Origin of the sequence: Paraburkholderia sp. GAS32, from assembly GCF_050434225.1 — a bacterium.
GTDB lineage: Bacteria > Pseudomonadota > Gammaproteobacteria > Burkholderiales > Burkholderiaceae > Paraburkholderia > Paraburkholderia madseniana.
Map to the genome: position 1 here is coordinate 1 of NZ_JBNPVS010000033.1, position 115,343 is coordinate 115,343.

Below are 115,343 nucleotides of genomic sequence, written 5' to 3' on the forward strand. Positions count from 1 at the left end.
TGCCTACTTCTCTTTGCAGCCGGCAAAGAGAAGTAGGTGCCGCCCCGCACAGGGGCAACGCTAATAGACCACTAACAATGCAAGGAAAGGCCAACGCCCCAAGAACACTGACAAAAGCGCCGCGAAGGCCAAAAAACAACCCTTAATCCCGCGGCGAAGAAGCCGCCCCATGACTTAACCAATCGAGCACAGCAGTAGCATCATCATCCGCGCCTTGTCGCGCCTTAGCGACCGTCTCAGCCACATCGGGGCTAGGCACAGCGCGCCGAATCGCCACACCAACGGCAAGAATATCAATCATGACGAGATGCAGAATCCGCGAAATCATCGACAACTGCGACTCGCGAATCTCAATGTGATCGGTCTCCAAAGCAACAGTAGCCCGCTTGGCCAGCGCCGTGTTGCTGGACGTAATGGCAATCACCTTCGCCCCCGCCTGCATGGCGACATCCAGCACACGCAATAACTCAGGCGCACGTCCCGACTTGGACACGGCCACAATCACATCACCCTTGCCCAGCAACGCAGCAGACGCCGCCTGCATATACAGATCGCCGTAGGCAATCGTCGGAATACCAAACCGGAAGAACTTGTAATGCGCGTCCTGCGCGACGATATTCGAATTGCCGAGCCCATAAAACTCGATCCGCCGCGCGCCGTTCAACAGATCAATGGCCCGCTCGACCTGGTCGAAATTCAAATGCTCGCGCAACTGCAAAATCGCCGACACGGTGTTGTCCAGCACCTTCGCGCCGAAGTCCGTCGCGGTATCGCCCAGATGCACCTGGCTATGACTCACCGGAATCGTGCCGGTCAAACCCGTCGCCAGCTTCAGCTTGAAATCCGACAAACCCTGGCAGCCGAGCGAGCGGCAAAAACGGATCACCGTCGGCTGGCTCACGTCGGCCTTGCGCGCGATGTCCACGATCGGATCGTTGATGATCGAACGCGGATGATTCAACGCGAGATCGGCCACGCGGCGCTCGGCCGGCGTCAACGCGTCGCGCATCTGGCGAATCCGCTCGAACACGGCCGATGAGCTGCCGCCCGCGCGGTTCGACAACTGCTCTGCGAGAATCGCCGAAACACCCAGAAACGCCGGGTATTCAGCGGTAATCACGTAGGTCGGCACGTTCTGCAAATACGCCTCGAAGCGACCCTTCGCCTCGAACCGTTTGCGAAACGACGAACGCGAGAAGAACTCGCCGAGCCGCGGCACGACGCCGCCGCCAATGTAGATGCCGCCCAATGCGCCGAGCGTCACCGCAATATTGCCGGCGAAGGTGCCAAGAATTCCACAGAACACGTCGACGGATTCGGCCGCGAGCGGCTCGCCGTCCAGCGCGCGTTTGACGATCTCGACCGTGTCGACGTTGGCCGCCACACGCTTCTTGTCGCGGCCCGCCAGCGCACGGTAAATCACTTCGATGCCGGGGCCCGCGGCCACGCGTTCGAACGAGACGTGCGACCACTTCTTGCGCGCGTATTGCAGCACGATGTCTTCACGTTCGTCGGCCGGCGCGAAGGTGGCGTGACCGCCTTCGCTGCCGAGCGCGATCCAGCGGTCGTCGGCGGGAATCAGGCCGGACACGCCCATGCCGGTGCCCGGGCCGAGCAGGCCGATCACGCTGTTCGGACGGCGCGCGCCGCCGCCTACCTGCACGCGCTGCGCGTCGGTCAGGCCGGGCAGCGCCATGGCCAGCGCGGTAAAGTCGTTCACCACCAGCAACGTGTCGAAGCCGAGCGCGCGGCGCGTGGCTTCGATCGAAAAGCTCCAGTCGTGATTGGTCATGCTGACCTGATCGCCGTCGACCGGGTTCGCAATCGCAATCGCCGCGTGATTCACGCGGCCGATCTTGGTGTCCTTCAGATACTTCTTGATGACTTCGGCAACGCCCGGATAGTCCGCGCACGGATAGACCTGCACCGAGCCGATTTCGCCCGGGCTGTATTCGAGCGCGAAACGCGCATTGGTGCCGCCGATGTCGGCGAGCAGCCTCGGTCCATCGGCGTGCTGGCCCGCGCCCGGAACAGCCTTAGTTTGCACACCAGTAGACATCGAGTCTCACTCCCTTGTCGTTTGCCAACTGCGAGATGGCATTTTTTTGTAGCGAAGCGGCGGCGGCATTCAGCACGTCCATCTTTCGCGGTCCTGCGATCAACAAAAACAGGTGCTTCACTTCTTTCAGGGCAGAGAGCGACCAGCTCACGCGCGCATGCGGTGCGCTGCCGGGATGCACGGCAACGAAGCGCTCGGGGGTGGCGATCGCGTAGTCCCATTCGGGCGCATCCGCGAAAATCGACGCGGTGTGACCGTCTTCGCCCATGCCGAGAATCGCGACGTCCGGCACGGCGCTAAAGCGCGCGTCGGCGTTCAGCGCGGCAACGTGCGCGTTCAGGTCTTGCGTGGCATCGACCAGCGGCCAGAAAGCAGCATTTTTTGCGGCGTTCTGCAACAGCGTGTCGTGCACGAGTTGCGAATTGCTCGCGCTGTCCGTTTCCGGCACCCAGCGGTCGTCGACCAGCGTCACGGCAATGCGTGCCCAGTCGAAGGATTGCGTGGACAACGTCTGCAGGAACGGACGCGGGCTGCTGCCGCCGGACACTGCAAGCATGGCCGGGCGCGCGTCGTTGGTTGACGTAGCCGTCTGTGCGGCGAGCGACGCATGTAACGCGTCGCCAACCGCTTTCGCCAACGCGTCGGATTGGGCGCGTTGATCGTCGAAAGCGTGAAGCTCGATCACTTCTCCTCCGTGCTGCTTTCTTGTTAGATCTGCGGAATGTGCCGTCCTGCTCTCACGCGATGCCTGCAAGTGGGATGACTTGCAGGCGCCTTCGTGATACCGGCGCCATTCCGTTCAGTTCGTCGGTGGGTCTTGCAGGCGCCGTGCCGTGCTTCGATCGGGACCGGGCATAGTACGACGCCGTAATTCAGTTGATTCAATTCTCTTCTTCGAGCCAGCAGGTGCCGTGCTGCGCCAACATCGCGCTCGCCGCTGCCGGCCCCCACGTGCCTGCTGCGTACGGCTTGGGCGGCTTGTTGGCAGCAGCCCATTCGTTGAGGATCGGTTCGACCCAACGCCATGCCGCTTCCTGTTCGTCGCGCCGCACGAACAGCGCGAGGCGGCCGTTGATAACATCGAGTAGCAGACGTTGATACGCCTCCATTTGCCCTTCGCGGAAGAAGCGGTCGAACGCGAGGTCGAGGTGGACGCTGGCGAGGTTCATGCCTTCGCCGGGCTGCTTCGCGAGACAGTAGAGGCGAATGGTTTCGTTCGGCTGCAAACGGATCACGAGACGGTTCGCACCGCCACGCAACGCGGACGCGCCCAATGCCGAATGCGGCACCGCACGGAAATTCACCACGATCTCGGCGACGCGATCCGCGAGACGCTTGCCCGTGCGCAGGAAAAACGGCACACTGGCCCAGCGCCAGTTTTCGATTTCCACCTTCACCGCAACGAAGGTTTCGGTGGTGCTGTCCGTCTTCACGCCAGGCTCGGTGGCATACGCCGGCACCGCGCTGCCGCGGATCACGCCCGCATGATACTGGCCGCGCACGGCGACCTTGCCGATATCGCGCGGATCGATCGGCTTCAACGCGCGCAGCACGCGCAGCTTTTCGTCACGGACCGAGTCGGAATCCATCGAATGCGGCGGTTCCATCGCGACGATGGAAAGCAGTTGCAGCAAATGGTTCTGCACCATGTCGCGCAACGCGCCGGTGTTGTCGTAGAAGTCGCCGCGCGCTTCCACGCCGAGTTCTTCCGCAATCGTGATCTGAATGCTTTCCACCCATTCGCGGCGCCACAGCGGTTCGAACAGCACATTGCCGAAGCGCAGCGCGAGCAGGTTCTGCACCGGCTCCTTACCGAGGTAGTGGTCGATCCGGTAGATCTGTTCTTCAGCGAAGATTTCACCGACTGCATCATTAATTGCGTTGGACGACTTGAGGTCGTAGCCGAGCGGCTTTTCCAGCACGATGCGCGAATTTTCGTTGAGCCCCACCGACGCGAGCGCGCGGCAGATCGGCACGAACAGCGACGGACCCGTGGCCAGATAGAACACCCGAATGCCGGGGCGGCCGCTCAAGGCGTCGCGCAGCAGCGTGAAGTCTTCGGGGTTGCCGAGATCGATCTTCACGAACTCGATACGGTCGAGGAAGCTCGCCCATGCTGTTTCATCCACACCGTTCTTCGACACGTGCGGTTTGACGTGCTCATTGACCCAGTCAATGTAGGCAGCACGATCAGCCACATGCCGTGCTACCGCGACGATCTTGCCACTGTCGGCCAGCATGCCGCCTGCACGGTGCGCTTCAAACAGTGCCGGCAGGATCTTTCGCATGGCCAGATCGCCGGTTCCGCCGAAGAGAACGAAGGTGAAGCTTGAATCGGTTTGCATGTGTCTCCGTCGATATCCTGGGGGTCGCCGTGGGGACCGAAAAAGGGCGACCGTAGTCCGATAAAATATTTTTTGACACTGAATTGTAGTTTAACTACAATCCAAATCAAGAGGTAGCGCTAATTCGATGAAAAAAGCGTGCGCTGTGAGGCTAGATGCGCGTTTTCCCGAATCGGCAGGCGTCCCCTTCATGTTAACGGACATTGCGTGCGAGCACGTGCCAGCATGCCCCCGGCAGCCCTTACGGAAGGCCGGAAAGCTAACCTGGCGTCAGGGTTAACGTGCAAGGCACCTCGAGTCTGCCGCGCACGACGCGGGCAGGCAAAAATCAAAAGAGGAGACAGTCAGTTGCATCCCGAACCACTCATCTCTTGAGCTTCCAGCGGCCGGATATCGGTCCGCCGGCACATGCCTCAACGCATGCGCCCGACCGTGCTCGATCGCCCAGTGTTTTGCCTGTTTGAACCAACCACAGCACCCTGGCGACATCAGGGGCCATTTGTTTTTTGTTCAGGTGTCTGGAGGAGATAAGCAATGAAATTTCGCGCGATCATGGGCGCTTTGTGCGCCGCAGGTCTGATGTGTGGCGTCTCGGCTGTGCAAGCTGCCGAGTCGATCGAAGTGTTGCACTGGTGGACTTCGGGCGGCGAATCGAAAGCCGTCGGCGTCCTCAAGGACGACATGACGAAGCAGGGTTACACGTGGAAGGACTTCGCGGTTGCTGGCGGCGCGGGTGCGGCTGCCATGACGGCACTGAAGACGCAGGTGATCTCGGGCAACGCGCCGAGCGCTGCGCAGATCAAGGGTCCGCTGATCCAGGACTGGGCTTCGCAAGGCGTGCTGGTGCCGATCGACTCGGCCGCAGCCGACTGGAAGAAGAACCTGCCGCCGGAAATCGACAAGATCATGCACGCGGACGGTCACTACGTGGGAGCACCGTTCTCGGTGCACCGCGTGAACTGGCTGTACATCAACAAGGCAGCGCTGGACAAGGCAGGCGGCAAGGTGCCGACCACGTGGCCTGAGTTCTTCGCGGTGGCCGACAAGATGAAGGCCGCGGGCATCCAGCCGATCGCGATGGGCGGTCAGCCGTGGCAAGACCTGACGCTGTGGGAAGACGTGGTGCTGTCGCAAGGCGCAGGCTTCTACAAGAAGGCGCTGGTTGATCTCGACGAGAAGACGTTGACGTCGGACCAGATGGTCGGCGTGTTCGACACGGTCCGCAAGATCCAGGGTTACTTCGACGCGGGCCGCACGGGCCGTGACTGGAACCTGGCAACGGCGATGGTCATCAACGGCAAGGCCGGCATGCAGTTCATGGGCGACTGGGCCAAGGGCGAGTTCGCCAACGCCGACAAGAAGGCGGGCTCGGACTACATCTGCGCTGCGGTTCCGGGCACGGAAAAGGCTTACACGTTCAACGTCGACTCGTTTGTGTTCTTCCAGCAGAAGGGCCAGAAGACTGCAACGCCGGGTCAATTGGCACTGGCCAAGACGATCATGTCGCCGGAGTTCCAGGAACAGTTCAGCCTGAACAAGGGTTCGATCCCGGTTCGTCTGGGCGTGTCGATGGCCAAGTTCGACGACTGCGCGAAGAAGTCGTACGCGGATGAACAAGTGGCGATCAAGTCGGGCGGCTATGTGCCTTCGCTGGCACACGGCATGGCGCAACCGGATGCAGCAGCCGGCGCGATCTCGGACGTGGTCACGAAGTTCATGAACTCGCAGCAAGATTCGAAGACCGCGGTTGCCGCGCTCGCGAAGGCTGCGAAGACCAAGTAAGTGACGTAAGCGAAGTGGCGCGCCTGGTGGTTCCCCTCGTGGGTGCCGGGCGCGTTCTTCGGATTGCTTGCAGCCGTTGCGTTACTTAGGGCGAGACACTTCACCCCTGGTTTCATCGAGTCACACCTATGCCGTCCCGGTCTCGCGTCTTTCGTGAGTGAGCGCCCCGGCGGTACAGTTTCAGCAGGAGTCGAGTAGTGACTGCTTCTATCAGCGGAAACGGGAAAACGGCCACCGTGACCCGCCGCACGTCGCCGATGGCGGCCCTTGCCGATCGCTGGATTCCGAAGCTGGTGCTCGCACCCAGCGTCGTGATCAGCCTGATCTTCGTGTATGGCTTCATCGCCATTACCGGCTTTCTGTCGCTATCGAATTCGCGACTGATGCCACGTTATGAATTTGTCGGTCTCGACCGTTATCGCGAACTGTTCGATAACGATGTGTTCTGGACTTCGGCTGCCAACCTCGGCTGGTTCGGCATTCCGTTTATCGGTATCTGTATCGGCCTCGGTCTGTTCCTCGCGATCCTGCTCGATCAGCAGATCCGCAATGAAGGCGCGCTGCGCGCCGTGTTCCTGTACCCGATGGCGCTTTCGTTCATCGTGACGGGTACGGCGTGGCAATGGATCATGACGCCGAGCGTCGGCCTCGAAAAGGTGTTCCACGACTGGGGCTGGACGAGCTTCTCGTTCAGTTGGCTCGGCGACCCGGACAAGGCGATTTTCTGCGTCGTGGTCGCGGCGGTGTGGCAATCCACCGGCTTCGTGATGGCACTGTTCCTCGCGGGCCTGCGTGGTGTAGATGCTGAAATCTTCAAGGCTGCGCAGATGGACGGCGCGGGCCTGCCCACCATCTATCGCAAGATCGTGATTCCGAGCATGCGCCCGGTGTTCTTCTCCGTGCTGCTGATTCTCTGCCACATCACGATCAAGACCTTCGACCTGGTCGTCGCGTTGACCGCGGGCGGTCCGGGTACGTCTTCATCGCTGCCGGCTATTTTCATGTACACGTTTTCGTTCAATCGCGGGCAGCTGGGCGTCGGCGCGGCATCGTCGATGATGATGCTCGCCACCGTTGTGGCCGTGCTCGTGCCGCTGATGTATCTGGAATCGAGGAGCACGCGCAATGCAGCCTAAGATGACGATCAGCCGTGCCGTCATTTATGCGGCCTTGATTCTGTTTGCCCTGTATTTCCTGTTCCCGCTGTACGTGATGCTGTCCACGTCGTTCAAGGACGTCGACCAACTGCGCACCGGTAATCTGCTCACGCCGCCGACGCACTGGACCATCGACCCCTGGATCAAGGCATGGAGCGGTGCGTGTACGGGTGTGCGCTGCGACGGCATGCAGCCGTTCTTCATGAACTCCGTGCGCATGGTGATTCCGGCCGTCCTGATCTCGTCGATCATCGGCGCGTTCAACGGTTATGTGCTCACGCACTGGCGCTTCCGCGGCGCGGATCCGATCTTCACGATGATCCTGGTCGGCTGTTTCATTCCGTTCCAGGCGATCCTGCTGCCGATGGCGCGTTTCGAAGGCTTGCTCGGCCTGTCGAATTCGATAACCGGTCTGGTGGTGGTGCACGTGATCTACGGTATCGCCTTCACCACGATGTTCTTCCGCAACTTCTACGTGAGCATTCCGGCCGAACTCGTGAAGGCCGCGCGGATCGACGGTGCGGGTTTCTTCACGATCTTCACGAAGATTCTGATGCCGGTGTCGCTGCCGATTTTCATGGTGTGCCTGATCTGGCAATTCACGCAGATCTGGAATGACTTCCTGTTCGGGATTGTGTTCTCCGGTGTCGATTCGATGCCGATCACGGTGGCGCTGAACAACCTCGTGAACACCTCGACCGGCGTGAAGGAATACAACGTGGACATGGCCGGCGCGATTATCGCCGCTTTGCCGACGCTGCTCGTCTATATCGTCGCCGGCCGCTATTTCGTGCGCGGTCTGACGGCGGGCGCAGTCAAGGGCTAAACCATACGCATCGCGGTGGCGCTTCTTCCGGGAAACGCCGCCGTCATCCGACCAGAGTTTTCAAGCAGTACCAGAGACAAGAGGATTCACAGCATGGCAAGCCTTTCCATCCGTGACGTGTACAAAACTTACCCGAATGGGGTGCCGGTTCTGAAGGGTGTCAACATCGACATCGAAGACGGCCAGTTCCTGATTCTCGTCGGCGGCTCGGGCTGCGGGAAGTCGACGCTGCTCAACATGATCGCCGGCCTCGAAACCGTGACCAAGGGCGAGATCCAGATCGACGGCAAGACGGTGAACAACCTCTCGCCGAAAGATCGCGACATCGCGATGGTGTTCCAGTCGTACGCGCTGTATCCGTCCATGACGGTGCGCGAGAACATCTCGTTCGGCCTGGGCATCCGCAAGGTGCCGAAGCAGGAGCAGGCGCAGATCGTCGACCGCGTGTCGAACACGCTGCAGATCACACACCTGCTGGACCGCAAGCCGGGTCAGCTCTCCGGTGGTCAGCGTCAGCGCGTGGCCATGGGCCGTGCGCTCGCACGCGATCCGGTGATGTTCCTGTTCGACGAACCGCTGTCGAACCTCGACGCGAAGCTGCGCATCGAAATGCGCTCGGAAATCAAGCTGCTGCATCAACGCCTCGGCACGACGATCGTCTACGTGACGCACGATCAGATCGAAGCCATGACGCTCGGCGACCGCATCGCGGTGATGAAAGACGGCATCGTCCAGCAGTTCGGCGCACCGCAGGAAATCTACGATTCGCCGGCGAATCTGTTCGTGGCTGGCTTTATCGGCGCGCCGCCGATGAACTTCATCCAGGGCAAGCTGGTGGAGCAGGGTTCGGGCGTGGGCATCGAACTGGATACGGGCGGCATGCGCGGCGTGCTGAACCTGCCGTTCGACTCAGCCAAGGTGAAGTCGCACGTGGGGCGTGAAGTGATTCTGGGCCTGCGCCCGGAGCGGATCACCGACGCACGCGGTGCGCATGGCGACCACGCAAATCTGCAGCCGATCGAAGTGAAGGTCGACGTGATCGAGCCGACCGGACCGGACACGCTGGTGTTCGCGCAGGTTAACGGCAAGCGCATTGTGAGCCGTGTGCACCCGGCCTCGAATCCGCAGCCGTTGACGAATACGACGCTGTTGTTCGATGCGTCGAAGGCGGTGTTGTTCGATCCGACTAATGAAGAGCGGATTGCCTGAGGCGGGTAATTCGCTGAGCGATCCGCTTTGAAGAAAGCCCCATGCGTTGCGAGACGCATGGGGCTTTTTTTCATTTGCCAGGTGCTGTTTGGATCGGGTTGCAGTGGGCTCGGAGCATGGCGCTCCGCGACGTGACGTCAAACGTCCTTGATGCGCAGATCCGGATTGTTCCGCGCCAGCTCGGTGACCCACTCGGTGAAGGCGCGCAGCCGTGAACTCAGATTGCGGCGATGTGCGTACAGGATCGACAGCGGCGTACCGGGGCTCGTGTAGTTCGTGAGAATTTCCTTGAGCGCGCCTTGCGCAATCAGATCCGCGACCATGAAGCGCGACGGCTGGATGATGCCGTGGCCGAGCGCGCTCGCGCTGATGTAGACGCTGCCGTCATTCACCGCGAGCACGCTCTTCAACGTGACCTTGACGATCTCGCCGTCCACCTCGTACTCGAATGGAAAGGTCTTGCCGCTGCGCGCGGAAACGTAGTTGACCGCGCGATGCTCGCTGAGCTCCTCGAGTGTGGTCGGCGTGCCGAATTGCTCCAGATAGGCGGGCGACGCGCAGGTCACGATCCGCGCCTCGCCGATACGCCGCGCGACGAGACTCGACTCTTCCGGCGTGCCCATGCGGATCACGCAATCCACCCCGTCCTGAATCAGATCGATATTGCGATCCGCCAGCCCAAGCCGCACGTCGATCTCGGGGTATTGCCGGTAGAAGTCGTCGAGCGCGGGCAGCAGCAACGCACGGGCGAGCGTGCCCGACGTATCGACGCGAATCGTGCCGCTCGGATGTTCGCGCTTGTTCGACAGCGACGACTCGGCATCGGCGACTTCGGCGAGGATGCGCACGCAGCGGTCGTAGAACAGCGCGCCGTCTTCGGTGACGCTGACCTGCCGCGTCGAACGGTTCAGAAGCCGCACGCCGACGTGTTCTTCCAGAGCCTGAATGGTCCGGCTGACTTTGGCGCGGGGCAGGTCGAGCGACTCGGATACTTTGGTGAAGCTGTTCGCCTCGACCACACGCGTAAATATCTCCATCGCTTCGAAACGGTCCATGTTTTGCCTTATGAGTGATGGGCGGAAGTGGGTTTCGAAGTGAAGTGTATCGCTTGGAAATAGTGTTGGCGCGCTCGCGTGGTTATGTCGGGTCCGTGCCGGGTTCGTACGATCAATCCCGATCAGGCGCGCCAAGTGGGAACAGCGGGCGATACGGGCGTGCTTCGTCGACTGCGCGTGCGAACGATGGCCGGGCCAGCAGCCGCTTCCGGTAGGCGAGCACGTGCTCAAAGGCCGGGCCGATGCGATGCGTCCAGTCGGCGTAGAAGAGGAACGGCGCGGCGCCGCAGTCGGCGAGGCTGAACGCATCGCCGGCCGCCCATTCGCGCCCGGCCATCACCTTGTCGAGCCAACCGTAGGCGGTGTCGAGCATGTCGCGGGCTTCGGCCACGGCGCGAGGATCACGCTCCGGCTCGGCGCGCAGACTGTCGTACACGATCTTCTGCTGCGGCGTGGAGATGTAGTTGTCGAAGAAGCGATCCATGCTGCGCACTTCCAGCGCGGTGCGGGCATCGGCCGGCAAAAGCGGCACCGGACCCGGGTGATACAGGCCGAGATACTCGATGATGATGCTCGCCTCCACCACGGTCCGGCTGCCGTCGACCAGCACGGGAAAGCGCTTGATCGGCCAGAGCGCGGCGAACTCAGCCATGACTTGCGGGTCGTCGTGCGCGAGCAGGCGCAGTTCGAACGGCGTGCCGTTTTCGTAAAGCGCGGTCAGCACCTTCTGGCAGTAGGAGGAGAAGGGGTGGGCATAGAGCTTCAGGGTCATCGTGGTCACCTAGGGCGGTTTGCGAGGAGCGCTGTGGCGCGCTGACGGCCGGAGGGGCCGTTTACCTGACGACGAACGGCAGCGGTGGGAATCGACAACCTTGCGACAGCCCAGAAAATTTTAGTGGAAGGCGAATGTTGGTCCGAATCCGGCAAAGACCGGACGCTAGAAAAAGCCTGTGCGCGGCGATTTGTTACGACAAAACGTCACAAACTTTCAAGAAACATAGTGTAACATTTGAAAAAATTGTAAGAAATCGACGTGACCGCGACGTAGCCGGTTTGCCGCCGTAATCAGAAAGACCACCGGGGCGTCACGCAATAAATAACGAATAACTCGACGCACGGAGCCTTTGCATGTCAACGATCACCACGACGTCTGTGAACAGCGCGACTGCCAACGCGCAGAACCAGGTGCAGCAAGCGGCGCAATCGATTATCAATGGCTCCACCGGCAATTCGACGATGGACGTGGCGTCGCTGGTGTCGGCCCTCGTGAATGCGAAGACGGCTGGCCAGACGGCGGCGCTGAAGGCCAAACAGACGAGTGATACCACGACCTTGTCCGCGTACGGCGCCCTGAGTTCCGCGTTGAACGCCTTGCAGGCCGCGATCAAGAGTCTCTCGGACGGAACCACCCTGTCGACCTTCGGGGCCACCGCGAGCGGCAAAGGCATGGACCCCAAGGCTGGTCCCGGCGCGGTCGCCGGCAGCTATTCGATTGACGTCAAACAGATCGCTGCGTCGCAGAGTCTGTCGTCGGCGGCGTTCGATTCCACCGCCAAGTTGGGCACCGGCAAGTTGACCATCGCGGTCGGCGCCAAGTCGATGGATGTCACGGTCGACAGCACGAACAACACGCTGAGCGGCATCGCCAATGCGATCAACAAGGCGGGCAACAATCCTGGCGTCACGGCCACCATCGTGACCGGCACGGGCGGCGCCCACCTGGTGTTACGCTCGACCACCACCGGCGCGGCCAACACGATCAACGTGTCCACCAGCGGCGTCCAGAACGACGCAGGCCTGTCGAGCCTCGGCGTAACCTCCACGCCGGGTGCGAACGGCGCGGCGTCCACGATCGTATCTTCGGATACCAGCAAGGCCTGGCAGCAAAGCGAAGCCGCTCAGGACGCGCAGTTCACCATCGGCGGGATTGAGGCGAGCAGCTCCACGAACGCGGTCACCTCGGCAATTTCCGGCGTCACGCTGAATCTGTCGAGCGCCGCGGTCGGCACCACGCAGACACTGACAATCGCGCCGGATACGACCGCGCAGAACACGGCCATCACGAACTTCGCCAATCTCTACAACACTGTCGTCACGACCATCAACTCGCTGTCCTCGTACGACAAGTCGTCGAAGACCGGCGGCGCGCTGCTCGGCGATTCGACGCTGACGACGATCAAGAATACGTTGGCGTCGATCGTTGGCGGGGGCGTCGGCACGGGGTCGTCAGCGGTGGGGCTCGCTTCGATTGGCATTACGCTGAAGGGCGATCCGGCGGACGGCACGCTGGTCATCGACAGCAAGAAGCTGAGTACGTCGCTCACCAGCAGCCCGGCGCAAGTCGCCACGTTGTTCAACTCGACCAACGGCATCGGCGTCAAGCTGAACAAGAGCATTACCGACTTCGTGAAGACGGGCGGCATCATCGACACCCGCAGCACGGCGTTGAATGCCGACCTGAAGAGCATCACCACGCAGCAGACCACGCTCGCCAATTACAGCGCGCAGTTGACGAAGCAGTACCAGAATCAGTTCACCGCGCTCAACACGCTGATGGCGACGATGAACAACAACTCCCAATACCTGACGGCACTGTTTGGCGGCTCGAAGAGTGCGGGGGCGTTGGCGACCAATAAGTAAGGCTGCTTCAAAGCGCGCGCCGCCTGAATCCGGGCGGCGTGCTTTTAATTAGGGCAGTTTGATGAAACAAGCTTAGTGAGGCAGCCGGACGTTGAACCTGAACGTCGCCAGCCTCGCGAGCAGGATAAAAGCGGTAGCGATCAACACGCTATAAACCGTATCGACGTTCATGTAGTCCAGCAGCACGTACAGCCAGCACCCGACAAAAGCGCATGTCGCGTACGGCCGCGAATCACGCAAGATCAGCGGCACCTCGTTGCACAGCACGTCGCGAATCACGCCGCCGAATACGCCGGCCAACACACCCATCATCACCGACGTGAACCACGGCATCTGCGCGTCGTGCGCGATCGACGTGCCTGAAATGCTGAACAAGCCCAGCCCGATCGCATCGGCCACCAGCAGGACCCGCTCGGAGAGCAGGCGCGACGTCATCTTCAGGAGCGTAGGCGCAAACAACGACATCACGAAGATCGCGATCAGATAGGTCTGATGCTCGACCCAGTAAAAGGGCCGCCGCTCCAGCAGCACGTCGCGCAAGGTGCCGCCGCCGAAGGCCGTCGCGACAGCCACGAGGAAGGTGCCCACGGCGTCGAGCCGGCGGGTCCTCGCTTCGATAAAACCGGAGATCGCGTACGCGAAAATAGCCAGCGCTTCCATGATGGTCAGCGCCAGCGTCAGCCTCGGATGGATCACCGGGACTCCGTCAGGACTTGGGGGAAGCCGACAATACGCCCGGCTGCAGCAGCACGACCACCGCACCCGCGCCGCCGTCATGCGGACGCGCCTGGCAGAAGGCGATCACCTCGGACTTCTGCACGAGCCACGCGCGCACTTTGCCCTTCAATACGGGTTCTTTACCAATCGACCCGAGGCCCTTGCCGTGAATCACGCGCAAACACCGCAGGCCACGTTTCACCGATTCACGAATGAACTCGGCCAGCGCCTCGCGCGCTTCCTCGCGACGCATGCCATGCAGATCGATTTGTGCCTGCACGATCCAATCGCCGCGCCGCAGTTTGCGGACGACTTCCTGGCTCACGCCGGGACGGCAATAGGAGAGCGTTTCGTCGGTTTCGAGCAGGATCTCGGGATCGAACTCGTCGGAGATCGCTTCATGCAGCACGGCTTCTTCGTCGAGTTTGGTTTGCACCGGCAGCGGCGACGGAGGATTGCGCGGCAAGCTGGCGCGCGGCGGGACCGCCAGTGGCGCAACCGCACCGATCTCGCGGCGAAATAGATCGGCGTCCGCCGACGCTTCGCGCTGCGCCGCCGCTGCAGCCGCGCGTTCGCGTTCACGCCGTTGCGTGTCGCCCTTTAACGCATCGCGCAACGCGCCGAGACCGGCCAGACCCGCGGCCGGCTCGATCTTCGGTTTGACGGCGGGTGCGGATACCTCGGGCGCGGGCTTGGCAGCGGCACGCGCGCGCTTCGGTTCGCTAGGATGGGGCTGATTCTTCGGCATATCGCTAATACACAGAAAAGTAGATCGATTGCGCGACGCCGGTTGCGGCGCCTAGACGTGCCGCGGCGCATCGCAACGCCGGGCAGTCGGGCTGGGCAAGCGTACACGCAAGGGCGCTGGAACGACGCCAGCCTGCCGCCGGAACAACGCGAACCCGACGCGAACAGAATGCAAACAGGATGCAAAAAAGGCCGCTGGCTTCTCAGCCGCGGCCTTCTATCAAGCAGGCGGCCGGGCCATGCCCAGCCGCCATTTTACCGTTGCGCTTATGGTTACAGATGAGGTTGCAGATCAGCGGTCGGCTTCGGCGCTCATCACGTGCTCGCCAATCTCTTCGATGGTTTCCAGATAACGCTGCGCGTCGAGCGCGGCCATACAGCCCGTGCCTGCGCTGGTGATCGCCTGACGATAGACGTGATCCTGCACGTCGCCCGCCGCGAACACGCCCGGCACGCTGGTCGCCGTTGCGAATCCGTTCAGACCGCCCTTGGTGATGATGTAGCCGTTCTTCATCTCCACCTGGCCTGCGAAAATGTCCGTGTTCGGCTTGTGGCCAATCGCGACGAAGATGCCTTGCAGCGCGATGTCCGTGGTGTCGCCGGTTTGCGTGTTCTTGATACGCAGGCCGGTCACGCCGGACTGGTCGCCGGTCACTTCGTCGAGCGTGCTGTTCCACTTGATCTCGACCAGGCCTTCCTTTTCTTTCGCCAGCAGACGGTCGATCAGGATCGGTTCGGCGCGGAACTTGTCGCGGCGATGGATCACCGTCACCTTCTTGGCGATGCCGGAAAGGTAGAGTGCTTCCTCGACTGCGGTATTGCCGCCGCCGATCACGGCCACATGTTGTTGCTTGTAGAAGAAGCCGTCGCAGGTGGCGCAAGCCGATACGCCCTTGCCCATGAATAATTCTTCAGACGGCAGGCCTAGATACTGCGCCGATGCGCCGGTCGAAATGATCAGCGAGTCGCAGGTGTATTCGCCCGAGTCGCCAATCAGGCGGATCGGCTTCTCATCCAGCTTGGCCGTGTGGATGTGGTCGAAAATGATTTCGGTGTTGAAGCGCTCGGCGTGCTCCAGGAAGCGCTGCATCAGCTCCGGGCCTTGCACGCCGTTGCCGTCTGCCGGCCAGTTTTCGACGTCGGTCGTGGTCATCAGTTGGCCGCCCTGGGCGAGACCCGTGACGAGTACCGGCGACAGGTTGGCGCGTGCCGCGTAGACCGCTGCCGTGTAGCCGGCGGGACCGGAACCGAGAATCAGAACTTTGGCGTGTTTCGTGGAAGTAGCGGGCATGATCGAAATCCTTTTACGGCGCCCGGCTCGCCCATGCGAGGCCGCGCGACTTGAGCTGAAACTATAGATGGGTATCAGAGCGGCATTATAAAGGGCGGCACGCCGGCCTGCTCCATGAAGCTTTCCGATCGTGGCGATAGCGTTGCTGCGGGCTTCGGCGGCCTTTCGTGTGGTCGATCGGCTAAGTTACCGTCATTTACAGCCTCGCGTGAGGCACTGCGTTTACAATAGGCCGCATCGATGGATCCGGCAGCCGGGACCGGGTCTGGAGCCGCCTTAAGCGCCGCTTCGGGCCGCGACTCCAGCGGCAAATCGGCCACACAAGCAACAGGATCAATGGCAAAAGCTCCCTATTCCGCGAGCGCGCAGGCATTGCCGCACCGCATGTCGCGCCTTTTCACCGAAATCCGCTGGATCTTGCAGGTCGCGCTCGGCGTGTTCCTGCTCATGGCGCTCGTCAGCTACAGCCGGCACGATCCGAGCTGGACGCATGCCGCGCAGGTCGACCACATCGCCAACTGGGCGGGCCGCGTCGGCGCGTGGACGTCCGACATCCTGCTGCTGCTGTTCGGGCTGTCCGCCTACTGGTGGATCGTGCTGCTCGGCCGCCATATCTCCGCCAATTACCGCCGCATCACTCGCCACGAGGAACTGCAGGATGACGCGCCGCGCGATGCCGGCTGGCTCGCGGACGCGTTCGCGTTCATGTTGGTGTTGCTCGCCTGCGACGGTATCGAAGCGTTGCGCATGTGGTCGCTGAAAGTGCAGTTGCCGCGGGCGCCGGGCGGCGTGATCGGCGAGGCGGTGGCGCGCGGCATATCGCATGCGCTCGGCTTCACGGGCGGCACGCTGGCCCTACTTATCGTGCTCGGCATCGGTTTGTCGCTGTATTTCCGTTTTTCGTGGCTGTCGGTGTCGGAAAAGGTCGGCGAGTCGATCATTTCGGCGGTCACTTTCGCCAAGCTGCGCCGCGAGGCCGGCCGCGACCGTAAATTGGGCGAAGCTGCCGCGGTGAAGCGCGAAGGCAAGGTCGAAAAGGGCCGCGTGCGGATCGAGGAGCACGAGCCGGTCATGATCGTGCCGCCCATCGTCACGCCCGCCAAATCGGAACGCGTCGAGAAAGAGCGGCAAGTGCCGCTGTTCACGGACCTGCCGGGCGACTCCACCTTGCCGCCGATCTCGCTGCTCGACGCAGCGCCGGCCGCGCAGGAAACCATTTCCGCCGATACGCTCGAATTCACCTCGCGCCTGATCGAGAAGAAGCTCAAGGACTTCGGCGTCGAAGTGAGTGTGGTCGCCGCGTATCCGGGCCCGGTTGTCACGCGTTATGAAATCGAGCCGGCTACTGGCGTGAAGGGCAGCCAGATCGTCGGTCTGGCGAAGGACCTGGCGCGTTCGCTGTCGCTGGTGTCGATTCGCGTGGTCGAAACGATTCCGGGCAAGAATTTCATGGCGCTGGAGTTGCCGAATCAGCGCCGTCAGACCGTGAGTCTCTCGGAGATTCTCGGCTCGGCGGTTTATGCGGACGCGGCTTCGCCGCTCACCATGGGCCTCGGCAAGGACATTGGCGGCAAGCCGGTATGCGCAGACCTCGCGAAAATGCCGCACTTGCTGGTGGCCGGTACGACCGGCTCGGGCAAATCGGTGGGTATCAACGCGATGATCCTCTCGCTGCTCTACAAGGCGAGCGCCGATCAGGTCCGCATGATCCTGATCGATCCGAAGATGCTCGAAATGAGCGTCTACGAAGGCATTCCGCATTTGCTGTGTCCGGTGGTCACGGACATGCGCCAGGCGGGTCACGCGCTCAATTGGGCGGTGGCCGAAATGGAGCGCCGCTACAAGCTGATGAGCAAGCTCGGCGTGCGTAACCTCGCCGGCTACAACAACAAGATCGACGAAGCCGCCAAGCGCGACGAGAAGCTGCCGAATCCGTTCAGCTTGACGCCGGACGATCCGGAGCCGCTGTCGCGTCTGCCGAACATCGTCGTCGTGATCGACGAACTGGCCGATCTGATGATGGTGGTCGGCAAGAAGGTCGAAGAACTGATCGCGCGGATTGCGCAGAAGGCGCGCGCGGCAGGCATCCACTTGATTCTGGCTACGCAGCGTCCGTCGGTCGACGTGATTACCGGCCTGATCAAGGCCAACGTGCCAACGCGCATGGCCTTCCAGGTGTCGTCGAAGATCGACTCGCGCACGATTCTCGACCAGCAGGGCGCGGAATCGCTGCTCGGCATGGGCGACATGCTGTACCTGCCGCCGGGCAGCGGCTTGCCGGTGCGTGTGCACGGCGCGTTCGTGTCGGACGAAGAAGTGCATCGCGTCGTCGACAAGCTCAAGGAGCAGGGCGAGCCGAACTATATCGAGGGCATTCTCGAAGGCGGCGTGACGGGCGAAGGCGACGAAGGCTCCGCGGGCGCAGGGGGATCCGGCTCGGGTGACGGCGAGGCCGACCCGTTGTACGACCAGGCGGTCGATGTGGTGCTGAAGAACCGCCGTGCGTCGATTTCGCTGGTGCAGCGGCATTTGCGCATCGGCTATAACCGCGCGGCGCGCCTGCTCGAGCAGATGGAGAACTCAGGCGTGGTGTCGGCGATGTCATCGAACGGCAATCGAGAGATTCTTGCGCCGGCGCGGGAAGCGGAATAGGCAATCCATACGGCTAGTCCACCGGACCAGCCTCAAAGCACCGCGTATAAGCCCCGCTTAAGGCTTTGTGCTTAAGCTGTGACCCAAGGCTGAGGGCTCGTCCCTCGGCTGCGCGGTTCAAGCCAGCCGCCACGGTCACCCGGCCGCTGCCCACAAAGCCCGCCGTCGTGACCGCTCAACAAATTCAATCAAGGGAGAAAACACCATGCAGCTATTCGCGCAGCAGCACGCTCGACAGAGTGCTCGCCCCCGCCGTTTTGGCCAACTCGCTCGTACGATCGCACGTGGCGTCGGCAGTGTGGTGATCGGCGCGTCGATGCTCGTCGCGTCGCAGGCATTCGCGAGCGGCACCGAGCAACTGAAGGCATTTGTCGCGCAAGTGCATTCCGCGCGCGGTACCTTTGTGCAGCAGGAAGTGCGCGCGCCGAGCAAGGCGCAGGGTGCAAGCGGCGCGAGCGGTGTGCTGTCCACGGCTGGCAAGACCGGCACGTCGAGCGGCACGTTCACGTTCGCGCGCCCCGGCAAGTTTATCTGGCAATACGAGAAGCCTTATGCACAACTGCTGCAAGCCGACGGCGACAAGCTGTACGTGTACGACAAGGATCTGAACCAGGTGACGGTGCGCAGTCTCGGCGGCGCGCTCGGCGCGAGCCCGGCGGCGATCCTGTTCGGCAGCAACGATCTGGACAAGAACTTCACGCTGCGTGACGCAGGCGTGAAGGCCGGCATCGACTGGCTCGAACTGACGCCCAAGGCGAAAGACACGCAGTTTCAGCGCGTTGGCATCGGCTTCAAGGACGGCAATCTTGAAGCGATGGAACTGCACGATGTGTTCGGCAACGTCACGCTGCTGACGTTCTCGAACATTCAGAAGAACCCGCCGCTGCCGGCCGATGCGTTCAAGTTCACAGTGCCGAAAGGCGCCGATGTGATCAACGGGTAAGCGGGTTGTTGCAGTAGGCTGATTTGCAGAAAGGCTGCGCATGGAGCGCAGCCTTTTTTCATTGCCGATTGCCGATTGCCGATCGCGCTGCGCGCCCGACGCGCTATTCGCCCTTTCCGAACCTGCGCCGGCTGAGCAGAACCGCTACTCATCCACTTCCAGCACCTGCACGGGATGCGCAGCCTTCATATCGTCGATAAACGCTTCGACAATATCCGTTCGATGCTGCCGCGCCCGCGTGACCATATGGAACGCCACCCGGTACTTCATCTGTGCGGGATTCAACGCGGCCAACAAGCCTTGCTTCACGAACGGCGCCGCGAAATGCCCCGGCAAATAGCCAAGATGATGCCCCGACAGCACCAGCATCGCGACTGCTTCCATATTGTCCGCGAGCGCGGTGACGTTCTGCGGCGTGGTCGAACTTTCGGCTTCGGGCAGCGGATAACTGCGCCACGCCCATTCGTGAGCCGCGGCTTCGGCAGGTGACACCTCGCCGGCAGAAGCAAACAGCGGATGCCCCTTCGCGCAATACGCGAACTGATCTTCGGCGAACACCTCGGTGTATTCGAGCGACGGCACGCGATGCCAGAAATAGCCGATGCCGATCTGAATGCGGCCGTTCAGCAGCAGTTCTTCGAGTTCACCCGGCGAGCGCACCAGAATCGAAAACCGCACCGACTGATCGCGCGCCCGAAACCGGCCGATCGCGTCGCTGATGCGCGCGCTCGCCGATACCGGTGTGTGGCCGATCATGCCAATATCGAGCGTGCCGACCAGTTTGCGGCCGACATTGCGCGCCTGCATGCCAAAAGTATCGACGGCGGACAGTAGAGCGCGGGCTGCGTCGATAAATTGCTCGCCGCGCGCGGTCAGGCTGAAGCCGCCGCGGCCGCGCTCGCACAGCCGGTAGCCGAGGCGTGTTTCCAGCGTGGCGAGTTGTGTGCTGATGGTCGACTGGCCGACGTTGAGCGTGGCCTGGGCCGGCGAGACGCCGCCGGCGTCGACGATGGCGAGGAAGACGCGGATCAACCGCAGGTCGAGATCGGTGAGTTGGGAGAACATACGGCAGGATACATCGCTACGAATCAATGTGAAGTTTATTCTGTTCGTATTTTAACTTGCGGGAAACTGCTCAAGAATCGAGATTCGCCCGGCAAGGTGCGCTTTTTCTATTGATCCTTCGGCCGGTTGCACGTATTTGCTTACTGCCCCTCTTTTCATTGCCGAGACACGATGAATACTTCCTCCTTCATTTCCCCCGATGCCGCTGAACGGCCGCAGCCGCTGTCCGGCAACGCAATGCCCCGCTGCGGCGGCATTGCGACGATGATGCGGCTGCCGAACGTCGGCTCGGCCGAAGGGTTCGACGCCTGCTTCGTCGGCGTGCCGTTCGATCTCGGCACCTCGAACCGCACCGGCGCGCGCTTCGGGCCGCGCCAGATCCGCAGCGAATCGGTGCTGCTGCGTCCGTACAACATGGCGACGCGCGCCGCGCCGTTCGATTCGCTGCGCGTGGCCGACCTCGGCGACGTCGCGATCAATCCGTACAACCTGCACGATTCGATCAAGCGCATCGAAACCGCCTACGACGAAATCCTCCAGCACAACTGCAAGCCGATCACACTGGGTGGCGACCACACGATCGCGCTGCCGATCCTGCGCGCGATTCATCGCAAGCACGGCAAGGTCGGTCTGATTCACGTCGACGCCCACGCTGACGTCAACGACACGATGATGGGCGAGAAGATCGCGCACGGCACGCCGTTCCGCCGCGCGGTGGAAGAGGGCTTGCTGGACTGCGACCGCGTCGTGCAGATCGGTCTGCGTGGCACGGGCTACGCGGCTGAAGACTTCGACTGGTGCCGCGATCAGGGCTTCGAAGTCGTGCAGGCAGAGGCATGCTGGAACCAGTCGCTGGCGCCGCTGATGGCACGTGTGCGCGAACGCATGGGCGACGGTCCGGTGTACATCACGTTCGACATAGACGGTATCGATCCGGCTTTCGCGCCGGGTACGGGCACACCGGAAATCGCCGGATTGACGGTGCCGCAGGCGCTGGAAATCATTCGCGGCTCGCATGGCTTGAACATCGTCGGCTGCGATCTGGTTGAGGTCGCGCCGCCGTACGATCCGTTCGGTACGACCGCGTTGCTTGGTGCGAATCTCGCGTTCGAATTGCTGTGCGTGTTGCCGGGTGTCGAGTATCGGGCGTCGAAGCGTTGATCTGACCACGGTTGATGGTGCATGAAAAGAAAAGGCCTGCATTTGCAGGCCTTTTCTTCATTGCAATGATGCTTCCGCGACTCAAGCGTAGGCAGTCTTCCGAGTCGACACCAGCGCCAGATAACACACCGCGCCGATCACCAACGCGGGCAACGTAGCGCCCAGATTCGGCAGCCATTGATTGATCGCCTGATACGCCACGATCCCGATTGCCCACGAGATAAACGCGCTCAGATGCCAGCCGCCCGAGAAGCCGTAACGGCCACGCACGTCGCCGAGCACAGCGGCTTCAATGCGACGCTTGCGCACGATGAAGTGATCCACCAGCACCACGCCGAACAGCGGCGCGAACACCGAGCCGATCAGTAGCAGGAAGTTCTGATACTTCGCCATCGGCACGAGCAAGGCGATCGCCGTGCACAGCGCGCCGAACGCCGCAGACAACAACGGCACGCTGCCGCGCGTCCAGAACGTGCCGGTCGAGACCGCTGCGGAGTGGATGTCGGCGAACGCGTTGTCCACTTCGTCGATCAGGATCAGCAGCAGGGCGAGGCCGCCGCCTGCTTGCGCCAGCGCGCCGGTCAGCAGCGCATCGCCACCACCGGCCGCGAGACCGTAGATCGCACCGAGTGCGTAAAACCAGATGTTCGCAACGCCATAGCCGAGCAGCGTGCCGCGGAAGGTCTCGCCGGGGCGTCGGCCGAAGCGCGTGTAGTCGGCGATCAGCGGCAGCCACGAGAGCGGCATCGCGACCACCAGATCGATTGCGCCGCCGAACGACATCTCGCCGGTGCCCGGACGGCGCATCAACTCGGCCAGATCGTGTTTGGCAAGCAGATTCCACGAGAGCCACGCGGCGCCCGCCAGCAGCAGCCAGATGCCCCACGTGCGCAAAAACCGCCGCACGAACGACAGCGGGCCGCTGATCGCCAGCAGCGTCGCGAGCAAACCGAAGATCACGGTCCAGATCAGCGGCATCGAGAAACCGAAGGCCTGTTTGGCGAGCGCATCGGCGGAATCGCGCATCACGATCACCTCGAACGAGCCCCAGCCGACCAGTTGCACGGCGTTCAGCACAGCAGGCACCGAAGCGCCGCGCACACCGAGCGTCGGCCGCAGCGACGACATCGCCGCGAGCCCCGTATCAGTGCCGATCACGCCGGCCAGCGCCAGCAATACGACGCCGATCACGCTGCCGATCACGATCGCCAGCAACGCATGCGGTAGCGACAGCCCCGGCACCAGCAGCGCGCCCGCCTGCGCGACCAGCAGGCCGATGCCGAGCGAGAACCAGAGCGCGAAAGCGTCGCCGGTGCGGAACGCGCGGCGTGCGTCGGGCACCGGCGTGAGCGGTGCGTAGGTGGAACCGGCGTCGCCGGCGAGTGGATCTTGTGCCATCTAATCTTGTCCCTGTGTCGATCGGAGTTAGCGCCTTACTCTGGTCCCATGCAAAGCTCTTACTCCGGTCCCATGCAACATAGTTGCGGTTGGTGTTGCCTCTAAATTCGCGTGCGATGCCGGTGTTGCCGGCCAATCCGCGCGCGATGTTAGCCTGTCAGGCTGTCGGCGAGATTACTGGCTAGTCGGCGCGCTCATCGCCCGAGCGCCGTCGCTGTCATAATGCGTGACGTTGCCCGCACTCTTGCGTGCCGGCTTTGTTCATCCGGCAGCACGCCGCCTTCACACGGACCGCGTCCGGAAAAGCCGAGATTATCCCCAAAACGTCATGTTTGAAGAAACCCGTGCCAATGTTCCGCTCGCCGAACGCCTGCGGCCCCGCAATATCGACGAAGTGATCGGCCAGAAGCACCTGCTCGGCCCGAACAAGCCGTTGCGGGTCGCATTCGAATCCGGCGAAGCCCATTCGATGATCCTCTGGGGCCCGCCCGGCGTCGGCAAAACCACGCTCGCGCGGCTTATGGCCGACGCGTTTCATGCCGAGTTCATCGCGTTGTCCGCGGTGCTCTCGGGCGTGAAGGATATCCGCGAAGCCGTCGAGACCGCGCAAATTCATCGCGCGAACGGACATCAGACGCTCGTGTTCGTCGACGAAGTGCATCGCTTCAACAAGAGCCAGCAGGACGCGTTCTTGCCACACGTCGAGTCGGGCCTGTTCGTGTTCGTCGGCGCGACGACCGAGAATCCATCGTTCGAGGTGAATAGCGCGTTGCTCTCACGAGCCGCCGTCTACGTGCTGAAGAGTCTCACCGACGAAGAACAACGCGAGCTGCTCGACCGCGCACAGAAAGAACTCGGCGGCCTCACGTTCACCGACGAAGCCCGCGACGCCCTGATTGGTTCCGCCGACGGCGACGGCCGCAAGCTGCTGAACAACCTGGAAATCGTCGCGCGCGCGGCGGCCCAGCAGAAGAGCACCGAAATCGACGGCGCTTTGCTTGGCAGCGCGCTCGCCGAGAATCTGCGCCGCTTCGACAAAGGCGGCGACGCATTCTACGACCAGATCAGCGCGTTGCATAAATCGGTACGCGGCAGCAGCCCGGACGGTGCGCTGTATTGGTTCTGCCGCATGCTCGACGGCGGCGCGGACCCGCGTTATCTCGCACGGCGCATCGTGCGCATGGCATGGGAAGACATTGGCCTCGCCGACCCGCGCGCGGCGCGCATCGCGCTCGACGCCTCCGAAACCTACGAACGCCTCGGCACGCCTGAAGGCGAACTGGCGCTGGCGCAGGCGATCATCTATCTGGCGGTCGCGCCGAAGTCGAACGCGGGTTACAACGCGTACAACGAAGCGCGCCGTTTCGTGAGCAAAGACCAGTCGCGCGGCGTGCCGGTGCATCTGCGTAACGCGCCGACCAAGCTGATGAAGGAACTCGGCTACGGTCACGAATACCGCTATGCGCACGACGAACCTGATGCTTATGCCGCCGGCGAGACCTATCTGCCGGACAACATGCGCGACCCCCATTGGTACGAGCCGACGTCGCGCGGTCTTGAAGGCAAGATCGGCGACAAGATGGCGCGTCTGGCCGAGCTCGACGCGCAGTGGCGCAGCGAGAACAAGCCGAAGAAGGGCTGAGCCTTTTCGCCTGGGCTTCTGCGGCGGTTTCAGATGCCGTGTCGCCATTCCGCACGTCTTGACCATCTAACGCACCGGCCGCCCGCGCCGGTGCGCTAAAATCGCTGCTTCATACAACGAACACCCGCCCCATCCCATGCTCGACATCCAGTTGCTGCGCAAAGACCTCGACGGCGTCGCCAAACGCCTCGCCGACCGCGGCTATACCCTCGACGTGGCGGCCTTTGCCGCCCTCGAAGCGGAACGCCGCGACACCCAGACCCGTACCGAAGAGATGCAGGCGCGCCGCAACACTCTGTCGAAGCAGATCGGCGGGATGAAAGGGCGGGGCGAGGATACGTCGGCGCTGATGGCCGAAGTGGGCGGGATTGGCGACGAGATGAAGGCGTCGGCGGCCAAGCTCGACGATATCCAGAAGCGTCTGTCCGACCTGCTGCTCGGCGTGCCGAACCTGGCGCACGAAAGCGTGCCGATGGGTCAGGACGAAACCGGGAACGTCGAAGTGCGCCGCTGGGGCACGCCGCGCCAGTTCGATTTCGAGGTGAAGGATCACGTCGACGTCGGCACGCCGCTCGGCCTCGACTTCGAGACCGGCGCGAAACTGTCGGGCGCGCGTTTCACGTTGCTGCGCGGCCAGATAGCGCGGCTGCATCGCGCGCTGGCGCAGTTCATGATCGACACGCACACGCTGCACCACGGCTATACCGAGGTGTACACGCCGTATATCGTGAATCCGGAGATTCTGTACGGTACCGGCCAACTGCCGAAATTCGCCGACGACATGTTCCGCGTCGAGAAGGGCGGTGACGAGAACACGGTCACGCAGTATCTGATTTCGACGTCGGAAATTTCGCTGACGAACACGGTGCGCGACAGCATCGTCGAAGCGGACACGTTGCCGATCAAGCTGACCGCGCATTCGCCGTGCTTCCGCTCGGAAGCGGGCTCGTATGGCCGCGACACGCGCGGGCTGATCCGCCAGCATCAGTTCGACAAGGTCGAAATGGTGCAGATCGTCGCGCCGGAAGCGTCGTATGACGCGCTGGAGCAGATGGTCGGCCACGCTGAGGCGATTCTGCAGAAGCTTGAGCTGCCGTACCGCGTGATTACGCTGTGCACTGGCGATATGGGTTTTTCGGCTGCCAAGACGTATGACCTGGAAGTGTGGGTGCCTGCGCAGAATACGTATCGCGAAATCTCGAGCTGCTCGAACACGGAGTCGTTCCAGGCTCGCCGGATGCAGGCGCGCTTCCGCAATGCGCAGGGCAAGCCGGAGCTGGTGCATACGCTGAACGGTTCGGGGCTGGCGGTCGGCCGCACGCTCGTGGCTGTGCTGGAGAATTTCCAGAACGCGGATGGTTCGGTGACGGTGCCGGTGGCGCTGCGTCCTTATCTTGGTGGGGTGGAGCGGCTGGAAGTGCCGGCGGCTCGATTGGCGCCGGGCTGATGCAGCGGCTAAGGCCGCTGCCGATTGCCAAGTCCCTTTGAAATTTTTTGGCCGAGGGGCTTGGAAATCGGATTCAGCTGTTCTATAATCTTTCTCTCCCAAGCAACGACCCGCTTGGATCTGACGAAATAGCCTTGTTGCTGTGAGTTGGAAGACCCGGAAAGGTGGCAGAGTGGTCGAATGCGCTGGACTCGAAATCCAGTGTACCTTTAGGGGTACCGTGAGTTCGAATCTCACCCTTTCCGCCAAATTTAGAAAACAGGCCCTTCGGGGCCTGTTTTCGTTTCTGCCCGCGAAAAAGAGCCGTTCTTTTGAGCAGGGTTCGCCGCGTGTTGCCCCCACGCATCTTGCACACGCGTGGCGGTCTGCGGGTGGTTTGCCGAGTTGAAGGGAGGCATGGCTGAGCTTGCCGCTGAGCGCGAAGGCAAGATAACTCTGCGCAAGGTCGATGTCGAAATGCCGGACGTCGTACAGGGCCCCGCTGAAGAGATAAAGACGCGGCGAGAAGGCCTACATGCGTCGCAAGCCGCGATGGCGCGCCGGCTTCGTGTCAATCCCACGTACCTACCAGAACTGGGAGCAAGGGAAAGCAAAGCCGAATGCTCAGGCTGCTGTCTTGATCAAGCTGGTTGAGAAATACCCAGATACGTTGGCAATGTACGCTTCTCTTTAAGAACCGCCTTTGGGCGGTTTTTTATCGCGTGTAATTTTTCACCAAGCCTTTGTTTAGCGGATGCACTCGCTAGTCGAACCTGAACAATCCGGAAGCTCTTGTGTGGTGAGGCTTTACGGTCGAAATGGTGTATGGGAATTGCAGGGACCTGACATATTGATACATGAAGCTACGGCCTCTTTATGCCTTCGTTGTTGCTGCCTTGCTCAACCTCAGCAATGCCGCTGATGTGATGGCGTGACGCCGGTTGCACACAAGGCGAATTGTTCAGGGACGACTATTGAATTGCCTCTTGCGCATCGACTGTCCTACTAACTGATTCATTGCTAGTCGAATATTCGAAACATCGCTAGATCGTGAGCAGCTAAGAGAAAGAGCAAAGCGTATTGCGATTCGCTCAGCAGTTGCGGCCATTGCGTTATATGTTCCTTGGCCGTCCGGGACCGCGCCCCGCTGTCGTCGTGAGTCGCGCGCACCGTGACCGAGATTTATCTACCCAGCATAAAATCTGTTAATTCATGTCATGAAGTTGACTTGGAATTGCAGCACGGCTGATATGATCAGACTAGGCCCTCCCTTTTTGTGCCCGGTCAGCTCGCCGGAAATGGCCCATCTATATTTCATCAAACTCGTGGCGTGGCCCGGGAGCGTGCCAGTGGCATGGTGAATTTCGTATCGAGAATGGACATTGCCGGTAAATCGATCGACTACCGGGTCGCTAAAAGTCTTCTCTCGCTCACGACAATACGCACGTAAAAAGTAACTTGGGGTGGAAATGGATGCGCAGGATATTGTGAGAGCCATTCAGAGCGGGCTGATCCAGCAGGACCGTTTGTTGAAACTGGATACGCCGCTCGGGAGCAGTGTGCTGTTACCACAACGGGCGGTGGGCTGGTCGCGAATCGGGCGGCATTTCGAATTCACGCTCGACGTTCAGTCAACAAACGGCAATATCAAGCTTAAAAAACTGATCGGCCAACCGGTAACCCTTTGGCTTCAGCAGGCGGATAAATCCTATCGTCCCTTTCACGGCTATGTATTCGGCGTGCGGCGACTAGGATCAGACGGCGGATTAACCAGCTATTCGATCCGTTTTGCCTCGTGGATGAATTTCCTCAAATTCCGCCGCGACCAGCGTATCTGGCAGGATAAGTCCGCCGACGTCATCCTGACCGATGTGTTCAATGCCCACCCCCAAGCGAAAGGCCAGTTTCAGTTCAAACTCTCGACACCGTTACCGCCGAGGTCTTATTGCACGCAATATGAAGACGACTGGAATTTTGCTCATCGGCTGATCGAAGAGGAGGGACTGTTCGGCTTCTGGACACAGGGCGAGGATGGCAAGTCGCATACGCTGACGATTACGGACCGGCTCGACACGTTTGAACCGCTCGCCCCGCAGACGGTGCAGTTTTCCCGCTACGGTACGAGCAGCGAACTGGACGCGCTGGTTCACTGGTCGAGCGAACGCACCCTGCACAGCGCGGTGCTGACAACCCGGACAGCCGATTACAAAAGCCCGTCGTCGCTCGCCAATCCGAAAGGCACCAGCATCCCCACGGTGTCGCACGAATTGCCGGACGAGCTGGAAGTCTACGAATACACGGGACCCTATAGTTACCAGAAGCAGGAACGCGGCGAGCACCTGTCGAAGATTCGCATGGAGCAATGGGAGTCGGAGGCGAAGCGGTTTTACGGTGTCGGCGGTGTGCGCGGCATCGACGCCGGGCGCTGGTTCGAACTCACCGGGCATCCAGAGCACGACCCCGACGCTGCCGACAGGCGGCAGTTCGCGATCATCGAAACGGTATGGCTGATTGAGAACAACATTCCGGCATCGAGTCATCATGCGAACTTCCCGCACAGCCTGCAAAACCGGTTAGCCCAGGCGCGTGAAAGCGCTCAGGACAGCCCGGCTTCCAGCGGGCCGCACGCGGATGGCTCAGGCGGTTTTTTCCGCGTCGAGATAGAGGTCCAGCGCAAGTCCGTCCCCTATCGTAGCCCGTTCGAACATCAGAAACCCGCCATGCAGTTGCAGACGGTGACCGTGGTGGGACCGGGCGGGCAGGAGGTCTATACGGACGAACTGGGCCGCGTGAAAGTGCAGTTTCACTGGGACCGCGTCGGCCAGCGCGATGACAGGAGTTCGTGCTGGGTGCGTGTCGCGCAGCCGTGGGCAAGCGGCGGCTTTGGCGGTATCCAGCTACCGAGAATTGGCGACGAGGCGGTCGTATCGTTTCTCGACGGCGATCCAGACCGGCCGCTCATCACGGCGCGCGTGGGCAACGGCGCGAACCGGCCGCAGTGGAACCTGCCCGACCAGCACATGCTGTCGGGGTTCGTCAGCAAGGAAATCGGCGGCAGCCAGAACAACGTCTGGTTGAAGGACGACACCACTGGGCAGGTGCAAACGCAGATACGTAGCGATCACCTCGAGTCGGGCCTGCACGCGGGCTATATCACGCGGGTAAGTGAGCCGTCCGGTCGCGGCGAGAAGCGCGGTGAAGGCGTGGAGCTGCGCACCGATGGGAATGCAGCCGTGCGTGGCGCGCGCGGGCTGCTGCTGACAACCCATCCGCGCTCGGGCGCAACCGGAGACGCGTTCAGCGTCGATGAGGTGAACCTCCAGTTGGCGAGCGCCCAGGATACGGCGGCGAGCCTCGCGCAGTCGGCTCAGACAGCGGGGGCACAGGATGGCGAACAGAAGGCAGTCGCCAGTACCCTGAAAGCTCAAGCAAAAGCTATCCAGGGCGGCGGTGCGCTAAAGCAGTTCGAGCAGCCGCATCTCGTGATGGCAAGTCCCGCAGGTGTCGCCACCAGCACGCCGGAGCAGATTCATCTGAGCAGCGGCAAGACCACCTCGGTCACAACCGGCGAGCACGTATCGATCAGCACAGGCGGCGGCTTTTTTGCCAGCGCACGCAAAGCGTTTCGCCTGTTCGTCACCGAGGCAGGCATGCGACTGATTGCGGCGGCAGGCGACATCGATGTGAAGGCGCTAAAGGACAGTATCAACCTGCTGGCGAAGCTGAACGTGACGGTGACCGCGACCAAGATCACGATCAGCGCGCAGCAGGAGGTCGAGATCAACGGGGGTGGCAGCTATACCCGCTGGACAGCCGGACAGATCAAAAGCGGTACGTCAGGCGGCTTCGAGGTGCACTCGGCAAGCCGGACTTTCACCGGACCGGACAGCGTGAGCACACCATCCATTCCTGCGCTGCCGCCGGAGAAGGAGCAACTGCATTTCGCGCTCGGAGCGTTGCCGGGCGAAGCGCATCAGTTCGCCAGTGAACCCTATGACCTCTACAAGGGCGGGGCAAAGATTGGCGAAGGCGTAACTGACGAATTCGGACGTGTCGTAGTGAAGGATCATGAGCTCGGCACGCCGGCGTATCAGGTCCAGCTTGCCAACGGCAGTCACTACGATCTGAACGTCAAGGATGCCCTTCAAGGCGATCCTGACCATGCCGACCAGCGGACCAATCGCGGCGAACGGCTGGCCTGATGCAATACATCCAGACACACTGATGACAAGGACCTGAACGTGGCCGACACCCTACAGTCCCAGAATCCGGCAACCGTCGCGATTGACGAACAGACCCGTACCGCGCAGGGGTCGGTGCAATGGTTACTGGAAAAACGCCAGGATATCGCGCCGATTACCTATGAGAACACGCTCGATTTCATGATCTGTGGCGAAGATGGATTCAGGTCGATCGCGAACGACCTGAAAAATGCTAAATCGACCGTGGAGATCATCTGCTGGGGGTTCGACCCAGGTATGGAACTCGTGCGCGGCGGCGACACGTGGCCGCGCGGGCAAACCTATGGGGCGTTGCTTGAAGAGATCACGACCCGCAAGGAGAACCCGGTTACGGTCAGGTTGATGGTCTGGTACGCCGAAACTGCCTCGGCCAAACAGAACAACGTACCCGGCTACTCCGACAATGGCCACAATCCATTCACCAATCCGGCGGCCTGGATAGTCGGCACTTCGTCGTCTCCCTACGACAGCAAGAAGCGCCAGGAATACTGTATTCAGTGGTGGAAAGACAATCTGCCGAAAGGCAATGTCAGCGGGAAAAATCCGCGTCTTCAGGTTGCATTCCGCTCCATCGAAACCGCCGATGCCCAGCACGCACTGGCCGACGAGGAGGACAAGCCGGTTTACGTGGCGGGGAATCCGGCTGATGAAACCGGTCTGATGGAAAATTATCCGACGCATCATCAGAAACCAATCCTTATCGATTACGCCTACGAAGAAGGGCGTTACGCAGTGGGTTACGTCATGGGACTGAACTCAGTGACCGACTACTGGGACACCACCGCCCACAAGATCGACGACCCGATACGGGAGGCGTTAGCCAAGGGCAAGCTCAAGGACGAGCAGGCGCACGAGGAGGCGACGCAAGGGCAACCCGCGACGAAAGGCTACGTGCACGGCAGACCGTACCAGGACTACGCGTGCCGCGTGGTCGGTCCCGCGCTCAAGCGGTTGCATCATAACTTCGTGAGCGACTGGAACATCTTCGCGCCAGACCATAAGGTCAACGAGCTGACGGACATACCGGCCAACATCCCGAAGGCGCCCAAAAATCCGGCACACGGCGTACAGATCGTTCGTACCCATCCGCGCGAGAAAGACAAGACGATCAAGGAACTGTACTATCAGGCGAGCAGTTTCGCCCGCAACTACATCTACATCGAGAACCAGTATTTTTTTTACCCCGCCTTCGCGCGTCAACTGAAGAAGACGCGGCAAACATTCTGCGAGGCCTGGGCGGCAAAGTCGGGCAAGCCCGTTTCGCAGATGCCGATGCTGCATCTGTTCATCGTTATCCCTCATCCAGAGGACGACGGGATGATTCCGCGCACGTATGACACGCTCACCGAGCTTGGCGCGAGCGACGGAATGTCCGCGCAGCGGAAGTACGTTGATGACGGCAATATCAGCCAGAACTATGCGGACGCAAAAACTATTACTGATACCGTCCAGACGCCGGACGGCCCCATCAGCACTGAACGCAAGGTGCTAGACCGCCCAAGCGCGCAGCAGCTTGCAGCCACAACTGGAATGAAAGTGAGTGTTGCCCGGTTGCGCACGAGCGGCCCGCACGGCGATGGCATGGCGTACCGCGAAATCTATATCCACTCCAAACTGATGATCATCGACGACGTGTTCCTTACGGTGGGTAGTGCAAACCTGAACCAGCGCAGCATGTCGTCAGACAGCGAAATCAATATCGGTGTGACCGGACTGGAATATGCTGGTTCGTTGCGCCAGGAGGTCTTCAGTCTGCATTCGGGCGGCGACATTCCCGGTAGTGGTAGCCCTACCGATTTGCCGGACGTTTTCAAGGCGTGGAATAAACGCATGGCACAAAATCGCGACATCCAGTTGGCGGGAAAGCAAAAGATGACAGGGTTTCTCCTGCCCTTCGAAGATCAACGTGCCACGAACACAATGCACGCCTCGGTGACGATGCCGTCTTCAGGAAATGCGGAATATGCCTAACATGTATCGATTCCGTATTGGGCTCATCGCCCTCGTTCTGCGATTTCTGGTCGCTAGCCTCGGTGTAATGGCCGCTGGCGCGCAGGCCAGCCCCTTTACTGCCCTCACCAGCAAGCTGAGCATCTCCATGTCCGACCTGCCGCGCTACGAAAAACTGCCGCTGTTCAATCCGCACCGCAAAGCCTTCACCTGCGTGTACCAGGACCAGCACCTCCCCCCTCTCGATCCGCAGGCCGAACTGTGGTTCCAGCAGGCATTGGCTCTCGATGATCCGAATGTCTATGTCACGAAACGTGACTACCCGAAGATTTATCAGTTGTACATGCAAGCGGCTGAACGCAATCACTGGAAGGCCATGCTCAATCTCGCCTCGCTGATTCTGAGCGACAATCCGGGCGTTCCGGAACACGATCCGGAAGCGGCGATTCGCTGGGTAGAGAAAGCGATGAAACTGGGGGTTCCTGACGCGTACGACATGATGGGCAGTTATCACCAGAACGGGATAGTCAAAGGCGGAAGTGCTACAAGCGCTTATGCTTTCTTCCAGCGCGCCGCCGATATGGGCAGCCCCTCCGCGCAGACCTTCCTGGGCTATAAGATGGCGGGTACCTATGACGACCCAGGTGAAGGGTTTTGGGGCAACTTACCCATTGCGACTCAGATGTTGGAGTGTGCGTTTGCGCAAGGCTATGGGGATGCCGCCGAAAAGCTGAGCCTGATCTACGCACGTCCCAATACCCCGGAAGCGAAGTTACGGGCACTCAAGATTCTGCACGAAGGCGTCAAACTTGGAAGTGCAAAATCCGCAAACAGTATTGCTCCCGAATTCAACGGCCTGGGTCTTAACGATGGCACCAATCTCGTCGGCCACATTGACAAGGCCCGTGCCCAGCGTTACAGCAAGCTTGGCGACGCGCTGGAGTTTTATGGTGGCCGTCTGAAGCTTCCCAATCTCGACAAGGTACTGCCCCTGCCTCCGGCCCCTTTGCCCAAATGGGACGGCGACGTGCAGACATTGATCGACGGCGCAAAGGCCGTGACACCACCGCCCAAACCGCAACAGGGCGCAGCACTGCAAGGGCGCGAATTCATTCCGCACGGATACGCTGTGTCGTCGGTGGAACAAAGCACGATGGCGGTTGCGGGCAACCAGATCGTGCCGCGCGACGGCTACTGGCTCGCGCTATACGGTCCAGCATCTGCTCCCAAGACCCAACTGATTCCCGCCCGCCGGAACACACCGGAGCGCTACCAGGCGGGTGAGCGTTTCGAGGCATCGTCTTCCGGCTGGCTCACCGCCGAACAGGTGCAATGGCATTACCTCGGTGAGGCCTATGTCCTACCCCCACAGCGGGACGATTTCCTGAAGCACATGATTGACGCAGGGTTCCTGCGCGAGATTCCGCAACCGGCTTCGCAAGTCAGGTGCAGTGGACAGCAGCGCTGTCCCCAAACCGGCATATGGGAAGGCCATGTTGCCAGCGATCATCCGATGGCCGTGCTGTACAACCGGTGGGATCAGCAGGCGTTCGTCGAGAAAGATCACGCATTTCCGCATCCCGGTGAGCGTTTCATCGACGCGGCGATCGCCGATGTGCAATGGACGTATCTTGGCAGTCCGAACGCGGAAACTGGCATGGCCGGTGTACGCGAGATCGATTTGTGATTAAGTCGGATCGGCAGGCCGTAGCACCGGCCAAAGTTGGAGGAAGTTGATGGTTCGTCAGGTCATTGTGGTTGGCGATACGCTGGCCCCTCACGGAGGCACCGTTACGACCGGTTCGAATGCCGACATCGTGGACGGCAAACCGGTTGCCCGCAAGGGCGATACAGTCGAGTGCAAGGAGCACGGTACCCAGACGATCGCGGAAGGTGACGGGAACAGCATGTTCGGTGGTGCTCCGGTTGCACTGCACGGGCATCGTGCGACGTGCGGCTGCACGCTGGTGAGCCGCTGTTCGACGGTGACCATGTCTTGACCTCGGGCGCAGTGGCGAGGAGTAGCACAACAACTTGTTCGATTGCGTCCAGCCTAATAGGCATTGCTTCGCGTCGCGCTTCACACTTGAGCGGTTGGACGCCGTAATCCTCGTTCGAGGAATTGACGTTCGGTGGCGCTCCTGCGAGGGCCACCGAGGCATCCTTAACGTACGTTCTTGCCGATCTGCGGTCGTCGGAATCGTGATGATGGCGGCCAAAGCCGCCATCATCTACTTAGTGCTTCGTTTCACTGGCAGGCGCGAGGCTGAGAGCGACAGCCTTGGTTTTGTCATCATGTGAGCAACAAGCCACTATGTGTCCCGTCAGCATGCCCCGATACAAGTCCACATCGATCTTTGCCCGTCGCTCCGACTGACTGGCAATGCCTTCCAAAGCCTCGACCAACTGCGCATTGTCTTCGGGTGACCATTCGCCAATCCGGATCGACTGCGCAATCGCCGCCAGCCGTCCAAACTGCTGCACATAGAAATCCCCAGCGCTAGCCGCTGCGTCGAGCAGCCCTTCGATGAACTCATCGCGCGTACGGGGTTTGGAAAAAGAAGAGGGGGTATTCGAAGTCATAAAAGCGCTCCCGATGGGTGATCAAAAAGCGCCCGCATCCGCTGTCATCGGGTGAGCGGGCACAAGACAAGGTTGACAGACCGGTACCCATCCACCGGCAGACCCCGAAAGGTCTCCTTGCCATGGCCCGCCCATAGACGTGCGAAGGCAACACACATGAAAACGCCGCTTGCGCGGCCTTGTGCGGATGGGGTGATTCGGGCTGTCAAACCCGGCCACCCTTGTCTAGGCGGCACCCAAAAGTATAAATCACCGCACCCAACTGGAGGCCAACCACCCAGGCAAATCGGTATCTTCTTCACGCTCTAAGTCCGCCACATTTGCATCCATCGTTGCGGTTCTAGACAGCGTCAAGCAGCACGGCCGGTCAGCGACAACTATTTTGGCCGGTCAACGGGTGTAGTTGTCGCTGGCTAATTCATAGTTGTCGCGCCTCCATCGTAATTGTCGTTGGGTAATTGTCGCCGGCGCGCGCTCTGTTTGTCGCTGGCCTTTCGACGGCGATAGCTTTCCACATTCAGTTCAAAGATCGTCGAGTGATGGACGAGCCGGTCGATGGCTGCGACCGTCATGCCGGGGTCGGGGAACACGTCATTCCAGCCAGAGAACGGCTGATTGGCCGTTATTAAAAGACTTTTGCGCTCATACCTCTCGGCGATCAGTTCGAACAGTACGCTGGTTTCGGCCTGGTCCTTGCGCGCGTACGACAGGTCATCCAGGATGATGAGATCGAAGCGATCGAGCTTCGCGAGCGCGGATGGCAGTTGCAGGCTCTGCCGTGCAGCCTGCAGCTTCTGGACGAGTTCGCTGGTGCGCGTGAACAGCACTCGGTAGCCAGCGTCGATCAGCGCGTGTCCGATGGCCGATCCCAGATGACTCTTGCCGGCACCAGGCGGCCCGAACAGGAGAATCGTGGCGCCTTTCTCCAACCAGGATTCCCCGGTTGCCAGCGCAGTGACATGCGCCTTCGAGACCATCGGCACCATTCCGAAGTCGAAGGTGGCAAGTGTCTTGGTCGGGTCCAGATGCGACTCGGTTCGGTGGCGCTCGATGCGTCGTTTGGCTCGCTCGGCCAGTTCGTGCTCGAGCAATGCGCCGAGCAGCCGTGAAGCCTGCCAGCCTTCCTTGTCAGAGCGTTCCGCGAACTCGGGCCACAACCTGCCGATCGTCGGCAGGCGCAGCTCGTTGAGCATCAGGGCCAGACGACCGTTCTCATAGGCGGGTGCGTTCATGCGGCCGCCTTGTCGAGCAGTTCGTCATAGACTGCGATGGGAGGCATCTCGACCACCACCTCGGGACACAGCGCCTCACGCGGAGCGAATTCGTCGCGCAACTGTTTCAGGTCGGGCAGTTCGCCGACTACGAGCAACGCATCAAGCCGCTGCGCCAGCAACGCTTCAACGCCGTGGTGCCCTGCAAGTTCGAGCAACCCCACCATGGTCTTGCATGCCTGACGTTGCGTCAGTTGTGCCTCCAGCCGCTCCCAGGTCCGGCGGTAGGCATCGCGCGGAAACAGCGCGTCGCGAAACGCAAGTCCCCTGAACGCCTGAGGCTTGCGCTTGAGAGAGTCAATGAAGTGACGGTAATCCAGCGCGTGGCGGTTGTCGGCGGCACGGGAGCCTCGCGGCGTACTGTGCACCAGCGCGCCCGACAGATAGCAGTCGAGCCGGTCACCGTAGAGACGCACCTTCAGGCGGTGGCCGATCAGGCGCGACGGCGCGCTGTACAGGATGCCGCGCACGGTGAACGTGCTGCAACGGGTCACGAGCGCCTCTTCCTCGACGAAGTCAGTGGTACGGCGTTCAGGCAAATCCTGCAACTGTGTGCGCTCAATGCGAAACGCCGCGGCGTTACGCCGGTTCCGGCGCATCACCACCTCACGGATGAATTCATCGTAGGCCGCCCGGTCAGCGAAGTCGCGATGGCCGCGCAGCATCAGGGCCTGGTCGACCGCTTCCTTCAGATACCGATGCGAGGATTCCACGCTGCCGTTCTCGTGGCCCAAGCCGCGGTTATTGCGCGTGCCCTCCATGCCGTAATGGTCGAGTAACGCCGCATAGCGCGTCGTGAAGTCCTCCTGCTCCTGCAGGTTCTTGAAGGCGGCCGACAAGCTGTCAGAGCGATGTTCGTGCGGGCTGCCGCCCGCCTGCCATAGCGCGTTCTGCAATCCCGCAGCAAGGGCCTCGAAACTCTCGCCACCCTCAACAACGTTCGCATACTCCCAGCGCGAGAACGCCAGTACGAAGTGATACAGCCGGTGGCCAAACGGGGCGCCGCCGATCGTCACGCACAGCTTGCTCATATCGGTGAAGTCCGACAGTCCGCGCACGCCGGGCTGATGCTCCTGGGGGAAGAACACCTCCAGGCTAGGCCCTTCGAGTGCCCGCCACTGGCGAATACGTCGCTCCAGCGTGCGACGCATGCTATCGGGATATCGATCCGGGTGATCATCCTGCAGCTTGCGCAAGATCGTGATGCCCATCAGGTTGGGCGCGTTGCGCAGCAACGGTACAACTTCGCTGTCCCATACGTCGACGAAGGGATCAGGGCGGGTCCGCCATGATTGACGCGGCTTCTGGGAGGGCAACGTGGCATCGCGCTCGATGCGGCGTGCCGTACGGACGCTGATGCCGGTCTTGGCGGCCGCGACTTCCTGCGGATAGTGTTTGCGCTTGTTCATGTAGAGACGAACCTGTTGGTCGGTAATGCGGGTTCCAGACATGAGCTGACCGCTTTTTATTTAAGCTTCGATCAGCCCATCCTAAAGCCCCGTCGACCTGGCGCCGCCGGTGGTTCGTCGTCTCCGGCGGCTACGCCGCCTCCAACTCCTCACCACCGGCCAAAACAATCGTCAACGACCGGCCAAGACAATTGTCGCCGCCCAGGTTCATAGATACGCAAATGTGGTCGCGTGTATCGCGACCGGACGGAGGCAGCATTTCTCTCGCCCCGACATTGGCGATCGGACGACATTGCGTTTACCCGCAAACTCCAGATCAGAAGCCATGCCAAACAGAAAGCGTCGCACCCGTATCGTGTGAATGCAGAACTGCCACACGTGCAGTTCCAGAAAAGACCCAGTCTTCGACGGTCAACGACAGTCTTCGCTGCGGTTGCGCACCGAGCGTTAGAGTCGCGTTCGGCAACTGGACTATCGAGAGTTGCGGCGCCGTCGACGGACCCAGATTGAGGTAACTCGATGCCTGCTGCGGCGCCGCCTCAGGCGTCGGTGTGGCGCTACCGGCGCCAAATCGGAAATCGCGGGTCGCCTGCGTGCTATAGAAATTATCGACTTGCGCGTAAAACGGCTTTCCCTGATCCGATTGATATTCCATTTCATAACGGTGCAGATACCGTTGCGGTTCCGGAATGGGCGGAACAACCGTCTCGGGCAGAGGCGCGATATTCGCAACGGTCATCTCTGCGGGCGCGTCGATGACAACGCCACCCGCGAACGCATATCCGCTCAGAATAAAAAATATTGCGCCGACAATCCTTTCGTTCAGGCAGGTCATGGCCATGCCTCCAATGAAGGAATTGAAACGTCACGCTACTGACCGCTATGCCTGAATGGACCGCCGACCGCCCCTACAATTTCGTTTTTATCAATACATTGTAGTCAGCCCTTCGCTTCTGGCTAGCAATGTATGCAGCGCCCCCGCGCTCCGGAGATTGATGCGGACACGGTAAGGCCTGGCGCGCGAGCGGCCCAGGCCGGCACCTTGAACACATTGGATATGAAACGTTAATTTGAATCGATCGACGTTCTCGGCCTTTGTCCCTGCCGCCGCCGACATAGGGATCATTTGATCCTTGTGCTCCCTGCATCGCCCGTTTGATCGCGCTGCGTGACTTCCTTCACGACCCAACTTCGCTTCATCCCAAACGAAGCAAAAAAAAAGCGAGCACAGCACCGAATTTATGCCATTCGCATACTCGACGTGCGTTTTCCCGCTCACATGGACGAATTCAGCCTCAGCGGACACGGGAGTTGAAAGCAATTAGAAAATAATCCGATGCTTGCTTGTCATAAATATTTCCGCCTGAATCCGACACGCGCAGCTCTTGCCCACTAGAGATCGATTCGAGTTCATGACCCGCCGAATTACGGTGAAAAAGAAGTGGCACTTCCCGAGTCGCCTGAGTGCCTGTAAAGTCATACAGCGTTTTCGCGTCGAGCCCAAAAACACAGACGCCAAACGCACCGCCACCACGATGTCCCGAACAGTTTGCAAGACCAGTTTTGTAAAACAGGCTTCAAAAGGGGATTCACATGTCAGTCGGCAATTCGGTCGTTGACACGACCAAAAGCAGCACGAAATACAAAGTCATCAAGTGGTCGATTATCGGGCTGTGCATCGCAATCGGCGCGCCGCTCGCCATCCTGCTGGTCAAAGGCCTGGTCGGCCTGATCCTCGCGGCGGTGATCGGGCTTGCGGCGATCAACTTCGGTCCCGTTCTCGCCATGAAGTTCGCGAACCAGAAGGTCAAGATGTTCGTGAACGAAGCAAAGTCGAACCCGATCGAGACGCTCTACAACGAACTGGCCGAAAAGCAGGAAGGGGCCGAGCGGTTCAAGAAGAGCATCACCGATTTCCGCACCGAAGTGAAAAACTTCGAAGATAAAACCGCGCAGTTCAAAAAACAGTATCCCGAAGACGCGGCCCGTTTCGAGACCCAACTCGCGACGATGAGAAAACTGCTCGCGTTTCGCGAAGGGCGCTATAAGCAGGTTCAGGACGAACTCAAGCGATTCTCCGACGCGATTGATCGGGCCAAAGCGCTGTGGGACATGTCGCAATCCGCGCAACGCATGAACAAGATCGCCGGCATGCAAACCAGCGACACTTTCGCGCAAATCAAAACGGACGCCGCGCTCGACTCCGTGATGAACTCGGTCAACAAAGCATTTTCCGAAATGGAAACGTCGCTGATGGAAAGCGCGGAAGTGCAGCAAGCCAAGGCCGCTACCGAGCTGGGCGCTATCAGTCCGCCCGCCCAGCAACTCGGCTCGCCCGCAGCGCCCAAATAATCAGGCGCGCACCGCTCGACTACTCAACTCGATCAAAAAACAATGAAGAAAATTCTGGGTTCGGTTCTTTTCCTGATCTTGCTCGCTGCCGGTTGGTATATCCACGAAGGCGGCCTGAAAAATCCGCTTAACAGCAGCCAGAGTGCCGACAAAGACACCGTCGCGGTGAACGGCGGGGTGAATGGCGTCGACACAGGCAACCCCAGCAGCGCCGACGTCAAAACACCAGCCCCGAGCAATCCGGACGGTTTCGTGCCCAACAAGGACACGCTGAAGTCGATCCTGAGCAACGGTGTCGTACGCGTCAGCGTCGAAAATCCATCGCGGCCGTTTTACTCGGAAGACAACGGCAAGGCGCAGGGCTTCAACGTCGACTTCGCCAATCTGCTGTTCGCCCAGAAAGAGTTTACCTCGGGCGACCATCCGACGATCGTGGTCGACACGCACCACGGCGTGGACACGTATCCGGCAGTCCCCGATCAGCTGACGAAAACCGACAAGCAGGGCAACGCGGTCGTCGACGTCGCCATGGACGGCCTGACGTTCCCCGACAACACCCCGAGCGGCGTCGTCTATTCGATTCCCTATGTCGAGGACTTCGGCTATTCGTTGATCGTCGCCAAGGGTTCGTCGGTCCGCTCCGCAGCCGATCTGGCGGGCAAAACGGTCGGCGTGCTGCAGGGCGATCCGGACGTGAAAGCGTATGTCCAGAAAGCGTTCCCGAATAGCAAGATCGTCGAGTTGTCGGATGCGAGCATCGAAGGTCAGCGCTCCTGGATGTCGCACTTCCTGGACGAGCATCAGGTCGACGCCATCGTCTACGACTATCCGTTCGGCGTATCGGAGATTAAGGGCACCGACCTGACGTTCGCTGTCACGAAGCTGGACGGCTCCAACCTCGCGTACAAAATCGGCGTACGCAAGGAAGACAGCGCGCTGCTGATCTACCTGAACTCCGCGATCGCGAAGGTCAAGCAGTCGCCGGCCTATCTGGACCTGCTGCGTAAATACTTCATCAGCGACCAGGTGCTCACCACCGCTGCGACCGGCGGCGAGAAGACCTACGTGGTCCGCTCCGGCGACACGCTGAATGCCATTGCCGCGAGCCAGTTGGGAAGCGGTGCGCGATTTGTTGAAGTGCAGAAGCGCAATAACCTGCCGAACCCCAACCTTATCCTTATCGGTCAGCACTTGATCATTCCGGTGCGCTGACGCGGTAGATTTTTCTGCCGGGCCCTCGCGGCCCGGCATGAACAACTCTCCCCGATTGCCAATGTGAGCACGCCGCACGCCGGCTAGCTCTGTCTCGCCGGGTCGCGTGCCCGTGTCTGCCGCCCAAAATCCGCCAGATTTGCATCCGTTTCAACCCCCGCTGCGTAAATCCTTTCAAGGACGCGCAACCCCCTCCATACCTCACGAACCGACCGCGCGCCCGTGAAACCAGGAGACGCGCCAATGACCCATTCCGCACCGACCTCACCACTACCGTGCGGCTCGCGGGTCGCGGTCATCGGCGCCGGTATCTCGGGTTTGGCCAGCGCCTACCTGCTGGCGCGCAATCATCAGGTCACGCTATTTGAATCGGCAGGCTACGCGGGCGGCCACACCAACACCGTGGACGTCACGCTCGAGGGTCACACGCATCCCGTCGACACGGGCTTCCTGGTTTTCAACGACCGCACCTATCCGAACCTGATCGCGCTGTTCGCCGAGCTGGGCGTCGAGTCGCACCCGAGTGAGATGACTTTCTCGGTCTCGCTCGACGAAGGCCGTCTCGAATGGGCCGGCACCAGCCTGAATACGGTGTTTGCGCAACGTCGCAACCTGTTCTCGCCAACCTTCATCGGCATGCTGCGCGACATCATGCGTTTCAACAGCAGTGCGCAAAGCAATCTCGAGCTCGCGATGCAAACACGCACATCGATGGGCGAACTGCTAGCGGCCGGTGGCTACGGCGGCGCGTTCCAGCGCCACTACCTGCTGCCGATGGCCGCGGCGATCTGGTCGAGCGCGACCGCCGACATCCTCGCTTTCCCGGCCACCACGTTCCTGCGTTTTTGTCTGAACCACGCGCTGCTTCAGGTGAATCGCCGGCCGCAGTGGAAAACGGTGGTCGGAGGAGGGCGCGAGTATGTGCGGCGTATCGTCGGCACGCTCGACGACGTCCGCATCTGTACAGCAGTCAAAGGCGTGCGACGCGATGGCGACGGCGTCGACGTCTTCACGGACAAAGGCACGGAGCGTTTCGACGCGCTGGTGCTCGCCACCCACGCGCCGACCTCGCTGCGTCTGCTGGACAACGACGTCGATCAGGACGAGCGCAGCGTGCTAACCGCCGTGCGCTATCAGCCGAACGTCGCGGTGCTGCATACGGATACGAATCTGCTGCCGCGTCGTCAGCGTGTGTGGTCGGCGTGGAATTATCTGGGGTGCCGCGCGGTCGACGGCACGCATCCGGTGTGTGTCAGTTATCTGGTCAATCAACTGCAGCCGCTGCCGTTCAGGACGCCCCTCGTCGTCACGCTCAATCCGGTTATGCAGCCGGCACCGGGCACCGAACTGCGCCGCTTCGTCTACGACCATCCGTTGTTCGATCTGGCCGCCATCGATGCGCAACACCGTCTGCCGTCGCTGCAAGGCAAGCGCCGCACCTGGTTCGCGGGCGCGTGGACGGGCTATGGTTTTCACGAGGACGGTCTGAAATCGGCACTGCGCGTGGCCGCCGATTTCGACGCGTCGCCGGCGTGGGCCAGGCTATGAATCCCGCTCGCGTCGAAACCAACGCTGAACCGGCTGCCTGGCTTTTGACGGGCCAGGTGATGCACGAGCGTCTGCGGCCGAAGCATCATCGCTTCACGTATCCGGTGTTTTGCGTGCGCTGCGATCTGGATCGTCTTGCGTCACTCGATAGCGGCTGGTTCGGTGTCGATCGCTGGCGGCCGCTCAGCTTGCACCAACGCGATCACGGCCCACGTGACGGCAGCGATCTCGCCACATGGATGCGCGCGCAACTATCGGCGGTGGGTATTGAAGCAGCGGACGGCAAGATCTGGCTGCAAGCGTTCCCACGTGTGTTCGGCTATGCGTTCAATCCGGTCAGTTTCTGGTTTTGCCACGATCGCGATGATCATCTGCGCGCGCTGCTGGCTGAGGTGCGCAACACATTTGGCGATCGTCACAGCTATCTCCTGAGTGCTGCGGGCAACGCGCCGATTACGGCCGAAACGGAACTTAAATGCCGAAAAGTGCTGCACGTGTCGCCGTTTTGCCGCGTCGAGGGGACCTACGAATTTCGTGTGAGAGAGACGCCAAACAGCGCGTCGGTCTCGATCGATTACCACGACGTTGGCGGTTTGCTGATCCGCACGGCGCTGGGTGGCCGATTAAAACCCTTAACGCGCTCGACAGCGCTCGCCGCGCTGCTCCGTCAGCCGTTGCTGACCGTCGGCGTCGTCGCACGAATTCATTGGCAGGCGTTGCGCCTCGCCATCAAGAAAGTGCCGTTCTACGGCAAACATCCTGCGCCGAGCCGCACCGCTGACGCACCTACCGATCAAACCGCAGCCAGCCAACCGTCCGCCGCTGCGCGCCCCATTTCGTCCGATTGAGGAGATTCAGCCATGGCGCTTTCGAGAACAATGAGCGAACACCGAACCATCCCCGCGTCGGGACGTCTGTTTCTCTCTCTGCTCGAACGGATTCAGGTTGGGCATCTGGTATTGATCACGCCCGACGGTCAGCAGCGTGTGTTCGGCAATCCGCACGCGGCGCCGGGCGCGCGCCTGGAACTGTGCGACTGGCGTGCGTGCGGCGCGATTCTGCGCAAAGGCGATATCGGTTTCGCCGACGCATGGCGCGCGTTCTGGGTCGACACGCCTGATCTGGCCGCCTTGCTGCGCGTGGCGATTCGCAACGAGCGCGCGCTGCAACGCACGGTCTACGGCGGCTGGCTCGCGCAACTCTGGTACGGGCTGCGTCATAAGTTGAGGCCCAATACGCGTGCGGGCAGCCAGCGCAATATTCACGCGCACTACGATATCGGCAACGCGTTCTACGCGCAGTGGCTGGATTCGACGTTCACCTATTCGAGCGCGGTGTTCGACGGCAATTTCTATCAATCGCTCGAAGCGGCACAGCACGCGAAGTATCAACGCATCATCGACACGCTTGGTTTGCGCGAAGGCATGCGCATTCTGGAAATCGGCTGCGGGTGGGGCGGTTTTGCGATGCACGCGGCGCGCCAGGGTATCCACGTGCACGGCATAACGATCTCGCAGGCGCAACTCGAATTCGCCCAGCAGCGTGTGAGCGAAGCAGGCCTGAGTGATCGAGTGCATCTTGAACTACGCGACTACCGTACGCTGACGGGCCAATACGACAGCATCGTATCGATCGAAATGTTCGAAGCCGTCGGCGAAAAATTCTGGCCGACGTACTTCGGCATCTTGCGCGAGCGTCTCCTGCCTGGCGCACGCGCGCTCGTACAAACCATCACGATCGACGACTCGCACTTCGCCGCCTATCGCGCAACCAGTGATTTCATCCGCGAATTCATTTTCCCGGGCGGCATGTTGCCGAGTCCGCAGCGTTTCATCGAAGCAGCGCGGCGTGGCAAGCTCACGGCGCGCACGTCGTTGGCATTCGGGCGCGATTATGCGGAGACCCTGCGCCGCTGGCGCAGTGCGTTCGAAGCGCAACTCGATACGATCCACACGCAAGGCTTCGATGAGATTTTCGTGCGGACGTGGCGGCTGTATCTGGCGTATTGCGAAGCCGGCTTCGACGAAGGACGCACGGACGTGATGCAATTCGTGCTCACATCGGCGGACTGATATGCGTGTGCTCGCGGCGAATTCGGCGAGCGGACCCGGCTCGCGGAGGCCCTCCGGCGATCCTCTGTACAATTGGCCGATCGTCAACATCGTTTCACCCCCACCGAATTCATGGCCATTACCTACAAGACTCCTGACGACATCGCCAAGCTGCGCATTTCCGGCCGCCTTGCGGCCGACGTACTGGCGATGATCGGCGAGCACGTCAAGGCCGGTGTCTCCACCGACGAGCTCGACGCACTGTGCAACGACTACATTGTCAATACGCAAAAGTCGATTCCGGCAAATGTTGGCTATCTGGGTTTTCCGAAGACGGTTTGCACGTCCGTCAACCAGGTGGTGTGCCACGGCATTCCCAACCGCAGCGAAATCCTGAAAGATGGCGACATCATCAATATCGACGTCGCGATCATCAAGGACGGCTATTTCGGCGACACCAGCCGCATGTATTGCGTCGGCCAGCCGAGCACGGTGGCGCGCCAACTGATCGACACGACCTATGAAGCGATGCTGGCCGGCATCCGCGAGGTCAAGCCAGGCGCCACGCTCGGCGACGTCGGCTACGCGATCCAGAAGATCGCGCAGCGCGACGGTTTCTCGATCGTGCGCGACTATTGTGGGCATGGCATCGGCAAGGTTTATCACGAAGACCCGCAAGTGTTGCACTACGGTCAGCCGGGGCAGGGCGTGCGTCTGAAGCCGGGCATGGTCTTCACGATCGAACCGATGATCAACGCGGGCCGCGCCGGCACCGCGGTGCAGCGTGACGGCTGGACCGTGGTCACCAAAGACCGTTCGCTGTCGGCGCAATGGGAGCATATGATCGCCGTGACCGAAGAGGGCTACGAGCTGCTGACGCCGTGGCCGGACGGCACTGGCAATTACGAAGCGCCTTGAACGCAGTGGTCAGCGCGCCTGACGAACCGGCTATCAAGACGGTGGGCGTGCGAATTGCTGCGCAGCGAGCGCGCGGCGCCTGCACCAGGAACCGCCGCTGCAGTCCGATCCAGCAAATAAGGATTTGACTCTCGCGCCGGTTCGGTTAAAGCTATGCCTTAGGGTTTCAAGGGGTTTTCGTCTGCATGAGTCCGTCATTGACCGTTCGCCGTATCGCCGCTGATCAGGGCGCTGTTTTCCGCGAACTCCGTACTGCGTCGCTGCGGGAGGCGCCCTATGCCTTCGGCGAGACGCTAGAGGACGCGTTGTCGGCGGATGCCGCCACCTTCGACGCCACCGCTGCCGAACACGCTGTTTCGTTCATCTTCACCAGTTTCATCCTCTATACCGAGGGCCATCCGGCAGGACTAGTCGAGGCCTATTTCGACGACACCGCGGCGCGGCGCGCGTTCGTCTGCGAGTTGTGGGTGGCGCCGGCCGTGCGTCATCTGCGAGGCGGCGAGTTGCTGGTCGACACCGCCAGCGCCTGGCTCGCGGGCGAAGGCGCCATGGAAATCTACGCGTGGGTCGCCGACGCCAATCGCAATGCGATGCGCTTTTACGAGGCGCTCGGCTTCGGTCCCACCGGCGAGCATCGGCGCGTCGTGCGTGCGCCCGAGCAGGCCGAAAGCCTGCTGGTGCGGCACGTGCCGACCACGTCGCAGGTATTTCAGCAGTGATCCCGCGAGCGGCGCGTCAGCCTGCCGCTCACATCCCATCCGCGTCGCTACAGCGTTCATGGCCGAATGACCGGCCAGAACGCGGCCTGAATGGCCGAGGCGTGGCCACGTCATGGGTGTTCAGGCCGCCGTGGTGCGTTCTGTCGGCAAAAAAACTCGCTCCCCGCCTGGACGCCTGTAAAATACGCAAAATTTTTTGCCGAACGCTATGTCGCCCAAGAAATCGCCCTTTTTCGAACTCCGCAGCGGCTCTGTCGACACGCTCCTGTTTGTGGTCAAGACAACCGACCTCGACGCAATGCGTGCCGAACTGACCCGGCGCTTCGAGGCGACCCCCGAATTTTTCGCTAACGACGTCGTCGCGATCGACGTGCGCCGGCTCGCCGAGAACGAACGCGTGCCGCTCGCCGACATCGCGCAACTGCTCGACAGCGTGCGCATGCGCCCGGTCGGCGTGGTGGCCAATGCGCAGCAGACGTGGGCGGCGGAATCCGCGCTGCCGTTGCTCGAAGCGCGCGACCGTCGCGGCGCATCTGCTAAATCCGCTGACGAGGAAGCCGCCAATGCTGCCGCTACGGCGCCGGCAACCACCGCAGCGACGGCGACGCCGCCGGCCGATCTGTTTTCGGCAGCAGACGGCACGCCGGCCACGGCCGCCGCGGTCGAACCTGCGCCGGCCGCCGAGCCCGTGCGTCTCGCCACCTCGTCGCAGACCATGGTGGTCGACAAGCCGTTGCGCTCGGGCCAGCGCATCTACGCAAAGGGCGATCTGGTCGTGCTCGGTCTGGTGAGCTACGGCGCGGAAGTGATCGCGGAAGGCAACATCCATATTTACGCGCCGCTGCGCGGCCGGGCGTTGGCCGGCGTGCAGGGCAATCACGACGCGCGCATTTTCTGTACGTGTCTCGAGCCGGAACTCATCTCGATCGCGGGCATCTATCGGACGACCGAGAACCCGCTGCCGGCCGACGTGCTCGGCAAGCCGGTGCAGATCTGGCTCGAAGAAGAAAAGCTGATGATCGAACCGTTGCGGCTCACCTGATCGACGTGAAGCGCGCGCTGCCCTGCACGTACACGGCGCGCGGCGTTCCACGGCAAATATGGCCGCACATAATTGACGAATTTGACGAACACAGGGTAAGGGTAATGGCAAAAATCATTGTGGTGACTTCGGGCAAGGGTGGCGTGGGCAAGACGACCACGAGCGCGAGTTTTGCATCGGCCCTCGCATTGCGTGGCAGCAAAACCGCCGTGATCGACTTCGACGTCGGCCTGCGTAACCTCGACCTCATCATGGGTTGCGAGCGCCGTGTGGTGTACGACCTGATCAACGTGATCCAGGGCGAAGCCAACCTGAACCAGGCGCTGATCAAGGACAAGAAGTGCGAGAACCTCTTTATTCTCCCGGCCTCGCAGACCCGTGACAAGGACGCGCTGACGCTGGAAGGCGTCGAGAAGATCATCAACGACCTGATCGCGATGGACTTCGAGTACATCGTCTGCGATTCGCCGGCGGGTATCGAATCGGGCGCGCTGCTCGCCATGCACTTCGCCGACGAAGCGCTGATCGTGACCAATCCGGAAGTCTCCTCGGTGCGCGACTCGGACCGTATCCTCGGCATCCTGTCGTCGAAGACCAAGCGCGCAATCGAAAGCAAGGAGCCGATCAAGGAACACCTGCTGATCACCCGCTACAACCCGAAGCGCGTGAGCGAAGGTGAAATGCTGTCGCTGACCGACATCCAGGAAATTCTGCGCATCGATCTGATCGGCGTGATTCCGGAATCGGAAGCGGTGCTGCATGCGTCGAACCAGGGGCTGCCGGCTGTGCACCTCGACGGTACCGACGTCGCCGAAGCCTATAAAGATGTCGTGTCGCGTTTCCTCGGCGAGCAGAAATCGCTTCGCTTTACCGATTACCAGAAGCCAGGGCTGCTGCAGCGCCTCTTCGGCACCAAGTAAGGGGAGCGCACGTCATGTCGATTCTTTCGTTTTTGCTGGGCGAGAAGAAGAAGTCCGCGTCGGTAGCGAAGGAACGCCTGCAGTTGATCATCGCGCATGAGCGCGCCGGCGGCCATGCGCCTGCCGATTACCTGCCTGCGTTGCAACGCGAACTGGTGGCCGTGATTTCAAAGTACGTGAAAATCTCCAATGACGATATTCGTGTGAGCCTGGAACGCCAGGACGATCTCGAAGTGCTCGAGGTCAAGATCGAAATACCGCAGGCGGGTTCCGCGTAACGTGCTGCGCGCTCTGTTTCGTCCCGTCGATGTGACGTGACGAGGTGGGGCGCGTAAGCGCTGCTGTTGCTGTTGTGATGCGTTCTTTGTATCCGTTGTGTCCTCCCGCCGTTTCCCTCGCAGTCGTCCCCGCTACTTCTGTGTTCATGTGCACCCGCACAGGCCTTCGCACGCCTGCATTTCGCGCGGCGAAATAGTCCGTTGCACTTCAGCATGCGCCGTTACACGCCCACAGTCAGCGCCTTCGTCCCCTCGTGCATTAAACGGATAACGCCGCATCCGGTGTCCATCCAAAGAGGGAAAACATGAACAAGACCTTTCGCTTGCTGATCGCCAACGCTGTTCTGATCGCTGCCGGTGCATCCGCTGTGGCCTCCGCTTCGGCCGAGGAAGTCGTCGTGATCGCGCCGTCCGCACCGCCGGCCGTGCGTTACGAAGCCGTGCCGGCGCCGCGTGTCGGTTATGTGTGGGATCACGGTCATTGGCGTTGGGACCACGGCCGCTATGTGTGGGACGCGGGCCACTGGCAGGCCGAACGCGTCGGCTACCACTGGGTGCCGGGCCATTGGGTCGAACACGGTCCGAACTACCGCTGGGTCGAAGGCCACTGGGCGTAAGTCCACCGGCTTCAACAGTGTGCGGCACGGCGGAATCGACACCGCTCGTGCCGCTCCCTCCAGTTTGACGACACAGGCGCCGCTCGTGCGTCCGGCGTAGCGCTTGCCTGTGTTTCAGAGGAACACGTGATGAAAAAGAATCTGCTCCTGATCGCCGTACTGGCGGTCATGCTGGCCGGTTGCGTGGTGGTGCCGGCACGGCCGGTTTATATGCGCGCGCCGGCGGTTGTGGTTTACTGACGCGGGGCGCCGTCTTCAGCAGGCGCATCGCCCGTGATCTCATCGACGACCGCCGGTTCGGGCGCGTCGACTTCGGGTACTTCCGGCACCGGCGCGGATGCCGGCTGCGGCAGCGGCGCCATATAGCGCTGTGCCAGCGACTCATACAACGGCGGCGCGAAGAAGCGCGCCACACGGCTCGCAATCAACGCGGTGGCCATCAGCGAAATCACCAGCGCATGACCATCGATCATCTCCATCACGATCACAAACGACGTAATCGGCGACTGCGTGACCGCAGCCAGATAACCGACCATCGCGAGGGCGATCAGCATCGGCAATTGCATCGAATCGAACACCATGTGCAGCAGATTGCCGAAGCCCGCGCCGATCGACAGCGACGGTGCGAAGATGCCGCCCGGAATGCCCGGCAGATACGAGCCGACCATCGAGATCATCTTCAGAAACGGATAGAACACGGACAGGTGCTCGTGTCCGTCGAGCAGTCCGCGAGCTTCCGCATAGCCGCTGCCGAAGGTCGTGCCGCCGGAGATGAGGCCGACCACCGCGATCACGAAACCGCACAGCGCGGCGAACGCGACCGGCCGCTCGCCGTGCAACTGACGCAGCGGCGCCGGAATCCAGCGCGCGGTGTTCAGCAGCAGCCAGCCGAACACGCCGCCCGCAATACCGGTGACGATTGCCGTGAGCACGACGGCCACTGCCAGCAGATCGGGGAAGTGCGCGCCGATCTGGATGGTGCCGAAATAGGTGTAGTTGCCGTTCAGCCCCAGCGCGATCACGCCGGCGATGATGATCGCCGTAATCAGCACGCCGCTGGCGCGGGCCTCGAAGCTGCGCGTGAGTTCCTCGATCGCGAACACGATCCCCGCCAGCGGCGTATTGAACGCCGCGGACAAACCCGCTGCCGCGCCTGCAAGCACCAGTTGCCGTTCGATCTGCGCGTTCGAGCGTGGATACAGCCGCCGCAGATTGAACATCAGCGCCGCGCCGACCTGCACGGTCGGCCCTTCGCGGCCGATCGTGAAGCCACCGAGAATCGCCAGAAACGACACGGCGATCTTGCCGAACAGAATCCGGAACGACAGCAGTCGCACGCCGTATTCGCCGGGCCTGGCATGCAGGGTGGCGATGACTTGCGGAATGCCGCTGCCTTCGGCGCCGCGGAAGAACTTGCGCGTGAGCCAGACGGCGAGCGCCGCGACCGCGGGCGTGACGATCAACGGCGCCCACACGTGCCGCTGCTGCATGGTGCGGAATTCGCCGTAGCCCCAATCGATCAGCCTGGCATACAGCACCGCCACCAGGCCGACCGCGATCGCGCCGAGCCAGAAGATGCCGTATTGACGCCACAAGCGTCTGGCGCGACGCACGATGCCGGAAGAGAGGGGAGGAAGTGCCCGGGACATGGGGATGTGCTGGCGCAAAGGCTGAATTATAAAGCGTGCTCTATCGTTTCAACTGTATGAAAGTATTTTGAAATATAGTAAAAAGGCTATTCGTAAGGCGCGCAGTGTAACGCTCTGTATTAATGAACGTACGGCGCACTGGAGCGTTCGGTGAAGATTATTCCAATCGTCGGCTAAAATGTTTGGATGTTCGAACAATTAATAGGTCCTCAATGAAGCGAGTCCTTATCGTCAAGGTCACTTCGCTCGGCGATATCGTGCAGGCGTTGCCAGTCGCCGCCGACATAAAACGCGCGTTTCCAGGCGTTGAAGTGGACTGGGCGGCCGACGAGGCCTTCGCCGAACTGGTGCATTGGAGCACGAGCGTCGACCGGGTGCTTTGCGCGCCGCTGCGCCGTTTCAAGAAGGCGCGCCGCTGGGGCGATTTCAAGGCGATCGCGGCGTCGATCGCCGAATTGCGCGCCTATCGCTACGACTACATCATCGATATTCACGGCGTGTACAAGAGCGCGATCATCGCCTTTCTGGCGCGTTCGTCGAAGCGTATTGGCTACCAGTCACAGGATCTGGGCGAGCGGGGCGCCGCATTTGCCTATACGGGGCGTTTTGGCCCGCGTCCGCAGCGCTGCGATGCGTGGCATGGCATGCGCATCAGCGCGAGCGAGGCGCTGGGTTACGAGGTCGAAGGCCCGGCCGTCTACAATCTGCGCCTGCCCGAGCCGGCCACCGCGCCGTTCGCGGCTGACAGCGCGCCGGTCGCGGCACTGTTTCACGCCACTTCCAAAGATGACAAGAAGTGGCCGCTGCCTCATTGGGTGGCGGTCGGTCGCGAGTTGGCGCAGCGCGGTTTCCATGTGGTGCTGCCGTGGGGCTCGGAAGGCGAGCGCGCCGAGGCGGAGCAGATTGCGTCGCAGGTGCCGGGCTCGACCGTCCTGCCGAAGCTGAACGTGACCGAAATCGCGCAGATGATCGACGCGTGCGCGCTGGTGGTCGGGACCGATACGGGTTTCGTTCATCTGGCGCATGGATTGCAGAAGCGCACGGTCATGATTTTTGTGGCGACCCCGCCATCGCATTTCGGCATCGAAGCGCCGTTCCGCTCGATTTCGATCGGCGACGGCCACTCAGTGCCGCCGATCGCCGAGGTACTGGAGGCGATCGATTACGTGCACAGCGAACCGCGCGCTGCCGTCGCCATCCAGCACGGATCGGCCGCAGCCTGAGCGCAGCTTCGCAGCGCTTTCGCGCAATCGTTTGGCTAAAAGAAAAGAGGCGCGACGCGCAGGCGCCCAATCAAACGAGCGCTGCCACGGAACGCCTCCGAAAAGCGCCCGCGTCGGGGAACTACGGGCGGAGAGGAATCGCTGCAATGAACAAACTGACTCACGCACTGAGCGGCCACGTCGCGTAGCCGACTCAGTTCTACAGTGACCGCCGGCCGACGGTCGAGTTCAACGGCGCATTCATCAAGACAAGCCGCGCGCGTGCCGGCAGATTCGCGTGCCGCTTATCGGCGTGCCGCGGGCGGCTACTCGTGGCCGCTCCCAGCGTTTGGATCGGCGCCGCGCATTACACGCCTGTTAAATCTGTCGCTTTTCGTTGAGTGCCTAATTGGCTACTTGCGCGCGCTTTCGCGTGGTTACTGGCTCAGCCACGGCGCATGGAAACGCGCACTCGATACCCATAATCAGCGCCGCGATTCGCGCACCCGCCACGGGCAGGGCTTGCGCGGCGCACGCATGTTCAAAGCAGTATAGGCGGTGTTTTTGTCTGATGTGAGTCTGTCGTCGCCATGCTTCCGACGCCGCGGATTTCGGGGTTCGAAGGTGTAACACCTCAGAGATTTTCCCTTACAAATCGCAACGCTCGCGCGAGGCAGGGTCGTGTTCAATCGAGTCATTCGGGGTTTCGGCTCGAATGAATCTGACACGAAGGAGAACAATATGAAACGCTTAATCCTGACCCTGATCGCCGGCACGCTACTCGCAACGGCGCTCGGAGGCTGCATCGTTGCACCGGCGCCTGGCTATTACTACGGCGGCGGTTATTACCATCATGGCGGGTACTACCGGTAACGGCTTGCGGCGCGCGCGAGGCCTGCATGTAGCGCCACGCTGACGGCTGCCTCTTGCCTGCATAGGCACGGGGCAGCCGCTCAGCCGCTTCTTCGGATCAAGTCAGACCGCTTCCGTCTGCCGCGCCCAACCAGATATCGCGGCGCTCGCCCGTTCAGGCCAGCAGCATTTCGAAAGCGATTACCGCAGTGATGGCAGCCGCGTTCGCGGCCAGTGCTTCCACGACAATGCCTTTCCACGTCGCGGGACGAAAGCGCAAAGCCAGCAGCAGTGAACATAGCAATGCCAGCGCGATGATCATCACGATGTCCGCGTTGTGAAGATGAATACTCATCAGAGCCTCCCTGCTTGCCTTTGGGTTATTGGAATCGAGTATAGGCAAGTCAAAAAGACGCGCAAGGCAGGGGATTTACCAGCGCGCCTTTACCCTGATCACATCAGTTGGGCATCGCGGGTTTCGCGCATGCACAGCACGCCGATCAAGCTGACGGCCGCCGCAATCGACACATAAGCGCCCACCCACGGCAGCCCGCCGTGCGCGGCCAGCACCTGCGCGATATACGGCGCGACTGACGCACCGAGAATCCCGCCGAGGTTATACGACACGCCTGCACCGGTATAGCGCACGTTGGTCGGGAACAGTTCCGGCAGCAGCGCGCCCATCGGTGCGAAGGTCACACCCATCAGGAACAGTTCGATCACGAGGAACAGCAGCACCAGCGGCATCTGGCCGCTGCCGAGCAATGGCGCCATCGTGAAGCCCGACAGGATCGCTGCGATGATGCCGACGATCAGCACCGGCTTGCGGCCATAACGATCGCTTGCCCAGGCCGACAGCGGCGTGGCGAGCGCCATGAATACGACCGCGATGCACAGCATGCCGAGGAACGTCGGCCGGGGAATATGCAGGACCGACACGCCGTACGACAGCGAGAACGTCGTGGCGTTGTAGAACAGCGTGTAGCAGACCACCATCGCCAGTGCGCCGAGCAGGGTCGGCAGCCCGTGCTGCGAGAACAGCGTGGCGATCGGCACCTTCACGCGTTCCTTGCGTTCGATGGCCGCCTGGAAGGCCGGCGTCTCGGCGATCTTCAGGCGCACATACAAGCCGAGCACGACCAGCACCGCGCTGACGAGGAACGGCACGCGCCAGCCCCAACTGCGGAATTGCTCGTCGCTCAAAGACAACGCCAAGGCGAAGAACAGACCGTTGGATGCCAGAAAGCCGATCGATGGCCCGAGTTGCGGAAACATTCCGAACCAGCCGCGTTTGCCGGCCGGCGCGTTCTCGGTGGCGAGCAGCGCCGCGCCGCCCCATTCGCCGCCAAGGCCGATACCCTGGCCGAAGCGCAGCACGCACAGCAGGATCGGCGCGAGGCTGCCGATCGAGTCGTAGCCCGGCACGAAACCGATCAGCGTGGTGGACACACCCATCACCAGCAGCGAAGCCACCAGCGTCGATTTACGGCCGATCCGGTCGCCGAAGTGGCCGAACAGGAACGAGCCGATCGGCCGTGCGACGAAGGCGATGCCGAACGTGACGAAAGCCGACAAAGCCTGGGCGGTCGCCGAGCCGTGCGGGAAAAATACCGGTCCGATGACGAGCGCGGCGGCGGTTGCGTAGACGTAGAAATCGTAGAACTCGATCGCGGTGCCGATGAAGCTCGCGAAGATGATCCGCGCGCTGCTGGTCTGCCCGGACGCATTGGGCTGGGCCGCGGAAATCGGCGAAGTGGACATGCAGGGTCTCCTTATGTCGTGATGCTGTTGGACGCCGTGTTTCGATGGGCGGACGGCGCGTGGTTGGTCGGCATCTTTGTTTAAGTTCATGTGCTTCGGCGCGTCTCGCTGGCGATTGAAGCCTTCTTCAACGCCGGCGATGAAGCGACAGCTTACAACGGCGGACGTCAGCCGTCAGCGCTCGCGCGCGAAAGCGGACATACCAGGGGAGCAACCAGGTGGGGTGCGTGAGGCGAGCGTTCAGTCGATGGCCTGCGCTTGCGGCGAGGCGAACTCGCGCAACTGGAATTTGCCGTTGTCGTTGAACAGCCAGTCTTCGAACAGTTCGAGCTGGCCACGGCCGTTCAGCAATTTACCGGGCGGTTGCGGCAGCGGCGAGGCGCGCCGCAAGGAGGCGAGCGCGGTGCTTTCGGCTTCGTCGTCGCCATTGGTGCGATACACCGACGACGCCAGGACCTGACCATCGCGATCCACCGTGAACGACACCACGACCAACGAGCGCAGCATCGCTTGCGGCGTGCCGTGTAACACGTAGGAAGGGCTGCGTTCGACGATGCGTTGCGCGACCGCGCTGCGGTACTGGTCGAGCGTCGCACTATTGACGGCGGCCACCGGCGTGATGACAAGCGGGCGACCAGGTGGCGTGATCGTGCAGCCTGCCGAGGCTGCGAGCGCGGCCAAAACCGAAGCCGCCGTGAGCGCCGAAGTTGCGCTATGCGCATGCGACAGGGAAGCGCTAACGCGTGAAGCGAAGCGTCCAGTCAGGCGGCGAAGGTGACGTGTGCGGGTGGACATCGTCGAGGAAAGCACTGTGACAGGATCTAACTTGATGGTAGTCAAAAAAAGCCAGGATGCAATGGTCGTTCACCCTGTATGCCGATCCCGAGCCATGTGATTCGACTTGCTTGCACGCCGCGCATGGCGTCCTTTCCATTGCCTTTCTGCTGCGTGCATGAATGCATTCAGTCTGATGCGATCTGCCTGACACGAACCGTGTTTAGACAAAGTTTGCCACGCCGATTCGCATACAACAGGACTTCTAAGAGTTTTCCTATGGTGTCGACAGCCTCACGTCAATAGCGTGGGCCGGACCATCGGGCGAAGCGCCGCAACGCGATCATGAGTCGCGTGCGACCGGCGCTGCGCGAGCCGATCGGTCCTGTCCATCCCGACAACGAGGTATCGTTTGGAACACTCTTCCTTTGCGTTGACGCGCACGCAATCCCGCACGTTGGCGCACGCCGCCGCCGGTCCCAATCTCTGCGCCGTTTACCGGATCGACGGCCGTCCGGACGTCGAGCGTCTGTCCTCGGCCGTGGCGCAACTGGTGGCCCATTGCCGGCCGCTTGCCTACCGGCTCGTCGAAGCCGAACAGGGCATGCGCTGGGTCATCCGCCGCGATGTGCGCGCGGAACTGAACGTCATCGATCTCGACAGGCGCGACGCGCGCGAGGAAGCCGCCGTGCTGTCGTTGATCGACGGCCTATGCGCGCGTGCCTTCCGCATGGACGCCGGACTGCCGTGGGCGTTCACGCTGTTACGCGCCGGCGCGCACAGCTATCTTGTGTTCGCCTGCCATCCCGCCTTGCTCGACCGTTTTTCGCTGACGCCGTTGTTCAACGCGCTTTCCCGGGCCTATCGCGGCGAGGCGCCGGGCGCGCCGCTCGGCATCGATCAGCAAGGCCTGCTCGACGCCGAGCGCGAACTCCTTGCGAGCGACCGTTTGCAGACCGACCTCGATTTCTGGATCGGCCAGGTGGGTGACGCCTCGTTCGAATGGCATGCGCCGCGCCGGCAGAACGCGCTCGCCGACAGCAGTTTTACGGTGCGCCTCGACGCGCAAACAGGCGCTGCATTGCGCAATGAAGCAAAAACGCTCGGCGTCGCGCCCGATCTGCTGATCAAACTGTGTGTTCACGTGCTGCTGCGCCGCATGACCGGCAGCCGCGCGGTGCTCACCGTGCATCACCAGCGCGGCCGCTGCCAGCGCGACGAGACGATCGGTTTCGACGAACGGCGGCGCTTCCTGAAAACCGACTTTGACAACACGATGACACTGCGGCAGTTTCTACGGCACGCGGCGGCGCGCGCCGGGATGGCCGATTTTCACGCCGAACTCCCGGCTTTCGAAGTGCTGCACGACATCGAGCGGCGCGAGCCAGGTTTTGTGCGCGCGACCAATGTGGTGTGCGAGACCGACAGCCTGCCCTACGACGCGCTCACGCTCGGCACGCTGCCGGTGGCGTTGCTCGCACCGTACTCGCGCCGTTTCTCGCACGAGGACGTCGGCATCTATCTTGATGTGCGCGAGGAGATCGCGTTGCACGTGCATAGCCGCCATCCCCAGGAACTCGACGGCCTGCGTCTCGCGTTCGAGCATTTGACGGCGCTGCTCGGGCGCCTCGGCGAAAGTCTCGAGCAGAAACTCGATGCGCTCGATCTTTATACGCCGGCGTTGCGGCAGCAGTGCGCGGCGTGGTCCGATGGCGGCCCGCTCGCGGCCCCCGCGCGCGACGTGCTCGATCTGTTTGCGCAGACAGCGCTCGAGCACGCCGAGCATCCGGCGGTCAGCGGCCCGGACGCCGCTTTCACGTACGCGCAACTGGCGCTTGCCGCACAGCGTGTGGGCGCAGCCCTTGCCTCGCTCGGGCCGGACGCATCGGATGGGCGGGACGCGTTGATCGGCATTTGCGTCTCGCGCGGTGCACGCATCGTTCCGGCGATGCTCGGCGTGCTCGCCAGTGGCGCGGGCTATTTGCCCCTCGATCCGCAGATGCCAGACGAGCGCTTGCGCTACATCGTCAAGGATGCGCAACTGCGAGCCGTGATTGTCGACGCCGCGACGCACGAGCGCTTGAGCGGGCTGGCCGATTGCGCGCTGTACCGGATCGAGGATCTACTGGAATGCCCGGCGGCCGGGGCGACCACTCCCCAACGTGCGTCAGCCGATCTGCAGCGCACCGCTTACGTGATCTACACCTCAGGCACGACGGGCAAACCCAAGGGTGTCGTCATCGAGCGCGGCATGCTGGCGCACCTGATCGCTTCGCTGACGGGCAGGTATCGGCGTGATGCAGGCACGCGCTGGCTACAGTTCGCGTCCGTCAATTTCGACGCCAGCGTGTTGGAGATCTTCAATCCGGTGACGCACGGCGGCCACCTGATTGTCGTGCCCGAAGCGGTGCGCACCGACGCCGATGCGTTGTCCGCCTTCCTCGGCGCCGAACGCATCACGCATGCGTTCCTGCCGCCAGCGATTCTCAAGCTGCTGCCGCGGCGCGCGCTGCCGCATCTGGACACGGTGTTATGCGGCGGCGAAGCGAGCGACGACGAGACGATCCGCTTCTGGTCCGGCGTGCTGCGCCTGTCGAACATCTACGGGCCGACCGAGACCACCGTGATGGCGACCGAAAACACCTTCGACGGCGACAAGCCGGCCAATCAACTCGGGCATCCACTTCCCGGCTATCAGATTCATCTACTCGATGAGGAAGGCGCAGCGGTGCCGCTTGGGGGGATCGGCGAGATCTGCATCGGCGGTGCGGCCGTTTCGCGCGGCTATCTGCTGCGGCCCGAACTGACCGGGCAGAAGTTCCGGGCGAATCCGTTCGGCCCGGGCCGTCTCTACCGTTCCGGCGACCTCGGCCGTTTCCAGCCGGATGGCGCGATCGAGTTCCTCGGTCGGAGCGATTTTCAGGTGAAGATTCGCGGCTACCGGATCGAGCTCGGTGAGATCGAGGCCAGCATCGTCGAGCAGCCAGAGGTGCGCAGCGCCTATGTCGGCACGTGCGAGCGGCAGGGCGGCACGGCGCTGGTGGCCTGGTACGTGGGTGCCGCGCTTGAGCCGGCGGTGCTGCGGGCGCGTCTCGCGCAACGTCTCGCGCATTACATGGTGCCGGCGTTCCTGCTGCCGATCGAAGCGCTGCCCCTGACGCTGAACGGCAAGATCGACCGCAGCAATTGCCGGCGCTGCAAGCCGGTTCGGCTGACCCTGCAAGCCGCGCTTTCGACACCTTCGAGCTGGCGGTGCAAGCGATCTGGTCGGAGGTGCTGGGCGTGCCGCTCGAGAGCGTCGGCGAACACAGCCACTTCTTCCAGTTGGGTGGCCACTCGCTACTCGCCACGCTCGTGTGCAATCGCATCAACGCGAGCTTGTCCGCGCCGGTCAAGCTGAAGACGCTGTTCGAGCATCCGCAGTTCGACGCGTTTTGCGCAAGGGCGCGGCAGAGCGTCGAGCCAGGCGCCGCGCTGCCGCCGCTCGTTGCGCAATCAGGCGCACCCATGCCCGCGCCAGTGGCAAGCCGGCTCGTGCGGATGATGCACAGCCGCGCGCTCGGCAAGCCTGACGATAACGCGTACAACATTGTGATGCGGGTGGACTTCGGCGGGGCCGCGAATCCGTTGCGATTGCACGAGGCGCTTGTTGCCGTGCTCGCGCACAACCCGATCTTCAACGCGAGCTTCGCGGAACGCGGCGGACAATTGCTGATATTGCCGGGCACCGCCACCCTGCCGACGGATTTGTGTATTCCGCTAGAAAGCTGCGATGCCGATGCCATCGACGCGCGTGCCGAAGCCCTGCGCGCGCTGCGTTTGCCGCTCGACCGCGCGCCGTTGTGGCACGCGCAACTGCTGTTGTCGCCGCAAGAGCACCGCACCACCTTGCTGTTCTGCATTCATCACGCGATTTTCGACGGCTGGTCGTTCAAGCTGTTGCTGGATGAACTGACGTCGCGCTACGAAGGTAAGCCGGTTTCCGGCGAGCGGCTTTCGTGGTTCGACTACGGCCATTGGGCGCCGCAACTGGCGTCGTCGCCGCGCTTTGCCGCCGCGCGCGACTACTGGATGCGCAAGCTCGACGCCGTGGCCTTGCGCACCGAACTGTCGTTCGACGCAGTGCAGCGCGAGCCCAACGCGAACCGCTCTTTGGCCTTGCATGTGCGGTCCGCCCAGATGCGGCGCCTGAAGCAGATTGCCGAGGCGCACGACATGACTTTGCCGCCCGTGCTGTTCGCGCTGTACCTCGTATGGCTGTGGCGCGTGAGCGGCCAGCAGCAACTGGCCTGCGCCTATCCGTATGCGGGCCGCGATGTCCCGGGCAGTGAGGGAATCTATGGGATGTTCGTCTCGATGGCGGTGCTGGTGCAGCGCATCGACACGCGGCAAGGCTTCGGCGAACTGGCGCGCGCGGTGCAACGCCAGATGCTCGAAGACCGCGATCATCTGCTCGCTACGCCTTACGACACCGATAACGGCCAGCTCGGCGCACTGAACACGATTTTCAGTTTGCAGAACGGCATTGAGCTGAACGGCCGCATCGGCGAGGCGGCGTATCACGCTGAGGAATGTCCTCCGTTGACGTCGAAAGCGGACCTGTCGGCGATTTTCTATTTGCGGCCCGATGGCGGTCTGGACGGGCGCTTCGAATACGACAGCTCGGTGCTGCACGCGGCCTCGGTCGAGCGGATGGCCGAGGTGTTCATGACGCTGTGCGACGCCGCGGCTCACCAGCCGGATGCGCCGGTCGGCGAGCTCGCCTGGCTGAGCGACGCGCACCATGCGCAATGTCTGAGCTTCGCTTGCGGCGAGCCGCTACCGGATGCACCGCAATCGATCCCTGCGCGTTTCGCCGAGGTGGCAGCGGCGCACGCGTCGCGCGTTGCCGTGCGCTGCGGCGAGCAGCAGCTCAGCTATCGCGAACTCGACGCGCTCAGCGATGCCATTGCCCGTGGCTTGTCAGCCTGCGTGCCGCCCGGCGCGCGCATCGGTTTGAGCATGCAGAAGAGCGTCCTGCTGGTGGCGACGGTGCTGGGTGTGCTCAAAGCGGGGTGCGCGTATGTGCCGCTCGACCCAGCTTATCCCGCCGAGCGCTTGCGCTATTTCGTCGAAAACTGTTCGGTCGATACGGTGCTGGCCGATGAGCCGAGCCGCTGCGCGCTGGAGGCCGCAGGTCTCGGTGAATTGCGCAAGCTTGACCCGGCGATGCTGGCAAAGGGGACGGTGGACACCGAGACGGAAACGGAGGTTCAGGCGGAGACTGACGCGCAGAAGGTGGCCGGGAAGCAGGCCGAAAAGCAGGAGGAGAAGCGGGCGGAGAAGCAGTCCGAAGAGCAGTCAGGGCACATGCACCGGCCGCACGCTGTCGCCCCCGAGGCGCTTGCTTATGTGATCCATACGTCGGGCTCGACCGGCAAGCCGAAGGGGGTGCTGGTCGAACACCACAGCGTGGTTCGAATGGTGGCCGGCGCGAGCCGCGCGCTCGGCTACGCGCCGGGCAGCGTCAGCACCCTGGCGGCGTCCACCAATTTCGACGCGAGCGTGCTCGATCTGTTCCTCGCGCTGCTGCACGGCGGCACGCTCATCGTGCTGCCGGAGGAGGCGCGCCGCAATCCGCTGTTGCTGCACAGGTTATTGAAGATGGAGCGCGTCACGCACGCATCGCTTGCACCGGTCGTAGTGCAGAGCTTGCCGCGCGAGCCGCTGCCCGATCTGCAACTGCTCGGCTTCGGCGGCGATACGCTGGACGAACCGAGCGCCGCCTGGTGGAGCGAACACACGCAACTTTTCAGCCTGTACGGTCCGACCGAAATCACGGTGATGGCCTCGTGCGGGCAAGTGCTGCCGGGCGGGCCGAGCCGCATCATCGGCAAGCCGCTGCCGGGTTACCGGCTCTATCTGCTGAATGCCCAGCGGCAATTGACGCCGCCCGGCACGGTCGGGGAAATCTACATCGGCGCTTGACAACTCACTGCTCATAGAAGTCGGCCATGACGATGGAGCGCTTCGTGGTCGATCCGTTTCGCGATGCACCGTACGCGCTGATGTATCGCACCGGCGACCTCGGCCGCTTTCTTGCCGACGGCACGATCGAATACTTCGGCCGCAACGACGCGCAGATCAAGCTGCGCGGTTTTCGCATCGAACTCGGCGAGATCGAGAATTGCATCGCGGCCGCGCCGGGTGTCGCGCATGCTGCCTGCCGGGTGTGGGGCGAGGGCGAGGCGCGCTATCTGGCTGCGTACTACGTGGCCGCGCCGGGCGAAGGAGGCGGCGCGCTCGATGAAGACACGCTGCGCCGTCATGTGGCGCTGGCGCTGCCCGACTACATGGTGCCAGCGTGTTTTATCCGGCTGGACGCCCTGCCGGCATCGCCGAACGGCAAACACGATCGCAAGGCCCTGCCGGCGCCGTCACGCGCCGGCGGTACGCCGCCGCGCCAAGGCGTCGAGCAACGCATCGCCGAAATCTGGCAGACGCTGCTGCGCGTCTCCGGTATTGGCCGCGACGATAGTTTCTTCCGGTTCGGCGGCAATTCGATTCTGGCCGTGCGGATGCAGGCGCAATTGCGCGATGCGCTCGGCATCCAGTTTCAGATGGCGGCGTTTTACCGTTCGCCGACCATCGCGACGCTCGCGGACGGCGGTCACGAGGACATGATCGAACGCGCCATTGCCGACGCATCGCAGCCGTTCGTTGTCGAGCAGGCCGCGCCCGCTTTTTCTGACGCCGTCGAAGCAGCGCCGATTCGCACAATGCTGCTGACCGGCGCGAGTGGCTTTCTCGGCATTTACCTGCTGCACGCGTTATGCGGGAGGCTCGACAAGGTGATCTGCCTGCAACGCTGTGCGAGCGCTGCCGCAGGGCGCGCCGTCTTGCAGGACAAGGCGCGCGAGGCGGGTCTGGCAATCGACTTCAGCCGCGTCGACGTGATCCCCGCCGATCTTGCCGTGCCGCAGCTTGGGCTCGACACACCACGCTGGCGGCAACTCGCCGCGGAGGTCGACGCGATCCTGCATTGCGGCGCGTTCGTGCATCACCTGCATAGCTATGAGGCGATGAAGGGGGCGAATGTCGGCGGCACCGAGGCATTGCTGCGGCTCGCGCTGACGCAGCGGCAAAAACCGTTCTGCTTCGTCTCGACACTGTCGGTCGGCGAGATGCTGGCGGGCGCCCGGCGCATCGACGAGCGCGTGAATGACGCTCGTCCAATGCTGGACAACGGCTATCTGTTGACAAAGTGGGTGGGCGAGCAGCGGGTCACGGAGTGTGCGCGCCGCTTCGGTTTGCCGGCGGTGATCGTGCGGCCGGGCAATATCACCGGCCACAGCCGTACCGGCTTCAGCAACTTCGCGCACAACCATTTCTGGCTGTTCAACAAGGGCTGCCTGCAGTTGGGCGCTTATCCGGAAACGGCCCAGGAAGTGGAGATGATGCCGGTCGATCTGCTTGCCGGCGCGGTGACGGCGGTGGCACTGCATCCGCGTGCCGGCTTACGGGTGGCGAACCTGAACAATCCGCTCGTGCTCAGCCAGCGGCAGTGGTTCGCGGCGCTGGCCGGTTGCGGTTTGCGTGCCGAGCCGCAGCCGGCGGCTGACTGGCAACGGCGGCTGGCGGATCTCGACGCGTCGAATGGTCTGGCGCTGATTCGCGACTTTTATACGGGCGATCTGTCCGCTGCGCCCCTGCCGGTCGAACAGATCGGAACGTTGACGGAGCTGGCGCGGCACGGCGTGGATCTAACGGTCGACTACGGTGCGCTGATCCGGCTCTACGTCGGGTATCTGCGCGAGGCGGGTTTTCTTGACCCGTTGCCGCAGACGGTAGTGCCCTAAAGCGCTCTGGGGGGCGCAAGCGAGCGGCGGTGCAGCGCCGGTTCAGCTTGCGCACCGAACCATTGCGCGCTTTGTAATAGGCCGAAATATGACCGGATTTGCCTGCGGCCAAAACACGCCTACACTTCGATGGCCTCTTTCGAGAGGCATCGGTGGAAGTCTTTCATTTGGCCCGCTTCGCGCAGGCTTTCTTTTGTGCGCGACGCGCCCGTGCGCGCCAGGCCTTACCTTACTTCAACGCTTCCCGTGCCGCCTTGACCGCCGCGAGCACCTGCTCGGGCGCCGTGCCGCCCGGATGGTTGCGGCTCGCCACCGAACCTTCGAGCGTCAGATACGAGAACACGTCTTCGCCGATCAGATGCGCGACGTTCGGCAGTTCCTTACGCATTTCTTCCAGCGTCAGGTCGGCCAGGTCGCAGCCGCGATCGGCACACACGCGAACCGCCAGCGCCACCGCTTCGTGCGCGTCGCGGAACGGCAGGCCGCGCTTGACCAGGTAGTCGGCGAGGTCGGTTGCCGTGGAGAAACCTTGCAACGCGGCGTCGCGCATGGCTTGCGGCTTCACCGAGATGCCCGCGACCATTTCAGCGAAAATGCGCAGCGTGTCCGCGACCGTATCGACGGTGTCGAACAGCGGCTCCTTGTCTTCCTGATTGTCCTTGTTGTACGCGAGCGGCTGGCCTTTCATCAAGGTCAGCAGCGCGATCAGATGGCCATTCACGCGGCCCGTCTTGCCACGCGCGAGTTCGGGCACGTCCGGATTCTTCTTCTGCGGCATGATCGACGAACCGGTGCAGAAACGGTCGGCCAGATCGATGAAGCCGACGCGCGGGCTCATCCACAGCACGAGTTCTTCGGAGAAGCGCGACACGTGCGTCATGATCAGTGCCGACGCTGCCGTGAATTCGATCGCGAAGTCACGATCGGACACCGCGTCCAGCGAGTTCGCGCAGATGCCGTCGAAGCCGAGCGTTTTCGCCACGGCATGACGGTCGATCGGATAGCTGGTGCCGGCCAGAGCGGCTGCACCCAGCGGCAGGCGATTCACGCGCTTGCGGCAATCGACCATGCGTTCGGCGTCGCGCGAAAACATTTCGACGTAGGCGAGCAGGTGATGGCCGAACGTGACCGGCTGCGCGACTTGCAGGTGCGTGAAGCCCGGCATGATGGTCGAGGCATTCTTCTCCGCCATCTCGAGCAGGGCCGTGCGCAATTCCGTCAGCAGGCCGCCGATGCGGTCGATTTCGCCGCGCAGCCACAAACGGATATCCGTTGCCACCTGGTCGTTGCGCGAGCGGCCCGTGTGCAGGCGCTTGCCGGCGTCGCCGATCAGCGCGGTCAGGCGTGCTTCGATGTTCAGGTGGACGTCTTCCAGATCGAGTTGCCACTCGAACTCGCCTCGCTCGATTTCACCCTTGATCTGCGCCATGCCGCGTTGGATTGCGGCGAGGTCGTCGGCGGCGATGATCTTCTGCGCGGCCAGCATCGAGGCGTGCGCGAGCGACCCTTCAATATCGACGAGCGCCAGACGCTTGTCGAAGAAAACCGACGACGTGTAGCGTTTGACGAGCTCCGACATCGGCTCCGAGAAGCGAGCCGACCAGGCTTCGCCTTTTTTGTGCAGTTGGGACGTCATGGTGTTGGGCAGTTGAACGAACGGTGAAGAGGCAGACGGCGTTTGCGTACGGTACAGGCGCCATCGAAACGGGCGAAAGACTGGGATTTTAACACTGGGCTATTCCCGCACCAGCACCACCAGCTTCAGATCCTCGCGATGCGCGGGCTTGAAGGTGATCTGGTCGTAGACGATGCGGCCGTCGCGCGGATGGTTGAATTCGCGCCGGCCGCCTTCGCGGCCGCCGACGTCCTGCGAGGCCCAGAAGCGGGCGAACGCGTCGCTGGCGGCGGTGAGGGAGTCGATCAGCCCTCGGGTGGGCGCGTCGTTCAGATGGCGGATCGAGTCGGCGCGGAATTCGGCGGCGAGGCGCCGTGCGCGCGTTTCCCAGTCGACGATCAACTCGCGTGCGGCCGGTTCGGTGAAGGTGTAGCGCAGCAGATTGCGGTCGTGCGTGCCGTCCAGCCAGCCGACGAACAGATCGGCGGCGCGTTCGTTCCAGGCGAGCGCGTTCCACTGCCGGTCGAGCACGTAGGCCGGTGCGTTCACGAGTTGCACCGCTTCCAGCAGGGTGGCGGGCGCGTCGGCGGCGGCCGGATCAGGCTCGGCCGGGTCGCGCTGCGCAGCCAGTTCGAACAAATACGCCCGCTCCGCGCGCGACAGTTGCAGCGCGACCGCAATCCGCGCCAGCGCATCGGCGGAAGCGGAGACGGGACGGCCCTGTTCGATCCACGTGTACCAGGTCGGGCTAACGCCGCACAACTGCGCGACTTCCTCACGCCGCAAGCCGGGTGTCCGGCGGCGCGGACCGGGTGGCAGACCGAGCGCTTGCGGCGAGAGCCGTTCGCGATGCGCACGGATGAAATCGCCAAGTGCTCGGGCGGGCGTGGCTTCGAGCGGCGGCGGATTGTCGGCGGAGGACGGCGTGGTCATTCTGGTTGGGCGGCACTTGGCGGGGTGGTGTTATTGATACCAGAATAATTGCTCAACTTGTACTGGTACACGGCGGGCTCTATTGTAGCGGCTGGAACGACGCAGCGCCGTCCAGAAAGACCCGGGCTCAAGCCCGGCGCAACCCCACGTACATAACCGGAGCCTCCCATGAAGCATCACGATCAGGTCGCCGACGCCTTCGGCTCAACCGCCGCCGCGTATTTGACGAGTCAGACGCATGCCACCGGCGCCGATCTGCAGACGCTGGCCGAATCGATCGCCGCGACGCCGGATGCGAAGGTGCTCGACATGGGCTGCGGAGCAGGTCACGCGAGTTTCGCGGTAGCGCCGCACGCAAAAGAAGTGGTCGCCTACGACATCGCGCCGCAAATGCTGGCGACCGTCGACGGCGCGGCCAAAGACCGCGGCCTGACCAACATCCGCACGCAACAGGGGGCGGCCGAAGCGCTGCCGTTCGAAGCCGATTCGTTCGACTGGGTCATCAGCCGGATGAGCGCGCATCACTGGCACGACGTGCCGCTTGCATTGGCCGAGGTGCGGCGCGTGTTGAAGCCGGGCGGCAAGGTGCTGTTCATCGACATCGCCGGCGCCGAGCATCCGCTGCTCGATACGCATATTCAGGCGGTGGAATTGCTGCGCGACGGCTCGCATATCCGCGACTACCGCGCGGACGAATGGATTGCATTGTTCGAAGCGGCCGGTTTCAAGGCATCGATTCGCGAGTGTTGGCGCATTGAGATTGAGTTCAGTTCGTGGGTGGCGCGCATGCGCACGCCGGAGCCGCGCGTGGCGGCGATTCGCTCGCTGTGGAGCAACTCGCCCGATGAGGTGCGTCAGTATTTCGATGTACAGGACGACGGTTCATTCAAGCTCGACGCGCTGATGATCGAGGCGCAGTAGGCTGACATGGAAGCGGAACGGCCGCCGCCGCGGCCCGGCGACGCGCACGGCTTAACGCAGCGACGGACCTAATAACGAGATGTGCGCCGTGATAACCTCCGGATCACTTATTAATTCAGAGGTGTCCGGATGCAACGTTGGTTACTTTTTGTGGCGGCCGCCGCGCTGTCTGCCGGCGCGTCGGCCCAATCGGATCGGGACTACTATCGCGAACAGGGCACCACCTTGCCGCGCGCACTGTCGTCCAGTCCGGTCACGCCGCAGTCATCCAGTTCGACGAACAGCATCACGGCGCCCGGTTCCAATGTGAATATGTCGCCTCAAGCACGCCGCGACCTTGACACACGCCTGCAGTCCGAGCTTGCCGAGCGTGAAAATCACAAGCAGGTGTGGCGCGAGCCTCCGCTCAAATTCAACATTCCAGCCTCAGAAATGCCAAAGCCGAACACGGCGAAATAATCCGTGTTCGGCTTTGGCGGAGCGGTGGCTGAATCAGCCGCCATTCAAACCGTCCTCGATCAGCCCGTATTACGCAACCCCGCCGCAATCCCGTTGATACTCAAATGAATCCCGCGCCGCACGCGCGCGTTGGTATCGCCCGCGCGGTGACGCTTGAGCAACTCGACCTGCAAGTGATTCAAAGGATCGAGATACGGAAAGCGGTTCTTGATCGAACGCGCAAGCAACGGATTTTCCGCAAGCCGTTCGCTCTTGCCGGTGATCTCCGACAACACCTTCGACGTCCGCTCCCATTCCGCGACGATGCGCTCGAACACATGCTTGCGCAGCTTCTTGTCCGACACGAGCTGTGCGTAGCGCGAGGCCACCGCGAGGTCGGTCTTTGCCAGCACCATGTCCATGTTGGAGAGCAGGTTCGCGAAGAATGGCCAAGTCTTGTGCATTTTCTTGAGCAGCGCAAGACGGCGGGTGCGCTCGGCGTCGCTCGGCGCGCTGTCCAGATGCGCGGCCACCGCGCTGCCGAAACCGTACCAGCCGGTCAGCAGCAGACGGCATTGGCCCCATGAGAAGCCCCAAGGAATCGCACGCAGATCTTCGATCTTGCGTTGCTTCGGGTCCTGCAATTTGCGCGAAGCCGGACGGCTGCCGATATTCAGTTCAGCGATCTCGGAGATCGGCGTCGACTCGAAGAAATACTCCTTGAAGCCCGGCGTTTCGTAGACCAGCGCGCGATACGACGCCATCGCCGCGTCGGATAATTGCTGCATCGTCTCTTCGAAGGCGGGCAATTGCGCGGGCGCAATGCCGTGCGGCAACAACGACGCTTCGAGCGTTGCGGCCACCACCGTTTCCAGGTTGCGTCGGCCGATTTCCGGATTGCCGAACTTGCTGGCGATCACTTCGCCTTGCTCGGTCAAGCGGATCTGGCCGTCGACGGTGCCCGGCGGCTGCGACAGAATCGCCTGATACGTCGGACCACCGCCGCGGCCTACCGTGCCTCCGCGTCCATGGAACAGGCGCAGCGTCACGCCGCGTTCATTGAACAGCGACACGAGCGCCAGCTCGGCGCGGTACAGCTCCCAGTTCGACGTCAGGAAGCCGCCGTCCTTGTTGCTGTCCGAATAGCCGAGCATCACTTCCTGCTCGTTACCCTGATGTTCGATCAGTGCACCCACGCCCGGCAGCGCGATCAGATCGCGCATGATATGTGGCGCGTTGCGCAAGTCGGGGATCGTCTCGAACAGCGGGATCACCATCAGCCCTGCTTGCGCGGGATCGTGCGCGTCGCCGAGGCGGCCGTGCAGCAGGCCGGTTTCCTTCTGCAGCAACATCACTTCGACCAGATCGCTGACGGTTTCCGTGTGCGAAATGATGTAGTTGCGCACCGCGCGCGCGCCGAACTTCTCGCGCGTGACGCGGGCCTCTTCGAGTACGCCGAGCTCGCTCTTCACGAGATCGGAATACTCGGCGTAGGGCAGGCGCAACGCTCGCGGCTGTGAAAGTTCGGCGAGCAGCACCTTGAGCTTGTCTTCTTCGGAGAGCGACGCGTAGTCGTCTTCGACGCCCGCGCGCTTCAGCAGCTCGGCGATCACCGCTTCATGGATGTCGGAGCTCTGACGCAAGTCGATGCTCGCCAGATGGAAGCCGAATACTTCGGCGGCGCGCGCGAGCGGCGACAGGCGGGGTGCCGCGAGCGGCGCGCCATGATGCTCGGCGAGCGAATCGATCAGCACGTGCAGATCGCGCACGAATTCGGCGGAGTCGTCGTACGGCTTGGCGCGTATCGGCGCCGCGCCGCGGCCTGCGCTGCGCACCGGCACGCTGCCTTCGCCCAGACGTACGCGCGCACTTGCCGCGAGTCGCGTGTACATGCCGATCAACGCACGGCGATACGGTTCGTCGGTGCGGTGCGGCGACTGGTCGGGTGAGATGGCCGCGAGTTCTTTCAACGCGTCGCTTGCGCCCGCGAGCAGGTTCGACACCGACAACTCGGCGCCCAACTTGTGCACCTGCTCCATATAGTGTTCGAAGATCACGGCCGCCTGGCGGGTGATTGCGTGTTCGAGCGTTTCGGCCGTGACGTTCGGATTGCCGTCACGATCGCCGCCGATCCAGCTACCCATCTGGAGGAACGGCGGCAGGCGCGCCTCGAGGCCGTGCTCGGCGAGCGCTTCCTCGATGTCGGCGTAGAGCGCCGGAATTTCTTCGAGGAAGGTCGCGCGGTAATACGACAGCGCGTTTTCGATTTCATCGGCTACCGTCAGTCGCGAATCGCGCAGCATCCGCGTTTGCCAGAGCGACGTGACGCTCGCACGCAGCATCGCTTCGTTATGCGCGCGTTCGCGGTTGGTCAGTTGCTGATCGCGTTCGGCGAGGAGGCGCGCGACGTCATGCTGCGCGTCGAGAATGCTCTTGCGCTGCACCTCGGTAGGGTGTGCGGTCAGGACCGGCACGATCAACGCGTCGTTGAAAAACTGCTGCAGGACCGGCGTCGCGGCGGCGCCCGCCTCGACGAGCCGTTCGAGTGCGTGCGACATGGTGCCCGGTTGCGAGGTCGAGCCGGCCAGCGCGTGAATCCGGTGACGGCGATTGCGGTGGCGGTCTTCAGCGATATTCGCAAGATGCGAGAAGTAGCTGAACGCACGCACCACGCTGACCGTTTGCTCCGGGCTCAGCGAACGCAGTTTCTTGTCGAGCGTTTGCGCGGCGGCGCTATCGTCCTCGCGGCGAAAACGCACGGCGGTCTGGCGGATCGTCTCCACGACGTCGAACACCGCGTCGCCTTCCTGTTCGCGCAGCACGTCGCCGAGCAGGCGCCCCAGATAGCGGATGTCCTGAAACAGCGGATGGTCCTTGTCCTCACGCGTGCGGCCGCTGCTTTTCGACGCGGGTGCAACCGTATCCGGCGAAACAGCTTGCAGCTTGGGCGCCTGAGTGGCTTCCGGCGCGGCAACGCTTGCGACGACTTTGGTCTTCGGGGACTTCGCTTTGGCCGGTTTGAGTGCCTGGGCGGCGTTCGCGGCTTGCGTCGCCTTAGCTGTCCTGACGGCCTTCACTGCCTTGTCCGCCTTGGCGGGCGTGGAGGCTTTGGCGGATTTGGAGGCTTTGGCGACGTTGGCGGCCAGGCTTGCCTTGGCAGCTTTGCCGGCGCGTTTGGCCGGTGTGGACTGGGCAGCCGTTGCGGCGTCAGCCGCTTGAGCGTTGGGCGATGCAGTGTTGCGGCGGGCAGGGCGCGCCGATCCGGAAGACGTCACGATGGGTTTCCTCAGGGAAGCCAGGGTCTGTTGAGTGATGAACTGCTACTGCGGAACTGCACTAAGAGTTGCAACGGGAACTGCGCGAAACCTGGACAAACCGGTATGCGCCGATGGCAATACGCCGGAGAGGGTGGCCGCGTGCGCATTTGCATGAAGCGCACGAGGTGCGTGACGTGCATTGCATGCACGACAGCCACGGTGCGCCGCATTGCATCATCCCGCATGCCGCGCCCCGGTGCGCGAACGACCGTGCTTGAACAGGCTGGGATGAGGCAGGCGCGCGCTCCTCGAGGCCCGTCTCCTCCATCGATACCGCGCCGGCACGGCGCTCCGCTGTGCCTTGAGACACAAGGGCGCGTGCTAACATTGATTGTTATTACATCCCGTCATTCGATCAGCAAGCTAATGAACACCGAGACGTTTTCTGCGCCACCCCACACGCTTGTGATTGCGTCGCGAGAAAGCCGCCTTGCCATGTGGCAGGCGGAGCATGTGCGATGTGCGCTGCACAAATTATATCCATCTTGTGACGTAAAAATCCTTGGAATGACGACACGTGGCGATCAAATTCTCGATCGCACTTTGTCGAAGGTTGGTGGTAAGGGCCTCTTCGTCAAGGAACTGGAAGCGGCGCTAGCCGACGGCCGCGCCGACCTGGCCGTGCACTCGCTCAAAGACGTGCCCATGACATTGCCGGCGGGCTTTGCGCTCTCCACCATCATGGAACGCGAAGATCCGCGCGACGCGCTGGTGTCCAACGAGTACGACTCGCTTGCCGCGCTGCCGGCCGGCGCCGTGGTCGGCACCTCCAGCCTGCGCCGCGAGGCCATGCTACGCATGCGTTATCCGCACCTCGTGGTGCGGCCGTTGCGCGGCAATCTGGACACCCGTTTGTCGAAACTCGATCGCGGCGACTATGCGGCGATCATTCTGGCGGCGGCCGGTTTGAAGCGTTTGGGTCTCGGCGAGCGCATCCGTGCGCTGCTCGATCCCGAAGACAGCTTGCCAGCAGCCGGTCAGGGCGCGCTCGGCATCGAGATTCGCGCCGATCGCGCGGACCTCGCGGCATGGCTCGCACCGTTGCATCACGAACATACGGCAGCGGCCGTCGAAGCGGAGCGGATGGTCTCGCGTGCCCTCGGCGGCAGTTGCGAAGTGCCGCTCGCGGCCTATGCACACTGGCACGACGGCGCGCTGCATCTGCGCGGCATTGTCGCTACGCCCGACGGTCAGCGTGTGTTGAGCGCGCAGGCATCGGCGCCGGCGCCCACCGTCGAACGTGCTGTGGCACTCGGCAAGGAAGTGGCGGACGCGCTCGAGCAGCAAGGTGCGATGGAAATCGTCCGCGCGTTGAGCACGGCCAGCGGCCCCGCGGCCGGGTCGGCGGACAGCGTGGCGACCGGCGAGTGATGGCGGCCGATATCCCGGGCAACGCATCCTCATCCGTCGGCAAGGCGGCGTTCACGGTCGTGATTACGCGACCGGCCGGTCAGTCGAACGCGTTGATCGCGCAACTCGAGGCAGCGGGCATTGCCGTGCTCGACTTTCCGCTGATCGACATCGCGCCTGTCGCTGACGAGGCGCCGTTGCGCGCGGCGCTGGCCTCTCTGGAACGCTATGCACTGGTGGTGTTCGTCTCGCCCAACGCGGTCGATCACGCGTTTGCCAGGAGCGATGCGATCTGGCCGCACGCGCTGCCGATTGGCGTGGTCGGGCCGGGCAGCGTGCAGGCGCTGGCGCGCCACGGCGTCGCGGCGCCAGCGTACAACATCATCAGCCCACCGTCCGTACCCGACGACGATACGGCGCGCTTCGATTCCGAAGGCCTGTTCGCGGCGATCGATACCGCGCTTGGCGCGACGAGCCTCGAAGGCAAGCGCGTCCTGATCGTGCGCGGCGACGGCGGCCGCGAATGGCTTGCTGACCGCTTGCGCGAGGCGGGTGCCGAAGTCGAAACGGTCGCGGCCTATCGCCGCCTCGTGCCGGAACCGTCGATCGGCGGCTGGGCGCGCGTGCACGCGCTTCTGGCCGGCGCACCGCACGCCTGGCTGCTCACCAGCTCGGAAGGGGTGCGCAACCTGCATGAACTCGCGCTGGAGCATCTGACCGCCGACGAAATCACGCAACTGAAGCACGCCAATCTGGTCACGCCGCATCCCCGTATCGCGCAGACCGCGCGGGCATTGGGTTTTGATAGCATTACGGTGTCCGGTGCGGGCGATGAGCGTATTGCCCGCGCCTTGCTTGCCGCCGTCCCGACCGTTGTTCAACCGGTACCGTCCAACCCGGCTCATTCACCGGCTAAATCACGCATGACTGAAACGAACGCATCCACGAACGCTTCACCCCAGCCGGCCGCAACCACTGCGTTGCCGCCGAATCCACCCTTCACGCCCTACGAAGCGCAGCAAAAGCGCCGCAGCGCGAGCGGACCGCTGCTGTGGTTTGTCGTCGTGATCATCGCTTGTGCGGCGGGGGTGGGCGGCTATGCGCTCAATCGCAAGGTGGAGCGCACCCAGCAGCAGATCGCGCAACGCCAGCAGGCCAACGACGCGCAGACCAACGAATTGCGCGTCAAGACCGATCAGGCGCTGGCCACGGTGCATCAATCCGAAGCGCAGGTCGCGCAACTCGAAGGCAAGCTCGCGGATGCGCAGACCGCACAGCAGGCGCTGCAACAGCAATACTCCGATCTCGCCCGCAATCGCGACGACTGGACGATGGCCGAGGTCGGTCAGATGCTGTCGGCCGCGAGCCAGCAATTGCAGCTCACCGGCAACACGCAGCTCGCGCTGTTCGCGCTGCAAAGCGCGGACACGCGTCTCGCCGCGTCGGATAGCCCGCAGGCCGTGACCGTGCGCAAGGCGATCGCGCAAGACATCGACAAGCTGAAGTCTGCGCCGTCCACTGATCTGACGGGTATGGCGATCAAGCTCGACAACGCGATCGACCAGGTCGACAACCTGCCGCTCTCCGGCGAAGCACCGATTGCCCACGCCACGCCGAAGGCCGCCACCTGGGCCGATACGGCGAAGGTGGCCGCGGCCACCGGCGAGCCGCGCTGGAAAGTGTGGTGGCGTGAAGTCACGACCGGCATTGGCCAGCAGCTCACCAGCCTCGTGCAGGTGCGCCGCATCGACAACGCCGACGCCATGCTCGTCACGCCCGATCAAGGCTACTTCGTGCGCGAGAATCTGAAACTGCGCTTGCTGTCGGCGCGGCTTGCGCTGCTCTCGCGCAACCAGACCACGCTGAAGTCCGACCTGCAGGCGTCGCAGGCCGCGCTCACTCGCTACTTCGACAACACGTCGAAGAAAACGCAGACCGTGGTCGATCTGGTCAAGCAGGTGGATGCGGGCTCGGCCGCAGTTGAACTGCCGAATCTGAACACCAGCCTGCAGGCCGTCAATCAATACCGGAGCCGAGGTTAATCATGGCAATCCGGGGACTTCTATGGCTCGCGTTGCTGTTCGCCATCGCGGTGGTGCTGGCGGTGGTCGGACGCTTCGACATGGGGCAGGTGCTGCTGGTCTATCCGCCGTACCGCGTCGACATCTCGTTGAATCTGTTCGTGGTCGGGTTGGTGGTGCTGTTCATCCTGCTGTACGCGCTGCTGCGCATCGTGCGCAACATCTGGCGCATGCCGCAGCGCGTGGCGGCCTACCGTGCTCGCTCGCGTGTCGCGAAGGCGCACGCCGCTTTGCGTGACGCGATCGGCAATCTGTACGCCGGGCGTTTCTCGCGCGCTGAAAAAGCCGCGAAAGATTCGCTCACGAATGGCGACAACAAGGGCGCGGCCGGTTTGATCGCGGCCACCGCGGCGCATCGCATGCATGAATATGCGCGGCGCGACGAGTGGCTCGCCCAGATCGACGGGGCCGACTGGCAGGACGCCCGCCTGATGGCCACCGCCGACATGCGTGCCGATGGCCGCGACGCGGACGGTGCACTCGCCGCGCTGACTGAAATGCAGTCGCAGGGCGCACGGCGGATTCACGCGCAGCAGATCACGTTGCGCGCGCAACAGCAGTTGAAGAACTGGGGCGAAGTGCTCAAGCTCGTCAAGACGCTGGAAAAACGCGAAGCGATCCATCCGGCGGTGGCGGTGCGTTTGCGTCAGCTCGCGGCGGAAAACCTGCTGCGCGACCGGCGTCATAACGCTGATGCCCTGCTGGAATTGTGGAATTCGCTGTCGGCGACTGAACGTCATTCGCCGCGTCTTGCTGATCTCGCGGCCGAATTGCTGGTGTCGCTGAATCGTCCGCAGGAAGCCCGCAAGATTGTCGAAGAGGCGCTGGCGCAGAACTGGGACGCGCGTCTGCTGCGCCGCTATCCGGACACGACCGGGGGCGACGCGTTGCCGCTGATCCAGAAGGCCGAAGGCTGGCAGAAGGATCGCCCGGAAGACGCGGACCTGATGTTCGCGTTGGGCCGCTTATGCCTGCATCAGCAGTTGTGGGGCAAGGCGCAATCGTTCCTCGAACGTGCACTGAAACTGGCCGACAACGAGACGCTGAAAATTCGTTCGCATCGCGCGTTGGCGCGTTTGCATGAACAGATCGGCGATTCCGCCAAGGCGAGCGAGCATTATCGCGAGAGCGCGTTGGCGATGAATATCGTTTGATGCGTTGAGTGCTGCGGCGAGCGGTTGAGACGCGCCGCTGTAGACCGCAATAGACGCATATGAAAAAGCCCCGGCGTTGGAAGATGCCGGGGCTTTTTCTTTGGAACGTGGAGCGTTACGCGTAACTCAGGACTTTTGGCGGTGGTTGCTGCGTTACGTCGTCCGCGAGATCGTCGGTCAGCCGCGCTTACTTATTGACCATCTTCGCCGGCACACTGATCGCCAGCAGACCGCCGAGGATCATGAACGCCGCCAGCATATACATGCCGGAGTCGTTCGCGGCAGTTGCCTGCTTCAGCCAGCCGACCGCGTACGGGCTGAGAAAGCCCGCGAGATTGCCGATCGAATTGATCATCGCGATGCCGGCCGCCGCGCCCGTGCCGGCGAGAATCGCCGTCGGCAAACTCCAGAACAGCGGCAAGGTGGTGAGGATGCCCATGGTCGCGAGCGTGAGCGAGGCCATCGCCAGCACCGTGTTGTGCGCCCACACCACGGAGAGCACGAGGCCGATCGCCCCGGCGAAGGCCGGCAACGCGATATGCCAGCGCCGCTCGCGCTTGCGGTCCGCGCTGCGCGACACGAACACCATCGCGACCACCGCCGCCGCGAACGGAATCGCCGACAGGATGCCGATCATGAACGCGTCGGTCACGCCGGTCGCCTTGATGATGGTCGGCAGCCAGAAGCTCACGCCATAGAGGCCCATCACGAACGAGAAGTACGTGAGGCTCAGCATCAGCACGCGCCCGCTCGTGAGCACCTGACGAATCGGCATGTCGTGCTTGGTGGCTTCTTCGGCTGACACCTGACGTTCGAGCAGTTCCTTCTCTTCCTTGGTGAGCCACTTGGCCTTCGAGATGCGGTCATCCAGCATCAAAAACACCATGATCCCGACGATCACCGAAGGGATCCCTTCAAGCAGAAACAGCCACTGCCAGCCATGCCAGCCGTTCATGCCGTTGAAGCTCTTCAGGATATAGCCCGAGACCGGGCCGCCGATCACGCCGGACAACGCGATTGCCGTCATGAACCAGGTGGTCATGCGGCCACGCCGGTGCGACGGATACCAGTAGGTGAGATACAGGATGATGCCGGGGAAGAAGCCCGCTTCGGCGAGCCCGAGCAGGAAGCGCATCACGTAAAACATGGTCGGCGTGGTGACGAACATGGTCAGCATCGAGATCACGCCCCACGACACCATGATCCGTGCGATCCACACGCGTGCGCCTACTTTGTGCAGGATGACGTTGCTCGGAATCTCGAAGATGAAATAGCCGAGGAAGAAAATCCCCGCACCGAAGCCGTAGACCGCGTCGCTTAGGCCCAGATCGGTGGTCATTTGCAGCTTGGCGAAGCCGACGTTGACGCGATCGAGATATGCGACCACGTAGCAGAGCATCAGGAACGGCGCGAGCCGCCAACTGACCTTGCGGTAGGTCGCCTCTTCGAAGCTGGAAGGTGGCGCTCCCGCGCCGGGATGGTGAAGCGGATTTGCGGGACTAGCCATGGTGTCTCCTCTTTTCTTGTGGAAATGAAGTACCGCCGTCGATCGCGATTCTAGCCGTGCTGGATGGTTTGGTTGGCATGGCGTTTACACGCAGCGCCCGCCGTCCACTTCGAGGCACACGCCGGTGACGAACTCGGCCTCGTCCGAGGCAAGATAGAGCGCCGCGTTGGCGATATCCTGCGGCGTCGAGAAACGCCCGAGCGGAATGCCGGCCAGAAAGCGCTTGCGATTTTCCGGCGTATCTTCGACACCCATGAATTCGGTCAGCAGCGCCGTCTCGCCCATCACGGGGTTCACACAGTTCACCCGAATGCGGTCCGGGCCCAGTTCGACGGCGAGCGACTTGCTGGCGATGATCACCGCGCCCTTGCTGCCGTTGTACCAGATGAGGCCTGGCCGTGGCCGCACGCCGGCCGTCGACGCAATATTGATGAAAACGCCACCGCCTTGCTGGCGGAAATACGGTACGAATTCCTGCACGCTCCAGTAGATGCTTTTGACGTTCACCGCATAGACGCGGTCGAATTCGGCTTCCGTCACGTCGAGCACCGGTTTGTTGCGATGCGTGGTGCCGGCATTGTTGACGACGATTTGCACGCTGCCGAAGTCTTCGAGCGCGGCCTCGCGCAGTTTTTGCCAATCCTCGCGTTGCGTGACGTTGCCGGCCACCGCGATCGCCTTGCCGCCGGCGATGGCGATTTCGCTCGCCACACGTTCGGCCGCGGCGCCGTTCAGATCGTTGACCACCACGTTCGCGCCTTCGCGCGCGTAGGTCTTCGCGATGCCTTCGCCGAAACCCGAGCCGCCACCCGTGACGATGGCTGTTTTACCTGTCAACCGCATGATGTCTCCGTTGCTTGTTGTGGATGGTGATGCCTTGACTCACTTTGCTGCGAATTCAACCGCACTCACTCAGCCTGCCTAGCCGTGACGAATGGCGATGGTTTTCAACACCGTGAAGCCGTACAGTGCTTCGAAACCCTTTTCACGTCCATGGCCCGAATGCTTCACGCCGCCGAACGGCAATTCGACGCCGCCGCCCGCGCCATAGTTGTTGATGAACACCTGGCCGGAGCGCAGACGCCGCGCGAGGCGCATCTGCCGGGCACCGTCGCGCGTCCAGATTCCAGCGACCAGGCCGTACTGCGTGCCGTTGGCGAGCGCGAGCGCTTCGTCTTCGTCGGCGAACGACATCGCGGCGAGGACGGGGCCGAACACTTCGTCGCGCGCGAGACGGTGGCTTGCGGGCACGTCGCGCAGCAAGGTGGGCGCCTGATAGAAGCCGCTTTCGGGCGCTTCGGGGATGACTTCGCCGTGCGCCGCCATCGGGATGCCGTCGTGTTGGGCGTCGGAGAGGAAGTCCCACACGCGCTGTTGCTGCTTCGCATTGATCAGCGGACCGCAATCGAGATCGGCATGCGACGGTCCGACCCGCAGCGCGTGGAACGCGCTGCTCAGCCGGTCGAGCAAGGGTTCGTAAATCGCCCGGTCGATCAACACGCGGCTGCCCGCCGAGCAGGTTTGCCCGGCGTTCTGCACGATCGCCGATACCAGCACGGGCAGCGCCGCCTCGAGATCCGCGTCGGCGAACACGATTTGAGGCGATTTGCCGCCCAGTTCCAGCGTGACCGGCACGTGGTTCTCCGCGGCCATTTGCGTGACGAGCTTGCCGGTCTCTGGCGAGCCAGTGAAGGAGATGTGATCGATGCCGGGGTGACGCGCGAGCGCCGCGCCCGCTTCATGCCCGTAACCGGTGACGATATTCAGCGCGCCCGCCGGCAAGCCCGCCTCGGCCGCCAGTTCGGCGACGCGCAATACCGAGAGGCACGCGTCTTCCGCCGGTTTGACGACACACGCATTGCCGGTGGCGAGCGCCGCGCCGACGCTGCGGCCGAAAATCTGCATCGGGTAGTTCCACGGCACGATGTGGCCGGTCACGCCGTGCGGCTCGCGGATCGTCAGCACCGTGTAGCCGGCCTGATAGGGAAGCGTTTCACCGTGCAGCTTGTCCGCCGCGCCGGCGTAAAACTCGAAGTAGCGCGTGAGCGCAGCCGAATCGGCGCGCGCCTGTTTGAGCGGCTTGCCGGTGTCGCGGGCTTCGAGTTGGGCGAGTTCTTCCTGATGGACGGCCACCAGCATCGACAGCCGGTACAGCACGCGGCCGCGTTCGGCGGCGCTCGCTTCGCCCCATGCGCCTTCGAAGGCGCCCCGGGCGGCATGGACGGCGGCGTCGATATCGGCCGCGGTGCCGCGAGCCAGCCGGGTGAACGGCTGGCCGTCCGAGGGATCGAGTACGGCGATCGTTTCGCCGCCTGATGCAGCGGACCATTCGCCGCCGATGAAATGCCGGGCTTCTTCCATGCATGCTCCTTGAGGTGTCACCCAGCCGTGATTCAAGCCGAGGTTCAGGCCGAGGTTCAGATACGCGATGTTCACAAACGAGAGGCACAATCGAGCGACGCCAGACGATTATCGCGCCGATCCAACCAGAGGTGCCATCGGCCGATTGGCTATAATGGCGTATTCCGCACTGTCCGGCCGTAGCGCCTCGTGCTGGCGAGTTTCGCGATTCACGCCGCTCGAGTTCACGCGCCGCACGCCGTGTTCCGAATTCCATCTGATCAGAGAGCGCTCATGAGCTTCAATCACGTCCCCGCAGGCAAAGACCTTCCGCAAGATTTCAACGTCATCATCGAAATCCCGGCGCAAAGCGATCCGGTGAAGTACGAAGCTGACAAGGAAACGGGCCTGCTCCACGTCGACCGTTTCATCGGCACGGGCATGCGCTATCCGGCGAATTACGGCTACATTCCGCAAACGCTGTCGGGCGACGGCGACCCGGTCGACGTGCTGGTGATCACGCCGTTCCCGCTGCTGGCTGGCTCGGTGGTCCGCGCCCGCGCGCTCGGCATGCTGCAAATGACTGACGAATCGGGCGTCGACGCCAAGCTGGTCGCCGTCGCGCATGACAAGGTCTGCCCGATGACCGCTGATCTCAAGTCGATCGACGACGTTCCGGCATACCTGAAGGACCAGATCAAGCACTTCTTCGAGCAATACAAGGCGCTGGAAAAGGGCAAGTGGGTAAAGGTCGACGGCTGGGCCGGCATCGAAGCCGCTCACAAGGAAATCACCGAAGGCGTGGCGAACTACAAGAAGTAAGCTGCGTTACATCGGTGCTTGATGAAAAAACCGCGTGAGCCTGCAAGGGCCACGCGGTTTTTTCATGGGCGGCGTTTTCAGGAATTCCGCTCCCCGCCCAGCGTGTCTTGCGGTCAGTGCGCCTGCCTGGCCGGGCGTTGCAGCGCATAGACACAACGCATCGAATGGATGAACCGAAGGCATTTTTATATATGAGTGTTAACCCTTATCATTCGGCGGCCACGGCAGGTTTTCCGCCGTCGGCGTATTAATGCGCTGAGGTAGCGCCAACGTGCATTTTTGGAAGCCCACCGTCCGGATGCTGAATCGCAAGTCCAACCCTTCGTCGCTGCGCTGGCCGAGCCGCCTTTACGCGAGCCTGTACGCGCTCGTCACTGCGATCTACCGCAGACGGCCGGTATGGATGGTGTCGTTTTCGACGAGCGAGGCCAATCTGTCGGAAGGGCTGAGAGCCGCCTGCGCGTCCACCGCCATGCTGGTGCTCGGCAATCTGCTGCACGACCCGGTTTTTGCATGGGCCGCGATCGGCGCTTTCTGGACCTGTCTCGCCGACGCGGCCGGCTCGAATCGCGCGCGCTTCGCCTCGATGATGGGCTTTGCGCTTCTGTCCACCGTGTGCGGTGGCGTGACCGCCTTCGCGTCAGGCGAGGGGGCGGTGTTCGCGGCGCTCGCCATTCTGGTATTCACGGCGCTCGGCGCGTTCGGCAGGATCTGGGGCGCCGCGACATCGCAGGTGACGATTCTCGCAGCGACCGCCTGCGTGGTGATGGTCGACCGGCCGATGCACCACCTTCGCGAAGGTGCGGCGTTTCTCGGCATCTATCTGGCCGGATGCCTGTTCGCCGTCGTGCTGAGCTTGACCGTCTGGCGCATTCATCCGTTCGGCACGAGCCGCGCTTCGCTGCGCGCGGTGTATCTGCGTCTGGCGGACATCGCCTTCGACAGCGCGCGACTGCTCGAAGAGCGCGCAGCGCCTGGCGAGTGGGCCACGCATGCCGCGAAATTTCGCGCTGATGCACGCGCTGCGCTGGAGCGCTCACGCAAGGCACTGGCGAACGTGCCTGGCTCGAAAACGGCCGGCCGGGAAGCCTACGACAATCTGCTCGCCCTGCTGACCGAGAGTGAAGCGCTTTTTGCCTACCTGATTGCGGTCACCGGCGCCTGCGAAAAAATCCCCGAAGACGCACGTCGCGCCAGACGTGCGGCCCGGCTGCTGACCGGGCTGGGCGAGGTTCTGCGAAGAATCGGCGCGGCCACCAACGAAGCGCAATGGAACCGTCTCGCCGACCTGCAACTCCGTTTGCGACGCCTTGCGCGGCGACTCGAATCCGCGCTGATGGAACCTGTGACATTGAAGTTCGACTTCGAACTGGTCGATTTCGCACCGACGACTGCCCAGCCGCTCGGGTGGTCGGACAGTGCCGTCAGACTGCTGACGCGGGCGTGGTCGACCCTCAAGGCAAACTTTTCCGTTCAGTCGGTCGGCTTGCGCCACGCTGCTCGCGTAGGCGTCACGACCACGGCGGGCTTTCTGGTCATCCGGGCGCTCGGGCTTCCCTTCGGCTACTGGGCAACCATGGCGACGCTGCTGATCCTGCAACCGTCCATTGCCGCGACCTGGCCACGGAGTATCGAGCGCGCTGCAGGGAGCATCGTCGGGGGCGTGCTGGCGGCCGGCATCGGCTATGCGATCCATTCGCCTCTCGGCATTTCATTGGCGGTGTTTCCGCTGGTGGTGGCCACCATGGCGCTGCGTCCCGTCAGCTACAGCCTGTTCGTACTTTTCCTGACCCCGACCTTCGTGCTCGTGGCCGACTTCGCGACGCCCGGCGCCAGCGAATTCGCCTTCGCGCTCACACGGCTCGGCAACAATGTGCTTGGCTGTGTATTGGCGCTGCTGGCAACGTTCTATCTGTGGCCGACGCGGGAAAAAGTCGACTATCGCGCCTATCTGAGCGACGCGGTGCGAGCCAATCTCGCGTATCTGAGGGCGGCACTGGAGTCGCCGGACCGAAGCGAGAAGGACATGGAACGCCTGCGCCGAGCTGCTGGCCTGGGCAGCAATAACGCCGAGGAGGCTATCGGCCGCATTCGACTCGAAAAGCTCGAGGACTCGATGGTCGACACGGTGACGCTGACGGTACTGAGCGTATTGCGAAAAATGGCGGGAACCGCGACCCAACTGCGCTTGAGTACGAACCGGCGCAGCATGCACGATGAACTCGACGCGTGGATTGCGGCCACGAGCACGGACATCGACGCGGCTTTGAACAGGACGTTGCGGCCGATCCGGCACGACCTTCCCCCGCGGGAGCGGTTGACGTCGCTGGAGGCGGACGCGGTGGGCGAAATCGCGCTGATGCATCGGCTGCTGACTGAGCGGATGCGAGAGGCGAGGGGGTAGGCGGTGCGCAGAAGCATCCGCCTTGGCATGGTCCGCTGACTATCGCTTTGCAGCCAGAGCGCGCGTGACGAAGCGAAGTTGCTGTTAAGACGTGCCGGTTTCTTTTTCCACTTCCTCCGTGGCAACCGGCTCGGGTTCGGGCACGGGCAACACCGATTCGAGCGTGCGCAGTCCCGCTCCTAGCGCCCGCTTTTCGGCAGGCGACAAACGCTTGACCCAATACTCGGCGCGCGAAGCGCTTGATCGGTCGGCCAACTCAAACGACACCAGCACCTGCACCGGTTTGCGCGAGCGCGTATAGCGCGCGCCTTCACCGCTCACATGTTTGTCGAAGCGAGCCTGCACATCGGTGGCAATGCCGGTATAGACGCTGCCGTCCGAGCATTCGAGCAGATACAGAAACCACGCCATGGGTACGCTTCAACCTTTGAACGGATTGTGTTCGCGCAGCTCGTCCACATACGCGTGGATGCTGTTCTTTTCGTTGTCGAGGAAGTGGCCGACCGCATCGGCGAAGCCCGGATGCGCGAGCCAATGCGCCGAGCGCGTCACAGTCGGCAGAAAACCGCGCGCCATCTTGTGCTCGCCCTGGGCGCCGCCTTCGAACGCACCGAGCTTTTCTTCGATGCAGAATTCGAGCGGCTGATAGTAGGCGGTTTCGAAGTGTAGGCAGGGCACGTGCTCCAACGCGCCCCAGTAACGGCCATAGAGCGTACCGCCGGTTTTCCCGTCGCGCTGATAGACCACGAGCGAACTGGCGATCGGCTTACCTTCGTATTCGGCGATCACCAGCAGCAGATTTTCCGGCATCGACGCACCGATCATCCGGAAGAAATCGAGGTTCAGATACGGACTCGAAAAGTGCTCGCGGTAGGTTTGCCGATAACACTTGCTGAAGAATCGCCAGTCGGCGTCCTGGATGTCTTCGCCGCGAATCCGCCGCATCGTCACGCCGGCCTCCTGAACCTTGCGACGCTCCGCGCGGATGTTCTTGCGCTTCTTCTGTTCGAGCGTGGAAAGGAAATCGTCGAAGTCGCGATAGCCGTCGTTCAGCCAGTGGAACTGCACGCCTTCGCGCTGCATCATGCCCATGTCGGTCAGCGCAGTGCTTTCCGTTTCGGTCGGAAACAGCACGTGCAGCGACGACACGTCGGCCTGCTCGGCGAACGCCATCAGCGTCGCGGCCAGATGCCTGAGCGCATGCGTATCCGCCGATAACAGCCGGTTGCCCTGCACCGGTGTGAACGGCACCGCGCACAGCAGCTTCGGGTAATACGGCAGGCCGTTGCGTTTGTACGCGTCGGCCCACGCCCAATCGAAGACATACTCGCCGTACGAGTGCCCCTTCAGATATACGGGCGCGGCGGCCGCGAGCTTGTCCGTGCGCGGGTCGGTGAGCGTGACGAATTGCGGCGCCCAGCCGGTATCGGCGACCGCGCAACGGGTCGCGTGCAGTGCGCTCAAGAACTCGTGCCGCAGAAACGGCGTGGGCTGCGCTTGCTGCGCAAGGAGGGCATTCCATTCCGCGGCGTCTACCTCGGAGGGCGACGCCAGAATGCCCGTGCGATAATCAAAGCGTTCCTGGTTCAATCTGTGTGACTGTTCCCAATGAGCGGCGCCAAGCGTTTAGCGATGCGTCGTTCGTTTATCCGATTTGTCCGTTGCCGTCGAGCTAACCAGCCACGGTACTCGCAAGCCGCCTGGCTTGCCTGTCGATCCTGCCATGAAGACCCGAATCGCTCTTGCTCAAATCAATGTCACCGTCGGCGACTTCGCCGGCAATGTCGCGAAGATTGTCGCTGCCGCGCGCGCCGCGCACAACGATGGTGCGAAGCTGCTGATTGCGCCAGAACTCGCGCTATCCGGCTATCCACCCGAAGATCTGTTGCTGCGTCCCGCGTTCTACACCGCGAGTGCGGCGGCGCTCGCCGATCTGGCCACGCAACTGAAGCCCTTCGCCGGCTTGCATGTGATCGTCGGCCACCCGCTGCGTGACTTGACGCACAGCGCGGCAAACGGCCATGGTAATGCAAACGCGCCGATCGAGCGCGGCGTGCCGCCGGTCGATACCTTCAATGCGGCCTCGCTGATCGTCGACGGGGAAGTGGCCGGCACCTATCGCAAGCAGGATTTGCCCAATACCGAGGTGTTCGACGAGAAGCGCTACTTCGCTTCCGACCCGCAGCCGTTCGTGTTCGAACTGGACGGCGTGAAGTACGGCGTGGTGATTTGCGAGGACGCGTGGCATGCGTCGGCCGCGCAAATGGCGAAGGCGGCGGGCGCGCAAGTGCTGCTGATTCCGAACGGCTCGCCCTATCACCTGAACAAGGAAGCGGTGCGCTTCGACATTCTGCGCGCGCGGATTCGCGAGACCGGCTTGCCCATGGTCTACGTGAACATGGTCGGCGCGCAGGACGAACTGGTGTTCGACGGCGGCTCATTCGTACTCGATGAAAAGGGCGAGCTGGTCGCGAAGATGGCGCAGTTCGAGGAAGGCAACGCGATTGTCGAGTTCGACGGCGGCAAGCCGGTGCCCACGGTGATTGCGCCGGAACTCTCGCTCGAAGCGCAGGTGTATGCCGCGCTCGTGATGGGCGTGCGCGACTACATCAACAAGAACGGCTTCCCCGGCGCGCTGATCGGCCTGTCGGGCGGTGTGGATTCGGCGCTGGTGCTGGCCGTCGCGTGCGACGCGCTGGGCGCTGACCGCGTGCGGGCGGTGATGATGCCGTCGCGCTACACCGCCGACATTTCCACCACCGACGCAGCCGACATGGCGCGCCGCGTCGGTGTGCGTTACGACGAAATCGCGATCGCGCCGATGTTCGACGCGTTCCGCGGCTCGCTCGCCGAGGAATTCGCCGGCCGCGCCGAAGACGCCACCGAAGAAAACATTCAGGCCCGCATCCGCGGCACCTTGCTGATGGCGCTGTCGAACAAGTTCGGTTCGATCGTGCTGACCACCGGCAACAAGAGCGAGATGGCGGTGGGTTACTGCACGCTCTACGGCGACATGGCCGGCGGCTTCGCGGTGATTAAGGACATCGCCAAGACGCTGGTCTACAAGCTGTGCCATTACCGCAATCAGGCCACGACCTTCGGCAAGCAGAACGTGATCCCCGAGCGGATTCTGACACGCGCGCCGTCGGCCGAGCTGCGCGACAACCAGACCGATCAGGACAGCTTGCCGCCGTACGAAGTGCTCGACGCGATCATGCGCATGTACATGGAAGAGGACCGCTCGCTTGCCGAAATCATCGCGGCGGGCTACGCGGTCGACGACGTGAAACGCGTCACGCGCCTCATCAAGATCAACGAGTACAAGCGCCGTCAGGCGCCGATCGGCATTCGCGTCACGCATCGCGCGTTCGGCCGCGACTGGCGTTATCCGATTACGTCGCGCTACACCGAGCCGGTGGAGTGAGCCTCAGGCGAACGGCTGCGGACTTACCCCATAGCAGACCAGAAGCACGCGCCGGATTGCCGCAACGCATCCGGCGCGGCGTAGAATAAAAATCATCCATTCTCCTTTCAACCTTCCCATCACGAGACGAGGTCCGCCATGAAGCGCATCACTGCAGTCATCAAACCGTTCAAACTCGACGAAGTGCGCGAGGCGCTTGCTGAAGTCGGCCTCACGGGGTTGACCGTGACGGAAGTCAAAGGCTTCGGTCGGCAAAAAGGCCACACCGAGCTCTATCGTGGTGCAGAGTATGTGGTCGACTTTCTGCCGAAAGTGAAGATCGAAGTGGTCGTCGCGGACAACCAGTGCGATCAGGTGATCGACGCGATCATCGGCGCGGCGCGCACCGGCAAGATTGGCGACGGCAAGATTTTCGTCGCGGACGTGGAGCGTGTGATCCGGATTCGCACGGGTGAGGAGAACGAAGCGGCAGTTTGAGCGGTTCGACTCGCACTGTTGAAACGCAGAGTTAAAGCGCCGGTATTGACATCCGCGGCACGCACGCACCGATCAGGTGCGCCGGGGCAGTGGCAAAACCGTGCGCGCAAATAAAAAACGGTGCGATACCCTTTCGGACATCGCACCGATACGCGCCTCTCGCAGCAGCGTGAAAAAGATTCTCTTGGAGAACTTGTTACTACGCCCCGAAGGAAGTCCCCCCGGGGCACACTGTTCGATTAGAACGAGTGCTGAATACCTGCATACACGCCGGTCTGGCTCTTGCCATGCAGCGGGTTCTCGTTGTACGAGACCGTGCCGTCCGAAGCGGTGATGTTGCCGCCATTGCCTGCGCCGTTCGCGTCCAGACCGAAGTTAGCCGTCTTGCTGTTGCGCACGGTGGCCACCTGGAGGTCCAGCAGCGTGCGCTTGGACAGGTTGTACGAGCCGCCGATCGTGTAGATCGTTGCGTTACCTCCGCCCTTGTTCGCATTCACGTGATAGACCGCCGCGATCAGTGCGGCAGCCGGCGTGGCTTGCCACGTCACACCACCCCATTCGTGATCGAGCGAGGTCGGCGACGCGCCTGCTGCGCTGGCCGCGCCCGACGTACGGATCGCCTGGTACGCGGCCTGGACCTTGAACTGGCCGAGGAACACGTTGGCCGCGGCCGTGTATTCACGCGAGAAGTTGAACGGGTCGGTGAACTGGCCGTTCTTGTTGTTGCGGATTTCGTCGTACAGACCGCGCACCTGGAACAGCGACGACGTATAGGTCAGTTGCAGACCGGCTTCGCGGCCTTGCGGCGTCGAGCCGTTACCGTTCCAGCTCGTCGCATTCGACAGGGCGTACTGACCGTACATGTCAAAGCCGTACAACTTCGGCGATTGGTAGGCAATGTTGTTGCTCGATTGCGGCCAGTTGCGGCCACGCACCAGCGATGCCGACGACCAGTTCGACTGACCGAACGGGTCGAAGTCCCACACGCCGTTCGAGATGAAGAGCATGCGGCCCAACGTCAACGTACCGTACGCGTCGTTCGCCATACCGACCGTTGCCCAGCGATTGAAGAGACCGCCGCCGCCAGGGCCTTGACCGTTCATGGTGTTGAACGAGCCTTCCAACTGGAACAGGACCTTGTTGCCGCCACCGATGTCTTCGACACCCTTCATGCCCCACAGGCTCGTGCCCCAGTCACCGCTTTCCGCACGGAAGCGCGAGGTGGAACCGGTGTAATTAGCGTTCGGAAGGCCACTGATGTATTCGAGGCCAGCGTCAAGGCGGCCGTACAGCGTCACGCTGCTTTGGGCGTGCGCAACTACACCGGCTGTCATCAGCGCCGCGGCGAGCAAAGCTTTCTTCATCTTCTCCTCCATACCCTGTCAAAAAGTGAAACCTAGTACTGCGAATGGTGTTCGGACGCAAGCGCGCCGAACAGAAATCGGTACCAGGGAGATTAGCGGGTGGATTGGGTCTCCTGCCGTGACGGATAGCCTCAGCGGGCTATTCCTCGCGTCATGCCGATCCCTCGCCGACCGGTTCTCCTCTGTTGCTTTGAAGTGAAACTACTTTTAATGAACTTTGTTTTGCTACTTTGGTTACTAATTTATCAAAAATACCCTGGAGTGGGAGAAGAAATTAGTACCGGCTTGGGCCGGTGTCTCCAAATTGCAATACGAATGTGTGCAAGGAATGGTCGCGATATCCCCAAAAAGGCGGGAAACCCTTATGCCGTAAGGGAATCACGGATTGGGACGAGCAACGTCAAGGATTGCCACTATTGACGCTTCAAATGCGGCAGAGTAAGGCGGAAAGAGAGTGGCTCGGGACAGGTTCGGGCCCATTTTCGAGGTCAGAACGGCCGGAATGCACAGGTGAGCGAAGTAAAAAAGGCGCTCGTAAGCGCCTTGTAATATTACTTTGACTACAGCCCAAATACCAGGCTGTACGACAGTCTTATTTGAGGCTGCCGGAGAGGAACTGCTTGAGCCGTTCGCTCCTGGTGTTTTTGAAGACTTCGTCCGGATGGCCTTCTTCTTCGACCCGGCCTTGATGCAGGAACATCACGTGATTCGACACGTTGCGCGCGAACGCCATTTCGTGCGTGACGACGATCATCGTGCGGCCTTCTTCGGCGAGCGTCTGCATGACCTTGAGCACTTCGCCGACCAGCTCGGGATCGAGCGCCGAAGTCGGTTCGTCGAACAGCATCACGTCCGGATGCATGGCCAGCGCGCGCGCGATCGCGACGCGTTGCTGTTGACCGCCCGACAAGTGTGACGGGTACTGCTTCTCAAGACGAGGCGCGAGGCCTACTTTCTCCAGATACTCGCGCGCGCGCTCTTCGGCTTCCTTGCGCTTCAAACCCAGCACGTTGACCGGTGCCTCGATGATGTTCTCGAGCACGTTCATATGCGCCCACAGATTGAAGTGCTGGAACACCATCGACAGTCTGGTGCGCACGCGCTGCAACTGCTTCGGATCGGACACGCGCAAAGCGCCGTTCTTGGCGAGCTGCGTGCGGACTTCTTCTCCGTCGACGAAGATGCGTCCGGAGTTCGGCTGCTCGAGGAAGTTGATGCAGCGAAGCATCGTGCTCTTGCCCGAACCGGATGAGCCGATCACGCTGATCACGTCGCCGGCGTTGGCCTTCAGCGACACGCCCTTGAGGACTTCGTTGTCGCCGTACTGTTTGTGAAGCTCGTCGACGAAGAGCTTTTGCTTCTTGGTGTTCATCGGGGTCCTTGGCGGGCTTACTTGCTTGGGGGCGTAGCGCCCATCTTGTTTACTTGCCTTGCGGCCGCAGGTAAGCGAGCCAGCGGCGCTCGGCGCGGCGGAACAGCCATACGAGCGCAAAAGAAATCAACAGATAGAGCAGGGCGGCGAGGCCGAACGCATTGAACGACTGGTACGTGGCCGAGTTCACATCACGGGCGATCTTGAGGATGTCCGGCACGGTCGCGGTGAACGCGACGGTGGTGGCGTGCAGCATCAGGATCACTTCGTTGCTGTAGTACGGCAACGCGCGGCGCAGCGCCGACGGCAGAATCACCCGCCGGTACAGCGTGAACGACGACATGCCATACGCGCGCGCCGCTTCGATCTCGCCATACGGCGTGGCCTTGATCGCGCCCGCGAAAATCTCGGTGGTGTATGCGCAGGTGTTCAGCGTGAACGCGAGCAGCGTGCAATGCATGCCGTCGCGAAAGAACGCGTTGGTTAGCTCGTGGTTGCGGATGATTTCGAGGCTGTACAAGCCGGTGTAGCAGAGCAGCAGTTGCACGTAGAGCGGCGTGCCGCGGAAGATATACGTATACAGCCATACCAGACCGGCGAGCCATTTCTTCTTCGACACGCGCGCGACCGAGAGCGGAATCGACAGGCAAAAGCCGAGTCCGATCGACACCACCAGCAACCACAGCGTGATGACGACGCCGGTGAGGCGGTAGCCGTCGGTATACAGATAGTTGCGCCAGTATTCCTGAATGATCTCGATCATAGATCCGCCTTTCGCACGCCGGTCGAGTAACGCTTTTCGAGGTACATCAGCACGAAGTTGGACACTGTGGTGATGACGAGATAGATCGCCCCTGCGAACAGGGTGAAGAAGAAGAACCGCAGCGTGCCCTTGCCCGCATCCTGCGAGGCCTTGACTACATCCGCGAGACCGATGATCGACACCAGCGCCGTGGCTTTCACCATCACCTGCCAGTTGTTGCCGATGCCGGGCAGCGCGAAGCGCATCATCTGCGGGAACATGATCCGCGTGAACACCTGCCAGCCGGTCATGCCGTAGGCCGAGCCCGCTTCGAGCTGGCCGCGCGGCACCGCGAGGAACGCGCCGCGGAAGGTCTCGGTGAAGTACGCGCCGTAGATGAAGCCCAGCACCGCGACGCCGGCCACGAATGGGTCGATGTCGATCTGGTCCCAGCCGAGCAGGTCGGTCAGGTTATTCAGCCAGATCTGGATGCTGTAGAACAGCAGCAGCATGAGCACCAGGTCGGGCACGCCGCGCACGAGTGTCGTGTAGACGGTGCCGGCACCATGGGAGAAGCGGTTTTTCGACAGTTTCGCCGCCGCGCCGAGCAGGCCCAGCACGAAAGCGAACGCCAGCGACAACACCGCCAGTTTGACGGTTTGCCAGGTGCCGTTGAGAAGCAGCGGGCCGTAGCCTTGAAGGAACATATGGGGTCCTTGACGATGCGTTTGTGACGCAGCGCGAAAGACGCGGCCAGCTCTGCGCCGCGTTTGCCGCGAGCCTGGGCCCGCCGTTTCCTGCGGCGCACAGCGCACCGCTGTGCAAATCATGACTGCATGGCCGTTGCCGGTCTTGCAGCGCGCTTTTCGATTCTTGTTGTGAATCGGGGTTGAAGCTGCTTCTGAAACTGCTTGTTGAGGCTATCAGCGACTGTATTACGAAGCCTCGGGAAAGCCCATGCGGGCGAGCCCCGAGTTGATGACCCACTCAACGACCAGGATAGATATCGACGTCGAAGTACTGCTTTTCCAGCTTCCTGAACGTACCGTCCTGGTGTACTTGCGCCAACGCCTGGTTGAGCATCGTTTTCAGCGCGACGTCATCCTTGCGCAGGCCGATGGCCGTGCCTTCACCGATCGTCTTGGGGTCCTTCACTTCCGGGCCGGCCCAGGCGAAGCCTTTGCCGCGAGGCGTCTTCAGGAACCCGGCGTCGGCTTGCAATTCGTCCTGCAACGCGGCGTCAAGACGTCCCGATGCGACGTCGGCGTACACCTGATCCTGATTCTGGTAGGACACCACGGTCACCCCTTTGGGCTCCCAGTACGCCTTGGCGTAGGCTTCCTGAGTCGAGCCCTGCTCGACGCCGACATGCTTGCCCTTCAGTGATTCAGCCGTAGGCAGCAGGGGCGAGCCGGCTTTGGCGATCATGCGGGCCGGCGCGTCGAACAACGTGTCGGAGAAATCGATCTGTTCGCGGCGCTTGTCCGTGACGGTCAGCGATGACACGATCGCGTCGAACTTCTTGCCCTTCAATGCCGGGATGATCCCGTCCAGGTCCTGCTCGACCCACACGCACTTGACGTTCATTTTTGCGCACAGCGCTTTCGTCAAATCGACGTCGAAGCCGACGACCTGGCCGCTGGCCGCCTTCGATTCGAACGGCGGGTAGCTGGCGTCCACCCCGATGCGCACGGTTTTCCATTCTTTCGCCATGGCGCCGGTGGCCATGACGGCAAGCGCCACGCACAGTGCGGCCTTCTTCATGTTTCTCCTGGATCAAACTGATCGTCGTGGTGTGCCGATCTCGACGACCGCCGGCTCGTGGCCGGCCGTCGCTATTCTAGGCGGTCAAAATTGTCGCGCCGCGTGCAAGTGCCGCTTCGGGCCCGCCGGCGCGCCTTCGGCGCCCACGCGTCTTGAAAAGGGCGGTATTTTACCCGATCAGGGGCAGCGCGCCAGTGCGGGACGGCGCCGGCTGCCGGTGGGCGGGCGCATGCGTTGTGCATGCGCGACGGTCCCGGCGCGCGATTGCACGGATTTATGGAACGATCCAGTGCGTCGTTGCCGATTGTTTAGTGCGCCTCGCGCCCATACATTCTGGGCATCGCTATTTACTCACCGGGAGATCCCCCATGATCGAGATTCGCCGTTCCGACGAACGTGGCCACGCCAATCACGGCTGGCTCGACTCGTATCACAGCTTCTCGTTTGCCGACTACCGCGACCCGCAACACGTGCATTTCGGACCGCTGCGGGTGATCAACGAAGACCGCATCGCCGGCGGTCAGGGCTTCGGCACGCACGGCCATCGGGACATGGAAATCGTCACGTATGTGCTCGAAGGCGCGCTCGCGCACCGCGACAGCATGGGCAACGGCTCGACCATCCGTCCCGGCGACGTGCAGCGCATGAGCGCCGGCACGGGCGTGCAGCACAGCGAGTTCAATGCATCGCAGGACGAGCCGGCGCACCTCTTGCAGATCTGGGTGATTCCGCAACGCGCGGGCGACCAGCCCGGCTACGAGGAAAAGCGCTTCGACGACGCCGACAAGCGCGGGCGTCTGCGCGTGGTCGCCTCGCCCGACGGCCGCGACGGCTCGGTGACGATTCACGCGGATGCATCGATTTACGCGGGGCTGATCGATGGCGCGGAACAGGCCACGTTTGCGTTGCCGAAAGGCCGGCTGGCGTATGTGCACGTGGCGCGGGGCGCGCTGACCGTGAATGGCAAAGCGCTCCACGCCGGCGACGCCGCCAAGCTCAGCGAGACCGATACGGTGACGCTCGAAAACGGCGACAACGCCGAAGTGCTGCTGTTCGATCTGGGTCCGCTCAACGGGTAAGTGCCAATCATCGGACGTTCTTTCATCGCCCGATGGTTGAGGGTGGCTGGTTGCGAGCGCAACGAGTCCCCGGCTTGAAGCGTGAGTTGCACGCAAACAAAAACGCCACGGAAGTTTTTCCGTGGCGTTTTTTCATTCGGACGACGGCCGCGCGAGCCGCCTTCCGCCTGCTTCGACCCGCTTACTGATTCGCAGCCGGTGCCGACGCTGCACCCTTATCATGATGTTCCCAGCGGTCGCGCATCTTCTCGTGACGCGCTTCCATCTTCGCAAAACGCTGCTTCAGCGCCGTGCTGACGGTGGTCTTCTGCTGGTCGTTCAAGCCGTTATAGAGCTTGAGCCACGCGTCCGTGGTTTGCTGACGCAGTTGCGCGTCTTTCTGCTCGACCTGCTGGTGCGCGGCAGCCATGGCGTTCAGATCCAGAATCGGCTGTTGCTGCGCGGCCTTCATCTGGTTCTTGATCTGTTCATGGTTGGCGCGCATGGCCTCATGGTTCTGTTTCATGGTGTCGAGCGCGGCTTGCCATTGCTTTTCCTGATCCGCGTTCAGCTTCAACTGGTCATGCAGTTGCGTCAGTTCCTTCATGAAGTGGCCATGCCAGCCGCCGGGGCCGCCGTGATCGGCGGGTTGGGCGGCATAGGCAGCGCCCACGCCAATCGCGAGGGCAGTGGCGGCAACGGCGAGAACGCGCGACATTTTTTTGGTGGACATGTAAGACTCCCTGTAATGGAATAGCCGACGATGCAACCGGTAATGTGGACGGCCTGCATTCGGTAAGTCACAGCGTAGAGAACTGCGCCCGGCGCTGTGTTACGTGGCTTGATGCGGCTGTTACGGGTCATTACGTACGGCTTTCACCGTAACACCCGGTAACCCTTGCGGACCGTCTGAAATCGAAAACCCTTCCTGCTGCGCGTTAAACTTCATCCCATGGCTACTCAAATACTGGTTGTCGACGACGACGTCGAATTGCGCGATCTGCTACGCGACTATCTGGCCCGTCAGGGCATCGAAGTTTCGGTGCTGCACGACGCGGGCACGCTCGAGCGCAGGCTCGAACGCGAGCGTCCGGATCTGATCGTGCTCGATCTGATGATGCCGGGCGTGGACGGGCTGACCGCGTTGCGCAAGCTGCGCGCGTCGGGTGACGACATCCCTGTGATCATGCTGACCGCACGTGCTGACGACGTGGACCGCATCGTCGGGCTTGAGCTCGGCGCGGACGACTATCTCGGCAAGCCGTTCAACCCGCGCGAGCTGTTGGCGCGCGTGCAGGCGGTGCTGCGGCGCCGCCGCACGCTGCCGTCGGCGGCGGCGCCGGAGCAGCGCGAGCCGTTCAACTTCGGCCGTTTCACGCTGGATTTCCAGTCGCGTACGCTGCATCTCGAAGACAAGCCGCTCACGCTGTCGGGCAGCGAATTCGCGCTTCTGAAGATTTTCGTCAATCACCCCATGCGCACGCTCACGCGTGAGCGTCTGCTCGAACTGCTGCATGGTCCGGAATACGACGGCACCGATCGCGGCATCGACGTACAGGTGTGGCGTTTGCGTCGCATTCTCGAAACCGACCCGTCCACGCCGCGCTTCATTCAAACGGTGCGCGGACGCGGCTACGTGTTCGTGCCGGACGGCGAACAGCATGCGCCGGCCCATTGATTCGCTGTTCGGGCGGCTGGCGCTGCTAGTTATTGCGGTGCTGCTGCTGTCGCATTTCGCGTGGTACGCGCTTATGCGGCTCGAGCGCAGCCAACTGCAAACGCGCTACGCAGTCGAGGAAGCCACCTTTCTCGTCGACGCGGTGCGCCAGCACGTCGCCCGCACGCCGGACCAGCCCTTGCCGTCGCGCGTCAGGCTGGTCGATCCGGCGAGCCCCGACGTACCGCCGGATAACACCGCGCTGCCGGCGCCGCTTGAACGGTTCATCGAGGACGTGCGTGATCGCATGCCCACCGGCACGCTGGTGCGGATCGGCCAGCCTGGTCGTCCACCCACGCTATGGGTGCGCGCCACCACGGATCGCAGTTGGATCGTGGTGCCGGTGCAGCCACTGCGCACGCCTCGCTCGCTCGATCGCACGGTGCTATGGCTCGCGATCATTTTCTCGTTCGCGGTGATGGCGGCGCTTTTTGCGGCGTGGGCGCTGCAGCAGCCGTTGCGCTCGCTTGCCCAGGCGGTGGCGCGCTTTGGCCGCGGCCTGCCGGTGCCGCCGGTGCCTGAACGCGGTCCGCGCGAGTTGCGGCAGTTGACGCACGGCTTCAACCAGATGGTTCAGGAAGTGGCGCGCACCGAACACGACCGGGCCGTGATGCTGGCCGGCGTCGCACACGACCTGAAAACGCCGCTGGCGCGCTTGCGGCTGCGCGCAGAAATGATGGAAGAAGTGAAGATGCGTGACGGCGTCGTGCGCGACGTCGATTCGATGACGCATATCGTCGAACAGTTTCTGGTGTTCGCACACGACGGCGCCGATCGCAGCGAAGCGGTCGAAGTGGACGGGCAGTGCGAGCGCGTGGTCCGCAGCTATCGTGCGGTCGCCGCCGGTGGGCCCACGGTGCAGACCGAACTCAACGCAGGGCCGGGTTTTCTGCTGCCGGCGGCGACGCTCGACCGGATCCTGTCGAACCTGTTGGACAACGCACATGCCTACGGCGCGCCGCCGATCGTCGTCGCCACGGCGCGCACGGCGCAAGGCTTCGCGCTTTCAGTGAGCGACAACGGCAGTGGTATCGCCGCGCAGGACCTGATCAATGCCAGCCGGCCGTTCGTTCGGCTCGACCCGGCACGCGGCGGCAATGGGCATAGCGGGCTGGGGCTTGCGATCGTCGAACGTCTGGTGCGGCGTGCGGGTGGGGAGTGGGAAATCGGCAATCACGACGGCCGTGGCTTGCGGGTCTCGATGAGCTTTCCCTTCGATGTGGTGCCGCGTGTCGTGGCGGCTTCGGAAAACGCCTGGGGTTGAGCGGGGCAAGGGCGGCAAGCGCCTGCCCCACTATATATATGTCGCAATGTGATGTCCGAACGCGAGGTTCGGAATGCGGCGTCTGGGTCGCAATGCCGGATGCGCTGTCTGCAATGCGAGTCCGGCAAACTTTGCGCTAGTCTGAAAACAGCGTGTTCAACGCATTTGCCGCGTCACCATCCACCGTATTCCACGTTACCGTTTCGGCTTCGAAGATGTAGTGCGTGGTGTACTTGCCGAGACGCGTGAGTATCTCTTCCTGAATCAGTTCCGGCGCGACCTCCAGCTTCAGATACCACGCGGTCGACGACAAGCGCGTCTGGAACGCGCCATATTCGGCCAGCAGATGGTCGAATGCGTCAGCATCCTGATCGCGACAGACGATGACCAAATTTCCCTTCATGCGAATCTCCCGTTAGAGCGGTAGCGGCAACCTCAATGTCAGGGTTGATGATACCTGCTTCGTTACGGGACGCCCGAGGCCGAGACTTGCTTTGCATCAGCGACAGCACGCATCGGAGCGCCGACGGCACGACGGCGCGAATTTAATTCGGAGACGACCGGCGCAATACCTGGCGTTAGCAGGCGTCACCAGGCGTTGACCACCGTCCGCGCGGGCGGCGCGGTGTCGTCGGGCGGAAGGGCTTCGGTGCGGTCGCGGCCGCCCGTCTTTGCCGCATAAAGCGCCGTGTCGGCGCGGCTCATGATGCGCTCGGGCAGATCGTCGGACGAGAGTTCGGTGATGCCGATGCTCACGCTCAAACCCACCGAGGCCGGCAACTTCGGCGAAGGAATTGCCTTCAGACGCAGGCGCAAGCGTTCGACGACTTCGCGGCCGCCGGCCAGATTCGTGGCCGGCAGCAGCAAGCCGAATTCTTCACCGCCCAGCCGGCCGATTGCATCGGTGCCGCGCAGTTCGGCCCGGCAGGTGTCGACGAAATGTTCGAGCGCGCGGTCGCCGGCGGCGTGGCCGAAGCGGTCGTTGATCTGCTTGAAGTGGTCGAGGTCGGCGATCGCCATGCACAGCGGCTCGTTGCCCGCATGCGCGCGTTCGATCTCGTGGCGCAGCAGGTCGAGGAAGTAGCGCCGCGACAGCGCGCCGGTCAGCGCATCGTGGCGCGCCTCAGCCGAGAGCAGCGTGTTGGCCGATTGCAATTGTTCTGCAAGGTCGCGCGTGGCGCGATGGTGGCGCCGCTCGCGCACGTACGACACGGTGATGACCCACGCGAGCGCGACGGTGCCGGCCAGCGTCAGAAACACCAGCAGATGGTCGCGCTTGTGATTGCGCAGCAGTTCGGGCCAGGCCGCGAGCGGATCGACCAGATGCGCCGACAGCCCCGAGTTCAGGCCGCTGCGTGCCTGGTACAGCGATGGCGCCGGCTGCTCGCTCATGCCGAACAGCTGTTCGGCGACACCTGAGGGCACCCAGGGCGCCTGTTCGCGCACCCGCGTGTTGACCTGAATCTGGATGTCGGGGAGGATTTCGCGGCGATAGATGGTCAGGCGCTCGGCGGCGCCCATCTGCGTGACGTGCGAGTTCGGTAGCGCGTGGCCTTCGAGTGCGCTGTTGTGCGCCATGATGATGACGCCGTTTTCATCGGCGACGAAGGTACCGGCATGCGCGACCCAGTGGCGCAGCCGCGCGATCCCCACCTTGGCCACCACCACCCCGACCAGCAGACCGTCGGCGTACACCGGCGCCGCGATGAAGATGCCCGGCTCGCCGCTCTGGCGGCCGACGCCATAGGCTTCCGAAAACGCGCCGAGCAGGGCATTCGTCAGGTAGCCGCGCGTGCGCATATCGGCGCCGACGAAGGAGTGCTCCGCGGCAAGCGGTCGATTGACGGAGTTGCTGGATGCGACGCAGATGCCGTTGGCGTTGACGAGCCAGACCTGGTCGAGCCCGGAGAAACCTTGCGCGTCGTGCAGGAAATTGCTCACGGCCAGCATCTGCTGGTCTTTTAGCAACGCGGCGCGCAGAGCGGGTTCCGCCGCTGCGCCGTTCGCGGCATAATTCTGCGATTGCACCAGCGCGTGCTGGACCACGTCCATTTCGGCCATGGTTGCGGGGATGGCCCGAGACATGGCGAGGTCGCTGGCGATCACCTCCGCCATGTTGTCGACGATCGACGTGGACATCTGGCGTTGCGTGCGCAACGCCGCGTCCAGCTCTTGCTGTACCATCCGGTCCGCGACCATGCCGGCCACGAACCAGCAAACGAGCACGATCAGCACGAAGCTGATCGGTCCGGTTGCCTGGCGCAAGGTTGTCCTGTTCATCGACCCTCTGATTCGTCTGGCTGTGACATGCAACTGGCTCATTCGTGGCAGCGCCCCGGCGCTGTTTCGCCCCTGTGGAAGCGGCTGGCGATACGCCCTCGGTGTGGGCCGCGTTGTGGGCCGGCAAAACCGCAAAGAGGCGTGCCGTTTCTTGATTTTAACCGTCATGGGGCCTGACGCCACCGTTATTGCGGGAATGCGAAGTACGTCCGCTTTGCCCATCAGGTTCTTAACGGCAGCGCATCAGCTTTCTGAATGGCTGCGCGGGTTTAACAGGTGTTTGAAACCGGTCCGCGCAGCAATCGCGATTGCTGGGAAAGTGGCTGGCGCACGACAGTAGGTGGACCGCTGCACATGCTCACCCTCGCTGGCCGGAGGCGGTCGCCGGGGCATTCGACGCTATTTGTTGCTATTTGCCGTGAAAGGTTGTGCCTGAAACATAGGATGGTGTAGTGTCGTGCCGTCCAAAACAAGGAAAGCCCGCCAGCCTTCGGGCGGCGCCTGCGGCGACAGGAGCCCGGCTTGACGGTTGCAGTCCCGGGCGGGCTTGCCCACGGACCTGTCCGTCACCGGTCCACGTGTCTCCAACGCTAACGATTTACCGCGCACATGCGTTTTGCCATGCCTGATTTCCGCTGCCTGGACCGATCTACAGACTGCCGCGCCGAAGCCGCGGCCCCCTGCGTGCGTTTGAATACCTGTATGAATAGGGAGAGCGTCTGATGGATTTCAGCTTCAACCTGAAGCGCACCGCCAATGCCTCGGCATGGCGGGTGTTACCCAATCGCTGGGACTTCGTCGCCTTTCCGCTGATCATCTGCATCATTGCGATGGCGGCGATCGGCTTTCACGAGACGCTGGCGCCGATGTCGACGCTCAAGACTCAGGCGATCTCGCTCGACGCGTCGAATCTGCCCGAGTACGCCATGCGCACCACGCTGCGCATGCTGGCGGCGATGGTCGCCTCGCTGACCTTCACGCTGGTGTACGGCACGCTGGCTGCCAAGAGCCGCCGCGCGGGCATGGTGCTGGTGCCGATTCTCGACATCCTGCAGTCGGTGCCGGTGCTTGGCTACATTTCGTTTACGGTCACGTTCTTCCTCGCGCTGTTCCCGGGCCGCGTGCTCGGCGCCGAGCTGGCGGCGATCTTCGCGATCTTCACGAGCCAGGCGTGGAATATGACGTTCAGCTTCTACCAGTCGCTGCGCACGGTGCCGCGCGATCTGGACGAAGTGTCGCGCGGCTTTCATCTGACTTCATGGCAGCGCTTCTGGAAACTCGAAGTGCCGTTCTCGATGCCGGGCCTCATCTGGAACATGATGATGTCGATGTCGGGCGGCTGGTTTTTCGTGGTCGCGTCCGAAGCCATTACAGTCGGCAACAATACGATCACCCTGCCGGGGATCGGCGCTTATCTCGCGCAGGCGATTTCCGACAAGAATCTGCACGCAATCGGCTGGGTGATCCTTGCCATGACGGTCGTGATTCTTGCGTACGACCAGTTCATGTTCCGCCCGTTGGTTGCGTGGGCCGATAAATTCCGCATGGAAACCACCAGCTCAGGCAATGCGCCGGAATCGTGGCTGCTCGACCTGATCCGCCGCACGCATCTGATTCACCGTCTGCTGGTGCCGCTCGGCTGGATGTTCGCCAAGGCCGCGCGCGTCAACTTCACGTTGCCTGCGTTTGGCGGCCCGCGTTTCCAGATTCCGCAGCGCGAGAAGACTTCGCGCATCGGCGACATTGTCTGGGCGGCCGTGGTGTTGCTCGCCACGGTCTATGTGGTGTACCGCGTGATCGCGTACGTGCGAACCGGCGTGTCGCTCGACGAAGTCTGGCACGTGCTCGTACTGGGGCTGATCACGCTGCTGCGGGTGGTGGTGCTGATCGCGATCGCTTCGGTGATCTGGGTGCCGATCGGCGTGCTGATCGGCCTGCGGCCGGCGCTGGCCGAGAAGGTGCAGCCGATTGCGCAGTTCCTCGCCGCGTTCCCGGCGAACCTGCTGTTCCCGGTGTTCGTCATCGCCATCGTGCGCTTTCATCTGAACCCGGACATCTGGCTGTCGCCGCTGATCGTGCTCGGCACACAGTGGTATATCCTGTTCAACGTGATTGCCGGTGCGAGTTCGTATCCGAACGACTACCGGGAAGCGGCCAAGAACTTCCATATTCGCGGCTGGCAATGGTGGCGTCAGGCGATGCTGCCGGGCATTTTCCCTTATTACGTGACTGGCGCGATCACCGCGTCGGGCGGCGCGTGGAACGCCAGCATCGTCGCGGAATTCGTTCAGTGGGGCGACACCAAGGTTGCCGCGCATGGCTTGGGCGCTTACATCGCGCAGACCACCGCAGCAGGCGACTATCCGAAGATCATTGTGGGCATCGCCGTGATGTCCCTGTTCGTGACCCTGTTCAACCGCCTGCTGTGGCGTCCGATGTTCGCCTACGCTGAAGCGAAGCTCCGGCTAGATTGAGAATTAAAGGCTAAACGCGATGCAAAATCCTAAAGCTGCTATGACCGCCGCGCCGATCCAGACCCCGCCGATGCCGCCGCGCCTCGGTGAAGAGATCCTGCGCGTCAAGGACGTGTGCCGCGGGTTCAACAAGTCGCAGGGCGAGCTGCTCGTCCTCGACGACGCGAATCTGTCGTTGCGCGAAGGGGAGATCGTCGGGTTGCTGGGCCGATCGGGCTCGGGCAAATCGACGCTGTTGCGCATCATCGCCGGTCTGATCGAGCCGACCGACGGCGAAGTCACGTATATGGGCAAGCCGCTCGACGGCCCGGCCAAGGGTGTGGCGATGGTGTTCCAGACCTTCGCGCTGTTCCCGTGGCTGACCGTGCTGCAAAACGTGGAAGCGGGACTCGAAGCACAAGGCGTCGGCGCGAGTGATCGCCGTACGCGCGCGCTGGCGGCGATCGACCTGATCGGTCTCGACGGTTTCGAAAACGCGTATCCGCGCGAGTTGTCGGGCGGCATGCGTCAGCGCGTCGGCTTTGCGCGCGCGCTGGTGGTCGACCCCACGTTGCTGCTGATGGACGAGCCGTTCTCCGCGCTCGACGTGCTGACCGCCGAAACGCTGCGTACCGACCTGCTCGACCTGTGGACGCAAGGCCGCATGCCGATCAAGGCCGTGCTGATCGTCACGCACAACATCGAGGAAGCGGTGTTCATGTGCGACCGGATTCTGGTGCTGTCGTCGAATCCGGGCCGTGTGATCGCCGAGATCAAGGTGCCGTTCAAGCATCCGCGTAACCGTCTGGACCCGGCGTTTCGCCGGCTGGTCGACGACATTTACGCGAAGATGACCGCGCGCCAGACCGACGAAAAGACCAAGAAGGGCCTCGAGTTGCATAGCTGGCTACCGCATGTGTCGACCAACCTGATGGCCGGTCTGATCGAAACGCTGGCCGCCGCACCGTACCACGGCCGTGCCGACATGCCGGAAATCGCCCGTTCGCTGCACCTTGAGGTGGACGATCTGTTCCCGGTCGCCGAAGTGCTGCAGCACCTGGGCTTCGCCGACATCCGCGAAGGGGATATTTTCCTGACGCCGCCGGCGCGCGTGTTCTCCGAGTTCGGCACCCAGGAGCGGAAGATGATGTTCGCGGAACATCTGCTCCGCCACGTGCCGCTCGCCGCGCGAATCAAGAAGGTGTTGAACGAACGGCCGGGGCATCGTGCGCCGCGCGTGCGTTTCGAGCAGGAGCTGGAGGATTTTCTGTCGGACAGCGCCGCGGAAGAGACGCTCGACGCAGTGATCAACTGGGGCCGTTATGGCGAGATCTTCTCGTACAACGACCAGACGGAAATTTTCAGTCTGGAAGACGTGGAGTCTTAAGCCCGGTTGAGTCGATTAAGACGCTTCAGGCAAAAAGCGGCAGGGGAGACCCTGCCGTTTTTTATTGCAGAGCGCCCCAGCGCTCGACTGCCGGTTCCGCCGACGCCCACTTCCAGCCCTTGTCCTGCCGGCACGCGCTCGCCGTGTACCAGTCTTCGTGTGCGTTCGGGCCGTCGCTGTCCTGAACCGAGAACACGAAATCCTTGCACAGCGCGAGCGCCGAGCTGAACGCGCGCGTCACGCGCACCTGGCCGTGGCCGTTCTCGATCGGCAACGTGTGCTTGACCGCCCAGGGCCGCGTCTCGCCGACCGGCATGGCACCCGCCAGCGCGGCGATCAAATTCTGCTGATCGGTGTGCATGGTGCGCATGTAGCGGCCGACGGCTTCGTCGGTCGCGGCCTGCACGGCGATACCGACGCCGATGCCGACTGCCGGGTTGGAGGTTACGAGGCCTGACGCGACACCGGCCGCGGCACCGCTCGCCGCGCCGACGGACGAGCAGCCGCTCGTCACCAGACTTGCGCCGACGCAGATCGCACCGGCCAGCACGAGCCGCAGCCGGTTGCCGGAGAGCGCCGCCGCAGGCGTGCGCGGAACCAGAGCGGTACGCGCGTCATCGACGAGCGCTGGCTCAGACAGTGCGTGTTCATTCCAGGGACGTGGAAGCATCAGCGCCTTCATTGCAGCGCGCCCCAGCGTTCGGTAGCGGGTTCGGCCGACGCCCATTTCCAGTTGTCGCCGTCGCGGCAGATCGACGCGACGTAGAACGCGCTGCTCGCCGGCACGTTCTTGGTGGCGGTCTGATCGACCGAGAAGACGATTTCCTTGCAGTCGAGTGCGCCGGCGCTGATCGTGCGGCTCACGGTGACGCGGCCGTGTTCGTCGTCTTCGATCGGCACTGAGTGAGTCACGCTCCACGGTGCGATTGCGCCGACGTCGAGCGGCCCGGCGATTTTGGCGATGCCGTCCTGCGTATTCTTGTGGACCACGCGTTCCGAGTACTGCACGCCGGCGCGGGCCGCGGCCAGCGCGCCGAGACCGATGCCGGTAGCGACTGCCGCATTGCTGGTGACCTTGGCCGCGAGCGCTGCGCCCGCGATACCGGCGCCGGCGGTGGCGCCTTCCGAGTAGAGCGAACTACAGCCGCTCAACGCCGACGTGATCGCCACGGCTAATGCGACGAGCGCCGTTGTATTCGGACGTCCACATGTTGCCGCTTTGGACGCGTTGGCTGTTCGCTTTGCCCATTCGACCCACACCATACTTTTTTGCATTTCCCTGTCTCTGCTCCTGCAAGTGCCTTTCGCACACGCACCGTTCACACATGTGTTTCGCGTGTGTCGACGGTGCGTGAGCGAAAGGCACGTCTTCCTTATCGTTGCGCCGTGCGCTGCCGCATTTTGCAGGATGCCATTTGTAATTGGCAGTGGGAAAGTGCAAGCAATTGCAAAAGATGGTGCGAGTCAAATCGGTTTCTGCTGGGAAGAAGCCGATTTGATTGGTGGTGCGAAGGGATTAATTATGAGATGACAGGTGCGCAAAAAGTGCCGTTGCAGCAGAGAGGGGCCTGCACAGCACGCGCACAGGGAGCGCGCAAAAAGCAGACGGCGAGCACACAGAAAACACCTGCTCACGCGAACGAACCGCGTGAGCGCGTGGCACGGCTTATTGCTCGGTTTCTTCGTCCGAGCCTTCGTCACCGCCGTATGCGCTCAGGCGGTTGTAGAGCGTTTTCAGACTCACGCCGAGTGCTTTGGCAGCCCGCCGTTTGTCGCCGCCGCAATACTTGAGCGTGCCGAGAATGATCTGCTTTTGCGCATCGGCGAGCGGCGTGCCGATCCACACGCTCATTGCATCGCCCTGCGTCACGGGCTTTTTCACGCGCGATGCGAGATGCGGATGTGGCAGCTCGACCGTCTTCTCCGCGAGAATGAACGCGCGATACACCGCGTTCTTCAACTCGCGCACGTTGCCCGGCCACGACCAGGTTCGCAGTGTTTCGATCGACCGTTTGCTAAAACTCTTGCTCGTGCTTTCCTGCTGATTCAGCAAGGCGAGGAAGTGTTGCGCGAGCAGTTCGCGATCGTTTTCACGCTCGCGCAAGGGCGGCGCGCGCAACGGGAAAACCGCGAGCCGGTACATCAGGTCTTCACGCAGACCGTTTTCCTTCACCGCTACCGCGGGGTCGCGATTCGTCGCTGCGATCACGCGTACGTCACCACTAATCAATTCGTTGCCGCCGACCCGAAAAAACGTGCCGGTCTCGAGCGCGCGCAAGAGCTTGACCTGGCGCACCGGCGCCATTTCAGTGATTTCGTCGAGAAACAGCGTGCCGCCGTTCGCATGTTCGAAATAGCCGACGCGGGCCTGGACCGCGCCGGTGAAGCTGCCTTTTTCGTGGCCGAACAATTCGGCTTCGATGAGTTCGTCCGGAATCGCGCCGCAGTTCACGGCGACGAACGGTGCGTCCTTGCGGCTGCTTTGATCGTGAATCGTGCGGGCGATCAGTTCCTTGCCCGTGCCGGATTCGCCGATGATCAGCGCGGTCGCGTCGGTGCTGGCGACGCGTTCGATCTGTTCGTACAGATCGAGCATCACCGGCGACGAGCCATATAGCAGCCCGTACGATTTCAGTCCCGCGATGCCGTCCGCGACGCGCTGCTTCGCCTGTGCCGAAGCATTGCCGCCGGCGGAGACGGTGGGCGAGTCCAGCGAGATTGACGCCATAAACGGGGAGTCCTGTGCAAATGGGGGGCGGTGTTGCGGCGCGCAGGCCTTGGGGCAAGACGGACCCGTGCGGCCACTATCTCACAGAAATTTGATTTAACCACTTTGACGCCGCTTCCGGCAATCCATGTGAAGGTCGGCGAAATAGGCCGGTGCACGCCCGGTCAGAAGTGCCTGAGCCCGTACCGGCATAGAATGAGAGTGGTGAATTTACCGGGCACGACGTTTGCGACGTGGACTCGACATACGTGTGTTTTTGGGCGGCTCTGTTCAAAGCGCGCCAGCGGCGGACGCGGTTCTCCGATGGGTCGCTCGTGCCGGAAACAGGACGCGAAGCGTTATGTGTGGCGCAACCGTGGCGCTCGATCGGTATGCCGCGGGCGCCGGCTTCCGGCTTGGCGCTCTCGGCGCTCACTAACGCGCAGTGCGCGACGCCGATCCGCTTGACGATAGCAAGGAGAGTTCACGATGGCACGACCTAAAATTGGCATCTTCGGCGCGCTGGTGGCCCTCGGTGGGTTTCTGGCTGTGCGACATATGCAGCGGAACCGTGCCGCGCAGGCTCAGGCGGCGCGTGAACTGAGCCGCTGGGAAGGCGAGGGTGGCACGGTGGCGACGTCGGCTGCGCCGTCCGGCAGCGTGAGCGCGGCGAGGACTGGTCCGTCTACGCCTGACACCGCGCATGGCGCAAATGGTTCGGCACATCCGAACCGCCAGGGCGACGCATGGCCGTTTCCGCGTGGCTGAGGGCCACGATGTTGACCTTGCGTGCGCCGCTGCGCCGGCGTGCCGCTTCGACAAGCGGCACCTGGCACGCGTTTCAAATTTGTCTCGATAAAGCCGTATAATAGATAAATAGACAACAATGCCGCGCAATGACGGGTGGTTTCCTCGCTGATTGTTGCGATATTGAATCAAGTCAGGGGTTCGGCACTGTCGCGGAACGTTAGCGTGTGCTCACATCAGAACGCGCACGCGGCGCACAGGCAAGCTGCTGAACGGCTTCCCACTATGCGGTTTAGCATGTTCCCCCATTCACGCTTTCGGGCTTTCGAGACGCGATGCCACACGTACTGATTGTCGATGACGATGCCGGTACCCGCGAGGCGCTTTCCGCCATCATCGGGGAAGACGGTTTGACTACCGCTACTGCGGGCGATTTGCGCGAAGCGCGCATTCAACTGGTCCGGCAGATGCCGGACGTCGTCTTTACCGACCTGAAGCTGCCCGACGGCAGTGGAGTCGATCTGTTTGAAGATCTCGATCCGCGCTCCGGTGTGGAGGTGATCGTGATTACCGGCCACGCCACGGTGGAGTCGGCGGTCAACGCGTTGAAGATGGGCGCCACCGACTACCTGGTGAAGCCGATCAACATGCAGCGCGTGAAGGCGATCCTGTCGCGCTTGCCGCGCGCCGGCGACCTGAAGGCGGAAATCGGCACGTTGCGCGGCGAGTTGCGCCGCATGGGCCGCTTTGGTTTGATGCTCGGCAACTCGCCGGCTATGCAGGAGGTTTACGACCAGATCGGCCGCGTTGCGCCGACGGCGGCCTCCGTCATGCTGATGGGCGAGTCAGGCACCGGCAAGGAAGTCGCCGCCCAGACGCTGCACCAGCTCAGCTTGCGCCGTAAGCATGCGTTCCTCGCAGTGAACTGCGGTGCGATCTCGCCGAACCTGATCGAATCGGAAATGTTCGGGCACGAGCGCGGTTCGTTCACCGGTGCGGATCGCCAGCACAAGGGCTATTTCGAACGTGCGAACGGCGGCACGCTGTTCCTCGACGAAATCACCGAAATGCCGATCGAGTTGCAGGTGAAGCTGCTGCGCGTGCTGGAAACCGGCATGTTCATGCGGGTTGGTACGACCAAGGAAATCGAAACGGATGTACGGCTGATTGCGGCGACTAATCGGGATCCTGAGCAGGCGGTGCTGGAAGGCAAGTTGCGGCTCGATTTGTACCACCGTCTGAACGTGTTTCCGATCAGTTTGCCGCCGCTGCGCGATCGGGGTAAGGATGTTGATTTGCTCGCGCAGGCGTTTCTTGATGAACTCAACGAACGGCATAGCACGAAGAAGCATTTTCCGGCTGCAGTGAAGGATATGTTGATGTCGTATCCGTGGCCGGGCAATGTGCGCGAGCTGAAGAACTATGTGCAGCGGGCGCACATTATGTCGGGGACTGATTCGGATAGTACGGCTACCGTGCCGTTGCAGATTACTTTGTCGAAGCCTGCGGCTGGTACGGCGATTACGATTCCGTTTGGGACTTCGCTTGCTGAGGCGGATCGGCAGTTGATTCTGGCTACGCTTGAGCAATGTGGTGGCGTCAAGACGCGGGCTGCTGAGATTCTTGGGATTAGTTTGAAGACGCTTTATAACCGGCTTGTTGAGTATGGGAATGATGCGCGGGATGAGGGGGATGTGGCTGATGAATCACGAGTTGTCGGGGGCGCTGGCGCTTGAGGTTTTTGCCTGCTCGGCGCTTATTGTCAGTGTTCTTAGGGTGTTGGCCTTTCCTTGAATTGGTAGTGGTCTATTAGTGTTGCCCCTGTGCGGGGCGGCACCTACTTTTCTTTGCATGCCGCAAAGAAAAGTAGGCAAAAGAAAGCGGCTCAAACCACTCCTGCTAAGTGGGCACCGTGGTCTGCCGCGGGTAGTGGTGCATCTGGAATCTGGGTTCGTGCACCGGCATGCGCTTGTGACAAGGGCGTCATACTTCCGGCGGCGCTGCGCGCGCCGAAGCGTAGGTCTTCGAACCATCCGTCGGTTTTTTTCCTCCCTTTAATTCGGCATGGGGCTTGCTGCGGTTCGATGGAACGCAGGAACAACCGAGGTAACCGATATGCCGGAATACGCCGCCGCTTCTCCGCTTCCCCTCCCGATGCACGCTCATCGTCCTGAGCCCAACGAGCCGCCGAATCCTGGTGAGCCCGACACCGTTCCAAGTCCGACTCCGGACCCCATCGAACCGGTTGCGCCGCCGATCGGCGATCCGCCGTCGCAGCCCACGCAAACGCCACAAGCCAGTCGGTGTCCGCCGTTGCTAGCCTCCAGCATGCAACTCTGACATGTTCTGTGCGCTGCACCACAGTCCAACGCAGCGAATTTATGTACTTGTTACAAAGCCGGCGCATCTTTTACCGGCAATTTACCGTCGTGAACCCTACACTGAATTGACGCCGCTCACGATGGCGGCGGGCTTCCCCCGGAGGCATCAATCATGAGACACCCAGCACTGCGACGTTCCGCGCGCCACTCGAAGCGCGACTCCCGGCCAGGCAGCAAGAGCGCCCCGCCGGAGTCGCCGGACCCGGCCGCGCAGAACCGCGTCGCGCCCGATGCGCCGCCAGACGGCGAGCACAACCAGGGCGGCGTGCGTCGGGAAGGGCTGGAGTACCAGCGCGATCTCGGTTCGGAACAGGACGCATGAGCCCGGCTGACGGCCGGTAAGAAGGGTTCCGGATTCGTCACGCAAAGCAGAAAAAATTTCCTCGCGGTGCTCTGATGCCGCGCGTTTCTGCTCGTTTGTCACATTCACATACATTTTTTATTTCCGGCATCTCATAAAACGGCACGCGACTTGCATGCACCTTTTTGGCACATATCCGCATGCAACGAAGCAACTGACTAGGTGGAGCACCAATGAGCAGACTGATCGTGGTATCGAATCGTGTGGCGCCGACCCAGGAAGGCCGCCCCGCAGCAGGTGGCCTCGCGATCGGCGTGCTGGACGCGTTGAAGGAAACCGGCGGAGTCTGGTTCGGCTGGAGTGGTGAAACGGTAAGCGAGCCGTCCGCGCCGGTGATCGAAAAGCAGGGCAATGTGACGTACGCGACGGTGGGCCTCACCAAGCGCGACTATGACCAGTACTATCGCGGCTTTTCCAACACGACACTGTGGCCGACGTTCCACTATCGCAACGACCTGTCGCGCTACGACCGGCAGGAATACGCGGGCTATCAGCGCGTCAACGCGACGCTCGCCAAGCAGCTCAAGGAGCTGCTTAAACCCGACGACATCATCTGGGTGCACGACTATCACCTGCTGCCGTTCGCGCGCTGCCTGCGCGAGCTCGGCGTGAAGAATCCCATCGGCTTCTTCCTGCATATTCCGTTTCCGGTGCCGGAAGTACTCCGTACCATTCCGCCGCACGAGGAATTGGTCAAGGCGATGTGCAGCTACGACGTGGTCGGTTTCCAGACCGAAGCGGATCGCCAGTCGTTCGTCGATTTTATCGAGCGCGGCCAGCACGGCACCTCGAGCGAAGACGGCATGGTGCACGCCTACAACCGCTTCCTGAAAGTGGCCGCGTACCCGATCGGCATCTATCCGGACGCGATCGCCAAGGCCGCCGAGCAGTTCACCGACCGCAAGCCGGTGCGCAGCCTGCGTGACGGCATGCGCGGGCGCAAGCTGATCATGAGCGTCGACCGGCTCGATTATTCGAAGGGTCTGGTGGAGCGCTTCCAGGCATTCGAACGGCTGCTGCTGAATGCTCCGGGGTGGCACGGACGCGTTTCGCTGGTGCAGATCGCGCCGCCGACGCGCGCGGACGTGACAACCTACCAGCGCATTCGTCAGACGCTGGAGGGCGAAGCCGGCCGCATCAATGGCCGTTTCGCGCAACTCGACTGGACGCCGATTCAATACCTGAACCGCAAGTACGAGCGCAATCTGCTGATGGCGCTGTTCCGTCAATCGCAGGTCGGCTATGTGACGCCGCTGCGTGACGGGATGAACCTGGTCGCGAAGGAGTACGTCGCATCGCAGGATCCGGCCGATCCGGGCGTACTCGTGTTGTCGCAATTTGCCGGTGCGGCTGAGCAACTGCCGGGGGCGCTGGTCGTCAATCCATTCGACCTGTCGCAGATGGCCGAGGCGCTGGAGCGTGCGCTGTCGATGCCGCTCGCCGAGCGTCAGGCGCGTCACGCGGACATGATGGCGCCGATGCGCGAGAACAATCTGTCGGTGTGGCGCGATACGTTCCTGGGCGATCTGCGCAACGTTGCGACCGCCTCTTCGGTGACGGCCAAAGCGGTAAAGCTCGCTGACGTGACGGCATCGTCGTCGTAGTCGTATCAAAGGCGGCGCGGGCGCCTTCAGGGACCGCGCGTGCCGGTCACGTCGAACTCTTTACCACGCGCATCATGCTGACCACGGCGGCGACCGCTGAAAAGCAGGCCGCCACATACAGCACGATAGTCGGCCCATTTTGCGGCGCGATACCGAAGATCAGCGCGACCAGTGCCGCGCCGAGGGTTTGTCCGGTCAGGCGCGCAGTGCCGAGCATCCCGCTCGCACCGCCGCTGCGCTCTCGCGGCGCGGCGGACAACATGGTCCGATTGTTCGGCGACTGGAAGATCCCGAAGCCTGCGCCGCACAGCGCCATGCGCCACGCGATCTGCATGGGCTCGGGATGCGCGCCGAGGGTGGCGAGCAGCAGCAGGCCCACCGTCATCGCAACGAGTCCGACCCCGCCCAGCCAACCGGACGACACCTTGTCCGACAGCACGCCGGCAATCGGCGCGGCGATGATGATTACCGCCGGCCACGGCGTCATCAGCAAACCGGTTTCTACCTGCGACAAACCCAGCGTGTCCTGCAACAGAAACGGCAACGACACGAAGGCCAGCATCTGCGCGCAGAACGAACACACCGAGGTGCCGATCGACAGGGCGAACACCGGAATTCTCAGCAAATCGATCGGCAGCAGGGGCGCGGGTTGAGTCAATTGACGGCGCACGAAGAAGTAGCCGATCACAACCGCAACGAGCGCCTCAGCGACGACCCAGCCGATGTGCTCGCCGTGACCGAGACCGTCGATTGCGAAGATCAGCAGACCGAACACGAACGCGTTCATCACCGCGCTCAGATAGTCGTACGGAGACTCGTGGCCGGGATTCATCGGCAGCGCCTTGAAGCCGCCGACAATCGCCGCGATCCCGATCGGCACATTGATCGCGAACAACCACGGCCACGAGGCGATGGCGAGCACGCCGGAGGCGACCGTCGGCCCGACCGCGGACGATATCGCAACGACCATCGCGTTGATCGCAACGCCGCGTCCAAGCTGCGTAGGCGGATAGATCATGCGCACGAGCGCCGTGTTCACACTCATGACGCCCGCTGCGCCGAAGCCTTGGACCACGCGGGCGAGCGCGAGCGTCGGCAGCGAAGTGGACAACGCGCAACCGAACGACGCCACCGTGAACAGGATCAGCCCGGCCAGATAGATGCGCCGGTAGCCGATGCGATCGCCAAGCGACGCAAGCGGCAGCAGTGAAATGGTGATGGCGAGTTGGTACGCGTTGACGACCCAGATCGAGCCGGCCGCGCTTGCATGCAGATTGCGCGCGATGGTCGGCAGCGCCACGTTGGCGATCGCGCTATCGAGCACTGCCAGGGTGAGGGCGAGGGCGATAACCAGCATCGCCCAATAGCGTTGCGGAATCGGCAAGCCCTGTTCGGTGCTGTCCGAGAGCGGTGTGCCGGCGGCGAGTGGAGCGGCGGGGGCGGCATCGGCCGGCATCGAACCGTCTTTGCGCGATGGTTGTGCGTGCATCGTTTTTTTGATTTCGAAGGGAGCGGCGCATCGATCCTACGATGAGCCACGCGCGCTGCGTTCCGCCCTGGAAAGGCAGGCTGGCACGCAGTGACGATGCCGGCGCTGCGATAGCGTCCCGGCATCGCGTCTCACGCGTTACTTGAGTTCATACAGACCGGTGTGGGTGGTCGAGTCGAGTTCGTTCAGATGTGTCATGAAGCGCGCGACCGCGTTGGTGGTCTCCGCGTTGATCGGCAGATGCGGCACCTTCAGCGCATGCAGGCGGAAGATGTAGCGATGCGTCTTGTCGCCACGCGGCGGCGCCGCGCCACCGAAGCCGACCGTGCCGTAGTCGTTGCGCAACTGCAGCGCACCTTGCGGCAGCAGCGAGCCATCGGTTTTGCCGGCGTTGCGCGGCAGCGATCGGGCATCAGCCGGAATGTTGACGACGACCCAGTGCCAGAAGCCGCTGCCGGTAGGCGCGTCCGGATCGTGAACGGTGAGTGCGAAGCTTTGGGTATCGCCCGGCGGCGCATCCCACTGCAACGCGGGCGAAATATTCTCGCCGTCTACGCCGAAGGCCTTGTCGTGGTATTCGTGGGCTTTCGGCATAAAGCCGTTGGTGGGGAAATCGTCGGACCAGAGACGGAAATCAGCCATCGTGTGCCTCCCTTCTTGGTGGTTCTGGGATGGTCGGAGCGTGCTGTTTTTGCTACCGGCTTGCCATTGAGCTGCCGGCCAGTTGCTGCCTGATTTCTGGAGCATCGGCACGCAAAAAATGCCCCGAGCTAGCCAATCGAGTGTATCACCAGCGGCTCTTGAGTTCCCTCCAACAGGGCAGGCTACAAGCAGCTTTCAGCTACGTTCCTCAAAGCTCGGCGCGTCGCTCTTCAACCACTCGACGAGCCGCTGCAACACGCCCTCGATATCGCGATTCGCGCCACGCAAAGCGCATTCCCATACCACTCCGACGCGCCAGCCGCTGGCGAGCAGCGCCGCGCGAACCTTGTCGTCATTGCTGCGATTGCGGCCGATCTTGTCGCGCCAGAACTCGGGCCGGGTTTGCGGCCATTTGAACAGATGGCAATCGTGACCGTGCCAGAAACAACCGTGCACCAGCACGACGGCGCGATAGCGCGGCAGCACGATATCCGGCCGGCCCGGCAGATCGCGCGCGTCTAAACGGAAGCGAAAGCCCCGGCCATGCAGCAGGCTGCGGATCAGGATCTCCGGCTTCGTATTGCGGCCGCGAATGCCGGACATCATCCGGCTACGCGTTGCGCTGTCGACGATATCGACCATCGTTAGCGTCCGGGTAGCGGATCGGGGCGCTCAGGAATAGAGCGAAAGGGCTTGCTTCGAACCATTGTGCATCTCCTCGGCGAGCAGGGTTTGCACATGCGGCAGCATGATGCGCGCCACTTCCCGCATCACCGGCATGACGACACTGTTGCCGAATTGCCGGTAAGCCTGCGTGTCGCTGACCGGAATCCTGAAGGTATCGGGAAAGCCCATCAGCCGTGCACATTCACGCGGCGTGAGGCGCCGCGGTCGCAACTGCTCGCCTTGATAGACCAGAATCTCCGACCCGTCCTTGTGATAACGCGCGGAGAGTGTGCGCGTGACGCTGTCGGGATAAGCCATGCCGAAGCCGAAGCCATTGCCCGCCGCGCGATGCTTCGCCGCGTAGTTTTGCAGATAGGTCCAGAGATTCGGGGTGAGCGTGTACTTCGCTTGCACGCGTTTGCTCGCGTGGTCGAAGAAACGATCGTGGTCCCACGGCAGCACGGGTTCGCTGCCGTCCGTGCGATGCAGGATCGAGCCGAGGCGTGGACCGCTTTCCGGCAAACGCAGATCGTCCCAGGAAAACGACGTCTTGCCGCGAAAGCCGACAATGATGATGCGCTCCCGGTGCTGCGGCGTGAAATGCTGACCGTCGACCACGCGGTAGTGCACTTCGTAACCGAGCTCGTCGCGCAGCGTCTGCAGGATCACGTCGAAGGTGCGGCCTTTGTCGTGCGAGAGCAGATTCTTCACGTTCTCCAGCAGGAATGCGGCGGGGCGCTTTGCCGCGATGATCCGCGCGACGTCGAAAAACAGCGTGCCTTGCGTCGTACATTCGAAGCCGTGCGGGCGGCCCAGCGCGTTTTTCTTGCTGACGCCGGCAATCGAGAACGGCTGGCACGGAAAGCCGCCGAGCAGCACGTCATGGCTCGGCACTTCTTCGGCGGGAAAGGAGGCGATGTCGCCGATCAGCGCGTGGTCGCCGCCGGCAGGGTAGTTCTCGCGATAGGTCTTGGTGGAGAAATCGTTCCACTCGCTCGTGAAGACACAGTCGCCGCCGTGCGCCTCGAAACCCATGCGAATGCCGCCGATGCCGGCAAACAGATCGATGAAGCGGAATTGGGCGTCGCCGGTGCCCGCGCCGGCCTTTGTCCGGCCGCTACTGTGCAGCAGATCGCGCAAGGCCGGTTCGAGCATCGACGGGCACGGTGTTTCGCCTTTTTCCCAGCGACGTACCGTCTTGATGTCCTTACCGACGTGCGCGGCGATTTCGCGTTGAGTGAAGCGGGCGCGCGCCTGTCTGAGCAGGTCGAGCGGTGCGGCGAGGGTCACGGAGGTCCTTGCTGGGAATTTTTGCGGACATTATGACCTAAGGTCGTCCCTTTTTCCTATTTTCACTAAGTGTGAGCAGAAAATTTCCGGTAGTGCAAAGACCTTTTTTGCCTAAATGCGAATGTCACGGTTGGACGTGTAGGCTTACAGCGTGACGCGAAATCCCCGCGTTGCGACGTGTTCAGGCCGCGACAGGGTTCGCGGCCTTTTTTTAACGGGGAAGAGTAGGGCTGGCCGGCGCGGAAGACCGGCCATCAAGACTTGCAGCGCGTCAGATCAGATACGACGGCCGGCGGCGACTTGTAGCGGCTGGAACGGGGCGGCGGTTGCCGCGGCCGGCGCAATCCATACTGGCGGGGGTTCGGTTTCGAACTGGTCCAATTGCAGCAGGAGGCTATCGACCGCGCACAGTTGCGCGTGGGACAGATTGCCGGTGTCGAGCAAATGGTACAGACGCTTGCGCCAGTAGGTAACCGGCAGAATCGGTCCACCCAGATCGCCTTGTAAAGACGGCCGCATCACGCGCCCAATATGCGCGACATCCTGGTCGACCAGCGCCGCGTGGGATGACCCCGTCAGCGTAGTGAGTGTGCGTTCCATATCCCCTCCATGGCACCTTTACGGCCGGCCCCAGCCGGACTTTAGGGCTTTTTTGAAATATTTTTCACGGCTGGCTCCATCGACCAAAACGGGCTGGCGGCGGGCGCGGGCACACCCGTTGCTGAATCGGGATACTGGCGTAATGACGCGCCGGCATTCTAGATATCGGAGCCAAACATGAACAAGGACCAGGTAAAGGGTGTAGGTGAGCAGATCAAGGGCAAGGTTAACGAAGTCGTCGGCAAGGCCACCAACAACCCGGGTAAGGAGCTTAAAGGCGACCTTCAACAAGGCGCCGGCAAGGTGCAAAAGGCCTATGGCGACGCTAAGGAAGACGCCAAGGACAATGCAAAGCGCAACGCGCCGTAATTCGGCTTGCGGTGTCGTTTGACGGGAAAAGGCGCTTCGGCGCCTTTTTTGTTTTGATGAGGCGTGGGTGGGTGCCGGGCTGTGGCTGTCGGACGCCAGGGCTTGGCCGCCGGGCGCGAGGCGCGACGCCGTTTTCGCCTGGGAGTAACCCGGGTTCGGCGCCGCGGACGCTCCGCGCGCTGTGCGCCGCCTTTAGACTTGGCGCATCCAACACGGAGGAGGCGCTTATGACACCCGAAAAAGTGCTTGCGATGTTCGAGCGGCAGTACCTGGAGGGCAAAGCGCCCGTCGACCTCGAAACCACCTGTGCGAGTTTCGCCACCTGGCTGGCAGCGACGTGGGATCAACATGATGGCGAGCAGAAGACGCTGTTGCTGACGGTCGGCGCGGCCTTGTGGCGCGAAGGGTATGACCTGCGCGCCGGTACGGCCACCAAGGATTTGTGGTGAGCCTGAGTGCCTTCGTGCGGTTGGGCGGTGGGGAAAAGCGTCGCGTGGCAATGTTCGCGTTGGAGTGATTCGAGGCGACATGCATTGAGGCGCTCACGCACGCGTTGTGCCGAGTCGGTTTATATTTGGCGGTCGCGTGTTCGGGTCTCTCCTTTCGGTCTTCTGGTCGATCGCTGAATCCCGGGCCCCATTTTCAGCCGCAGCTCTCGCACAAGGATTACACCATCACCATGACCGATCTCTCCACCTTCCCGATCACGAAGAAATGGCCTGCCGAGCATCCGGACCGGATTCAGCTATATTCGCTGCCGACGCCCAATGGCGTGAAGGTGTCGATCATGCTCGAAGAGACTGGTCTGGCCTACGAACCGCACCTCGTGCGCTTCGATACGAACGACCAGATGTCGGCGGCGTTTCTGTCGTTGAATCCGAACAACAAGATTCCGGCGATCATCGATCCGAACGGCCCCGACGGCAAGCCGCTGCCGCTGTTCGAATCCGGCGCGATTCTGATCTACCTGGCGGACAAGGCAGGCAAATTGATTCCGCAGG

Annotated in this window: 95 protein-coding genes and 1 tRNA gene (1 of these 96 running past the window's edge); 54 read left to right on the forward strand and 42 right to left on the reverse strand. The window is 62.4% G+C overall.

The window, feature by feature from the left end:
• Positions 1-142: 142 nt before the first annotated feature.
• From P3T25_RS31800 to zwf, 3 genes are all read right to left on the reverse strand, one after another.
• Positions 143-2,059, reverse strand: coding sequence for a bifunctional transcriptional regulator/glucokinase (locus P3T25_RS31800; RefSeq protein ID WP_429360854.1), 1,917 nt, complete (start codon positions 2,057-2,059; stop codon positions 143-145).
• A complete protein-coding gene (gene pgl, locus P3T25_RS31805; protein ID WP_429360856.1) occupies positions 2,037-2,744 on the reverse strand; it encodes a 6-phosphogluconolactonase in 708 nt (235 codons plus the stop codon). Before pgl ends, P3T25_RS31800 begins: the two co-directional genes overlap by 23 nt.
• A 196-nt stretch (positions 2,745-2,940) precedes the next feature.
• Positions 2,941-4,404, reverse strand: coding sequence for a glucose-6-phosphate dehydrogenase (gene zwf / locus P3T25_RS31810; protein WP_429360858.1), 1,464 nt, complete (start codon positions 4,402-4,404; stop codon positions 2,941-2,943).
• 534 nt (positions 4,405-4,938) lie between these two features.
• Here zwf and P3T25_RS31815 point away from each other — a divergent pair.
• From P3T25_RS31815 to P3T25_RS31830, 4 genes are all read left to right on the forward strand, one after another.
• On the forward strand, positions 4,939-6,186 hold the full coding sequence (locus tag P3T25_RS31815; RefSeq protein WP_171924994.1) for an ABC transporter substrate-binding protein: 1,248 nt from the start codon (positions 4,939-4,941) through the stop codon (positions 6,184-6,186).
• Positions 6,187-6,383: 197 nt separating this feature from the next.
• Positions 6,384-7,322 (forward strand): carbohydrate ABC transporter permease, encoded by a 939-nt coding sequence (locus P3T25_RS31820; RefSeq protein WP_097391669.1) that lies wholly within the window; start codon positions 6,384-6,386, stop codon positions 7,320-7,322.
• Positions 7,312-8,169, forward strand: coding sequence for a carbohydrate ABC transporter permease (locus tag P3T25_RS31825; RefSeq protein ID WP_093643967.1), 858 nt, complete (start codon positions 7,312-7,314; stop codon positions 8,167-8,169). The genes P3T25_RS31820 and P3T25_RS31825 overlap by 11 nt, the downstream gene beginning before the upstream one ends.
• Positions 8,170-8,262: 93 nt before the next feature.
• Positions 8,263-9,378, forward strand: a complete 1,116-nt coding sequence (locus P3T25_RS31830; protein WP_154562062.1) for an ABC transporter ATP-binding protein — start codon at positions 8,263-8,265, stop codon at positions 9,376-9,378.
• A gap of 137 nt (positions 9,379-9,515) precedes the next feature.
• Here P3T25_RS31830 and P3T25_RS31835 read toward each other — a convergent pair whose 3' ends face one another.
• Both P3T25_RS31835 and P3T25_RS31840 read right to left on the reverse strand, forming a co-directional pair.
• Complete coding sequence (locus P3T25_RS31835; RefSeq protein ID WP_154562060.1) at positions 9,516-10,433, reverse strand: LysR family transcriptional regulator; 918 nt, start codon at positions 10,431-10,433, stop codon at positions 9,516-9,518.
• A 112-nt stretch (positions 10,434-10,545) separates the two neighbouring features.
• Complete coding sequence (locus tag P3T25_RS31840) at positions 10,546-11,205, reverse strand: glutathione S-transferase family protein (RefSeq protein WP_171924995.1); 660 nt, start codon at positions 11,203-11,205, stop codon at positions 10,546-10,548.
• Between the two features lie 356 nt (positions 11,206-11,561).
• Here P3T25_RS31840 and fliD point away from each other — a divergent pair, with 356 nt between their 5' ends.
• Entirely contained in the window at positions 11,562-13,073 is a 1,512-nt protein-coding gene (fliD, locus tag P3T25_RS31845) for a flagellar filament capping protein FliD (RefSeq protein ID WP_429360862.1), read from the forward strand.
• Positions 13,074-13,145: 72 nt separating this feature from the next.
• Here the strand turns inward: fliD and P3T25_RS31850 are convergent, their stop codons facing one another.
• The 3 genes from P3T25_RS31850 to trxB all read right to left on the reverse strand — a co-directional run bounded on the left by P3T25_RS31850 (position 13,146) and on the right by trxB (position 15,828).
• Entirely contained in the window at positions 13,146-13,766 is a 621-nt protein-coding gene (locus tag P3T25_RS31850) for a trimeric intracellular cation channel family protein (RefSeq protein WP_093643989.1), read from the reverse strand.
• 13 nt (positions 13,767-13,779) lie between these two features.
• On the reverse strand, positions 13,780-14,538 hold the full coding sequence (locus P3T25_RS31855; RefSeq protein WP_429360864.1) for a Smr/MutS family protein: 759 nt from the start codon (positions 14,536-14,538) through the stop codon (positions 13,780-13,782).
• A gap of 291 nt (positions 14,539-14,829) precedes the next feature.
• On the reverse strand, positions 14,830-15,828 hold the full coding sequence (gene trxB, locus P3T25_RS31860; protein WP_154562052.1) for a thioredoxin-disulfide reductase: 999 nt from the start codon (positions 15,826-15,828) through the stop codon (positions 14,830-14,832).
• Between the two features lie 336 nt (positions 15,829-16,164).
• Here trxB and P3T25_RS31865 point away from each other — a divergent pair, with 336 nt between their 5' ends.
• Positions 16,165-18,480 carry a DNA translocase FtsK gene (locus tag P3T25_RS31865; protein ID WP_154562050.1) on the forward strand — a complete coding sequence of 772 codons (2,316 nt, stop codon included), beginning with the start codon at positions 16,165-16,167 and terminating at the stop codon, positions 18,478-18,480.
• A 205-nt stretch (positions 18,481-18,685) separates the two neighbouring features.
• Positions 18,686-19,423: an outer membrane lipoprotein chaperone LolA gene (gene lolA, locus P3T25_RS31870; RefSeq protein WP_266257389.1), complete on the forward strand. Its 738-nt coding sequence runs from the start codon at positions 18,686-18,688 to the stop codon at positions 19,421-19,423.
• A 144-nt stretch (positions 19,424-19,567) separates the two neighbouring features.
• Here lolA and P3T25_RS31875 read toward each other — a convergent pair whose 3' ends face one another.
• Entirely contained in the window at positions 19,568-20,488 is a 921-nt protein-coding gene (locus P3T25_RS31875; RefSeq protein ID WP_097391679.1) for a LysR family transcriptional regulator, read from the reverse strand.
• A 171-nt stretch (positions 20,489-20,659) separates the two neighbouring features.
• Here P3T25_RS31875 and speB point away from each other — a divergent pair, with 171 nt between their 5' ends.
• Entirely contained in the window at positions 20,660-21,649 is a 990-nt protein-coding gene (gene speB, locus P3T25_RS31880) for an agmatinase (RefSeq protein ID WP_429360867.1), read from the forward strand.
• 81 nt (positions 21,650-21,730) lie between these two features.
• On the opposite strand, the gene cytX is transcribed toward speB, so the two are convergent.
• Positions 21,731-23,047, reverse strand: coding sequence for a putative hydroxymethylpyrimidine transporter CytX (cytX, locus tag P3T25_RS31885; protein ID WP_429360869.1), 1,317 nt, complete (start codon positions 23,045-23,047; stop codon positions 21,731-21,733).
• A gap of 328 nt (positions 23,048-23,375) precedes the next feature.
• Between cytX and P3T25_RS31890 the strand changes: the two genes are divergently transcribed.
• The 8 genes from P3T25_RS31890 (at position 23,376) to P3T25_RS31925 (ending at position 34,306) form a co-directional block, all read left to right on the forward strand.
• Positions 23,376-24,689: a replication-associated recombination protein A gene (locus P3T25_RS31890; protein ID WP_154562042.1), complete on the forward strand. Its 1,314-nt coding sequence runs from the start codon at positions 23,376-23,378 to the stop codon at positions 24,687-24,689.
• A 136-nt stretch (positions 24,690-24,825) separates the two neighbouring features.
• Positions 24,826-26,136, forward strand: a complete 1,311-nt coding sequence (serS, locus tag P3T25_RS31895; RefSeq protein ID WP_154562040.1) for a serine--tRNA ligase — start codon at positions 24,826-24,828, stop codon at positions 26,134-26,136.
• A 158-nt stretch (positions 26,137-26,294) separates the two neighbouring features.
• Positions 26,295-26,384: transfer RNA gene (locus tag P3T25_RS31900), tRNA-Ser, on the forward strand.
• 148 nt (positions 26,385-26,532) lie between these two features.
• Entirely contained in the window at positions 26,533-26,769 is a 237-nt protein-coding gene (locus P3T25_RS31905) for a hypothetical protein (RefSeq protein ID WP_233464935.1), read from the forward strand.
• A gap of 815 nt (positions 26,770-27,584) precedes the next feature.
• Complete coding sequence (locus P3T25_RS31910; RefSeq protein WP_266241227.1) at positions 27,585-30,317, forward strand: type VI secretion system Vgr family protein; 2,733 nt, start codon at positions 27,585-27,587, stop codon at positions 30,315-30,317.
• A 39-nt stretch (positions 30,318-30,356) separates the two neighbouring features.
• On the forward strand, positions 30,357-32,327 hold the full coding sequence (locus tag P3T25_RS31915) for a phospholipase D-like domain-containing protein (RefSeq protein WP_266241228.1): 1,971 nt from the start codon (positions 30,357-30,359) through the stop codon (positions 32,325-32,327).
• Complete coding sequence (locus P3T25_RS31920; protein ID WP_429360873.1) at positions 32,320-33,993, forward strand: tetratricopeptide repeat protein; 1,674 nt, start codon at positions 32,320-32,322, stop codon at positions 33,991-33,993. Before P3T25_RS31915 ends, P3T25_RS31920 begins: the two co-directional genes overlap by 8 nt.
• 49 nt (positions 33,994-34,042) lie before the next feature.
• Complete coding sequence (locus P3T25_RS31925) at positions 34,043-34,306, forward strand: PAAR domain-containing protein (RefSeq protein ID WP_154562036.1); 264 nt, start codon at positions 34,043-34,045, stop codon at positions 34,304-34,306.
• 235 nt (positions 34,307-34,541) lie between these two features.
• Here the strand turns inward: P3T25_RS31925 and P3T25_RS31930 are convergent, their stop codons facing one another.
• The 4 genes from P3T25_RS31930 to P3T25_RS31945 form a co-directional block, all read right to left on the reverse strand.
• A complete protein-coding gene (locus tag P3T25_RS31930) occupies positions 34,542-34,889 on the reverse strand; it encodes a hypothetical protein (protein WP_154562034.1) in 348 nt (115 codons plus the stop codon).
• A gap of 413 nt (positions 34,890-35,302) precedes the next feature.
• The gene (istB, locus tag P3T25_RS31935; RefSeq protein ID WP_095418116.1) at positions 35,303-36,121 is read right to left on the reverse strand and encodes an IS21-like element helper ATPase IstB; all 819 of its coding nucleotides are present in this window, start codon (positions 36,119-36,121) and stop codon (positions 35,303-35,305) included.
• Positions 36,118-37,611, reverse strand: a complete 1,494-nt coding sequence (gene istA, locus P3T25_RS31940; protein WP_429360876.1) for an IS21 family transposase — start codon at positions 37,609-37,611, stop codon at positions 36,118-36,120. Before istA ends, istB begins: the two co-directional genes overlap by 4 nt.
• A 274-nt stretch (positions 37,612-37,885) precedes the next feature.
• A complete protein-coding gene (locus P3T25_RS31945; RefSeq protein ID WP_429360878.1) occupies positions 37,886-38,404 on the reverse strand; it encodes a hypothetical protein in 519 nt (172 codons plus the stop codon).
• A 758-nt stretch (positions 38,405-39,162) separates the two neighbouring features.
• Between P3T25_RS31945 and P3T25_RS31950 the strand changes: the two genes are divergently transcribed.
• From P3T25_RS31950 to P3T25_RS32000, 11 genes are all read left to right on the forward strand, one after another.
• Positions 39,163-39,921 (forward strand): hypothetical protein, encoded by a 759-nt coding sequence (locus tag P3T25_RS31950; RefSeq protein ID WP_154558920.1) that lies wholly within the window; start codon positions 39,163-39,165, stop codon positions 39,919-39,921.
• Between the two features lie 42 nt (positions 39,922-39,963).
• Positions 39,964-41,133 (forward strand): transporter substrate-binding and LysM peptidoglycan-binding domain-containing protein, encoded by a 1,170-nt coding sequence (locus tag P3T25_RS31955; RefSeq protein ID WP_429360881.1) that lies wholly within the window; start codon positions 39,964-39,966, stop codon positions 41,131-41,133.
• 243 nt (positions 41,134-41,376) lie between these two features.
• Positions 41,377-42,681, forward strand: coding sequence for an NAD(P)/FAD-dependent oxidoreductase (locus P3T25_RS31960; RefSeq protein ID WP_429360883.1), 1,305 nt, complete (start codon positions 41,377-41,379; stop codon positions 42,679-42,681).
• On the forward strand, positions 42,678-43,529 hold the full coding sequence (locus P3T25_RS31965) for a DUF1365 domain-containing protein (RefSeq protein ID WP_429360885.1): 852 nt from the start codon (positions 42,678-42,680) through the stop codon (positions 43,527-43,529). The genes P3T25_RS31960 and P3T25_RS31965 overlap by 4 nt, the downstream gene beginning before the upstream one ends.
• 12 nt (positions 43,530-43,541) lie before the next feature.
• On the forward strand, positions 43,542-44,753 hold the full coding sequence (locus P3T25_RS31970; protein WP_429360887.1) for a class I SAM-dependent methyltransferase: 1,212 nt from the start codon (positions 43,542-43,544) through the stop codon (positions 44,751-44,753).
• A 111-nt stretch (positions 44,754-44,864) separates the two neighbouring features.
• Positions 44,865-45,650, forward strand: a complete 786-nt coding sequence (gene map / locus P3T25_RS31975; RefSeq protein ID WP_429360941.1) for a type I methionyl aminopeptidase — start codon at positions 44,865-44,867, stop codon at positions 45,648-45,650.
• 185 nt (positions 45,651-45,835) lie between these two features.
• A complete protein-coding gene (locus P3T25_RS31980) occupies positions 45,836-46,369 on the forward strand; it encodes a GNAT family N-acetyltransferase (RefSeq protein ID WP_154558926.1) in 534 nt (177 codons plus the stop codon).
• A 208-nt stretch (positions 46,370-46,577) separates the two neighbouring features.
• Positions 46,578-47,411 carry a septum site-determining protein MinC gene (minC, locus tag P3T25_RS31985; RefSeq protein ID WP_429360889.1) on the forward strand — a complete coding sequence of 278 codons (834 nt, stop codon included), beginning with the start codon at positions 46,578-46,580 and terminating at the stop codon, positions 47,409-47,411.
• Positions 47,412-47,515: 104 nt separating this feature from the next.
• Positions 47,516-48,331, forward strand: coding sequence for a septum site-determining protein MinD (minD, locus tag P3T25_RS31990; protein ID WP_054035077.1), 816 nt, complete (start codon positions 47,516-47,518; stop codon positions 48,329-48,331).
• Between the two features lie 14 nt (positions 48,332-48,345).
• On the forward strand, positions 48,346-48,609 hold the full coding sequence (gene minE / locus P3T25_RS31995; protein WP_028196771.1) for a cell division topological specificity factor MinE: 264 nt from the start codon (positions 48,346-48,348) through the stop codon (positions 48,607-48,609).
• 305 nt (positions 48,610-48,914) lie between these two features.
• Positions 48,915-49,226 (forward strand): YXWGXW repeat-containing protein, encoded by a 312-nt coding sequence (locus tag P3T25_RS32000; protein WP_154558928.1) that lies wholly within the window; start codon positions 48,915-48,917, stop codon positions 49,224-49,226.
• Between the two features lie 233 nt (positions 49,227-49,459).
• Here the strand turns inward: P3T25_RS32000 and P3T25_RS32005 are convergent, their stop codons facing one another.
• The gene (locus tag P3T25_RS32005) at positions 49,460-50,875 is read right to left on the reverse strand and encodes a chloride channel protein (protein WP_429360892.1); all 1,416 of its coding nucleotides are present in this window, start codon (positions 50,873-50,875) and stop codon (positions 49,460-49,462) included.
• Positions 50,876-51,087: 212 nt separating this feature from the next.
• Between P3T25_RS32005 and waaC the strand changes: the two genes are divergently transcribed.
• Positions 51,088-52,098 (forward strand): lipopolysaccharide heptosyltransferase I, encoded by a 1,011-nt coding sequence (waaC, locus tag P3T25_RS32010; protein WP_429360894.1) that lies wholly within the window; start codon positions 51,088-51,090, stop codon positions 52,096-52,098.
• Positions 52,099-52,818: 720 nt separating this feature from the next.
• Positions 52,819-52,950, forward strand: coding sequence for a hypothetical protein (locus P3T25_RS32015; RefSeq protein ID WP_266241240.1), 132 nt, complete (start codon positions 52,819-52,821; stop codon positions 52,948-52,950).
• 154 nt (positions 52,951-53,104) lie between these two features.
• Here the strand turns inward: P3T25_RS32015 and P3T25_RS32020 are convergent, their stop codons facing one another.
• The 3 genes from P3T25_RS32020 to P3T25_RS32030 form a co-directional block, all read right to left on the reverse strand.
• On the reverse strand, positions 53,105-53,284 hold the full coding sequence (locus P3T25_RS32020; RefSeq protein WP_093643889.1) for a hypothetical protein: 180 nt from the start codon (positions 53,282-53,284) through the stop codon (positions 53,105-53,107).
• 98 nt (positions 53,285-53,382) lie between these two features.
• Positions 53,383-54,690, reverse strand: a complete 1,308-nt coding sequence (locus tag P3T25_RS32025) for an MFS transporter (RefSeq protein WP_266257405.1) — start codon at positions 54,688-54,690, stop codon at positions 53,383-53,385.
• 240 nt (positions 54,691-54,930) lie between these two features.
• Positions 54,931-55,485, reverse strand: a complete 555-nt coding sequence (locus P3T25_RS32030) for an energy transducer TonB family protein (RefSeq protein WP_154558931.1) — start codon at positions 55,483-55,485, stop codon at positions 54,931-54,933.
• A 391-nt stretch (positions 55,486-55,876) separates the two neighbouring features.
• Between P3T25_RS32030 and P3T25_RS32035 the strand changes: the two genes are divergently transcribed.
• From P3T25_RS32035 to P3T25_RS32045, 3 genes are read left to right on the forward strand one after another with little or no spacing between them, the layout of a single operon-like run.
• Positions 55,877-58,864, forward strand: coding sequence for a non-ribosomal peptide synthetase (locus P3T25_RS32035; RefSeq protein WP_429360898.1), 2,988 nt, complete (start codon positions 55,877-55,879; stop codon positions 58,862-58,864).
• Complete coding sequence (locus P3T25_RS32040) at positions 58,747-61,431, forward strand: AMP-binding protein (protein ID WP_429360943.1); 2,685 nt, start codon at positions 58,747-58,749, stop codon at positions 61,429-61,431. Before P3T25_RS32035 ends, P3T25_RS32040 begins: the two co-directional genes overlap by 118 nt.
• A 26-nt stretch (positions 61,432-61,457) precedes the next feature.
• Positions 61,458-63,302, forward strand: coding sequence for a thioester reductase domain-containing protein (locus tag P3T25_RS32045; protein WP_429360900.1), 1,845 nt, complete (start codon positions 61,458-61,460; stop codon positions 63,300-63,302).
• 229 nt (positions 63,303-63,531) lie between these two features.
• On the opposite strand, the gene argH is transcribed toward P3T25_RS32045, so the two are convergent.
• Positions 63,532-64,938 (reverse strand): argininosuccinate lyase, encoded by a 1,407-nt coding sequence (gene argH, locus P3T25_RS32050; protein ID WP_266241244.1) that lies wholly within the window; start codon positions 64,936-64,938, stop codon positions 63,532-63,534.
• A gap of 99 nt (positions 64,939-65,037) precedes the next feature.
• Complete coding sequence (locus tag P3T25_RS32055; protein WP_429360903.1) at positions 65,038-65,850, reverse strand: helix-turn-helix transcriptional regulator; 813 nt, start codon at positions 65,848-65,850, stop codon at positions 65,038-65,040.
• A 168-nt stretch (positions 65,851-66,018) separates the two neighbouring features.
• On the opposite strand from P3T25_RS32055, the gene P3T25_RS32060 reads away from it, so the two are divergent.
• Positions 66,019-66,771, forward strand: a complete 753-nt coding sequence (locus P3T25_RS32060; RefSeq protein WP_154558935.1) for a class I SAM-dependent methyltransferase — start codon at positions 66,019-66,021, stop codon at positions 66,769-66,771.
• A 129-nt stretch (positions 66,772-66,900) separates the two neighbouring features.
• Positions 66,901-67,230 carry a hypothetical protein gene (locus tag P3T25_RS32065; RefSeq protein ID WP_266241250.1) on the forward strand — a complete coding sequence of 110 codons (330 nt, stop codon included), beginning with the start codon at positions 66,901-66,903 and terminating at the stop codon, positions 67,228-67,230.
• A 59-nt stretch (positions 67,231-67,289) separates the two neighbouring features.
• On the opposite strand, the gene ppc is transcribed toward P3T25_RS32065, so the two are convergent.
• Positions 67,290-70,484 (reverse strand): phosphoenolpyruvate carboxylase, encoded by a 3,195-nt coding sequence (gene ppc, locus P3T25_RS32070; protein ID WP_429360906.1) that lies wholly within the window; start codon positions 70,482-70,484, stop codon positions 67,290-67,292.
• 408 nt (positions 70,485-70,892) lie between these two features.
• Between ppc and hemC the strand changes: the two genes are divergently transcribed.
• From hemC to P3T25_RS32085, 3 genes are read left to right on the forward strand one after another with little or no spacing between them, the layout of a single operon-like run.
• Positions 70,893-71,897 (forward strand): hydroxymethylbilane synthase, encoded by a 1,005-nt coding sequence (gene hemC, locus P3T25_RS32075; protein WP_429360908.1) that lies wholly within the window; start codon positions 70,893-70,895, stop codon positions 71,895-71,897.
• The gene (hemDX, locus tag P3T25_RS32080) at positions 71,897-73,918 is read left to right on the forward strand and encodes a fused uroporphyrinogen-III synthase HemD/membrane protein HemX (protein ID WP_154558939.1); all 2,022 of its coding nucleotides are present in this window, start codon (positions 71,897-71,899) and stop codon (positions 73,916-73,918) included. Before hemC ends, hemDX begins: the two co-directional genes overlap by 1 nt.
• Before the next feature lie 2 nt (positions 73,919-73,920).
• Positions 73,921-75,111: a heme biosynthesis protein HemY gene (locus P3T25_RS32085; RefSeq protein ID WP_266257413.1), complete on the forward strand. Its 1,191-nt coding sequence runs from the start codon at positions 73,921-73,923 to the stop codon at positions 75,109-75,111.
• A 187-nt stretch (positions 75,112-75,298) separates the two neighbouring features.
• Here the strand turns inward: P3T25_RS32085 and P3T25_RS32090 are convergent, their stop codons facing one another.
• The 3 genes from P3T25_RS32090 to P3T25_RS32100 form a co-directional block, all read right to left on the reverse strand.
• Complete coding sequence (locus P3T25_RS32090) at positions 75,299-76,618, reverse strand: MFS transporter (RefSeq protein WP_154558941.1); 1,320 nt, start codon at positions 76,616-76,618, stop codon at positions 75,299-75,301.
• Positions 76,619-76,702: 84 nt separating this feature from the next.
• Entirely contained in the window at positions 76,703-77,461 is a 759-nt protein-coding gene (locus tag P3T25_RS32095; RefSeq protein ID WP_154558942.1) for an SDR family oxidoreductase, read from the reverse strand.
• A gap of 78 nt (positions 77,462-77,539) precedes the next feature.
• Complete coding sequence (locus P3T25_RS32100; protein ID WP_429360911.1) at positions 77,540-78,979, reverse strand: aldehyde dehydrogenase family protein; 1,440 nt, start codon at positions 78,977-78,979, stop codon at positions 77,540-77,542.
• A 273-nt stretch (positions 78,980-79,252) separates the two neighbouring features.
• Here P3T25_RS32100 and ppa point away from each other — a divergent pair, with 273 nt between their 5' ends.
• Positions 79,253-79,780 carry an inorganic diphosphatase gene (gene ppa, locus P3T25_RS32105; protein ID WP_154558944.1) on the forward strand — a complete coding sequence of 176 codons (528 nt, stop codon included), beginning with the start codon at positions 79,253-79,255 and terminating at the stop codon, positions 79,778-79,780.
• 298 nt (positions 79,781-80,078) lie between these two features.
• Positions 80,079-82,184 (forward strand): FUSC family protein, encoded by a 2,106-nt coding sequence (locus tag P3T25_RS32110; RefSeq protein WP_429360913.1) that lies wholly within the window; start codon positions 80,079-80,081, stop codon positions 82,182-82,184.
• 84 nt (positions 82,185-82,268) lie between these two features.
• Here P3T25_RS32110 and P3T25_RS32115 read toward each other — a convergent pair whose 3' ends face one another.
• Together P3T25_RS32115 and P3T25_RS32120 are read right to left on the reverse strand one after the other, a co-directional pair.
• Positions 82,269-82,595 (reverse strand): GIY-YIG nuclease family protein, encoded by a 327-nt coding sequence (locus P3T25_RS32115; RefSeq protein WP_266241264.1) that lies wholly within the window; start codon positions 82,593-82,595, stop codon positions 82,269-82,271.
• A gap of 9 nt (positions 82,596-82,604) precedes the next feature.
• Positions 82,605-83,774 carry a GNAT family N-acetyltransferase gene (locus P3T25_RS32120; RefSeq protein WP_429360916.1) on the reverse strand — a complete coding sequence of 390 codons (1,170 nt, stop codon included), beginning with the start codon at positions 83,772-83,774 and terminating at the stop codon, positions 82,605-82,607.
• 133 nt (positions 83,775-83,907) lie between these two features.
• Between P3T25_RS32120 and P3T25_RS32125 the strand changes: the two genes are divergently transcribed.
• Both P3T25_RS32125 and glnK read left to right on the forward strand, forming a co-directional pair.
• The gene (locus tag P3T25_RS32125; RefSeq protein ID WP_266257418.1) at positions 83,908-85,608 is read left to right on the forward strand and encodes an NAD+ synthase; all 1,701 of its coding nucleotides are present in this window, start codon (positions 83,908-83,910) and stop codon (positions 85,606-85,608) included.
• 138 nt (positions 85,609-85,746) lie between these two features.
• Complete coding sequence (gene glnK, locus P3T25_RS32130; RefSeq protein WP_006048444.1) at positions 85,747-86,085, forward strand: P-II family nitrogen regulator; 339 nt, start codon at positions 85,747-85,749, stop codon at positions 86,083-86,085.
• A 239-nt stretch (positions 86,086-86,324) separates the two neighbouring features.
• Here glnK and P3T25_RS32135 read toward each other — a convergent pair whose 3' ends face one another.
• The 5 genes from P3T25_RS32135 to P3T25_RS32155 form a co-directional block, all read right to left on the reverse strand.
• Positions 86,325-87,449 carry a porin gene (locus P3T25_RS32135; protein WP_154558949.1) on the reverse strand — a complete coding sequence of 375 codons (1,125 nt, stop codon included), beginning with the start codon at positions 87,447-87,449 and terminating at the stop codon, positions 86,325-86,327.
• 592 nt (positions 87,450-88,041) lie between these two features.
• Positions 88,042-88,821 carry an ABC transporter ATP-binding protein gene (locus P3T25_RS32140; protein ID WP_429360919.1) on the reverse strand — a complete coding sequence of 260 codons (780 nt, stop codon included), beginning with the start codon at positions 88,819-88,821 and terminating at the stop codon, positions 88,042-88,044.
• A 49-nt stretch (positions 88,822-88,870) separates the two neighbouring features.
• On the reverse strand, positions 88,871-89,584 hold the full coding sequence (locus P3T25_RS32145) for an ABC transporter permease (RefSeq protein WP_097391735.1): 714 nt from the start codon (positions 89,582-89,584) through the stop codon (positions 88,871-88,873).
• Positions 89,581-90,270, reverse strand: a complete 690-nt coding sequence (locus P3T25_RS32150) for an ABC transporter permease (protein WP_154558951.1) — start codon at positions 90,268-90,270, stop codon at positions 89,581-89,583. Before P3T25_RS32150 ends, P3T25_RS32145 begins: the two co-directional genes overlap by 4 nt.
• 280 nt (positions 90,271-90,550) lie before the next feature.
• Positions 90,551-91,327: an ABC transporter substrate-binding protein gene (locus P3T25_RS32155; RefSeq protein ID WP_429360922.1), complete on the reverse strand. Its 777-nt coding sequence runs from the start codon at positions 91,325-91,327 to the stop codon at positions 90,551-90,553.
• A 368-nt stretch (positions 91,328-91,695) separates the two neighbouring features.
• Between P3T25_RS32155 and P3T25_RS32160 the strand changes: the two genes are divergently transcribed.
• Complete coding sequence (locus P3T25_RS32160) at positions 91,696-92,406, forward strand: pirin family protein (protein ID WP_154558953.1); 711 nt, start codon at positions 91,696-91,698, stop codon at positions 92,404-92,406.
• Positions 92,407-92,587: 181 nt separating this feature from the next.
• On the opposite strand, the gene P3T25_RS32165 is transcribed toward P3T25_RS32160, so the two are convergent.
• Positions 92,588-93,118, reverse strand: coding sequence for a periplasmic heavy metal sensor (locus P3T25_RS32165; RefSeq protein ID WP_154558954.1), 531 nt, complete (start codon positions 93,116-93,118; stop codon positions 92,588-92,590).
• A gap of 219 nt (positions 93,119-93,337) precedes the next feature.
• Between P3T25_RS32165 and P3T25_RS32170 the strand changes: the two genes are divergently transcribed.
• Both P3T25_RS32170 and P3T25_RS32175 read left to right on the forward strand, forming a co-directional pair.
• Positions 93,338-94,063, forward strand: coding sequence for a response regulator (locus P3T25_RS32170; protein WP_054035058.1), 726 nt, complete (start codon positions 93,338-93,340; stop codon positions 94,061-94,063).
• The gene (locus tag P3T25_RS32175; protein ID WP_154558955.1) at positions 94,047-95,366 is read left to right on the forward strand and encodes an ATP-binding protein; all 1,320 of its coding nucleotides are present in this window, start codon (positions 94,047-94,049) and stop codon (positions 95,364-95,366) included. The genes P3T25_RS32170 and P3T25_RS32175 overlap by 17 nt, the downstream gene beginning before the upstream one ends.
• Positions 95,367-95,502: 136 nt before the next feature.
• Here P3T25_RS32175 and P3T25_RS32180 read toward each other — a convergent pair whose 3' ends face one another.
• Together P3T25_RS32180 and P3T25_RS32185 are read right to left on the reverse strand one after the other, a co-directional pair.
• Positions 95,503-95,769, reverse strand: a complete 267-nt coding sequence (locus P3T25_RS32180) for a hypothetical protein (RefSeq protein WP_054035057.1) — start codon at positions 95,767-95,769, stop codon at positions 95,503-95,505.
• A gap of 185 nt (positions 95,770-95,954) precedes the next feature.
• On the reverse strand, positions 95,955-97,646 hold the full coding sequence (locus tag P3T25_RS32185) for a sensor domain-containing diguanylate cyclase (protein WP_154558956.1): 1,692 nt from the start codon (positions 97,644-97,646) through the stop codon (positions 95,955-95,957).
• 722 nt (positions 97,647-98,368) lie between these two features.
• On the opposite strand from P3T25_RS32185, the gene P3T25_RS32190 reads away from it, so the two are divergent.
• The gene (locus P3T25_RS32190; RefSeq protein ID WP_154558957.1) at positions 98,369-100,120 is read left to right on the forward strand and encodes an ABC transporter permease; all 1,752 of its coding nucleotides are present in this window, start codon (positions 98,369-98,371) and stop codon (positions 100,118-100,120) included.
• A gap of 19 nt (positions 100,121-100,139) precedes the next feature.
• A complete protein-coding gene (locus P3T25_RS32195) occupies positions 100,140-101,486 on the forward strand; it encodes an AAA-associated domain-containing protein (RefSeq protein ID WP_093643836.1) in 1,347 nt (448 codons plus the stop codon).
• A gap of 61 nt (positions 101,487-101,547) precedes the next feature.
• On the opposite strand, the gene P3T25_RS32200 is transcribed toward P3T25_RS32195, so the two are convergent.
• The 3 genes from P3T25_RS32200 to P3T25_RS32210 form a co-directional block, all read right to left on the reverse strand.
• Positions 101,548-102,156 carry a hypothetical protein gene (locus tag P3T25_RS32200; RefSeq protein WP_429360927.1) on the reverse strand — a complete coding sequence of 203 codons (609 nt, stop codon included), beginning with the start codon at positions 102,154-102,156 and terminating at the stop codon, positions 101,548-101,550.
• An 8-nt stretch (positions 102,157-102,164) separates the two neighbouring features.
• On the reverse strand, positions 102,165-102,761 hold the full coding sequence (locus tag P3T25_RS32205; protein WP_171925004.1) for a hypothetical protein: 597 nt from the start codon (positions 102,759-102,761) through the stop codon (positions 102,165-102,167).
• 391 nt (positions 102,762-103,152) lie between these two features.
• Positions 103,153-104,214 (reverse strand): sigma-54 interaction domain-containing protein, encoded by a 1,062-nt coding sequence (locus tag P3T25_RS32210; protein WP_154558958.1) that lies wholly within the window; start codon positions 104,212-104,214, stop codon positions 103,153-103,155.
• Between the two features lie 468 nt (positions 104,215-104,682).
• On the opposite strand from P3T25_RS32210, the gene P3T25_RS32215 reads away from it, so the two are divergent.
• From P3T25_RS32215 to otsA, 5 genes are all read left to right on the forward strand, one after another.
• Positions 104,683-104,961 (forward strand): hypothetical protein, encoded by a 279-nt coding sequence (locus P3T25_RS32215; protein ID WP_266241312.1) that lies wholly within the window; start codon positions 104,683-104,685, stop codon positions 104,959-104,961.
• A 314-nt stretch (positions 104,962-105,275) separates the two neighbouring features.
• Entirely contained in the window at positions 105,276-106,676 is a 1,401-nt protein-coding gene (locus tag P3T25_RS32220; protein WP_429360930.1) for a sigma-54-dependent transcriptional regulator, read from the forward strand.
• A gap of 379 nt (positions 106,677-107,055) precedes the next feature.
• Positions 107,056-107,280 (forward strand): hypothetical protein, encoded by a 225-nt coding sequence (locus tag P3T25_RS32225; RefSeq protein ID WP_166618154.1) that lies wholly within the window; start codon positions 107,056-107,058, stop codon positions 107,278-107,280.
• A 153-nt stretch (positions 107,281-107,433) separates the two neighbouring features.
• Positions 107,434-107,643 carry a hypothetical protein gene (locus tag P3T25_RS32230; RefSeq protein WP_154558961.1) on the forward strand — a complete coding sequence of 70 codons (210 nt, stop codon included), beginning with the start codon at positions 107,434-107,436 and terminating at the stop codon, positions 107,641-107,643.
• 212 nt (positions 107,644-107,855) lie between these two features.
• On the forward strand, positions 107,856-109,286 hold the full coding sequence (gene otsA / locus P3T25_RS32235) for an alpha,alpha-trehalose-phosphate synthase (UDP-forming) (RefSeq protein ID WP_154558962.1): 1,431 nt from the start codon (positions 107,856-107,858) through the stop codon (positions 109,284-109,286).
• 46 nt (positions 109,287-109,332) lie between these two features.
• Here the strand turns inward: otsA and P3T25_RS32240 are convergent, their stop codons facing one another.
• From P3T25_RS32240 to P3T25_RS32260, 5 genes are all read right to left on the reverse strand, one after another.
• Positions 109,333-110,775, reverse strand: coding sequence for an MFS transporter (locus P3T25_RS32240; RefSeq protein WP_429360933.1), 1,443 nt, complete (start codon positions 110,773-110,775; stop codon positions 109,333-109,335).
• Positions 110,776-110,913: 138 nt separating this feature from the next.
• On the reverse strand, positions 110,914-111,417 hold the full coding sequence (locus tag P3T25_RS32245) for a YbhB/YbcL family Raf kinase inhibitor-like protein (protein ID WP_154558964.1): 504 nt from the start codon (positions 111,415-111,417) through the stop codon (positions 110,914-110,916).
• Between the two features lie 195 nt (positions 111,418-111,612).
• Positions 111,613-112,059 carry a very short patch repair endonuclease gene (locus P3T25_RS32250; protein WP_171925005.1) on the reverse strand — a complete coding sequence of 149 codons (447 nt, stop codon included), beginning with the start codon at positions 112,057-112,059 and terminating at the stop codon, positions 111,613-111,615.
• 30 nt (positions 112,060-112,089) lie between these two features.
• Positions 112,090-113,373: a DNA (cytosine-5-)-methyltransferase gene (dcm, locus tag P3T25_RS32255; RefSeq protein WP_429360935.1), complete on the reverse strand. Its 1,284-nt coding sequence runs from the start codon at positions 113,371-113,373 to the stop codon at positions 112,090-112,092.
• A 276-nt stretch (positions 113,374-113,649) separates the two neighbouring features.
• Positions 113,650-113,973: a hypothetical protein gene (locus P3T25_RS32260; protein ID WP_266257431.1), complete on the reverse strand. Its 324-nt coding sequence runs from the start codon at positions 113,971-113,973 to the stop codon at positions 113,650-113,652.
• A gap of 177 nt (positions 113,974-114,150) precedes the next feature.
• Between P3T25_RS32260 and P3T25_RS32265 the strand changes: the two genes are divergently transcribed.
• The 3 genes from P3T25_RS32265 to P3T25_RS32275 all read left to right on the forward strand — a co-directional run.
• Complete coding sequence (locus tag P3T25_RS32265) at positions 114,151-114,342, forward strand: CsbD family protein (protein ID WP_154558966.1); 192 nt, start codon at positions 114,151-114,153, stop codon at positions 114,340-114,342.
• 227 nt (positions 114,343-114,569) lie between these two features.
• Complete coding sequence (locus P3T25_RS32270; protein ID WP_266239371.1) at positions 114,570-114,791, forward strand: hypothetical protein; 222 nt, start codon at positions 114,570-114,572, stop codon at positions 114,789-114,791.
• Positions 114,792-115,021: 230 nt separating this feature from the next.
• On the forward strand, positions 115,022-115,343 hold the start of the coding sequence (locus P3T25_RS32275; RefSeq protein ID WP_266239372.1) for a glutathione S-transferase N-terminal domain-containing protein. The gene runs 386 nt beyond the window's last position; the window shows 322 of its 708 coding nt (coding positions 1-322); it begins with the start codon at positions 115,022-115,024; the stop codon falls past the right edge of the window.

What these genes read in the sequence shown, in the direction of transcription:
- istA (WP_429360876.1), bottom strand. Translation starts at nt 37,611, where the DNA reads ATGTCTGGAACCCGCATTACCGACCAACAGGTTCGTCTCTACATGAAC.
- P3T25_RS31815 (WP_171924994.1), top strand. Translation starts at nt 4,939, where the DNA reads ATGAAATTTCGCGCGATCATGGGCGCTTTGTGCGCCGCAGGTCTGATG.
- P3T25_RS32020 (WP_093643889.1), bottom strand. Translation starts at nt 53,284, where the DNA reads ATGAGTATTCATCTTCACAACGCGGACATCGTGATGATCATCGCGCTG.
- minC (WP_429360889.1), top strand. Translation starts at nt 46,578, where the DNA reads ATGTCGCCCAAGAAATCGCCCTTTTTCGAACTCCGCAGCGGCTCTGTC.
- P3T25_RS32065 (WP_266241250.1), top strand. Translation starts at nt 66,901, where the DNA reads ATGCAACGTTGGTTACTTTTTGTGGCGGCCGCCGCGCTGTCTGCCGGC.
- P3T25_RS31945 (WP_429360878.1), bottom strand. Translation starts at nt 38,404, where the DNA reads ATGACCTGCCTGAACGAAAGGATTGTCGGCGCAATATTTTTTATTCTG.
- P3T25_RS32240 (WP_429360933.1), bottom strand. Translation starts at nt 110,775, where the DNA reads ATGCACGCACAACCATCGCGCAAAGACGGTTCGATGCCGGCCGATGCC.
- waaC (WP_429360894.1), top strand. Translation starts at nt 51,088, where the DNA reads ATGAAGCGAGTCCTTATCGTCAAGGTCACTTCGCTCGGCGATATCGTG.
- P3T25_RS32115 (WP_266241264.1), bottom strand. Translation starts at nt 82,595, where the DNA reads ATGGCGTGGTTTCTGTATCTGCTCGAATGCTCGGACGGCAGCGTCTAT.
- P3T25_RS31925 (WP_154562036.1), top strand. Translation starts at nt 34,043, where the DNA reads ATGGTTCGTCAGGTCATTGTGGTTGGCGATACGCTGGCCCCTCACGGA.
- P3T25_RS32180 (WP_054035057.1), bottom strand. Translation starts at nt 95,769, where the DNA reads ATGAAGGGAAATTTGGTCATCGTCTGTCGCGATCAGGATGCTGACGCA.
- minD (WP_054035077.1), top strand. Translation starts at nt 47,516, where the DNA reads ATGGCAAAAATCATTGTGGTGACTTCGGGCAAGGGTGGCGTGGGCAAG.
- P3T25_RS31970 (WP_429360887.1), top strand. Translation starts at nt 43,542, where the DNA reads ATGGCGCTTTCGAGAACAATGAGCGAACACCGAACCATCCCCGCGTCG.
- P3T25_RS32025 (WP_266257405.1), bottom strand. Translation starts at nt 54,690, where the DNA reads ATGTCCACTTCGCCGATTTCCGCGGCCCAGCCCAATGCGTCCGGGCAG.
- P3T25_RS31920 (WP_429360873.1), top strand. Translation starts at nt 32,320, where the DNA reads ATGCCTAACATGTATCGATTCCGTATTGGGCTCATCGCCCTCGTTCTG.
- P3T25_RS32250 (WP_171925005.1), bottom strand. Translation starts at nt 112,059, where the DNA reads ATGGTCGATATCGTCGACAGCGCAACGCGTAGCCGGATGATGTCCGGC.
- P3T25_RS32150 (WP_154558951.1), bottom strand. Translation starts at nt 90,270, where the DNA reads ATGTTCCTTCAAGGCTACGGCCCGCTGCTTCTCAACGGCACCTGGCAA.
- map (WP_429360941.1), top strand. Translation starts at nt 44,865, where the DNA reads ATGGCCATTACCTACAAGACTCCTGACGACATCGCCAAGCTGCGCATT.
- glnK (WP_006048444.1), top strand. Translation starts at nt 85,747, where the DNA reads ATGAAGCGCATCACTGCAGTCATCAAACCGTTCAAACTCGACGAAGTG.
- P3T25_RS32055 (WP_429360903.1), bottom strand. Translation starts at nt 65,850, where the DNA reads ATGACCACGCCGTCCTCCGCCGACAATCCGCCGCCGCTCGAAGCCACG.
- serS (WP_154562040.1), top strand. Translation starts at nt 24,826, where the DNA reads ATGCTCGACATCCAGTTGCTGCGCAAAGACCTCGACGGCGTCGCCAAA.
- P3T25_RS32100 (WP_429360911.1), bottom strand. Translation starts at nt 78,979, where the DNA reads ATGGAAGAAGCCCGGCATTTCATCGGCGGCGAATGGTCCGCTGCATCA.
- P3T25_RS32215 (WP_266241312.1), top strand. Translation starts at nt 104,683, where the DNA reads ATGGCACGACCTAAAATTGGCATCTTCGGCGCGCTGGTGGCCCTCGGT.
- P3T25_RS31980 (WP_154558926.1), top strand. Translation starts at nt 45,836, where the DNA reads ATGAGTCCGTCATTGACCGTTCGCCGTATCGCCGCTGATCAGGGCGCT.
- trxB (WP_154562052.1), bottom strand. Translation starts at nt 15,828, where the DNA reads ATGCCCGCTACTTCCACGAAACACGCCAAAGTTCTGATTCTCGGTTCC.
- P3T25_RS32195 (WP_093643836.1), top strand. Translation starts at nt 100,140, where the DNA reads ATGCAAAATCCTAAAGCTGCTATGACCGCCGCGCCGATCCAGACCCCG.
- P3T25_RS32030 (WP_154558931.1), bottom strand. Translation starts at nt 55,485, where the DNA reads ATGTCCACCCGCACACGTCACCTTCGCCGCCTGACTGGACGCTTCGCT.
- P3T25_RS32015 (WP_266241240.1), top strand. Translation starts at nt 52,819, where the DNA reads ATGAAACGCTTAATCCTGACCCTGATCGCCGGCACGCTACTCGCAACG.
- P3T25_RS31905 (WP_233464935.1), top strand. Translation starts at nt 26,533, where the DNA reads ATGGCTGAGCTTGCCGCTGAGCGCGAAGGCAAGATAACTCTGCGCAAG.
- minE (WP_028196771.1), top strand. Translation starts at nt 48,346, where the DNA reads ATGTCGATTCTTTCGTTTTTGCTGGGCGAGAAGAAGAAGTCCGCGTCG.
- P3T25_RS31910 (WP_266241227.1), top strand. Translation starts at nt 27,585, where the DNA reads ATGGATGCGCAGGATATTGTGAGAGCCATTCAGAGCGGGCTGATCCAG.
- P3T25_RS32225 (WP_166618154.1), top strand. Translation starts at nt 107,056, where the DNA reads ATGCCGGAATACGCCGCCGCTTCTCCGCTTCCCCTCCCGATGCACGCT.
- P3T25_RS32160 (WP_154558953.1), top strand. Translation starts at nt 91,696, where the DNA reads ATGATCGAGATTCGCCGTTCCGACGAACGTGGCCACGCCAATCACGGC.
- P3T25_RS31950 (WP_154558920.1), top strand. Translation starts at nt 39,163, where the DNA reads ATGTCAGTCGGCAATTCGGTCGTTGACACGACCAAAAGCAGCACGAAA.
- P3T25_RS32095 (WP_154558942.1), bottom strand. Translation starts at nt 77,461, where the DNA reads ATGCGGTTGACAGGTAAAACAGCCATCGTCACGGGTGGCGGCTCGGGT.
- P3T25_RS32145 (WP_097391735.1), bottom strand. Translation starts at nt 89,584, where the DNA reads ATGATCGAGATCATTCAGGAATACTGGCGCAACTATCTGTATACCGAC.
- P3T25_RS32000 (WP_154558928.1), top strand. Translation starts at nt 48,915, where the DNA reads ATGAACAAGACCTTTCGCTTGCTGATCGCCAACGCTGTTCTGATCGCT.
- P3T25_RS32135 (WP_154558949.1), bottom strand. Translation starts at nt 87,449, where the DNA reads ATGAAGAAAGCTTTGCTCGCCGCGGCGCTGATGACAGCCGGTGTAGTT.
- P3T25_RS31835 (WP_154562060.1), bottom strand. Translation starts at nt 10,433, where the DNA reads ATGGACCGTTTCGAAGCGATGGAGATATTTACGCGTGTGGTCGAGGCG.
- P3T25_RS31865 (WP_154562050.1), top strand. Translation starts at nt 16,165, where the DNA reads ATGGCAAAAGCTCCCTATTCCGCGAGCGCGCAGGCATTGCCGCACCGC.
- P3T25_RS32155 (WP_429360922.1), bottom strand. Translation starts at nt 91,327, where the DNA reads ATGAAGAAGGCCGCACTGTGCGTGGCGCTTGCCGTCATGGCCACCGGC.
- P3T25_RS32190 (WP_154558957.1), top strand. Translation starts at nt 98,369, where the DNA reads ATGGATTTCAGCTTCAACCTGAAGCGCACCGCCAATGCCTCGGCATGG.
- P3T25_RS31875 (WP_097391679.1), bottom strand. Translation starts at nt 20,488, where the DNA reads ATGTTCTCCCAACTCACCGATCTCGACCTGCGGTTGATCCGCGTCTTC.
- P3T25_RS32110 (WP_429360913.1), top strand. Translation starts at nt 80,079, where the DNA reads ATGCTGAATCGCAAGTCCAACCCTTCGTCGCTGCGCTGGCCGAGCCGC.
- P3T25_RS32175 (WP_154558955.1), top strand. Translation starts at nt 94,047, where the DNA reads ATGCGCCGGCCCATTGATTCGCTGTTCGGGCGGCTGGCGCTGCTAGTT.
- P3T25_RS31800 (WP_429360854.1), bottom strand. Translation starts at nt 2,059, where the DNA reads ATGTCTACTGGTGTGCAAACTAAGGCTGTTCCGGGCGCGGGCCAGCAC.
- hemDX (WP_154558939.1), top strand. Translation starts at nt 71,897, where the DNA reads ATGGCGGCCGATATCCCGGGCAACGCATCCTCATCCGTCGGCAAGGCG.
- cytX (WP_429360869.1), bottom strand. Translation starts at nt 23,047, where the DNA reads ATGGCACAAGATCCACTCGCCGGCGACGCCGGTTCCACCTACGCACCG.
- P3T25_RS32230 (WP_154558961.1), top strand. Translation starts at nt 107,434, where the DNA reads ATGAGACACCCAGCACTGCGACGTTCCGCGCGCCACTCGAAGCGCGAC.
- istB (WP_095418116.1), bottom strand. Translation starts at nt 36,121, where the DNA reads ATGAACGCACCCGCCTATGAGAACGGTCGTCTGGCCCTGATGCTCAAC.
- P3T25_RS31825 (WP_093643967.1), top strand. Translation starts at nt 7,312, where the DNA reads ATGCAGCCTAAGATGACGATCAGCCGTGCCGTCATTTATGCGGCCTTG.
- P3T25_RS32165 (WP_154558954.1), bottom strand. Translation starts at nt 93,118, where the DNA reads ATGTCCACCAAAAAAATGTCGCGCGTTCTCGCCGTTGCCGCCACTGCC.
- P3T25_RS31830 (WP_154562062.1), top strand. Translation starts at nt 8,263, where the DNA reads ATGGCAAGCCTTTCCATCCGTGACGTGTACAAAACTTACCCGAATGGG.
- P3T25_RS32260 (WP_266257431.1), bottom strand. Translation starts at nt 113,973, where the DNA reads ATGGAACGCACACTCACTACGCTGACGGGGTCATCCCACGCGGCGCTG.
- lolA (WP_266257389.1), top strand. Translation starts at nt 18,686, where the DNA reads ATGCAGCTATTCGCGCAGCAGCACGCTCGACAGAGTGCTCGCCCCCGC.
- hemC (WP_429360908.1), top strand. Translation starts at nt 70,893, where the DNA reads ATGAACACCGAGACGTTTTCTGCGCCACCCCACACGCTTGTGATTGCG.
- P3T25_RS31955 (WP_429360881.1), top strand. Translation starts at nt 39,964, where the DNA reads ATGAAGAAAATTCTGGGTTCGGTTCTTTTCCTGATCTTGCTCGCTGCC.
- P3T25_RS32200 (WP_429360927.1), bottom strand. Translation starts at nt 102,156, where the DNA reads ATGCTTCCACGTCCCTGGAATGAACACGCACTGTCTGAGCCAGCGCTC.
- P3T25_RS31930 (WP_154562034.1), bottom strand. Translation starts at nt 34,889, where the DNA reads ATGACTTCGAATACCCCCTCTTCTTTTTCCAAACCCCGTACGCGCGAT.
- P3T25_RS31965 (WP_429360885.1), top strand. Translation starts at nt 42,678, where the DNA reads ATGAATCCCGCTCGCGTCGAAACCAACGCTGAACCGGCTGCCTGGCTT.
- P3T25_RS32220 (WP_429360930.1), top strand. Translation starts at nt 105,276, where the DNA reads ATGCCACACGTACTGATTGTCGATGACGATGCCGGTACCCGCGAGGCG.
- fliD (WP_429360862.1), top strand. Translation starts at nt 11,562, where the DNA reads ATGTCAACGATCACCACGACGTCTGTGAACAGCGCGACTGCCAACGCG.
- P3T25_RS32090 (WP_154558941.1), bottom strand. Translation starts at nt 76,618, where the DNA reads ATGGCTAGTCCCGCAAATCCGCTTCACCATCCCGGCGCGGGAGCGCCA.
- P3T25_RS32060 (WP_154558935.1), top strand. Translation starts at nt 66,019, where the DNA reads ATGAAGCATCACGATCAGGTCGCCGACGCCTTCGGCTCAACCGCCGCC.
- P3T25_RS32140 (WP_429360919.1), bottom strand. Translation starts at nt 88,821, where the DNA reads ATGAACACCAAGAAGCAAAAGCTCTTCGTCGACGAGCTTCACAAACAG.
- P3T25_RS32085 (WP_266257413.1), top strand. Translation starts at nt 73,921, where the DNA reads ATGGCAATCCGGGGACTTCTATGGCTCGCGTTGCTGTTCGCCATCGCG.
- otsA (WP_154558962.1), top strand. Translation starts at nt 107,856, where the DNA reads ATGAGCAGACTGATCGTGGTATCGAATCGTGTGGCGCCGACCCAGGAA.
- P3T25_RS32210 (WP_154558958.1), bottom strand. Translation starts at nt 104,214, where the DNA reads ATGGCGTCAATCTCGCTGGACTCGCCCACCGTCTCCGCCGGCGGCAAT.
- P3T25_RS32125 (WP_266257418.1), top strand. Translation starts at nt 83,908, where the DNA reads ATGAAGACCCGAATCGCTCTTGCTCAAATCAATGTCACCGTCGGCGAC.
- P3T25_RS32005 (WP_429360892.1), bottom strand. Translation starts at nt 50,875, where the DNA reads ATGTCCCGGGCACTTCCTCCCCTCTCTTCCGGCATCGTGCGTCGCGCC.
- P3T25_RS32205 (WP_171925004.1), bottom strand. Translation starts at nt 102,761, where the DNA reads ATGCAAAAAAGTATGGTGTGGGTCGAATGGGCAAAGCGAACAGCCAAC.
- P3T25_RS31960 (WP_429360883.1), top strand. Translation starts at nt 41,377, where the DNA reads ATGACCCATTCCGCACCGACCTCACCACTACCGTGCGGCTCGCGGGTC.
- ppa (WP_154558944.1), top strand. Translation starts at nt 79,253, where the DNA reads ATGAGCTTCAATCACGTCCCCGCAGGCAAAGACCTTCCGCAAGATTTC.
- P3T25_RS32245 (WP_154558964.1), bottom strand. Translation starts at nt 111,417, where the DNA reads ATGGCTGATTTCCGTCTCTGGTCCGACGATTTCCCCACCAACGGCTTT.
- P3T25_RS32265 (WP_154558966.1), top strand. Translation starts at nt 114,151, where the DNA reads ATGAACAAGGACCAGGTAAAGGGTGTAGGTGAGCAGATCAAGGGCAAG.
- P3T25_RS31855 (WP_429360864.1), bottom strand. Translation starts at nt 14,538, where the DNA reads ATGCCGAAGAATCAGCCCCATCCTAGCGAACCGAAGCGCGCGCGTGCC.
- zwf (WP_429360858.1), bottom strand. Translation starts at nt 4,404, where the DNA reads ATGCAAACCGATTCAAGCTTCACCTTCGTTCTCTTCGGCGGAACCGGC.
- P3T25_RS32185 (WP_154558956.1), bottom strand. Translation starts at nt 97,646, where the DNA reads ATGAACAGGACAACCTTGCGCCAGGCAACCGGACCGATCAGCTTCGTG.
- P3T25_RS31890 (WP_154562042.1), top strand. Translation starts at nt 23,376, where the DNA reads ATGTTTGAAGAAACCCGTGCCAATGTTCCGCTCGCCGAACGCCTGCGG.
- speB (WP_429360867.1), top strand. Translation starts at nt 20,660, where the DNA reads ATGAATACTTCCTCCTTCATTTCCCCCGATGCCGCTGAACGGCCGCAG.
- P3T25_RS32270 (WP_266239371.1), top strand. Translation starts at nt 114,570, where the DNA reads ATGACACCCGAAAAAGTGCTTGCGATGTTCGAGCGGCAGTACCTGGAG.
- P3T25_RS32170 (WP_054035058.1), top strand. Translation starts at nt 93,338, where the DNA reads ATGGCTACTCAAATACTGGTTGTCGACGACGACGTCGAATTGCGCGAT.
- argH (WP_266241244.1), bottom strand. Translation starts at nt 64,938, where the DNA reads ATGACGTCCCAACTGCACAAAAAAGGCGAAGCCTGGTCGGCTCGCTTC.
- P3T25_RS32045 (WP_429360900.1), top strand. Translation starts at nt 61,458, where the DNA reads ATGACGATGGAGCGCTTCGTGGTCGATCCGTTTCGCGATGCACCGTAC.
- P3T25_RS31840 (WP_171924995.1), bottom strand. Translation starts at nt 11,205, where the DNA reads ATGACCCTGAAGCTCTATGCCCACCCCTTCTCCTCCTACTGCCAGAAG.